Below are 111313 nucleotides of genomic sequence, written 5' to 3'. Positions count from 1 at the left end.
CGACTTGCGCTCGATCAAGGCCGGCGATGATCGGATGGCGCACAAGCGGGCCATGAGCCAGATTTCAGACTTCGACATCGCCGTGGTCGGCGCCGGGCCGGCCGGCCTGGCCTTCGTGCGGTGCCTGGCGGGGGCGGGGCTGTCGGTCGCCCTGATCGAGGGACAGGACGAGGCGGCGCTGCGCGAGCCCGCCTTCGACGGGCGCGAGATCGCCCTGACCCATCATTCGATGCGTCTGTTGAAGACGATGGGCGCCTGGGATCGGATTCCGGCGGATCACATCTCCAACCTGCGCCAGGCGCGGGTGCTGGACGGCGGCTCGGCCTTCGCCCTGACGTTCGGGGCGAGGAACGCGGACCGGCTGGGGGTGCTGATCCCGAATCACCTGATCCGGCGCGCCCTGTTCGAAGTCGTCGAGGGCCAGGCGGGCGCGACCCTGATGGCGGGGCGGCGGGTGGCGGCCTGCCGTGTCCAGACCGCCGCCCCGCGCGGCCGGCTGACGCTGGACGACGGAACGACGATCCGCGCCAGGCTGGTGGTCGCGGCGGATTCGCGCTTTTCTTTCACGCGCGACCAGCTGGGCGTGGGGGCCGGGATCAACCGGCTGGGCCGGTCGATGATGGTGTGCCGGATACGCCACGACCAGCCGCACGGCCATGTGGCGACCGAATGGTTCGACCACGGCCAGACCGTCGCCCTGCTGCCCGTCGCCGACCCGGACCAGCGGGTGTCGTCGGTGGTGCTGACGCTGGCGACGCCGGCCGTGGCGGACCTGATGGGGATGTCGCCCGAGGCCTTCTCGGCCGAGATGGAGCGGCGGCTGAAGGGGCGGCTGAGCGGGCTGGCGCTGGTCGGGACGCGTCACGCCTATCCTCTGGCCACGACCTGGAGCCATCGGTTCGCGGGCCCGGGGTTCGCGCTGATCGGCGATGCGGCCGTGGGGATGCATCCGGTGACGGCCCACGGCTTCAACCTGGGCCTACGGGGGCAGGAGACCCTGGCCAAGGTCGTGCGGTCTGCGCGCGGCGGCGACATTGGGTCTGAGCGGCTGCTGGCCCGCTATCAGCACGAACACCGGCTGGCCAGCTGGCCCCTGTATCAGGGGACCAACGCCCTGGTGCGGCTGTTCACCGAAGAGACGCCGCCCGCCCGGCTGGCGCGCGGCCTGGCGCTCAGGGCCGGTCAGGCGAACGGGCCGTTCAAGGCGGTTGTGAAACGGACGCTGACGGCTTAGGCCGCCGTTCTCAGTGAACCTTGCGGCCCGCGACCCAGGTTCCGACCACCTTGCCCTGAAGCCGGCGGCCGTCGAAGGGGGAGTTCTTGGATTTGGAATGCAGGGCGTCGGCGTCGACGATGACGGGTGCGCCGGGGTCGAACAGGATCAGGTCGGCGGGCGCGCCTTCGGCCAGGACGCCGGCGTCGAGACCCAGGAGGGCGGCCGGGCCGTGGGTCAGCGGGCGCAGGACGTCGAGCAGGTCCAGACCGTCCTCGTGGTGCAGCGTCAGGGCGGCGGGCAGCAGGGTCTCCAGGCCCACGGCGCCGGGCGCGGCCTCGCTGAACGGGCGGCGCTTGTCCTCGGCCGGGGCGGGGGCGTGGGCGGAGGTGATGACGTCGATCAGGCCGTCGCGCACGGCCTCGATCAAGGCCTGACGATCCGCCTCGGATCGCAGCGGCGGGTCCAGTCGGTAGAAGGTGCGGTAGTCGCCGATGTCCACCTCGTTGAAGCACAGGTGGTTGATCGAGACGCTGACGGCGACCTCCAGCCCCTTGGCGCGGGCGCGGGCCAGGGTCTCCAGCGCGCCCTCGGTCGAGATCTGATCGACCAGGAAACGGGCGCCGGTCTGTTCGACCAGGGCCAGGTCGCGCTCCAGCCCGATGCGTTCGGCGATGGCCGGGCTGCCCGACAGGCCCAGGCGGGTGGCCAGTTCGCCGGAGGCGGCGACCGCGCCTTCCGTCAGCCAGGGGTCGGACGGACGGCAGGCGATCAGGGCGTTGAAGGCCGCGGCGTAGCTCATCACCCTTTGCAGGGTGCGGCTGTTGACGATGACCTTGTCGCCGTCGGTGAAATAGAGGGCGCCGGCCTCGTCCATCAGGCCGATCTCGGCCATGCGCTCGCCGCCCAGCGCCTTGGTCGCGGCGCCCGCCGCGCGGACATTGACCAGGTTCAGGGCCGCGCCGCGACGCTGGATGAAGTCGATCATCGCCGGGTCGTCGACGGCGGGGTCGGTGTCGGGCTGGACGACGATGGTGGTCACGCCCCCGGCGGCGGCGGCCAGGCTGGCGGACTTCAGCGTCTCCTTGGGCTCGGCGCCCGGTTCGCCGGTCTTGACCCGAATGTCGATCAGGCCGGGCGCGAGGCAGTGGCCGTCGCAGTCGATGATCTCGAAGTCGGTGCCGAGCTCAGTATGAAACTGCCGCTCGAATGCGACCTCTATGATCTTGCCGTGCTGGACGATGAGTGTGGCGGGGCCGTCCCTGCCTGTGGCCGGGTCCAGAAGGCGGGCATCCGAAAAGACGGTGATGGTGTCGCTCATGCGGCGTCTCCCCAGCGGGCGGAGAGGGAGGCCAGCACCGCCATGCGGGCGGCGACGCCCATCTCGACCTGATCCTGGATCAGGGAGACGTCCAGGTCGTCGGCGACGTCGGAATCGATCTCGACGCCCCGGTTCATCGGGCCGGGGTGCATGACCTTCGCCCCTTCATTGGCCCAGGCCAGTTTCTCGCGGTCCAGGCCCCAGAAGCGGAAGTATTCGCGAGTCGAGGGGACCAGGGCGCCGGCCATCCGCTCCAACTGCAACCGCAGCATCATCACCACGTCGCAGCCGGCGAGCCCCTCGCGCATGTCGTGAAACACCTCGCAGCCCCAGCGGTCGGCGTCGCCGGGCACCAAGGTCGGCGGGCCGATCAGGCGCACCCGCGCGCCCATCATCTGCAGCAGGGCGACGTTGGAGCGGGCCACGCGGCTGTGGGTGATGTCGCCGCAGATGGCGATGGTCAGGCTGGTCACGTCGCCAAGGGCGCGGCGCATGGACAGCAGGTCCAGCAGGGCCTGGGTCGGGTGTTCGTGGCGGCCGTCCCCGGCGTTGACCACCGCGCAGCCGACCTTCTGGCTGAGCAGTTCGGCGGCGCCCGAGGCCGAGTGACGCACAACCAGGATGTCTGGCTTCATGGCGTTTAGGGTGACCGCCGTGTCGATCAGGGTTTCGCCCTTCTTCACCGAGGAGGAGGCGACCGGCATGGTCACCACATCGGCGCCCAGCCGCTTGGCCGCGATCTCGAACGAGGAGGAGGTGCGGGTCGAGTTCTCGAAGAACAGGTTCACGACCGTGCGCCCGTGCAGCACGTCCAGCGCCTTGGATGACTGGCGATTGAAGTCGACGAAGGCGTCGCCGAGGTCCAGCAGCTGCGGAACGACGTAGGGGTTCAGGTCCGAGGCGGCCAGGAAATGGGCGCGGGGGAACGGGATCAGCCGCTCCTGGATGGTTTGTTCGGTGACGGTGGGCGGCTGGGTCATCGAGACGCGGCTATAGGCGGCCTTCACGCCAAATGGAACAGCGCCAGGAACAGCGGCATGGTTATCGCCCCGCCGACGGTGGTCAGGGCGATGACCCCGGCCATCAGAGGCGCATCCCCGCCCATCTGTCGCGCCAGCATGTAGGATGCTGCGGCGCCAGGCGTCGCGCCGCACAGCATGGCCAGGGCCTGGGCCAGCTGGTCGCCGCCCAGCAACCGGCAGACGCCCCACATCAGGAAGGGCATGACCAGCAGCTTGACGACCGAAACCCCGCCGACGGTGATCCGGCGCCGCGCCACCTCGGCGAAGCTGAGGCCCGCGCCCGCGACGATCAGGCCCAGCGGCAGGGCCGCGCCGCCGATCAGCTCCAGAATGCGCGACAGGACCGGAAAGTCCGGCGCGCCGGCGAAGTTCAGCATCAGGCCGATCAGGCAGGCCATCAGGATCGGGTTCTTCAGCATGGCCGTGAGCAAGGCCAGGGGCGAGACGCCCCGCTGATCGGCGCCCCAGCGCGCCAGCACGGCGACGCAGGCGATGTTGGTGACGGGAATTATGCAGGCGATCATGACGGCGGCGACGGCCAGACCCTGGGGCCCGAACGCCGCCTGAACCACGGGCAGGAAGACGAAGCTGTTCCAGCGGATCACGCCCTGGAAGACGCTGGTGTAGGCCGGGCCGTCCAGGCGGATCAGCGGCTTGGCCGCCAACGCCAAGGCGGCGACCACGATCACCGACGCCACCGCCGCGCCGCCGGCCGGGCCCGCGCTGTCGCCCGCCAGGTCGGCATGCCAGATCGCCGGGATCAGAAAGCCGGGATAGAGGATGTTGATCGACAGCTTCTCGATCGGCCGCCAGGCGGCGTCGGGCAGGAAATCCGACTTGCGCAGGCCATAGCCCAGGGCGATCAGCACGAAGACCGGCGCGATGCCGAGAAACAGGCCGCCCACTAGACCCAGGTCGCCTGGTCGCGAACCCGGTCCAGCGCGCCCTGCAGGATCCAGGCGGCGGCGGTGCGGTCGACCACGCCGGCGCGGCGCTTGCGGTTCAGGTCCAGTTCGTCGATCAGGAAGCGTTCGACCGCGCTGGTCGACAGCCGCTCGTCCCAGAAGGCGACGTTGACGGGGCGCAGCCGTTCCAGATTGCGGGCGAAGGCGCGGCACGATTGGGCGCGCGGACCTTCGGTTCCGTCCATGTTGATCGGCAGGCCGACGACCAGGGCCGAGACCTTGCGGTGCGCCATCAGCTTGAACAGATGTTCGGCCTCCAGCGTGAACTTGGACTTGCGGATCAGCTCCAGCGGGGAGGCGATCATGCGGGTGGCGTCCGACACGGCGACGCCGATGGTCTTCTCGCCCAGGTCCAGCCCCATCCACGGCGTGTCGGGCGGGCAGGCGGCGGGCAGGTCGAGGAGGTCGAGGACGGGCACGGGCCGGGCGGTAGGCCCCAAAGCGCCGGAAGTCAAAGTCATCGCCTTGTGAAACCGGGGTCGGAACGCTAATCCGACCCCTTCGAATTCAACTTGAGTGTGGAATCCCAAATTCCCACCGTGTGTTTGGAGGGCCGCATGGCCATCGACGCCGCGACGGTGCGCAAGGTGGCGCATCTCGCCCGGATCAAGACCCCCGAGGACCGGCTGGAGCCGCTGGCGCAGGAGCTGAACGGCATCATGCAGTGGATCGAGCAGCTGAACGAGGTCGATGTCGACGGCGTCGAGCCCATGACCTCGAACGTCGCCCAGCCGCTGCGCCTGCGCGACGACGTGGTGACCGACGGCGGCAAGATCGCCGACGTCCTGTCCAACGCGCCCAAGTCGGCGGACGGCTTCTTCGTCGTGCCCAAGGTGGTCGAATAGTCATGAGCGACCTGACCAAGCTGACCCTGAAGGGCGCCGTCGACGGCCTGAAGGCCAAGGCCTTCACCTCGGCCGAGATCACCCAGGCCTTCCTGACCAATATCGCGGCGTCGAACCCGACGCTGAACGCCTATGTCGAGGTGACGGCGGACAAGGCGCTGGAGATGGCCAAGGCGTCCGACGCCCGGCTGGCGGCGGGGCAGGGCGGGGCGCTGGAAGGCGCGCCGCTGGGGATCAAGGACCTGTTCTGCACCGACGGCGTGCAGACGACGGCCGGCTCCAACATGCTGCGCGGCTTCGTTCCGCCCTATGAATCGACCGTCACCGCCAATCTGTGGCGCGACGGGGCGGTGATGCTGGGCAAGCTGAACATGGACGAGTTCGCCATGGGCTCGTCCAACGAGACCAGCGCCTTCGGGCCGGTGAAGAATCCGTGGAAGTCCAAGGCGTCGAACGCCGAACTGACGCCAGGCGGATCGTCGGGCGGCTCGGCCTCGGCGGTGGCGGCGGACCTGTGCCTGGCCGCGACGGCGTCGGACACCGGCGGATCGATCCGCCAGCCAGCCGCCTTCACCGGCACGGTGGGCATCAAGCCGACCTACGGCCGCGCCAGCCGGTTCGGGATGGTGGCCTTCGCCAGTTCGCTGGACCAGGCCGGGCCGATCACCAAGACGGTCGAGGACGCGGCCCTGTTGCTGAAGTCCATGTGCTCGTTCGATCCGAAGGATTCGACCAGCCTGGACGTCGAGACGCCGGACTGGACCGCCTCGGTCGGTCAGTCCGTGAAGGGCCTGCGCATCGGCGTGCCGCGCGAATACGTCGTGGACGGCATGCCCGCCGAAATCCAGGCGCTTTGGGACCAGGGCGTCGAATGGCTGAAGGCCGCGGGCTGCGAGATCGTCGACATCAGCCTGCCGCACACCAAATACGCCCTGCCGACCTATTACATCGTGGCGCCGGCCGAGGCGTCGTCCAACCTTGCGCGCTACGACGGCATGCGCTTCGGCCATCGCGCGGCCGAGGCCAAGTCGCTGACGGACCTGTACGAGACCAGCCGGGCGGAAGGCTTCGGCAAGGAGGTGCAGCGTCGCCTGACCATCGGCGCCTATGTGCTGTCGTCGGCCGGATTCTATGACGCCTATTACGTCCGTGCGCTGAAGGTGCGTCGCCGCATCGCCGAGGACTTCGACAAGGTCTGGGGCCAGGTGGACGCCATCCTGACGCCGTCCACGCCGTCGGCGGCCTTCGCCCTGGGCGACAAGCAGATCGATCCGGTGACCATGTATCTGAACGACGTCTTCACGGTGACGGCCAACCTGGCCGGCCTGCCGGGCCTTTCGGTGCCGGCGGGCGTGGACTCCGGCGGCCTGCCGCTGGGCCTGCAGGTCATCGGCAAGGCGCTGGACGAGGCGACGGTCTTCCGTGTCGGCAAGGCGCTGGAAGACGCGGCGGGCTTTGCGGCCAAGCCCGAGACGTGGTGGTAGGAAGGTCGCATTGACGCCCGCTCGGCGCGGGCGTTTGATGATCCCGAACGACAACGCCTTGGGAGCGAACCATGGGCGAGCGGACGGGAAACGATCACCGCGACCTGATCAAGCAGGTGCTGGACGACGGGGCCGGGCCCGCGCGGTCGGCGCTGGCGGCGTCGTGGCGACGGTCCATGACCCTGTACGGCCTGGACCCCGAGAGCCGCGGCCAGGTCGCCACCCTGACGGAAACCCAGCTGCGCGCGGCGCGTGAGGCGATGGAGCCGATGACCCGCGCGGCCCAAGGCGTGCTGGATCGGTTGTTCCTGGCGGTCGGGGACGCGGGCTGCTGCGTCCTGCTGTGCGACGCCGAGGGCGTGCCGGTGGAGCGGCGCGGCGCGGCGACCGACGACGAGACCTTTCACCGCTGGGGCCTGTGGCCCGGCGCCGTCTGGTCGGAAGCTGTCGAGGGGACCAACGGCATCGGCACGGCCCTGGCCGAGAAGCGGCCCGTGACCATCCACCGCGACCAGCATTTCCACGCCCGCAATACGGGGCTGAGCTGCACCAGCCATCCGATCCACGATCCGCTGGGGCGGCTGGCGGGGGCGCTGGACGTCTCGTCGTGCCGGGCGGATCAGACCGAGGCCATGCTGGGGCTGATCGCCGCCGCCGTGGCCGACGCCGCGCGGGCGATCGAGGCCCAGGCCTTCCGCCAGGCCTTCGCCGAGGCGCGCATCGTGCTGGCCGGCGACGCGGCCGAGCGCAACACCGCCGCCCTGCTGGCGGTCGACCGGCACGATCTGGTCGTGGGCGCGACGCGGGCGGCGCGGCTGGCGCTGTCGATTACGGACGAACGGATCGCCGGACAACTGGCGGCGTCGGAGGTGCTGGGCGGCGCCGGCGGCATCGAGGCGGACCTCTTGGAAGCCGAGCGCGGGGCGGTGCGGCGCGCCCTGGCGCGGAACGGGGGCAACGTCTCGGCCGCGGCACGGGCGCTGGGCGTCAGCCGGGCGACCCTGCATCGCAAGCTGCATCGCCTGGGCTTGGCCGGCGCGCCTCACTAAGCCCATCTGTCGCAAGGCTGAGACAGGTTTGCGCCGCACCATGAGCGGCCGGTCTGGCGAAAAGGCCGCGGCGGGCGGAGCTTCCGGTCCCAACGACGTCGATCAGCGACGCCCGAGGAACCGTCAGGAGGCTTTGATGACCAAACCCGAATTCGTCCGCGCCGCGACCCCCAAGTTCAAGGCGCGCTATGACAACTTCATCGGCGGACAGTGGGTCCCGCCGGTCAACGGCCGCTACTTCGAGAACACCTCCCCGGTGAACGGCCGCGTCCTGTGCGAGGTCGCCCGATCGGACGCGGCCGATGTCGAAAAGGCCCTGGACGCCGCCCATGCCGCCAAGGACGCCTGGGGCCGGACCAGCGTGGCCGAACGCGCCGTCATCCTGAACAGGATCGCCGACCGGATCGAACAGAACCTGCAGGCCGTCGCCGAGGCCGAGACCTGGGACAACGGCAAGCCGGTGCGCGAGACCCTGGCCGCCGACATTCCCCTGGCCATAGACCACTTCCGCTATTTCGCCGGCTGCATCCGCGCGCAGGAAGGCGGCATCTCGGAACTGGACCACGACACGGTCGCCTATCACTTCCACGAACCGCTGGGCGTGGTCGGCCAGATCATTCCCTGGAACTTCCCGATCCTGATGGCCGCCTGGAAGATCGCCCCGGCCCTGGCGGCGGGCAATTGCATCGTGCTGAAGCCGGCCGAACAGACGCCGGCGTCGATCCTGCTGGTGGTCGAGCTGATCCAGGACCTGCTGCCGGCGGGCGTGCTGAACATCGTGTCGGGCACCGGACCGGAGGTCGGAGAGCCGCTGGCGACCAATCCGCGCATCGCCAAGATCGCCTTCACCGGCTCGACCGCCGTCGGACAGAAGATCATGGAGTACGCCACCAAGAACATCATTCCGGTGACGCTTGAGCTGGGCGGCAAGTCGCCCAACATCTTCTTCAAGGACGTGATGGATCACGACGACGCCTTCCTGGACAAGGCGCTGGAGGGCTTCGCCATGTTCGCCCTAAACCAGGGCGAGGTCTGCACCTGCCCCAGTCGGGCTTTGATCCACGAGGACATCTATGACGCCTTCATCGAGAAGGCGATCGCGCGTGTCGAGGCCATCAAACAGGGCGACCCGCTGAACCCGGAAACCCAGGTCGGCGCCCAGGCGTCGGACCAGCAGCTGAAGAAGATCCTGGGCTATCTGAACCTGGGCAAGGACGAGGGCGCCGAGGTTCTGACCGGCGGGGACCAGGCGGTGCTCAAGGACGACCTGGCGGGCGGCTATTACGTCAAGCCAACCGTGTTCAAGGGCACGAACGACATGCGCATCTTCCAGGAGGAGATCTTCGGCCCGGTGCTGGCCGTGACCACCTTCAAGACGCTGGACGAGGCGATCGCCATCGCCAACGACACCGAATACGGCCTGGGCGCCGGGGTGTGGTCGCGCGACATGAACACCGCCTATCGCGCGGGCCGCGCCATCCAGGCGGGCCGCGTCTGGACCAACTGCTATCACCAGTATCCGGCCCACGCGGCGTTCGGCGGCTACAAGAAGTCGGGCATCGGGCGCGAGAACCACCGGATGATGCTGGACCACTATCAGCAGACCAAGAACCTGCTGGTCAGCTACAGCCCCGACAAGCTCGGCTTCTTCTGACCTGGATCAAGGACGGCCGCGCGTCGGCCGTCCATCCTCACCGTGCTCTCCGCTTCCTCCCCGAGAGAGCACCTGCCTGGGCGGACCGATGTCCTGCTTTCGGTCCGCCCGCTCTTTTTCCCGAGAGAGGTGTCCCATGCCAAAGACCATGAAGGCCGCCGTGGTGCGCGCGTTCGGCCAGCCGCTGACCATCGACGAGGTGGCCGTGCCCGAACCGGGCCCCGGCCAGATCCAGGTCAAGATCGAGGCGTCCGGCGTCTGCCACACCGACCTGCACGCCGCCGAGGGCGACTGGCCGGTGAAGCCCAACCCGCCCTTCATCCCCGGCCATGAGGGCGTCGGCTACGTCTCGGCGGTCGGCGCGGGCGTCAAGCTGGTCAAGGAAGGTGACCGGGTCGGCGTGCCGTGGCTCTACTCCGCCTGCGGCCACTGCAAGCACTGTCTGGGCGGCTGGGAGACCCTGTGCCACGAGCAGGAGAACACCGGCTATTCGGTCAACGGCGGTTTCGCCGAATACGCCATCGCCGATCCCGACTATGTCGGCCACCTGCCCGACAACGTCGACTTCACAGAGATCGCGCCGATCCTGTGCGCCGGCGTGACGGTCTACAAAGGGCTGAAGATGACGGACACCAGGCCGGGCGACTGGGTGGTGATCTCGGGCATCGGCGGTCTGGGGCACGTGGCGGTGCAGTACGCCAAGGCCATGGGCATGAACGTGGCCGCCGTGGACGTGGACGACGCCAAGCTGGACCTGGCCCGGCGCCTGGGCGCGACGGTGACGGTCAACGCCAAGACCTCCAACGACCCGGCCGCCGACATCAAGGCCCAGACCGACGGCGGCGCGCAGGGCGTTCTGGTCACGGCGGTGTCGCCCAAGGCGTTCGAACAGGCGGTCAACATGACGGCGCGCGGAGCGACCATCGCCCTGAACGGCCTGCCGCCGGGCGAATTCCCGCTGTCGATCTTCGACATGGTGCTGAACGGCACGACGGTGCGCGGCTCCATCGTCGGCACGCGGCTGGACCTGCAGGAGGCGCTTCAGTTCGCCGGCGAGGGAAAGGTCAAGGCGACCGTCTCCGTCGAGCCGCTGGAGAACATCAACGACATCTTCCAGCGAATGCACAAGGGCCAGATCGAGGGCCGGGTGGTGATGAAGATCAACTGATCCCGGCGGGATCGGAATGCAAAAAAGGGCGGCCGGAGCGCATCCGGCCGCCCTTCCTGTTTCAGGCTGTTCGGCCTCAGGCCGCGGGCAGGGCCTTCAGGTCGGCGTCGATGGCGGCGATCACGGCGTCGGTGATGTGACCCTGCGAGAAGGGGGCGACCTGGCGCAGGGTCATGCCCTTGAACTGGCCATAGGCGGGATGATCGGCCAGGCCCGGCAGGTGCTTGTCCATCACCGTCTTGGTCGCCGGGTCGGCGACCAGGGCTTCGATGGAGCTTTCGATGGTGGGCCGCGCCGCGGCGGGCGCATGGCCGGCGTGGGCCGAATGGTCTTCAGCGGGGGCGGGGGCGGTCTGGGCGGAGGCGGCCCCGGCAAGCAGCAGGGTAGCGGCGGCGGCGGCGAAGACGGTCTTGGTCATGGGAATCTCCATTGGGAAGACGAAGATGAGCGCGGTTTCGCGACATCCTCAAGACAGCCTCTTTCTCCGCGCCCGGCGGAGCGCTAGGACGGGCGCATGACCGATACCGCGAACACCAAGTTGATCCAGGGCCGGACCGGCCCGTGGGAAATCGTCATGGGGCTGGAGATCCACGCCCAGGTGGCCTCCAGGGCCAAGCTGTTCTCCGGGGCCGCCGTCGGCTTCGGCGCCGGGCCGAACGAGCAGGTGTCGCTGGTGGACGCGGGCTTTCCCGGCATGCTGCCGACGCTGAACAGGCACTGCGTCGAACAGGCGGTGAAGACGGGCCTGGGCCTGCGCGCCAAGATCAACAGGCGCAGCCAGTTCGACCGCAAGAACTATTTCTATCCCGACCTGCCGACCGGCTATCAGATCAGCCAGCTGTTCTATCCGATCGTCGGCGAAGGCGTGGTCGAGGTGGAGGCCGAGGATGGCAGCTTCTTCAACGTCGGCATCGAGCGGCTGCACCTGGAGCAGGACGCGGGCAAGCTGATCCACGACCTGTCGCCGACCGAAAGCTATGTCGACCTGAACCGAGCGGGCACGGCCCTGATGGAGATCGTCTCCAAGCCGGACCTGCGCAGCCCGGAAGAGGCGGTCGCCTACGTCAAGAAGATCAGGACCATCCTGATCTACCTGGGCACCTGCGACGGGGACATGGAGAAGGGCAATCTGCGCGCCGACGTGAACGTGTCGGTCTGCCGGGCCGGGAACTACGACAAGTTCAAGGAAACGGGCGACTTCAGCTATCTGGGCACGCGCTGCGAGATCAAGAACGTCAACAGCTTCCGCTTCATCTCCCAGGCCATCCAGTACGAGGCGCGTCGCCAGATCGAGATCATCGAGGACGGCGGCGCGGTCGTGCAGGAGACGCGCCTGTTCGACCCGACCAAAGGCGAGACCCGCTCGATGCGGTCCAAGGAAGAGGCGATGGACTATCGCTACTTCCCCGACCCGGACCTGCTGCCGCTGGACCTGGAAGAGGCGTGGATCGCTGACATCAAGGCGTCGCTGCCGGAGCTGCCCGACGAGAAGCGCAAGCGGCTGATGAGCGAATACGGCCTGTCGCAGTACGACGCTGTGGTGCTGATCTCGGAACAGGCCAAGGCCGATTACTTCGAGGCGGCGGCCAAGGGGAGGGACGCCAAACTGGTGTCCAACTGGGTCACGAACGAGGTCTCGGCGCGCCTGGCCGCCGACGGCAAGGACTTCAGCGAGAACCCGCTGCCGGCCGCGCACGTGGCCGAACTGGTCAAGCTGATCGAGGAAGGCGTCATCTCCTCCAAGATCGCCAAGGAGGTGTTCGACCACGTCTGGAACGGCGAAGGCTCGCCCTCCGAGGTGGTGGAGAAGCACGGCCTGAAGCAGGTGACCGACACCGGCGCCATCGAGAAGGCGGTCGACGAGATCATCGCCGCCAACCCCGACAAGGCGGCGGCGGTGGCCGAAAAGCCCCAGGCCATCGGCTGGTTCGTCGGCCAGGTCATGAAGGCCACCGGCGGCAAGGCCAATCCGGCGGCCGTCAACGACATCCTGAAGGCCAAGCTCGGCCTCTGAGCCGCCGCCGAAAAAGGGGCCCGGAGATTGCTCTCCGGGCCCCCTTGTCCTGCGCGGCTACCAGCTCCAGGCGTTGCGGATCACCTCGATGATGTATCCGTCGTATTCGTCGATCAGGTAGATCGTATTGTCGACCGCCACCCAGCGCGTGCCTTCGGGCGGATAGCCCAGGCCGTAGGTCCGCCAGTCGTCCAGGCGATAGCGCCAGAAGGTGTCGGGCAGATACTGCCCCACCGACCAGGTCCGGCCCCAGTAGGAGCGCGGGACGCTGTAGTAGCCCCAGCCCGGCGCGAAATAGAAGCCGATCCGCACGCCGCTGTAGCCCCGGAAACGTCGGTCGTTCCGCCACCAGTCGGCGCGATGGTTGCGGTAGAAATCCCGCCGCCACTGGTCACGGTCGAAGCGGCGATGGAAGTCGCCATGATCGCGGTCGCGGCCCGGTCGGTTCCACCCGTCTCCAGGGCGGTCGGGACGGCCCGGACGGTTCCAGCCCTGGCCCGGACGATCCGGCCGGTCGGGGCGGTTCCAACCTTCGTTGGGTCGGTCGGGCCGGTTGGGGCGATCCGGGCGATTGGGGCCGTCCGGGCGATCCGGTCGGCCTTCGGAACCGCCAGGACGAGCCGGCCCGTCGCCGGGTCGGTCGGGTGGATTGGGGCGATCAGGGCGGTCCGGCCGAGTGGGCCGGACGCCGGGCGTGCCGGGCCTGTCCGGTCGATCGGGGCGGTTCCACCCCTCATTGGGTCGGTCGGGCCGGCTGGGACGATCCGGCCGGTCGCCGCCGACGTTCGGACGGGCCGGGCGCTCGGGCCTGTCCGGGCGCGGCGGACGGGGCGTCTCTCCGCGCGTTTCCCGGGACGGCCGCGGGGAGCGGTCTTCGGTCCGGGGCGCGCGGCGCTCGATGGACGGACGTTGCGGGCGTTCGGCCCGATCCTCGCGCTCCTGCGCCAGGGCCTGGACCGGCGCCGACAGCGGTCCGGCCAGGGCGGCGACGGCGGTGAAGGCCATCAGCAGGCGTTTCATGGCTTCTCTTCCTCGAATGCCGCCTTCCTGCGGCTTGTGGTCCACTGTCGCGCCCGGTCCATGAACCCGATCTGAACGCCGTTCGGCGCGCCGCGCGCGCGGAAAACCCCGCGAGTGGGGCTCGCGGGGTCTGCAGGCGGTTTCCGGACGGCGTCAGTAGACGTTGGACAGGACGCTGGCGATCAGGCCGGTGGCGACCGCGACCAACAGGATGTCGCTGCCCGCATGGACGTAGCGATAGCCGCGCGGCGCCGGGCGAAGGCCGTAGAAGTAGGGATCGCTGACATAGTAGCCGCGGTACTGGGCGGGCAGGTAGCCGCCGGTCCGCCAGCGATAACCGTAATAGCGCGGCTCGACCCGATAATAGCCGTGACCCGGCGCGTACCAGTAGTTCCGACGCGGGCCGGTGTAGCCGCGGAAATCGGAACGGCCGCGCCACCAGTTGGCGTTGCCGCGATCCCAGCGGTCGTCGCGGCGCTCGTCGCGATAGTCCCGCCGGTCGTCGCGGCGATCCTGGCGGTAGTCGCCGCGATTGCGGTAGTCGCCCTGGCGCCAGTCGCGTCGGTCGTCACGGCGCTCGTTGCGGAAGTCTCGGCGGTCGTCGCGGCGATCCTGGCGGTATTCGCGCCGGTCGCGGCTCTGGGCCTCTGCGAGCATGGGGACGGCCGTGGTCGACAGCGCGAGGGCGACGACAGCGGCTTTGGTCAGGCGGTTCATCTGCTGCTCCGATCTGAAGCCTGGGGCGGCTTCCGTTGATGGGGCGAGCTTCGGGCCCGGCGCATGAACTCGTCCTGAACGATCGTGTCAGGATGGGACGAAAGCGTCAGTCGATCGGATAGCCCTGTGCGGCGACATAGGCGACGTCGCGGGTGTCCAGATCGGACAGGTCCTGCCGACGGTAGCCGCCCATCGAGTCCGGCGTGCGGACCTCGCCGGCCACCGCCTCGATGACCCGGGTGTCGGCGGGCCGGCCGCAGAAGGTCAGGATTTCGGCGCAGACCTGGCGCGGCTCGCGACAGAAGCGGTCGAAGTCGACGGCCAGGATGCGGTCCGGGAACTGGCTTTTCAGCGCCTCCATGCGACGCTGGACCGCGCACCAGTAGGCCAGGGCGTCGCGCGGCGTGGGCTGGACCTCGCGCGCCAGGAAGACGGGCCCCCAATAGGCGCGCTGGTTCTGGTTGCGGCTGAAGGCCATGTCGAGACCGTTTCGAACCACATGGATGTAGCGCAGGTCGGGCCGCAGGGTCAGGAAGCGGTCGGCGAAGACGTGCGTGGGCGGCAGTTTCCAGCCCCACAGGGGCGGGGGCGCGTCCGTGAAGGGTCCCTCGATGAAGGTCCGCGCGCGCTCCATCAGCCAGGGTTCGGAGTACTGGGGGTGCGGACGGGCGGCCAGCGCCCAGGCCAGATCGACGGCTTCGGGCGACGGACGCCGGCCCTGGATACGGTCGAACAGGAAGCCGGCCACGCGGGCGAACTGGGGCTCGGTCGCCACGGCCAGGTCGCGCCGGTTCATCAGCAGGGCGGCCCACAGATTGTCGTTGGGCATGTTCAGGTCGGAGCCCAGGTCATAGCCGGCCTGGCGCAGCAGCTGGGCGATCATCCGCGTGCCGCTGCCGCCCAGGGCGCCGATGGCGACGGGGCCGGTGTCTGAAAGCTGGCCCAATCGGACGACTCCTTTGCGCGAACCGCGCCCGGCGATACCGTGGGGCGCAGGTTTCCGTCAACGCGAGGCTCGCTTCATGTCCCTACCGATCGAACTCTGGTACTGGCCCACGCCCAACGGCTGGAAGGTCTCCATCGCCCTGGAGGAGATGGGGCTGGCCTATGAGGTGAAGCCGGTGAACATCGGCGCGGGCGAGCAGTTCACGCCCGCATTTCAGGCCATCAGCCCCAACGGCCGCATGCCCGCCATCGTCGATCCGGACGGGCCGGACGGGCAGCCGATCTCCCTCTTCGAATCCGGCGCCATCCTGCAGTATCTGGGCGCCAAGTCGGGACGCTTCTATCCCGCCGATCCCCGCGCCAAGGCCGAGGTCGACCAATGGCTGTTCTGGCAGGTGGGGGGCCTGGGGCCGATGGCGGGCCAGACCCACCATTTCCGCCAGTACGCCCCCGCCATGATCCTGGACCAGCGCCAGATCGCCTATGGCGTTCGGCGCTATACGGACGAGACGCATCGGCTCTACGGCGTGATGGATCGACGTCTGGCGGACCGCGACTATCTGGCCGGCGACTACTCCATCGCCGACATGGCGGCCTGGCCCTGGATCCTGCCCGCGCTGCAGGGCCAGGACCTGGAGGAGTTCCCGAACCTCAAGGCCTGGGTGGCGCGCGTGGGCGACAGGCCGGCGGTCCGGAAGGGCCGAGCGCTGGGCGAGGACCTGCGCCGAAACCTGGCGGCGTCGGGGACGCAAGCCGAGGCCGCGCGGCGAATGCTTTTCGGTCAACGCGCGCGCAAGGAATGAACGGAAGATTGCCGAGAGGTTTCAAAGGCGTGAAGGCGTCGGGGAGTATTCATGCCTGCTTTACTGAAAAGATCGTCGGCGGCCCCGCACGTTAACTTTAACTTCAAAACGTGGGTATTTGATCGCGTATCAGAGGCGGGCCCAGAACGGCGCCCGACGGGAGATACGGTGATGAACGCGCAAGAAATGGCGCACGACCTGCAGGCCGGCGCGCAAGACCAGGGCCTGCCGCTGCCGACGCCGGACATGTCGGGCGACGACCTGTTCAAGCTGGGCATGATGTATTCGGCCGGATCGGGCGGCTGCCCGATGGACCGGGTCTCGGCCCACATGATCTTCAACCTGGCGGCCATGAAGGGCTCGATCGAGGCGCGCGTCTATCGCCGCGAGATGAGCCAGGAGATGGAGCGCGAGGAGCTGGCCGAGGCCCAGCGCGCCGCGCGCCGCTACATCGACCGGGGCGTCGTCCGCCTGGTGGCCTGACGGCCCGCGCCGTCAGGACGAGGCGTAGGTGTTGCCGTTGATGGCGTAGCTGAAGCCGACCGGCAAGGCGCTGCGCACCTGGGTGAAGAAGGCCGCCAGTTCGCCCAGGGTCGAGCGCGGCACGAACAGGATGTCGCCGCGACGCAGGGCCACGACCTCGGCCTGGCGCGGACGCAGGTCGATGACCCGCATCATGCGGCTGCCGCCCGGCCCGCGTCGGATCAGGGCCACGCTGCGCGCCTGGGCGCCCGGCGTCAGGCCGCCGGCCTGCACCACGGCCTGATAGGCGTCCAGGTCGCCGACCATCTCGATCACGCCGGGGGTGCGCACTTCCCCGTCGACCCAGACGCGGATCGGGCCGGCTTGGCGCAGCGTCACCTCGATCACCGGCCGCACCAACTGCGAGGCGTAGGCCGCCGACAGGCCCTGCTGCAGTTCGGTCAGGCTGCGATCCGCCGCCATGACGTTTCCGATAAGCGGAAGGGCGATGCGCCCGTCCGGCGCCACGCGCAGGGTGCGCGTCAGCTCGGCCGCCGTGGGCATGGCCACCTCGATCTCGTCGCCGGGATACAGCAGATATTCCGGCTCGGCGTCCGTCCAGTCGGCGAAGGGAATGCCGGGAAAGTCGCCGGGGGCGCAGCCTGAACGCGTTGTACGCCTGCCGGGCGGGGCATCCGCGCGCCGTTCCCGCCGCCGCACGCCGCCAGCAGCGGCAGGGCGGTCGAGCCCAGGGCCATCAGGAACAGGCGGCGATCAGGCGTCATGGGAATCGGTCGATCCGAGGGATGCACAGCGTCGATGCAGCGTCGCCGCTTATGGGTAACCAGTGGTTAACGCGGGTCGGCGAAGGGTGGGTTGAACAAGCGTTTATGGATTCGGCCCCGCCATGCCTTCGACGGCCCATGTCACGGCAAGACCGCGCTACGGCGTGCTGGACGTCGTGGGCCTGCTGTTCCGCGAACTGCTGCTGATGATTGTGGTGTTCCTGGTGATCTTCGCCATCGGCGCCGCGCTGGCCTTCACCCTGAAGCGGACATACACGGCCACCGGCGCGGTGTTCGCGGGGGTGGGGCAGGAATACGTCTATCGCCCCCGCGTGGGCGCCGACGGCCAGGCCCAGGCGCCGCAGGGCGATGAGGTGGCCAACGCCGAGGCCAGCATCCTGAGCTCCAGCCAGGTCCGCCAGCGCGTGGTCGAGGCGCTGGGCCCCGCGGCGATCCTGGGCGAACAGCCCAAGGGATCGCCCGAACGCGCCCAGGCGGCCGCGCGCAAGGTGCTGGGGACCAGCCTTGGCGTCGGCACGGCGCCCGGCAGCGCCGTGATCCAGTTGAGCTATGAGGCCGATGACGCCGAACGGGCGGCGCGGGTGTTGAACGCCGTGATCGACCAGTACCTGGCCTATCGCCGCGAGGTCTTCCTGGACAAGACGCCCGCCATCGCCAGCCAGCGCCGGGCCTTCGAGGGCGATCTGGCCCAGGCGGACCAGGCCTATGAGCAGTTTCTGGCCTCGAACAACATCGGCGACTTCGCCGCCGCGAAGGCGACGCTGGCGGCCACCTATCAGACCACCTACGCCGAGCGGTTGTCGGTGCAGGCCCAGCTGAACCAGGCCGCGCGGCGGCTGCAGACCCTGGTCGCCCAGCAGAACCAGACCCCGGCCGAGGTCGCGCTGCAGCAGGATTTGAACATCTCGGCGCAGGACCAGGTGCTGCAGCTGCGCACCGAGCGCGAGCAGCTTCTGTCGCGCTACACGGCCGAAGCCCAGCCGGTGAAGGACATCGAGGCGCGCATTGCCCAGCTGCAGCAGTATGTGGCGTCCGGCACGGCTGTCGGACCGCGGGAGGTCCGCACCGGACCGAACCCGATCTGGACCGAACTGGAGTCCACGCGGATCAACACCCAGGCCGAGCGTGATTCCCTTGTCGCCCGGCTGGCGGTGCTGGACCGGCAGCTGTCGGACATCCGCGACCGCCAGAGCCGGCTGACCGCGCTGGAATCCGAAAACTCGACCCTGGCCGGCGCGCGCGAGGTCCTGAGCGCCAACATCCGCGAGTTCCAGCAGCGCGAGAGCCAGAGCCGCGCCGACAACGCCCTGGTCGCCGCCGGGGCCGACAACGTCACCGTGATCGAGCGCGCGCAGCCGCCCGCGACCGGCAAGAGCCTGAAGATTCCGGCCCTGGCCGCGGTCTTCCTGTTCGCGGGCTTCACGGCCCTGTGCGTGGGGCTGCTCAGGGTGTTCACGCGCCGGGGCTTCACCACGCCGGCGTCGGTGTCGCGCACTCTGGACATGCCGGTGCTGGCGGTCGCGCCGACCAAGGGACGCTAGGACCCGCATCATGCTAGGCTGCGGGTTCGAGGGAGCGCGCGCGGCGATTCGATGGTCGATCTGACGTCTGAAATGGCCGGGCTGTGGGCGGCGCTGGGCCCGGCGCCGGCGCATCGCGCGCGCGTCATCCAGTTCGCCTCGGCCGCTTCGGGCGAGGGGGTGTCCACGGTGGCCCGCGAATACGCCCGGCTGGCCGCGGTGCGCGCGCGCAAGCCCGTCTGGCTGATCGACGGCGACCTGACCCAGCAGGGGCAGCTGGAAGCCGTGGCGGCCGAGGCGGACCGCTTCGGCCAGCTGGGCAAGCCGGCCCAGGCCTCGCCCGACGGTTCGTGCTTTTTCGCCGTGACGCCGCGCGTCGTCGGCCGGGACGGCAAGCCGGTGCCGGCGGCCCGTCTGATGACCGCAAGGCCCTGCCTGGGCGGGCGACTGTGGGTGACGCGCTTCCACATGGAGGCGCTGCGGTCCGGCCACCGGGTCGAGGCGATCGGCGAGCCGCGCTATTGGGACGCCCTGCGCCCGCACGCCGACACCATCGTGATCGACGCCCCGGCGGCCGACCGCAACGACATGGCGATCATCCTGGCGCCCTTCGTCGACATGACGGTGCTGGTGGTCGCCGCCGAGAGCACCGCCGCCAACGAGCCCGTCATCCTGCGTGACGAGATCGAGGCCGTCGGCGGCCGCATCGCCGGGGTGGTGATGAACCGCTCTACCTACAGGGCGCCCGGCTTCCTGAAGCGCCTGGCGGGCTAGGCTCCGCTCGCCGCGCTCGGGTTCAGCAGAGCCGTTCCATAGAGTTTCGGCTCGAAGCCTTTTATCCAAAATACTTTTCCCACGCCCCGCGCCAGCCGGTCATAGGCGCGGGCCCGCGACGGCCGGCGCAGGATGAACAGGATGAGGGAGGCGAGGCCCCATACGCCCGCCTGCGCCGCGCCGATCAGCATCCAGCGCGCGACGCCGGTGCAGTCGCGGGCGGCCGCGGCGGTCTGGCTGGGGCCCTGGCCATAGGCGAAGGCGCGGGTCAGGGCGTAGCGCAGGGTGGCGCGGTGGGGCGGCGCGAACTCGTCCACCCAGGCGTCGGCGGCCCAGCCGTAGCGGCCGCCGCGCGCGGACAGGGCGGCGAACAGCTTGTCGTCCTCGCCCCCCGTCTGGTCGGCGGAGACGTCGAACGGCGCCGGGCCGGGCAGGGCGGTCGCGCGCACCATCAGGGAGTTGCCGCAGCCCCAGGGTTCCTCCAGCGGGCCGGTCTCGGCGGGGCCGGCGCGGCCGAAGAAGGCTTCCAGATAGTCGGCGGTCCAGCCGGTGTTCTCCGGAACGCGGCCCCGGATCGGACCGAAGACGACATCGGCGCCGGTCTGGACCTGCGCCTCCAGCAGGGCGGCCAGCCAGCGCGGCGAGGCCGCCTCGTCGTCGTCCAGGAAGGCGATCAGCGGCGCCTGGGTCGCCGCCAGGCCGGCGTTGCGCGCCGTGGCCACGCCAGGCCGGGGCGCAGGGGCGTAGATCAGCGGCGCGGGCGCCTCTGCGGCCAGGCGCGCGACCAGCGGCCCGGCCGATCCGTCCGGATCGTTGTCGGCGACGACGACAGCCGAGACCCGCTCCAGCGTCTCGGCCTGGGCGAAGACGGAGCGCAGGGCCCGCTCCAGGCTGTCCAGCCGGCGCAGGGTCGGGATGACCACGGCGACGTCGCCCATCTCAGACCGCGTCCGCATAGACGGCCGCGCGGTACAGGCGCAGGGCGAAGGCGCGCGCCTTGACGGGCAGGACGGACGACCCGGCGGCGCGACGCGTCAGACCGCGCAGCCACGACCGCGCAGGCAGGCGCTTCAACGCCCTGGCCGCCTTGTAGCTGGGATAGGCCGCGACGATCTGCGGATGCAGCGCCACCACCCGGGCGAAGTTCCCGGCCCCCTGGTCGAACTTGCGCGCCAGATCCTCGACCGTATCCAGGCCCATGTGGGTGGCCGGGTTGTCGATGTGCACGACCTCGAACCGGCGCGAGACACGCATGGCCCACTCCACGTCCTCCCATCCCCAGCCGGAAAACCCGGGATCGAAGGTCTCGGCGGTGAAGACGTCGCGGCGGACCAGCAGGTTGGAGGTGTAGACGTATTTCTCGGGCTGTTTTGCGCGCTCGGACGCCGGCAGGCATTCCGAGGCGCCGGACAGGGTGCGATGCACGGCGAAGCGCGCGTCGCCCGGCGCCTGGTCCAGCGAGAAGCCGCCGAAGGCGACGGCCGGGTCGCGCTGGGCCGTCAGGGCGATCCAGGCCTGGAGGAATCCGGGCGCATCCGGCTTCATGTCGCTGTCGAGGAACAGATAGGCGCGGCCGCGACCGGCGACGGTCAGGCGATTGCGGCCCCGCGCGCGGCCTTCGTTGATCGACAGGGTGATCAGGCGTGCCGGCAGGTCCAGGGCGTCGACGGTCTGCTTCAGCCTTGCGGTCAGTGCGGCGTCGCTCGTGCCGTCGTCCATCAGCACGATCTCGACGGCTCCGCCGAGCGCAACCGCTTCCCGGTCCAGCTGACCCAGCAGGTCCGTCGGGTCGTCGCGCAGAAAGGGGATCAGCACCGACAGCGCCGGCGTCGCCCCGGCCCAGGCGCGGTTGTCGTGGATATCGGCGCTCATGCCGCGACACTCCGTCCGGAAGCAATCAGCCGCTTCAGCACGTCGCGGACGCCCGCCGCGTTCAGGGTCAGCGCCGCCGCCGCATAGACCAGGGCGCCGACGCCGGCGTCCACCAGCAGTTCGACGAACCCGCCCAGCGGCGGCAACCGCACGACCACCAGCGCCATGGCGCCGGCGGCCAGGCCGCAGCGGATCAGGCTCTCCCACGGGATGGGCAGGGCGATGGCGCGCCGGCTGATGACCAGACAGGCGACCAGGCCGATGGCGAAGCTGGCGGCGGTCGAGACGGCCGCGCCCACGACGCCGAGGCGGGGAATCAGGATCAGGTTCAGCACCACGTTGGAGACCGCCGGGATCGCCATGGTGACCAGCAGCAGGGCGGTCTTCTTGCCCAGGGTGAAGCCGAAGCCGAAGTAGTAGGCGATCATGCCCGAGAGGAAGGCCGAGGCCGCGATCCAGGGCGTGACGAGGGCGGCCGCAGCGCGCAGGTTCTCGCCGATCATCAGCTCCGCCATCGGGCGCGCGACCAGGGCCAGGCCGACGGCGGCGGGCAGGCCGATCAGGATCAGCGTCGAACCCTGCTCCAGCGCGGTCTGGCGCAGCGCCTCGCGCCCGCCTCGCTCCAGCGCCATGACCATGGCCGGCGCCCCCGCCGCGCCCAGCCAGATGAACATGACGTCCAGGGTGCGGTTCGCCAGGCTATAGCTGGCGTGATAGGCGCCGACCGCCGCCGCGTCCATGAAGGCCGCCAGCAGGAAACGATCGGTCGAGGCCAGCACCACCGCCAGGGTCAGCGACGCCGCGATCGGATAGCCATAGGCGGCGTAGGCCTTCAGCCTTTCGCGATCGACCGTCCCGCCCTTCGACTGGCGCACCTCGCCCGGCAGGATGAAGGGCAGGGCGAACAGCGGCGCGATCGCCAGTCCCACCAGGGGCGACGCCGCCCCGGCGCCGGCCAGGGCGAAGCCGGCGCCGACCAGGAAGCCCAGTATCGCCACGCCCATGTCGACGGCGGCGGCGCGGGAAACCTCACCGGCCGCGCGATACCGCTCCTGCGCCAGCTTGGCCAGGTTGCGAACCGGCGCGCCGGCCAGGCCGAAGGCGACCGCCAGCTTCAGTCCCGGCGTCAGCGGCAGCAGCCACACCGCCACGGCGGCCACCGGGATGAAGACCGCGATCAGGGCGAAGGAGGTGCGGTACAGGCTGGCGAAATGCGCGGCCAGGCCCTCAGGCGTCCGCTCGGCCGCCCAGAAGCGCGCCATCGACGCCTCCAGCCAGGTGAAGGTCGCCGTGTGCACCAGGGTCGTGACCGAGAAAGCCAGCGCGTAGTGGCCGAAGTCGTCGGGGCTGAGCAGGCGCGTGAAGACGACGATGGTCAGGAAACCGACCACGCCCTGCACGATCTGGGCCGGCAGGTATCCCCAGACCCCGCGCCAGAACATCCGCTTCTCGCTCAACGGACGGCGGCCCGGTCGCCCAGCAGGACCGGCAGGGTGACCAACAGGATCCGCAGGTCCAGCCATAGCGACTGGCGCTCGACATAGTCCAGGTCCAGCTGGACCCGCCGACGCACGTCGGTCGCATCGTGCAGCGGCCCGCGCGAGCCCTTGACGGCGGCCCAGCCGGTCATGCCCGGCTTGATCCGATGACGGTGGGCGTATTCGGCGACCAGGCGGGCCGACTCGGTCTCGCCCGTCTTCATGCCGATGGCGTGGGGACGGGGACCGACCAGCGACATCTCGCCCGTCATGACGTTGAACAGCTGGGGCAGCTCGTCCAGGCTGGTGGCGCGGATGAACCGGCCCACGCGGGTCACGCGGTCGTCGCCGGCCGAGACCTGGCGGCTGGCCGTGGCGTCGGCGGCCTCGTGGCGCATGGAGCGGAACTTCCACACCACGATCTCTTCCTGGTTGAAGCCGTGGCGGCGCTGGCGGAAGAAGATCGGGCCGGGGCTGTCCAGCCGGATCGCCAGGGCGGTCAGCGCCATGATCGGGGCGGCGGCGACCAGGGCGGCCGCGCCGATGAGCAGGTCCTGCAGCCGCTTGTTGAAGGCTCGACGGTCCGGATCCTGAGGCCCCTCCAGCGGCGCCAGCGGGGCCGAGGCCAGACGCTCCAGCGCCGCGTCGCCGGTCTCGGAATCGACCAGCACGGTCAACGGATTGGGCAGGGTCTCCAGCCGGCGGGTGAGTTCGCGCACGCGGGACCCGCCCTGGGCGTCGATGGCCAGGACGATGCGGTCGACATAGGGCGTCATCCGGTGGTTCAGCAGGGCCTCGGCGTCGCCCAGCACGGGAACGCCGGCCACGCGGTCGGGCGAACGGCTCAGCCGGTCGTCGAATACGCCCAGGACGTTCAGGTCGCGCCGCTCCAGCGCGCTGCGGATCACCGCCTCGGCGTGTTTCGTGGCGCCGACGATGACGATGTTGGGGGCCAGCGCCCCTTGGCGACGCCAGCGCGCTACGAAAGACAGCCACAGGGCGTGAAGACCGGCGATCAGGGCGACCGCCCCGATGGCCCAGGCGATCGCCGCGTCCAGGGACTGCCGATCCGGCGCCTGACGGTCCAGCAACAGGCCCAGACCGGTCGCGACCACGGCGCCGCTCAGGGTCACGCCCAGCACGGCCGCCATGTGGCGGGCGGCGGAACGCTCGCGTCCAAAACGATAGAGGCCCAATCCTCGCAGCAGGCCGAGAACGGTCGCCGCCCCAGCGGCCGTGGGCGCCGCCTCGGCCAGGCTGAGCGACAGGAAACCGTCCGGCGCCGCCACGCCCAGGGCGGCGACGCCCAGCCCCGTCAGCGCCAGCACGTCCGTCGCCCGGAAATAATGCGCCGCCAGCCGCACGCCGGACCGCTGGCGCGCATTCAGCCAGACGTCGGGGCGGAACGGGCCGCGCGCGGCCCGCCCTTGCGCGGCGTCCTTCGACGCCGCCGCCTGAGCCGCGCCCGTCCGGGCGGCGGGCGCGTCGACCAGAGGGGAGGCGCAGTCGGGCATCGGCGTCCATGACGGGGGTGAAGGCGGCCATATTGCCCGCCCGGCCTCTATGCCGCGTTAACGCACGACTTTCTCTCCAAGGCGGATTGCGCGCGACAACGCGCTCCGCTATCGACGCCTTCGCCGGAGACGTGGCCGAGTGGCTGAAGGCAACGGTTTGCTAAATCGTCGTACCCTGTAAGGGGTACCGAGGGTTCGAATCCCTCCGTCTCCGCCATCCCTCATCCCAACCTCGCTCGCTCGCCGCGCGCTTCCGGCGGTCGTCGCCGGGCGCTTGTTCATGAGCCCGGCCGCGTCCGGATGGGCGGCGCCGCGTCACCGGCAGAAGGCACTCGCCTCCTCGGTCGGAAAACCGGTTGCCGTCACGACGCCGACGGTCGCGCGCGCGTGCTGGAGGACGACCGCCAGCACCAGGACGGGCAAGGCCATTTCGCCCAGTTCCTCGATCGAGTGGGACAGGATTTCCGCGCGCTCCGACAGGATCACGCCCACCCGCGCCAGCATGCGGGGCAGGCCGTCGATCTCCTTGAGCGAGACGGTGAAGACCGCGATGGCGATCAAGCCATGAAAGGCGGCGGATCGGGCGGCGGCCATGCCTCGCATCTCGGCGCGGCTTCTCCAGAGCAGACCCGCCAGCGCCGCCCCTATGGCCAGCAGGACGAGCCCGGCGCCCAGCTTTTCGGCCAGCGGCACGTCGGCCCTCGCGTACAGCCGCGTGCTGAAGACGCCGAAGGTGGTGAAGGCGCGGTGGAAGTCCATTTCCCGCATCGCCATCAGCGCTTCGACTACGGCCAGGAAGCCGAACAAGCCGCCATGCCTGCGCCAGAACACGAAGGCGACGCCGGCGACCAGAAGGTGAAGCGCGACGCTGGCCGTCTCGACCGGGCCGTGCTCGGTCAGGACCGCGCCCGCCGCCTGCGACGTGGCGAACAGGCCGAACACCGCCGAACAGACGACGACGGCCAGGCAGAGGAGGGGAACCGACATCGGCCGGTCGAGAGGAGAAGACGTCATGACCGGAGCCGGACCCGTTATCCGTCCGTGATCGGTCGGATATTCAACGTGTCGTCACTAACGCCGCGGCGCGGGGAACGCCAGCGGTCGGGCGGACACGTCAGGTTTCGCCCCGCTCCAGGCCATAGATCGCCTCGACGATGTCCTCGGCCTTGTTCTTCACCACCGCCTGGGCGTCGTAGAGGCCCCGGTTGTAGAAAAAGCCGCCGATCTCGCGGCCGATGAAATCCAGCAGCATATCGGCCGGCAGCTGGCCCAGGTCCTGGTCCAGTTCGTCGCGGAAATAGGCGCGCAGCTTCGCCGTCGCCGCCGCGCGCTCCTCCTTGGAGAATTCGATCGGCTTCATCAGGCGATTTCGGCCAGGGCTTCTTCGGCGGCGATCCAGGCCGCCTCGGCGGCGTTCAGGTCGGCCTGGGCCTTGGCGCGGGCGCGTGTCAGGCCTTCCAGCTTCTTCGGGTCGGCGACGGCGGCGTTGGCCAGGTCGTCGTCGAGACGGGCGACCTCGGCCGTCAGGCGGGTCATTTCGTCCTCGGCCTTCTTCACCGCGTGGCGAAGGGTCGAGGGCGAAGGGCCTGATTTCTTTGCGCCTCTATCGTTCACGCCGCGGGCGCTCTCTGTTTGAGAGGCGCCTTCGCCGGTCGCCTTGGGCGCGGCCTCAGGGGCGGGCTCGTTCCTTACCTGGCTGGGTTTCATGCCCGCCTGTTTGGCGCGGTCCAGGACGAACTTGGCATAGTCGTCCATGTCGCCCTCGAACGGCTTGACCGTGCCGTCGGCGGCCAGCCACAGCCGGTCGGCGACCAGTTCCATCAGCGAACGGTCGTGGGTGATCAGGATCACCGCGCCCGTGTATTGGTTCAGCGCGTCCAGCAGCGCCCGGCGACTGTCGATGTCCAGGTGGTTGGTCGGTTCGTCCAGGATCAGGATGTGCGGGGCGTCCATCGCCACCAGGTTCAGCAGCAGGCGCGCGCGCTCGCCGCCGGACAGGGCCGCGACCTTGGTGTCCTGCTTCTGGAAGGGCAGGCCGAACTGGGCCAGGCGGCTGCGGCGGCTGCTTTCTGAGGCGTCGGGCATAGCGCGCAGGATGATCTGCAGCGGCGTGTCCTCCGGATCCATCGCCTCGATCTGATGCTGGTGGAACCAGCCCACGCGCATCTTGCCGTCGCGGTGGAACTCGCCCGTCTCGATGGTCAGCGCCTTGGCGATCAGCTTGGCGAAGGTCGACTTGCCCGCACCGTTGACGCCCAGCAAGCCGATGCGGTCGTCCAGGTCCATGCGCAGGTTCAGGTTCCGCAGGATCGGCTTGCCCGGCGCATAGCCCACATTGGCCTTCTCCAGCCGGATCAGGGGCGGGGGCAGGGGACGGTCGGGCGACGGCAGGACGAACGGGGCGACCCGCTCCTCGGGCGGCAGTTCGATCCGCTCCATCTTCTCCAGCTTCTTGACGCGCGACTGGGCCTGGGTGGCCTTGGACGCCTTGGCCTTGAAGCGATCGATGAACTTCTGCAGGTGCGCCCGTTCGGCGTCCTGCTTGGTCTTGTTGGCCTCCATCAACCGCAGCTTCTCTGCGCGCGTCTTTTCGAAGGTGTCGTAGTTGCCGGTGTACAGGTCCAGCTTGCGGTTCGACAGATGCAGGATGTGGGTGCAGACCGCGTTCAGCAGGTCGCGGTCGTGGCTGATGATCAGGGCCGTGTGCGGATACTTCTTCAGCCGCGCCTCCAGCCACAGGGCCCCTTCCAGGTCCAGGTAGTTGGTCGGTTCGTCCAGCAGCAGCATGTCCGGCTCGGCGAACAGGGCCGCGGCCAGCGCCACGCGCATCCGCCAACCGCCCGAGAAGTGCGCCATCGGCCGGTGCAGGTCCTCCTGGCTGAAGCCCAGGCCGACCAGGATTTCGGAGGCGCGGGCGGGCGCGCTTTCGGCGTCGATCTCGATCAGCCGGGCCCAGATCTCGCCCATCTCCTCGGGGTCGGCGGTCTCCAGCCGGGTCATCAGCTCATGACGTTCGACGTCGGCCTCCAGGATCGTCTCCAGCACGCTGACGGGCGTGGCGGGGTGTTCCTGGTCGACCGAGGCGATGCGCGCGGTCCTGGGCAGGCTGATCTCGTCGCCGTTGGCGGCCAGTTCGCCCAGGATCACCTTAAACAGGGTCGACTTGCCGATGCCGTTGCGCCCGACCAGCCCGACCTTGGCCCCCGGCGGCAGGCTGACGGAGGCGTCGTCCAGGAACTGGCGGCCCCAGGCGTTCAGGGTCAGGTTGGTGATCTGGAGCATATTAACGAAGGGCCGTCGGCGGTATTGGAAAGCGGGGAGGCGGTCGCTATAAGCCCGCGACCCTCAATCTCCCAAACAAGAAGTCGCTCCCATGACCGAACGCACCTTCTCGATCATCAAGCCGGACGCCACCCGTCGCAACCTGACCGGCAAGATCAACGCCGTGATCGAGGACGCCGGCCTGCGCATCGTCGCCCAACGCCGCGTCAAGCTGACCACCGACCAGGCCAAGAAGTTCTACGAAGTCCACGCCGAGCGTCCGTTCTACGGCGAACTGGTCGAGCAGATGACCGCCGAGCCGGTCGTGGTCCAGGTGCTGGAAGGCGAGAACGCCGTGGCCAAGTACCGCGAAGTCATGGGCGCCACCAACCCGGAGCAGGCCGCCGAAGGCACCATCCGCAAGTCGTTCGCCCTGTCGATCGGCGAAAACTCGGTGCACGGCTCGGACTCGCTGGACAACGCCAAGATCGAGATCGCGCAGTTCTTCACCGACGACCAGATCGTCGGCTGAGCCTTCACGCTCAAGTTGCTAGGGGTTAGCCCCTTAGCGCTGCAATAAGGCCCGAGTCCGGAACCGGACTCGGGCCTTTTCGTTTGGTCTGCATCGTCTCTCCACCCCCGAGGAGCCAAACCATGAAGACCATCCTGAAACTGACCCCCGTCATCGGCGCCGTGGCCCTGCTGGCCGCCTGCGGCCAGACCATGGAACAACGCGCCGCCACCGGCGCCCTGGGCGGCGCCGTCGCCGGCCAGGTGATCGGCGGCAACACCGGTTCGACCGTCGCCGGCGCCGCCATCGGCGGCGTGGCGGGTGCGGTGACCACGCCCAAGTAAGATTTCGGCTTCGCCGACAGGAAGAAGGCCCGGAGCGACGCTCCGGGCCTTTTTTCGTGGCCTTACCAGATGCGCGCCCGATCCTCGGGGGCGACATAGCCCTTGTCGCCCGGCTTCACGTCGAAGGCCGAATACCAGGCGTCGACATTGCGCAGGTTCAGCGCCGCGCGCGCCTCTCCGGGGCTGTGCGGATCGGTGGCCAGCTGCTGCTGCAGGGCGGCGTCGCGAATCTTTTCGCGCCAGACCTGGGCCCAGCCCAGGAAAAAGCGCTGATCGCCGGTCAGGCCGTCCAGCACCGGCGCGGGCTGGCCATGAAGCGACAGGTGATAGGCGTCCAGCGCGACCAGCAGTCCGCCCAGGTCGCCGATGTTCTCGCCCATCGTCAGCCGGCCGTTGATGTGGACGCCGGGCAGGGGCTCGGCGGCGTCGAACTGGGCCCCCAGGACGCCCGTGCGCTGTTCGAACTTGGACGCGTCCTCGGCCGTCCACCAATCGCGCAGCACGCCGTCGCCGTCGACCGTGCGGCCCTGATCGTCGAAGCCGTGGCTGATCTCGTGCCCGATCACGGCGCCGATGCCGCCGTAGTTGACCGCCGGGTCGGCGTTCGGATCGAAGAAGGGCGGTTGCAGGATGGCCGCCGGGAAGACGATCTCGTTGCGGGGCGGATTGTAGTAGGCGTTGATCGTCTGGGGCGTCATGCCCCATTCCAGCGGATCGACCGGCCCCTTCAGCTTGTTCAGATTGTAGGCCCATTCGAAGGCGCCGGCCCGTTCGACGTTGCCGTACAGGTCGTCAGCGCGGATTTCGAGGCCGGAATAGTCGCGCCACTTCTCCGGGTAGCCGATCTTCACGTTGAAATGGTCGATCTTGTAGAGGGCCTGCTGCTTCGTTTCCTCGCTCATCCAGTCCAGGTTCTGAAGCCGCACGCGCATGGCCGCGATGAGGTTCTGGACCAGGGTTTCCATCTGGGCCTTGGACGAGGGCGGGAAGTGGCGCGCCACATATTCCTTGCCCAAGGCCTCTCCCAGGGTGCCGTCGACCAGGGTGACGCCGCGCTTCCAGCGGGGGCGGTTCTCGGGCGTGCCGTTCAGAACCTTGCCGCGGAAGTCGAAGCGGGCGTCCACGAAGGCCTGGCTCAGATAGGGCGCGGCCTGGTCGGCGATGTGGAAGGCCTGCCAGGCCTGGAGCGTGGCCACCGGCGTCTCGGCGAAGATCTGCGCCAGCTTGGGGAAGGCGGTGTTCTCGCTGACGATGAGCTGGGGCTGGCCGGCGAAACCGCCGGCCTGGGCCCAGGCCTGCCACGGGAAGCCCGGCGCGTCGGTCGCCAGCTGCGCCAGGGTGGTCGGATTGTAGGTCTTGACCATGTCGCGCCGGTCGGCGATCGCCCAGTGCGCCTCGGCCACCTTGGTCTCGAAGGCCAGGATGTCGGCGGCGGCCTGGTCGGGGTTCGACCAGCCGGCCAGGGTCAGCATCTTGGCGACATAGGCCTGGTAGGCGGTCTTGGCCTCGGCGAACTGGTCGCTGAGGTAGTATTCGCGTTCCGGCAGGCCCAGGCCGTCGTGCGACAGATAGACGGCGTAGGCGTCGGGGTTCTTCAGGTCCTCGGCCACATAGGCGCTGAACAGGCTGGAGCCGAAGCCGCCGAAGCTGTGGCCCATCAGCACGGCCATCTTCTCGCGCGTGTCGGCGGCGCGCACGGCGGCCAGGTCGGCGGCCAGGGGCTGGGCGCCCAGGCGGTTCACCCGCGCTTCGTCCATGAAGCTGTTGAACAGCCCGCCGATCTTAGACGCCTCGGGCGAGCTGTCGGGATGGGCGCCGGCGTTCTCTATGATGGCCTTCAGATAGTCCTGGGTCTGGTCATACAGGACGTCCCAGTTGCTCCAGGAGGTTCGGTCGGCCGGGATCTCGGCCTTGTCCAGCCAGGCGCCGGAGGCGTAGCGGTTGAAGTCGTCGCCAGGCTTGACCGACAGGTCGCGGCTGGCCGGGTCGAAGCCCCAGGCTCCGATGGCGGCGTGGCCCGCGGGCGCGGCGACGGCGGGCGGGGCCGTCGTCTGGGCGACGACCGCCCCGGTCGAGGCGGTCAGGGCCAGCGCGGCGACGGCGGCGAGAAGGTGACGTTTGTTGCTCATGGCGAGGCCCTGTGTGGATGTGGGCGCACATTTGTCCCGAGGGCGGGGCGATGTCGCCTGCGATCCGGCACATTACAGAAATATAATGCGACAGGAAGTCGCAGGGGTCAGGTCCTGGGCAGAGCGCGGCAGAAGGCGTCCAGCGCCCGCGGGTACAGCTGATGCTCGGCCGTCAGGACGCGCTGGGCCAGGGTCTCTGTCGTGTCGCCGGCCAGGATCGGAACCCGCGCCTGATCCAGGATCGGCCCCTCGTCCACGCCTTCGGTGACCAGGTGCACGGTGCAGCCGGCCTCGGCGTCACCGGCCGCGATGGCGCGGGCGTGGGTGTCCAGGCCGGGATACAGCGGCAGCAGGCTGGGGTGGATGTTCAGCATCCGCCCGCGCCAGGCGCCGACCAGCCACGGCGTCAGCACCCGCATATAGCCGGCCAGGGCCACGACCTGGGCGTGGGCCGTCCGCAGAGCCGTGTCCACCGCGCGTTCGTGAGCCGCACGGTCCTGGCCGTATGGTCGATGCGGGATGACCGTGGTGGCGACGCCCTTGGCCCCAGCGACGGCCAGGCCGCCGGCGTCCTCGACGTTCGACAACACCAGCGCGACCTCATAGGCGCTGTCGGGCGCCTGCCCGGCGTCGATCAGGGCCGCCATGTTGGAACCGGCCCCGGAGATCAGGACCGCGACGCGCGTCTTCACCGGGTCAGGCCGCTTCCAACTGGCCGCAGACGAAGGCGACTTCGCCCGCGTTCAACAGGGCGGCCAGCACCGGCTCGGCGTTCTCGGGCGCCACGATCAGAATGAAGCCGACGCCGCAGTTGAAGGTGCGGCGCATCTCGTGGTCGCTGATCCCGCCGGTCTCGGCCAGCCACTGGAAGACCTGCGGCATGGGCCAGGCGTCCCAGTCGAAAGAGGCCTTCAGCCCCTCGGCGATGCAGCGCGGCGGATTCTCGATCAGGCCGCCGCCGGTGATGTGGGCCGCGCCCTTGACCAGGCCCGCCTTCATCAGCGGCAGAACCGGCTTCACATAGATGCGGGTCGGCTCCATCAGGGCCTGGGCCAGCGAGCGGTCCTTGGCGAACGGGGCGTCGTCGCCCCAGCCCAGGCCGGACTTCTCGACCACCTTGCGCACCAGGGAATAGCCGTTGGAGTGCGGCCCGGTGGAGGCCAGGCCGATGATGACGTCGCCGGCCGCCTGGCGATCCAGATAGGGCAGGGCGTGGCCGCGCTCGACCGCGCCCAGGCTGAAGCCGGCCAAGTCGTAGTCGCCGCCGCCGTACATGCCCGGCATTTCGGCGGTCTCGCCGCCGACCAGGGCGCAGCCCGCCTGGCGGCACCCCTCGGCGATGCCCGACACCACCCGCCGCGCCGCATCGATCTCCAGCTTGCCGGTGGCGTAATAGTCGAGGAACAGCAGCGGCTCGGCGCCCTGGGCCAACAGGTCGTTGACGCACATGGCCACCAGATCGACGCCCACCCCGTCATGGCGGCCCGTCTCGATGGCGATCTTCAGCTTGGTGCCGACTCCGTCGGTGGTGGTGACGATCAGCGGGTCCTCGAACCCGGCGGCCTTCAGGTCGAACAGGGCGCCGAATCCGCCCAGCGACGGCTCCGAACCCGGGCGCGCCGTGGACTTGGCCAGCGGCTTGATGTGCTCGACCAGCATCTCGCCCGCGTCGATGTCCACGCCCGCATCGGCGTAGGTCAGGCCGTTCGAGAGGCGGTTGTCGGTGTCGCTCATGGGTCACGGACCTGAATCAGAGGCGGAAATGTGTCGCGGCGCTCTTGCCACAAGGGGATCGCGCGGGGCTATAGCATCGGAATGACGCCGATCACCACAAATGAGGCGCTGGCTGACTTCTGCGCCCGCCTTTCCTCCGCGCCCTTCATCACGGTCGACACCGAGTTCATGCGGGAGACGACCTACTGGCCCCGGCTGTGCCTGATCCAGGCCGCCTCGTCCGATCACGCCGGGATCATCGACCCGATGGCCGACGGGCTGGACCTGGAGCCGTTCCTGGCCCTGCTGCGCGATCCGAACATCGTCAAGGTCTTCCACGCCTGTCGCCAGGACGTGGAGATCTTCGTGCGCCTGGGCGCCATGCCCAAGCCGCTGTTCGACACCCAGGTCGCGGCCATGGCCGCCGGGTTCGGCGAACAGGTCGCCTATGATTCGCTGGTGCGGCAGACGCTGCGGATCGAGGTGGACAAGGGCAGCCGCTTCACGGACTGGGCGCGCCGGCCGCTGTCGGAGAACCAGCTGGTCTATGCCCTGGGCGACGTCACCCATCTGGCGGCGCTTTACCCCAAGCTGCGCGACCGACTGCAGAAGGAGGGGCGGCTGGAGTGGGTGATGTCGGAAATGGAGGCGCTGACCGACCCGGCGCTCTACGACACCAATCCGGAAAACGCCTGGAAGCGGCTGAAACCCAAGAAGTTCTCGTCCAAATATCTGGCCGCCTTCAAGGCGGTGGCCGTCTGGCGTGAACGCGCGGCGCAAGAGCGGGACCAGCCGCGCGGCCGCATCCTCAAGGACGAGGGCGTGGACGAGATCGCCCAGCAGGCGCCGACCGACCCCGACGCCTTCAACCGCCTGCGGTCCGTGCCCAAGGGTTTCGGCGGCTCGCGCCTTGGGCTGGAACTGGCCGAGGAGCTGAAGCGTGTGCTGGCGGACCCGGAGGCGCACGCCCCCGAGCTGCAGCGTCCCGCGCACCGCCAGCCGGCCCCGCCCTCGGTCGTCGAACTGCTGAAGGTGCTGCTGAAGGCCAAGAGCGACAACGCCGGCGTGGCCTCCAAGCTGATCGCCACCGTGGCCGATCTGGAACAGATCGCCATCAACGACGACGCCGACATCGACGCCATGAAGGGCTGGCGTCGCCAGCTGTTCGGTGAGGACGCGCTGAAGCTCAAGCGCGGCGAGATCGCCCTGGTCCTGAACGGCGCGCGCGTCGAAGTGGTCGAGATCGAGGGCTGAGGACCCAGGGCGTCCTGCCTAGATCGCCAGCGACAGCCCCATCGTCTCGGCCAAGGCCCTGGCGCGCCTGCGGGTTTGTTCGCCCAGCAGCACGTCGGCGTAGCCCTCGGTCGCGCTGAGCCGGAGCTCGCCCTTGGTCACGACGGCGCGCGCGTTGGCCAGCAGTTGCGGCGCCCGCCCCGAAAGGTCGCAGGCCAGACGGATGGCCTGGCCCAGGGCCCGCGCCCGTCGGCCCGCATCCTCGTCCAGCAGGCGGTTGACGGCTTCGGGCTCGGGGGTCGCGGCGTCGCCGCCGTATCGGGCGTTGAGCGCCGCGGCTAGGAACGCGCGCTCGGCATGGGTCTGCCCGGCCACCGGCGCGCGCAGCACCTGGTCGAACACCAGCTCAACGCGGTGGTCCGGATGCAGCCGCGCTCCCAGGTCGGCCAGGTTGCAGGCCGCCGCCGTCAGCACGTCGTCCCGCGTCTTCCCGAACGCCGAGGGCAGGGCCGCGACAACATCGGCGATCCATCCCTCCAGCGCGCCCGGCAGGGCCGGGGCGACCCCCTGGCGCAGGCCCAGGGCCGCGGTGCCCGCCAGAAGCGGATCGGTGTTTCGGATCGTCTCGTCCAGGGTCTCGAACACCAGCCTTCGCGCACCCCCCAGGCGGAGATCTCGATCCGCTTCAGCCCCAGCCGTCCGATCAGGCCCTCCAGCACCAGGCCGGCGTAGGGCAGGGTCTCGGCCCGCTTCTTCGACACCCCAGGCAGCTTCTCCAGCCCGCCGCGCGACTGGCGCGCCACCAGGCGGGCCGTCTCCAGCGCCTCCTCGGCGCTCAGGGCGTACTGGTGCACGACCCGCAGCGGATAGTCGCGCAGGCCCATGTGCACCTGCGCCAGCGTCCGCCACGCCCCGCCCACCGCATAGAGGGTGTCGGACTGGAAATCGCGGGCGACCGGCTTCAGCCGACCGTCGATGGTCCGGCGCAGGCGATCGGCGTCGAAGCCCGTCGGGTCCAGCAGGGCGAACGGACCCAGCGGCAGGGTCAGGCCGTGCTCCACGCCGTCGCCGTTCAGTCGCGTCAACTCCAGGCTGGCGCCGCCCATGTCGGCCGAGACGCCGTGCGCGTCCGGCGCGCCGGCCAGAACGCCCATTGCGGCGTATTTGGCCTCTTCCTCGCCCGACAGGACGCGGATGCGCAGGCCCGTCTCGGCGGCCACGCGCTCGCAGAACTCGGGTCCGTCGGCGGCTTCGCGCACGGCGGCGGTGGCGGCGATCAAGGTGCGTTCGGGCCGCACCCCTTCCAGCACGGCGGCGAAGCGGCGCAGCGCCGTCATCGCCAGGGTCACCCCCTCCGGCGACAGGCGGCCCGTGGCGGCCAGGTCGCGCCCCAGGCCCGCCAGAACCTTTTCGTTGAAGACCGTCCAGATCGCGCGGCCTTCCAGCCGATACAGGACCAGGCGGACCGAGTTGGAGCCGATGTCGATGGCCGCGATGTCGCGCGACGGGGGCAGGGCCTCGATCATCCGTCAGCGGGGCTCGTAGCGCAGCACGGCGGGCAGGGTCTTCACCTTACGCCCGCGGCCCGACAGGCTGGGGTTCGTCATGAAATACTTGTGGGCCGAGAAGGGCCGCTCCGGATCGGCGGGCATGACACGGGTGTATCGTCCATCGGCGTCCAGAACCCAGCTCTGGGCGTCGTCCTTCAGATTGGCGACCATGATCTGGTCCAGCACCTGGTCGTGGACCGTGGCGTTGCGGATCGGCGTCATCAGCTCGACCCGGCGGTCCAGGTTGCGCGTCATCCAGTCCGCCGAGGAGATGAAGACCTTGGCCCTGTCATGCGGCAGATCCTTGCCGTTGGCGAAACAGACGATGCGGCTGTGCTCCAGGAAGCGGCCGACGATGGACTTCACCCGGATGTTTTCCGACAGGCCGGGCACGCCCGGGCGAAGGCAGCAGATGCCGCGCACCACCAGGTCGATGCGCACGCCCCACTGGCTGGCCCGGTAAAGGGCGTCGATGATCTCGACGTCCACCAGCGAATTCAGCTTCACCCAGATGGCCGCCGGCTTGCCCATCGCCGCCGCCGACATTTCCTTGCCGATCAATTCGATCAGCGTGGATTTCATGTTCAGCGGCGACACCACCAGCGCCTCTAGGTGGTCCGGGGTCGCATAGCCGGTGATGTAGTTGAACACCTTGCTGGCGTCTCGCCCCAGGACGGGATCGCAGCTGAACAACGACAGGTCCGTGTAGATCTTGGCCGTGACCGGGTGATAGTTGCCGGTCCCGAAGTGGCAGTAGGTCTTCAGCCCGTCGCCTTCGCGTCGCACGACCACGCTCAGCTTGGCGTGGGTCTTGTATTCGACGAAGCCGAAGACGACGTGGACGCCGGCCCGCTCCATCGCCCGCGCCCAGCGCAGGTTGGCCTCCTCGTCAAAGCGCGCCTTTAACTCGACCAGGGCGGTGACGTTCTTGCCGTTCTCGGCCGCCTCGATCAGGGCGGCGACGATGGGGCTGTCCTTGGAGGTGCGGTACAGCGTCTGCTTGATGGCGATGACGTTGGGATCGCGCGCCGCCTGACGCAGGAACTGTACCACCACGTCGAAGCTCTCGAACGGGTGGTGGATCAGCATGTCCTTCTCGCGGATCGCCGCGAAGATGTCGCCGCCATTGTCGCGCACCCGTTCGGGATAGCGCGGCTCATAGCCTCGGAACTTCAGATCCGGATGGCCGCCCGAGATCAGTTCGGCCAGTTGCGCCAGCCCCAGCATCCCGTCCACCAGCACCACGTCCTGCGGCGCCGCCTCCAGTTCGCCGACGATGAAGTCGCGCAGGTCGGCCGGCATGGAGGCCTCGATCTTGACCCGCACCACCGAGCCGAGACGGCGCTGCTTGAGCGCTTCCTCGAACTCCAGCACCAGGTCCTCGGCCTCTTCCTCGATCTCGATGTCGGAATCGCGGATCAGGCGCAGCACGCCCTTCTCCTGGACCTCGCAGCCGGGGAACAGGTGGTCGATGAACAGCAGCAGCACATTCTCCAGCGAGAGGTAGCGCTTGCGACCGGGGGTGGAGCGGCCGTCCGTCGGCAGCTCCCAGAAGCGACGCACCTGGGTGGGCACGGGCACCAGGGCGTAGAAGGTTGGTCTCGCCCTTGCGCTTCAGCTTCAGCGCCAGGGAGAATCAAGGTTCGGCAAGAAGGGGAAGGGGTGCGCCGGGTCGATGGCCAGCGGCGTCAGAACGGCGAACAGCTGGTTCAGGAACTCGGGCTCCAGCCGCTCGCGCTCGGTCTTGGTGATGCGCTCTCGGTCCACCACCTCGATGCCGGCGGTGGCGAGCTCCTTCTTCAGCTGCCGCCAGCGCAGCTGCTGCTCGGCCATCAGTTCGCCGGCCGCGACGTTGATGCGGTCCAGCTGTTCGGCGGGCGTCAGGCCGTCGGCCGACAGAACGCGCACCCGCTCGCGCTGCTGTCCCTTCAGGCCCGCCACGCGGGTCATGAAGAACTCGTCCAGATTATTGGCCGAAATGGACAGGAACCGCAGCCGCTCCAGCAGCGGATGGTTGGGATTGGCGGCCTCTTCCAGCACGCGCTCGTTGAAGGCCAGCCAGGAGGTCTCGCGGTTGAAGAAGCGCGCCGGCGACGCCATCAAAGCTTCGTCCAGCGCCAACTGCGGGGCGCGGGAGGCGGGGACTTCCTGGCCCCGGGTCACGTCATGGATGGCTGCGTCGCTCATGAGACGTTTGTCGCGCGCCACTGTGACGGCCGCAAGCGCGCGACGGTGAAATCGCGACGCGGCGTCGACCGGCGGCGCGGGATCAGTCGACCACCGTGTCGGGAGACACGCCTGCCGGACAGTCCCCCAGCCGCTTGGCGTCGATGGCGGTGGTGGTCGTCGTCATCTCCTGCGGCACGTTGACGCCCGAGGCGCGACTGGCGATCCGAACCTGATAGGCGGTGTTCAGGTCGCCGGAGACCTGACCGTCCGAAACGACCGTCATGCCCTGGGACTCGCAGACGGAATGGAAGGCGGCGCCGCCCGGCGCGGGGCTGGCCGTATTCTCGCTGCAGGTCACGCCGGGTTGCGGCGCGTTGAAGGGATTGGCGCCGGAGGTCGGGGAGCCCACGCAGACCCGGACCGTCGTGGGCTGCGGCAGGGAATCGCCCGATATGACATGTTCCCACAGGCCCGGCCGGGGCGCGGGCGCCGTTCCGGCAGCCGCTGGCGCGGCCTCGGCCCGGGCGGCGGCTTGCGCGGGGGCGGCCGCACCGCTCTGGTCGTCGGAACAGGCGGCCAAAAGGGCGACGGTCGCGGCCGAAGCCAGGCCGATCTTGAAACGCATACGGAACGATCCTTCACCGCGACGGCGACGCCGCGGCCTGTCAACGGCCGGGACGGCGCGCCGGTTGCGGCGGCGCCGCATGGTTCAGTCCTCGTCCGTCGCCGCTTCGCCGTCCAGCGCCAGCCGCGCCAGCGCCCGCGTCACCGGACGGTGCAGGGCGTCCAGCCGTTCGACCGCACGGCTCGCCGCCTCGGCCGAACGGTCCAGGCGCCGAACCAGATAGTCGATCACGTCGTCGGCGGGGGTGATGCTGCGCTCGGCGAAGCGCGCGCGCAGGATCGCCGCCATCACGGCGTCGTCGGGCTTCCACCGCCACGACGCGGATCGCGTCCAGCCGGGAGCGCAGGTCGGGCAGGGCGCTGGGCCAGGCGCGGGGCGGATCACGACTGACCAGCAACAGGGCGCCGCCGCCCGCCGCCGCCAGGTTGATCAGGTGAAAAAGGCTCTCGTCGTCGGCGTCCTGGGCGCGGTCCAGCAACACCGGGCGGCCTTCCAGCTCCGCCGCCTCGATCAGCGCGGCCTCGGCGCCGTGCAGGGCGATCGCCCCGACCCGCTCGGCCCAGGCGGCGGCCAGGCGGCTCTTGCCCGATCCCGCCGGTCCATGCAGCGCCAGCGTGACGCCCACCCCGTCGGGCCACCGCGCCAGCACGCCTGCCGCCTCGGCGTTGCAGGCGGATTCCACCAGGGCCTCGGACACGCCCAGGCTCTCCAGCGGCAGGCGAAGCTGCTGCGGGGGCGTGCGCGGGGGCGCTGGAGCCGGGGCGGGGCGGGCGGACATGATCCCGGCATAGCAGACCGCGGCGTTAACCGCGCTGGGCCCGCCCTGTTGGTTCCGGGGAGCGCCGCAGGCCCCTGTGGATGGTTTTCACCGCCGGCGGCGGTCAGGCGAACGGGACGAGCGCCGGATTCGCCTTGCCCGCCTTGAACTCGGTCACGGCGTGGTCGGCCAGGCCGTGGACCTGGAAGGGGTCGTCCTTGAGCAGGGTTTCGAGCGCGTCCTTGGTCAGGGCGCTGGACACCACCAGAACGCCGCCGGTGCGCGGAACCATCGGTCCCGCGGCGACGATCAAGCCGCTGGCCACGTGCTGGTCCAGCCATTCGCGGTGCTCGGCCGTCCGCGCCTCGATCGCCTCGATGGGCTGAGTGTAGGTGATGGTGACGATGAACATGGGCGCTCTTTCCGATCCGGACGCCCGCTATCGCGCGCCGGAGCCCGGTTTGCAACGGCCCGAACCTTGACTTTCGGGGGCGATGATGCGCCCTACGCCGCTTCCGATTTCAGCCGCCGCGCGGCCCTGTCCAGACGATTCTCATGCACGCCTATCGCTCCCACACCTGCGGCGCCCTGCGCGCCTCCGACGCTGGTTCCGCCGTTCGCCTGTCCGGCTGGGTGCACAGGAAGCGCGACCACGGGGGCCTGCTGTTCATCGACCTGCGCGACCACTACGGCCTGACGCAGCTGGTGCTGCACCCCGAAACGCCCGGCTTCGACGCAGTCGAGCGTCTGCGCGCCGAAAGCGTGATCCGTGTCGACGGCGAGGTGGTCGCCCGCGACGCCGCCGTGGTGAACCCCAACCTGCCGACCGGCGAGATCGAGGTGCGCGTGCAGGGCGTCGAGGTCCTGTCCGAAGCCGCCGAACTGCCGCTGCCGGTCTTCGGCGAGCCGGAATATCCCGAGGAAATTCGTCTCAAGCACCGCTATCTCGACCTGCGCCGCGAGACCCTGCACAAGAACATCGTGCTGCGTTCGCGCGTGATCCAGTCGATCCGCAACCGCATGTTCGGCCAGGGCTTCCTGGAGTATCAGACCCCGATCCTGACGGCCTCGTCGCCGGAAGGCGCGCGCGACTTCCTGGTGCCCAGCCGCCTTCATCCCGAGAAGTTCTACGCCCTGCCGCAGGCGCCGCAGCAGTTCAAGCAGTTGCTGATGGTCTCGGGCTTCGACCGCTATTTCCAGATCGCGCCCTGCTTCCGCGACGAGGACCTGCGCGCCGACCGTTCGCTGGAGTTCTACCAGCTCGACGTCGAGATGAGCTTCGTCACGCAAGAGGATGTCTTCGCGGCGATCGAGCCCGTCATGCACGGGGTGTTCGAGGAGTTCGCCGACGGCAAGCCGGTCTCGCCCATCGACCAGACCCAAACCTTCACCAACGACTTCGGCGAGACGTTCGAGCACAAGGGCTTCGAGCGCCTGACCTACGCCCAGTCGATGGCCTGGTACGGTTCGGACAAGCCGGACCTGCGCAACCCGATCAAGATGCAGGTCGCATCCGACCACTTCCGCGACGGCGGTTTCGGCCTGTTCGCCAAGATCCTGGGCGCGGACGAGAAGAACGCGGTCTGGGCGATCCCCGCGCCGACGGGCGGTTCGCGCGCCTTCTGCGACCGCATGAACAGCTGGGCACAGGGGGAGGGCCAGCCGGGCCTGGGCTACATCTTCTGGTCCGACGACCAGGGCGCCTGGGGCGGCCCGATCGCCAAGAACCTGGGTCAGGAGCCGACGCAGGCCCTGATGTCGTCGCTGGGCCTGGGCCAGGGCGACGCCGCCTTCTTCGTCGCCGGCGACCCGGCCGTCTTCGCCAAGTTCGCCGGCCTGGCCCGCACCCGCGTGGGGACCGAGCTGAAGCTGGTCGACGAGGACCAGTTCAAATTCTGCTGGATCGTCGACTTCCCCATGTTCGAATGGTCCGAGGAAGAGAAGAAGGTCGACTTCTCCCACAACCCGTTCTCGATGCCGCAGGGCGGGCTGGAGGCGCTGGAGACCCAGGATCCGCTGACCATCCGCGCCTATCAGTACGACATCGTCTGCAACGGCTATGAGCTGTGCTCGGGCGCGATCCGGAACCACAAGGCCGAGATCATGCTGAAGGCCTTCGACATCGCCGGCTACGACGCCTCGGTGGTCGAGGAGCAGTTCGGCGGCATGCTGAACGCCTTCCGCTTCGGCGCCCCGCCGCACGGCGGCCTGGCCCCGGGCATCGACCGCATCGTCATGCTGCTGGCCGGCCAGCAGGCCATCCGCGAGGTCATCGCCTTCCCGCTGAACCAGCAAGGCGAGGACCTGCTGATGAGCGCGCCGTCGCCGGTCGAGGACCGCCAACTAAAGGAACTGCACATCCGCACCGCCCCGCCGATCAAGGTCTGATCGGCGCCGCAGCCTCCGGAACGAAGAAAGGGGACGCCGCAGCGTCCCCTTTTTCATGCCCGGCGCGTCAACGCCCTATTGCTCTGAGGCGATGACCAGGTTGCGAACCCGGGGCGGCGCGGGCGGGGCCGGAGGGGTGCGGATGACCCTGACGCCGCCGCGGCAGGCCTGGGCGCTCAGTCGGCCGGGCAGGCGGGTCGAGCCGTCCCCGCAGGCCTCTCCGATCTGCGACTGGGTGAGGCCCCGGGCGTTCGAGAGGTCGGCGCCGCGGATGTCGGTGCGGCGCAGCGAAGCGTCCGAGAAGTTCGCCCGGCTGAAGCGGCCGCCGGTCAGGCGTGCGCCGTCCAGATTGGCGTCGGAAAAGTCCGCGCCCGAAAAGTCGCCATTCGACAGATTGGAGGCCGTGACCTCGGCGCCCGAGAAATCGGCCCCGCCGGCGCGCACATTGGCCAGGGTCGCGCCGAACAGCTCGCTGCCGGTAAAGTTGGCGTCGGGCAGGGCGGCGCCGTTGAAGTTCACGCCGTGCAGTTCGGCGCCCGAGAAATCGACGCGGGTCATGTTGGCGCGCACGAAAGAGGCGCCTTGGGCCTCGGCGCCGGCCAGGCTGGCGCCCGTGAAGTTGGACGAAGAGAAGTTGGCGCCGATGATCTGCACGCCCGAAAGGTTGGCGCGGCTGAAATCGCTGCCAGTGAAGTTGGAGCCCATCATCTCGGCGCCGCGCAGATTGGCGCCGACCAGGGTGGCGTTCATGAAGCTGGCGCCGGTGAAGGTGGCGCCCGACAGATTCCGTCCGGACAGTTCGCAGCGGTTGCAAGACCCGCCCAGCGACATGGAGCGCGCCACGTCGCGGTCCTGCAGGCTCATCTCAACCCCGGCCAGGGAGGGCGAGGCGACCATCATTCCGCCGACGACCAGCAGGGCGGCGCGGAGGCGGTTGGGGGACTGTCGGGCGATCTGTTTCACGAGACCTGAATGCCCCGAAACCCCGGCGCGACCTACTTAAATCGAGGTAACTTCGTTAAATCGCGGACAGGTTGCGGGCGCTCAGCAGGCGGGAATGCGCAGGCGCCCCGGCAGGACGGTGGAGCCGTCGCCGCAGGCCTGGTCCAGCTGGCGCTGCGTCAGGCCTGTGGCCCGCGCCAGCTGGGCGCCGGACAGGTTGGTTCCCGACAGGGTCGCGCCCAAGAAGTTCGCTCCCTCCAGATAGGCGCCGACGAAGCTGGCGTTGGTCATATTGGCGCCCGAGAAGTTCGAACTGGAGAAGACGCCGCCATAGGCCTCGACATCGCGCAGGTCGGCGTTGGAGAAGCGGGTGCGGTTCATCACGCTCAGGCTCAGGTCCGACTGGCGCAGCCGCGATCCCGACAGATTCAGACCGCGCGCCTCCAGACCCGAAAAGTCGCCCTGGAACAGGTTGCAGCCGGCGCAGCTGCGGCCCGCCTGCACGCTGGCGATCTGGCCGGCGTTTTGCGCAACGACGGGCGTGGCGAGCGCCGCCACGGCGGCGGCGATCAGGCTCAGGCGGATTGTGCGTTTCATGGACCGGGCTCCGACGGTTCGTCGTTTCTCAGCAAACCCTAGGCCACATCCCTTAACTTAGCCCTGATCCGCGCCGATCTGGCCCGGAGAGGCCCCGCAGGTGTCGCAGACCCAGCCGGGGCCGCGTTGCTGCAGGCTGAAGTCGCCGCACGCCGGGCAGGCGACGGCCTGGGTGGTCGTCGTGGCGCGCGGCTCAGGCTCGGCCTTCTTGCCAAAGGGCAGCACGACCAGATTGTCCGGCGCCGAGCCGCGGGCGAACCCCTTGGAAATGAAGCGGGCGGCCGGCACCGCCTCGCCCTGGGGCTTGTCGGCCAGGCCGTCGGCGTCGTCGTCCGGCGCGGCGTTGGCCAGTTCGTGCCGGTCCAGGTAGGACACGCCCAGTTCGCGGAAGATGTAGTCCAGGATCGATGTGGCCGACTTGATGGAGTCGTTGCCGGTGACCCGACCCGCCGGCTCGAACCGGGTGAAGACGAAGGCGTCCACGAACTCGTCCAGCGGCACCCCGTATTGCAGGCCGATGGAGATGGCGATGGCGAAGTTGTTCATCAGGCTGCGGAAGGCGGCGCCCTCCTTGTGCATGTCGATGAAGATCTCGCCGAGTTCGCCGTCCTCGTAGCCGGTGTGGATATAGACCTTGTGCCCGCCCACGGCGGCTTTCTGGATATAGCCCTTGCGGCGATCCGGCAGCTTGCGGCGCGCGCGCTCGCGTTCGACGACGCGTTCCACGATCCGTTCCGGGGCGGGCGCAGGGGTTGGCGAAGGGCGGTGGGCCTCGACGCGGGGCTGCGGCTCGACCGTCGGCAGTTCCAGCAGGCGGCCGGCCGGGGCCTCGCGACGGACAAGGCGCACGGCCCGTCGCTGCTCCATCGCCGCCTCGCTCAAGGCGCGGGCCGCTTGCGCCGGGCCGGCGCGCCAGTCCAGCATCTCGGGCGTGGCGTCGGCCATGTCGCTGAAGGGCTCGATCACACGGCGCAGGTCGGCCTCCGCCGCCTCGGGGTCGGCCAGCAGGGCGGCGATCCCGGCCGGCGCGTCCGGCCAACCGCCCAGGTCGCCATGGCCGAACACCCAGCGCGCGGCCTCGGCCTCGGCCTCTTCCGACACGCCCAGCAGGGTCAGCAGCGGCCCGTCCCCGTCCTCCAGTCCCAGGACGTCGCGGATGAAGCCGGGGTCCAGCACGGGCGCGGAGAAGACGGCGTCGAACCTTTCGGCATCGGCCAGCGCCGCCTCCACAGCCGCCAGTTCGATGTCGGTGAAGCCCAGCGCCCGCAACTCGGCGTGGTCCAGGCCCGGGGCCTCGGCCAGGGTGCGCCGTCCGAACAGCCAGCGCTCGGCGCCCTCGACCTCGCCCCCGGCCGCCCGAATGGCGCCGGCCAGCACCGGATGCAGCCTGCGCCCGATCTCTCCGTCGGCGGTCTGGAAGCGGTCGACGGCGCGCGTCGCCCCCAGGCCCAGCCGCAGCCGCGCCTGCGCGTCCTCGACGAACAGGCCGATGGCGGCGTGCCGGCGCGGGCGGCGGGCGCGGGCCAGGCCGTTTAGGATCGAACCCGCCTGTTGGCCCGCCGGATGCTTCGACGTCCTCAGTCGGTTTCGCCGCGCCTTCAGCGTGTCCAGCGCCTCGTCCTGCGCCGTGTCCCAATCGGGCGCCGGCCCGCGCGTCAGGGCCAGGGTCGCGGAGGTGTCGGCCGCCGCCGCCGCGACCAGCGCCGCCACGGCGGCGACCGCGTCCTTGTCCAGGTCGGCGCCGGCCACGGCCAACAGGCCCTCCAGGCCGAGCGTCACCGCGCCGGGCGTTTCGCTCTCCAACTCCGCCGCCAGAACCGCCAGACGGGCCAGGTCCGCGATCACGGCCTCGGCGGATTCGCCGCCCCGTTCGACCGCCACGCCCAGGTTCAGCATCGTTCCCGTCGCCGGCGCCGCCAGGGCCTCGGCGTCGCGCGGGTCGAAGGTCAGGACCAGGCCGCCGTCCAGCGTCGCGCGGGCCGCCGCCAGGGTCTCCGGCGCGCCCGCCGCCATGCGCGCCCGGTCGGCGAGGGCGACCGTCGGCGCGGGCTCGGCGCGCGGCTCCAGCAACAGCGTCGTCCGTTCGCCATCGGCGGCGCGCAGGATGTCGGCGTCGGCGGCTCCGCATCGCCGCGCCAGGGCGGCCGCCCGCGCCAGGGCCGGGTTCCGGTTCGGATCGGCGCAGTCTCCGCGTGGTCCCCGCAGCGGTCGACCGCATCGGCCACGGCGTTCAGGGCCTCGGCCAGGGCTTCGGCCGCCTGGGCGCCCAGGCGCGCCGCCGCGCGGGCCGCCCGCGCCTGGTCCAGCGCCGCTTCTGCGGTCGGGTCCGAAAGATCGGTCGTGACGGTCGCCGCGCGGGGGGCGGCGGGCGCGATCAGGCCCAGGCGGACCGCTCCCGACAGGCCCGCGGCGAAGGCCTGGGCGGCGTCCGCCTCGGCGAACACGCCGACGTCGCGGCCTCGCGCGGCCAGCCGCTGGGCCCAAGCGTCCACGCCGCCGTCCAGCCAGCCGCCGTGGCCTTCGCCGCCTGACCAATCCAGCCACGCCTCGATCTGGGCGTCGGTCCAGCCGGCGGGCGCCTCCACCTCGCGCAGGGCCCCGTCGCGCTCGATGACGGGGTCTCCATCGCGACTCGGTCGGCCAAGGCGGCGAAGTCGGTTTGAATGCGCATTCCGGCGTCTCCCCGAGAGGCTCTCGGGGCCAAACTACGGTGAACGCGGTCGTGATCCAATATATGTGGTGGTCCCAACCCAGGTTTCCCACAAGATATCGATGCGGCTCTTGTCCCGCCGGCGCTGGACGAAGCCGGCTTGGGTTTCTATGATCGCGCCAGCCGCCGGACACTCCCGCCGCGGCCGTTTCTGCGTGGATGTGACGACGTGCTGAGCAAGATTTTCGGATGGTGGGACGGCGCCACGATCGGCACCCTGTTCACCATCGCCAAACGCGGCAAGCTGGTCGGCGAGGACGAGTTCGGCAACAAGTACTACGAGAGCCGCGACAACGTCAGCTATGACGGTCGTCGGCGTCGCTGGGTCGTCTATAACGGTTACGCCGACGCCTCGAAGGTCACGCCCGACTGGCACGGATGGCTGCGCTACACCTTCGCCGAGCCGCCGACGATCGCGCCCTTGCCGCGTCGCGCCTGGGAGAAGCCGCACCTGCCGAACCTGACGGGCACGCCGATGGCTTGGCGCCCTCAGGGTTCCCTGGCCGCCGACGCCCAGCGCCCGGCCGCCACCGGCGACTACGAAGCCTGGAGCCCCGAGTGAGGCTGAACCGCCTGCTGCTGGGCGGGGCGGCGCTGACCGCTGTCCTGAGCGCGGGCGCGGTGACCGCCAGCGTCCTGCAGGACGCGCCGCGCGACGCCCGGCCCGTCCAGTCCGGCGACCCCATCGGCGACGCCCTGCGCGCCACGTCGCCGGCGCCCTCGGCCGCGCCGGTGGAGGCGCCGCCCGCCGCGTCGCCCGCCCCCGCCAGCCCGGTGCCCGTGACGCCGCCGCCGGTCATCGTGGTGGCTCAGGACGCCGCCGTCGAGGAGGCCGCCCAGGCCGAGACCGAGCAAGAGGCGCCCGTCGCCGAAAAGGCCATTGACCAGCCCGAGGTCCCGGCGCGGCGCCAGCGGCGCAAGTTCGCCGTCGTGCAGGCCATCGACAAGGTGACGGCCGAAACCATGAAGTTCGAGGTCGAGGTCGGCGGTCGTCCCGTCCGCTTCAACCGCACCCTGATCGTCGCGGCGCGCGCCTGCGAGGTCTCGACGCCCGATGAACTGACCCAGGATTCCATCGCCTATCTGGACGTCTCCCTGGCGCCCCGCAACCAGGGCGAGCCGCGCCAGATCTTCCGCGGCTGGATGTTCGCCTCCTCGCCCGCCGTGTCGGGCCTGCAGAACCCGAGTTACGACGCCTGGGTGGTGGGGTGTAAGGACTAGGGACGATGGCGGTCAGGCCCTCTGCGAAAAAGAGCGAAACCGTCGAGTTCCGCCTGTCCCATGCCGACAAGACCGCCTTCATGGCCCTGTGCCGAGCCGAGGGGTTGACCGCCAGCGAGGCGATCCGGCGCGCCATCGAGGCGCGCCTGCGCCGTCCCGCCGAGCGAGCGCGGTCCTGGCGGCCGAATGGCGCTGGCCGCCGTCGTCGGTCTGGCTCTGGGCGCCGCCGCGGTTCCCGCCCTGGCGCAGGCCCTGTCGCCGTCCCGCGCCGCCTTCGAGCGCCTGGACCGCGACCATGACGGCCTTCTGACCTTCGAGGAATTCCGTCTGCGCTAGCGGATCGGACGCAGCAGCCGGTCGGTCTGCAGCCTGACCCAGGTCCACGGCTTGAGCAGGCTCGCGCCCGGCCGCCACGACGCCAGAACGAACTCGGCCCGCCCGATCAGGTTCTCGCTCGGCAGCAGGCCTACGCCGACGTCGCCCGGCCAACGGCTGTCCAGGGAGTTGTCGCGATTGTCGCCCATCACGAACAACTGCCCGGCCGGCACGTGAAACGCCGGCGTATCGTCGCCCGGCTGGCCGAAGCCGCGATCGTAGGTCGAATAGCTGCGGCCGTCGTCCAGAGTCTCGCGGACGACCGACACCGGCCGGTCGGGGGCGTCGTGGTCGCGCGCCTGGCCCATAGCGGTGCGGCGAACGGCGCGGCCGTTGACGAACACCTGGCCGCCCCGCGCCTGCACCGTGTCGCCAGGCAGGCCGATGACCCGCTTGATCCAGACCTGGCTCGTGTCGCTGGGCCGGCGAAACACCACCACGTCGCCGCGCGCCGGGCTGCGTCCCATAACACGGCCTGGCCGCATTGGAGGATCGAAGGGCAAAGACGCCGTGCTCCAGCCGTAGGCGAACTTCGACACCACGATGTAGTCGCCGGTCACCAGCCCCGGCTCCATCGATGAGGAAGGAATGGTGAAGGGCTGCACCGCCACGATGCGGACGACCAGCGCCAGCGCCAGTCCGGCGATCAGGAAGCGCAGGGCGTCCATCGCCTCGCGGCGGCGATCGGACTGTTCGGTCGGGACGGCGGACGATCGGGTCATGCGCTCATTCGGCGCCGCATCGCTCGCTTCCGCCAGCACGGTCGTGTCCGGACAGGCGCGAAAACGTGTCCGGACAGGGTGGCGGATGTCCTCAGGCGGCGGCCAGGGCGGCCGCCACCGCCTCTGCGCCGCTCATCGGCGCGAACAGCGCCGTCTCGTCCGGCCGCACCTTCAGCGCGGGCGCCAGTCGGCGCAGATAGGCGGCCTGGGGCGTCTCCACCGCGCCGAACTGGCTGAGATGCTCGGTCAGGAACTGCGCGTCCAGTAGCGTCCATCCGCCCTTTCGCAGGCGGGCGACCAGATGCACCAGCGCGACCTTCGACGCGTCGCGTTCGCGGCTGAACATGCTCTCGCCGAAGAAGGCGCCGCCCAGCGACACGCCGTAAAGCCCGCCGACCAGCCGGTCGTCCCGCCAGCACTCGATCGAATGAACGAAGCCCTGGGCGTGCAGGGCGCCGTACAGCCGCCGGATCGGCCCGTTGATCCAGGTGTCGTCGCGATCCGGCCCCTGCGCCGCCGCGCAGCCGTCCAGCACCGCCTCGAAGGCGGTGTCGACGCGCACGTCGAAAGGCTCGCCCCGCACGGTGCGCGGCGCAGGCGGCTGGGGATGTGGAAGGCGTCCAGCGGAATCACGCCCCGCTGGTCAGGCTCGACGATGAAGACGCGCGGGTCGTCGCGCGATTCCGCCATCGGGAAGACGCCCCTGGCGTAGCAGGCCAGCAGCGCTCCGGGGCCGAAGCCGTCGGAAGGGCCGCTGGCGCTGAAGCCGGGGTCGCTCAGGCTTCGCCCTTCTGACGCTTGGCCCACTTCTCCAGCCAGTGGATGTCGTAGTCGCCCGACAGGATGTCCGGCTCGGCCAGCAGCCTTTGGAACAGCGGAATGGTGGTGTCGACGCCCGAGACGACCATCTCGCCCAGGCTGCGCTTCAGCCGCGCGATCGCCTCCTCGCGGTCGCGGCCGTGCACGATCAGCTTGCCGATCAGGCTGTCGTAATAGGGCGGGATCGAATAGCCGGCGTAGATGGCGCTATCCAGCCGCACGCCCAGGCCGCCGGGCGCGTGGAAGTCGGTGATCGTGCCGGGCGAGGGGGTGAAGGTCTCGGATTCTCGGCGTTGATCCGCACTTCGATGGCGTGGCCTTCGAAGTGGATGTCGTCCTGGCTGAACGACAGCGGCAGGCCGGCGGCGATGCGGACCTGTTCGCGCACCAGGTCGACGCCGGTGATCATTTCGGTGACGGGATGCTCGACCTGCAGGCGGGTGTTCATCTCGATGAAGAAGAACTCGCCGTCCTCCCACAGGAATTCGATGGTGCCGACGCCCAGATAGCCGATGGCGGCGATGGCCTTGTTGACCGTCTCGCCGATCGTCTTGCGGCCCTCGGCCGACAGGGCGGGAGAGGGGGCCTCCTCCAGCACCTTCTGGTGACGGCGCTGCAGCGAGCAGTCGCGTTCGCCCAGGTGGACGACGTTGCCGTGGCTGTCGGCGATGACCTGGATCTCGATGTGGCGGGGTTTCTGGAGGTAGCGCTCCATATAGACCGCGCCGTTGCCGAAGGCGGCCAGCGCCTCGGACTGGGCGGTCTGGACCGCCTCGACCAGGTCGTCGGGCGTCAGGGCGACCTTCATGCCGCGTCCGCCGCCGCCGGCCGCCGCCTTGACGATCAGCGGGAAGCCAATGGACTTGGACGCCGCGATGGCCGCCTCGACCGTCTCGACCTCGCCGTCGGACCCCGGCACCACGGGGATGCCCGCGTCCTTGACCGTCTGTTTGGCGGTGATCTTGTCGCCCATCACGCGGATATGCTCGGGCTTGGGTCCGATGAACGCCATGCCGTGGGCTTCCACGATCTCGGCGAAACGCGCGTTCTCGGACAGGAAGCCGTAGCCGGGGTGGATCGCCTGGGCGCCGGTGATCTCGGCCGCCGCGATGATCGAGGGGATGTTCAGATAGGACTTGGCCGCCGGGGCCGGGCCGATGCAGACGCTCTCGTCGGCCAGCCGCACCCACATGGCGCCGCGGTCGGCTTCGGAGTGCACGGCCACGGTGGAGATGCCCATCTCCTTGCACGCTCGGTGGATGCGGAGCGCGATCTCGCCGCGGTTGGCGATCAGGACCTTGGTGAACATGGCCGGGCTCAGGCTTCCAGCAGGACGAGCGCTTCGCCGAACTCGACCGGCTGGGCGTCGCCGACCAGGATGTCGGCCACCACGCCGTCGCGCGGCGCCTGGATCGGGTTCATCGTCTTCATGGCCTCGACGATCAGCAGGGTCTGGCCCTTCTTGACCTTGTCGCCGGGCTGCACGAAGGGCGCCGCCTCGGGCGAGGGCTGAAGATAGGCGGTGCCGACCATCGGCGACTTCACCTCTTCGCCCGCGCGGGCCACGATGGCGGCCGGGTCGCTGGCCATGGCGGGCGCGACCGGAGCGGGCGGCGCGACCGGAGCGGCGGCGGCCGGCGCATAGTGGACCGGAGCGGCGGCCACGGTCACTTCGCGCTTCACCTTGATCTTCAGATCGCCGCGCTCGACCTCGACCTCGGTCAGGTCGGTGTCGTTCAGGATGTCGGCCAGCTGCCGCACCAGGGTCGCGTCGATGTCGTGCTTCTTGTCGTCGGCCATTGGATTTGCGCCTTGTCTTTCGTCTTGTTCTCGAACGGGGCGGGCTCAGCCGCGTTCCCGGATGCTGGTGAGGGCCGCCTGAACGGCCAGGTCATAGCCGGCCGGGCCGAAGCCGGCGATGACGCCGGTCGCCGCGGACGACACATAGGAGTGATGCCGGAACGGCTCGCGCGTCGCCGGATTGGACAGGTGAAGCTCGATCACCGGGATGGACAGCGTCTTCAAGGCGTCGCGAAGGGCCACCGAGGTATGGCCATAGGCCGCCGGATTGATGATCAGCGCATCGGCCACCTCGCGCGCCTCTTGGATCCAGTCGACCAGGACGCCCTCGTGATTGGTCTGGCGGAACACCACGGTCGCGCCCGCGGCGGCCTTGACGCAGCGCGCCTCGATGTCCGCGAGCGTCTCGCGGCCATAGATGTGCGGCTCCCGAACCCCGAGCAGGTTCAGATTGGGGCCGTTCAGCACATGGATGGCGGGCGTTTCGGGCATGGCCTCTGAATCGGCGTCCTTTCGGCGACGCAAGAGGGGCCTTTACCGGAGCCGCCGCCGGGGTCAAACGATCCGCGCACAAACTTGACCCCGCGTCACCGGCCCGGATCCCGCACGTCTTTTCCCATCAGTCCCGATCCGGGACGGCCAGCCCGAAAGGCGTCGAGATGGACAGGGAGGCCCGAATGGCGCTTCGCGCCTGCGTCGCCGTCTTCGCCGCGTTCGCCGCGACGGTGGCCGCGTGGTTCTTCGAAGCGGGCTGACCTCTGGCGAAGCGGGGGCGGGGGCTCTATGTCCCGGCCACCTCGTCCCACGACCTGATTGTCCGGAGACCCGCCCCTTGCGCCAGATTCAGCTGAACGGAGAGCCGCGCGGCGTGACGGCCGCCACCATCTCGGCCTTGGTCGAAGAACTGTCCCTGGACCCGCGCAAGGTGGCCGTGGAGCGCAATCTGGAGATCGTGCCCCGCTCGCTGCACGCCAAGACGCCGGTCAGCGACGGCGACCGCATCGAACTGGTCCAGTTCGTCGGCGGCGGGTAAGCGGGTCGAATTGCGACACGGACGGCTTTCGCCTTGACGCCAAGGGGATTAGGTCAGCAGCCATGACCGACATCGCCCCCGCCCCCGAAACCTGGACCGTCGCTGGCCGCACCTTTTCCTCGCGCCTGATCGTCGGCACCGGAAAATACGCCGACTACGCCCAGAACGCCGCCGCCGCCGAAGCCGCGGGGGCCGAGATCGTGACCGTGGCCGTGCGGCGGGTGAACCTGACCGATCCGAACCAGCCCATGCTGGTGGACTATGTGAAGCCCGACCGCTTCACCTTCCTGCCCAACACGGCTGGCTGCTTCACCGGCGAAGACGCGGTCCGCACCCTGCGCCTGGCGCGCGAGGCCGGCGGCTGGAGCCTGGTCAAGCTGGAGGTGCTGTCCAACACCGCCCACCTCTATCCCGACATGGTCGAGACGCTGCGGGCGCTGGACCTGCTGATCAAGGACGGCTTCGACGTCATGGTCTATTGCACCGACGACGTGGTCATGGCCAAGCGGCTGGAGGACGCCGGCGCCGCCGCCATCATGCCGGCCGCCGCGCCGATCGGCTCGGGCCTGGGCATCCAGAACGAGGTCAACGTCCGCCTGATCGTGGAGCAGGCCAAGGTGCCGGTGCTGGTCGACGCCGGCGTCGGCACGGCGTCGGACGCCACCCGGGCGATGGAGCTGGGTTGCGACGCCGTGCTGATGAACACCGCCATCGCCGGGGCCAAGGATCCGATCCGAATGGCCCGCGCCATGAAGCACGCCGTGATCGCCGGCCGCGACGCCTATCTGGCGGGCCGGATGCTCAAGCGGATGTACGCCGACCCGTCCTCGCCGCTGGCCGGTCTGATCTAGCGCTTCGCCGCCTCGATCAGCCGGCCGATTTCGGCCGGGTCGATGCTGGGGCTGGCGCGACCGTTGACGAAGAAGGTCGGCGTGCCCTGCAGCTGCAGCGCGGCCGCCGTGGTGTGGATGTCGGCGATGTGGCGCGTCGTGTCGATGCCCGAGATCGCCGCCTTGGCGCGGGTCATGTCGACGCCGTGTTCCGCCAGGATGCGATCGACCGCCTCGGGCGTCAGGGCCGGCTCGGTCATCAGGGCGTCATAGACGGCCAGATACTTGCCCTGCTGGTGCGCGGCCAGGGCGGCGCGGGCGGCGTATTGCGAGGTGACGTCCTCGCCCCGGTCCAGGATCGGCCAGTCCTTGAAGACGAACCGGACCTCCGGGTGGGCCGCCATCAGGGCGCGATAGTCGTGGGCCACCGCCTTGCACCCGGGGCAGCGGAAGTCGAAGAATTCGATCACCGTCACCTTGGCGTCCGCCGGACCGAAGGCCGGGTCGCGCGGATCCGGCTGCAGCAGGGCGGCGTTCGCCTGGGCCAGGTCGTTGATGGTCTCCACGCGCGCCCGGGCCTCCTTGTCCTGAAGGGCCACGCTGGCCTCCTGCAGCACCTCGGGGTGGTTCAGCAGATAGGACCGGACGTTGGCCCCGGTGAACCAGGGCGCCGCCGCCAGGCCCAGCGCCACGACCGACACGCCCAGCGCGACATAGCCGGCGCGGGCGCCGGTCAGCCAGGCGGTCTTGGAGGGCCGGGGTTCGGGCGCGGGAGCGGGATCGGTCATGAAGCCTGTCGGGTCTGATTGAGCGGGGGAAAAGTCAGTTCAGCGTCGGGCGGCGCGCCGCGTCGCGGCGGTCGAGATCCTGCAGGTCCTCGGGCGTGGCGCCGGAGGCCAACACGATGTCCACCGCGCGGCGCCATTCGATCGAACCGGGGTCCAGCATGGAACGGGCGCGCAGGGCGAACTGCGTGGCCTGATCCTCCTGGCCCGCCGCGAAATAGTATTCGGCCGAGGCCAGTCGCGCCTCGCCCTCCTTGCCCTCCGAGGCATAGGCCTGGGACAGCAGCCGCCAGGCCATGGTGTTGTCGTTCTCGGCCACGGTGGCGTATTTCAGGTTCGAGACAGCCTCGTCCAGGTTGGCCTTGTCGTTCGTCTCGATCAGGGCGTGGGCCAGGTTGATGCGCAGCAGCGGCGCCTGCGGCATCAGGCGCACGGCCTCGCGATGGGCGACCACGGCCTCCACCGGACGCCCTTCCTCGAACAGGATCTGGCCCTTCAGTTCCGCGAAATAGGGATTGGTCGGGTCGCCGGCGATCAGGGCGTCCACCGCCGTCAGGGCCTGCTCGGTCTGACCGCCGCGGTACCAGGCGATGGCGCGGGCGTAACGGCCGGGCAGGGAGGTGTCGCTGGACGGATAGGACCGCAGGGTGGTCGCGGGCGGATCCATGAAGGCGTGGATCTTGGCCAGGATCAGCGCGTGCTGCGCCATCCGCTCGGGCGTGTCGCGCACGCCGTAGTGGGGCTGTTCCTGAACGTAGCGGCGGATCGATTCGATCCGCTGCGACGACAGCGGGTGGCTGCGGAAATAGGGGTAGCGTCGATCGTCGGAGAAGACTTCCTGCGCGCGGAAATTCTCGAAGAAGTCGACCAGGCCCTTGCCCGAAAGACCCGCGCCTTCCAGCGCCCTGGCGCCGGTCAGGTCGGCTTCGCCCTCCTGGCTCTGCATATAGTGCAACGCCCCCAGCGTGCCGAAATAGCCGCTGGATCCGATCAGCATGGCGCCGGCGTCCGGGGCGCCGGCGGCGATGGCCAGGGCGCCCAGCGCCATCGACATGATCATCGGCTGGCGACCCGCGTTCTGGGCGCCGTCGCGCAGGGTGTGTCGGTTCTTGATGTGTCCCGCCTCGTGCGCCATCACCCCCAACAGCTCGCCGGGGTTCTTGGTGCGCAGGATCAGGCCGGTGTTGACGCCCATGATCCGGCCGCGCGTGGCGAAGGCGTTCAGATCGCCGTCGTTGACCAGCAGGACCTCGACGTCGCTGGGATTCAGGCCCATCGAGACGAAGACCGGATCGGCCCATTCGCGGATGATGCCCTCGACCTCGGTGTCGCGGATCAGGCTCTGGGCGGCGGCCTGGCCGGCGACGAGGAGGGCGCACAGACCCGCCGCCGTCGCCGCCAGAAGGCGGGATGCAGATCGGGGAAGCCAACGCATGGCTCTACTCCAATAGCGACCGGCCCCCGCCTGCATCCTGACAGTCTAATCGTGACCGATCAGCGGCGCCACCACCCCCGCTTGGGCTTTTCGGGCGGTGCGACGATCTGGTTCGGGTCTTCGGCGATGATGGCCTCGACATCGATCTCGGGCTTGGGCGCCTCGAACGGCTCGGCCAGGACGGCCGGCTCGGGAGCGGGCGCGGGCTCGGGTTCCGGCGCAGCCGCGGCCTGGGCCGCGGTCTGGGCGGCGTGAGCCTCCTCCGGCGTCACGTCCAGAGCCGCCGGTTCGCCGTCAACCGTCGCCTCGTTGGGCTCGATGGCCGTGTCGGGATGCGGTTCGATGTGCGGTTCGCCGACGCTCTCCTCGATCGTCTCGACACGGGCGGTCTTGCGGCGCACGCGGCGGCGCTGGGGCTCGGGCGCGAGAGCGGGCGCTTCGGTCTCGGCCGCCGGACCCGTCGGGGTCGTCACGGCCATCGGCGTCTGGGGAGAGCCGTCAGGCGGCATGCCCTCGTTGGTGGCGCGGTTCTCGACCTTGATCTCGTGACCCAGGTCCTGCGCCTGATCCTGGCCGCGCCCCCGGCCGCGACGGCGACGGCGACGGCGACCGCCCTCGTCGCCCGCGCCTTCGGACACCGCTTCGACCAGGCTTTCCGCACGGTCGTCGGCCGGAATGACGCGTTCCGTCTTCTCGGCGCGCGGTTCGGGCCGGCCCGGGTTCAGCGGGTCGAACCAGACGTAGGGGTCTTCCAGCGACGGCGTGCGGCCGCGCACCCAGGTATAGACATCGCGTTCGCCGTCCTCGCGGACCCGGCGACCGCCGCGACGACCGCGACGGCGGCGACGGCCGTTCTCGTCCTCATCGTCCGAGGCGTCGTCGACGGAGACGACCGCATCCTCGGCCTCGTCGCGACGTCCGCCCCGGCGGCGGCGGCGGTTGCGACCCCGGCCGCCGTCGTGACGCTCGGCGCGTTCGCGGGGTTCGTCGTCGTCGCTGTCCTCGCGGTCCAGCGCGTCCTCGTCTTCCTCGTCGTCCTCGTCGTCGATGACCTCGTCTTCGTCGCTGTCCTCGTCCTCGTCCTCGAAGGCGGAAGCGTCGAAATCATCGTCCAGGTTGGGCAGTTCGATCTCGGGCGCGACGAAGTCCTCGTTGGTCTCGGTCCGCTCGATGTTGTGCTCGCCCTGGGCCAGGCTGTCGTCGATCTGGACGATGACGTTCAGGCCGCGGCGTTCCAGCAGCGACTGCAGATAGTCGCGCTTGTGGTTCAGGATATACAGGCCCACGGCGGTGCAGACCTTCAGCACCACGACCCCCGCGCCGTTCTTGCCGGCTTCGATATCCACCGCGCGCAACGTCATCAGGGCGGCGGATTCGGCCGAACGGATGCGGCCGGTGCCCTGGCAGTGCGGGCAGGCCTCGGTCGCGCCCTCGATCACGCCCAGGCGGCGACGCTGCCGGCTGATCTCCATCAGGCCGAAGGGCGAGATGCGGCCCATCTGGATGCGGGCGCGGTCGGCGGCCAGGGCGTCCTTCAGCACCTTTTCGACGGCGCGGTTGTTCTTGCCCTCGTCCATGTCGATGAAGTCGATCACGACCAGGCCGGCCAGGTCGCGCAGGCGCAGCTGGCGGGCGGCCTCGACCGCCGCTTCCATGTTGGTCTTGAACGCCGTCTGCTCGACGTTGCGTTCCTTGGTCGCGCGGCCCGAGTTGACGTCGATGGCCACCAGGGCCTCGGTCTGGTTGATCACCAGATAGCCGCCCGACTTCAGCGGAACGACCGGCTGGTGGATCTGGGTCAGCAGCTCCTCGATGCCGTTGGCCGCGAACAGCGGACGCGACCCGCGATACAGGTGAACCTTCTTGGCCTGGGCCGGCATCAGCACGCGCATGAAGTCGCGCGCTTCCTTGAAGCCCTCGACGCCCTCGACCTGGATGCCGTCGAAATCCTTGTCGAACATGTCGCGCACGGCGCGCCGGACCAGGTTCTCTTCCTCGTAGATCATCGCCGGGGCGTGGGAGGCCAGGGTGGTCTCGCGGATCGTCTCCCACAGGCGCAGCAGATATTTGTAGTCGCGCTTGATTTCGGCCTTGGTCCGCTTGGCGCCGGCCGTGCGGATGATCAGGCCCATGCCCTTGGGCACGTCCAGCGAGGCCACGGCGCTCTTCAGGCGGCGGCGGTCGGAGGTGTTGGTGATCTTGCGGCTGATGCCGCCGCCCTTGCCCGTATTGGGCATCAGCACGCAGTAGCGGCCGGCCAGCGACAGCCAGGTGGTCAGGGCCGCGCCCTTGGCCCCGCGCTCGTCCTTGACGACCTGCACCAGCAGAATCTGGCGGCGCTTGATGACGTCCTGGATCTTGTAGCGGCGCATCAGGCGACGCTTCAGGCGCTCTTCCTCGGCCAGGGCGGCTTCGGGATCGACCTCGTCGTCGGTCGATTCGCGGCCCAGGTCGTCCTCGTCCTCGTCGTCGTGCGCCTCAGCCATGATGGCTTCGCGGTCGGCGACCGGGATCTGGTAGTAGTCCGGGTGAATTTCGTTGAAGGCCAGGAAGCCGTGACGGTTGCCGCCGTATTCGACGAAGGCGGCCTGCAGGCTGGGCTCTACGCGGGTGACCTTGGCGAGGTAGATGTTGCCCCGCAGCTGGCGCCGGGCGCGGGATTCGAAGTCGAATTCCTCAACCTGGCGTCCGTCCACGATGGCGACGCGGGTTTCTTCCGCGTGCGCCGCATCGATCAGCATTGTCTTTGACATGGAAAGTCTCTCTCTGGCGCGCACGGGCCCGGCCTGCCGAAATCTCGGTCAGGGTCGCGGGGGCTCGCCGAATCGGGGTGAGGGCCGGCGCGCGCGACATCCCGCCGCCAAAGGCGACGCTGGCTTGTTCAAGCCGGTTGGGATCGCAGGCGAAAAGGCCCATGGAAGTCTTCGGTCCTGAACCGGGCGCGCCATGACCGCAAATGCGGAAGGCCGCGACCCTGGTCCGTTCTTCAAGCCGCCTGGCGATGCCGGCCGGCTCTCGGATTGGTGAAAGTCGAACGCCGCGAGGAGGGCGCGCCGGTCGTCGCCAGGGGGCGAAGCGGCGCGATCGGTTCGCGAGCGGACCAAAGCATAGTCATCGCGGGCGGAAATTAAAAGCGGTCGCGCTTTAACCCCTCGCACACGCGCCGGCGCCATGATGGGGCGAAGGTGATGGATAACCGTCGGAATGTACGGGCGTATGGTTTTCAGTCTTGGCCGGTGGCGCGCGCGGGAGTGGGGGATGACCCTGCTGGCGTTCGTCGTCGTGTGCGCGGTCGTGCTCGCGGCCTCGCGCGGCTTCGCCTGGGGCGCGGCCGGCGACGTGCTGGGCCTGAGATTCGGCGCGGACGGCGACCGGACCCGCGTCGTCATCGACCTGGACCGGACCGCCAGCGGCCGGGTGATCGAGGACGGCTCGACCGGGCGGCTGATCCTGGCGCTGAGCGGCGTCGCCGCAGGCCAGGGCGTGCAAGGCGACGGATCGGGGCTGGTGCGCGCCTATCGCGTGGCCGCGTCGGGCGGCGCCTCGCGCATCGAGCTGGATCTCAGCCGGGGCAGCGCCATCGAGCGGCGCTTCCTGCTGCCGCCCGGCGACGGCGTCGGCCATTATCGCTATGTGGTCGATCTCAAGGCGACGGGCGCGGCGGCCTCGGCCGCGGCCCGGTCGATCCCGCGCCCGGCGCCGCCGCGCCGCGCGGAGAAGCCGCTGGTGGTGATCGACGCCGGCCACGGCGGTCGCGATCCCGGCGCCAGCGGCGCCCAAATCCAGGAAAAGGCCGTGACCTTGGCGGCCGCGCGTCAGCTGAAGGCCGAACTGGAGCGCACCGGGCGCTACCGGGTGCGCCTGACCCGCGACGACGACGCCTATGTCGACCTGTACCGCCGCGTGTCCATCGCGCGCCAGGCGGACGCGGACCTGTTCATCTCGCTGCACGCCGACGCCGGCGCCGATCCGGCGCTGCGCGGGGCTAGCGTCTATACATTGTCGGAGCAGGGGGCGGGCCGCGCGGTGCGCGAGTTCACGCGCGGCGACAACTGGCATCGCGATCTGCACCTGCCGGGCCGCGACCCCTCGGTGGATCGCATCCTGCTGGACATGACCCAGCGCGCCACCCAGAACCGTTCGGCCCAGTTCGCGCGGGTGCTGCTGACCCATCTGGAGGCGGCGGAGCATCCGCTGCTGCGGCGCAGCCATCGCGACGCCGGGCTGGCGGTGCTTCTGGCGCCGGACGTTCCGGCCGTGCTTCTGGAGATGGGGTTCATCACCAATCCCGAGGACGAACGGGCGCTGACCGATGAACGCGCGCGCCGGCGCCTGATGCGCGCCGTGGCGCAGGGCATCGACCGCTATTTCCAGCAGCCGGCCGCGCCCGTGCTGCAGGCGTCCAACGCCAGCGCCTCGGGCAGTCCGTAGAGCCGCAGCCAGGCGAACGCCGATGCGCCCGTCAGGCGGGGCGCGACAGCGGCGTCAGGCGCCGCGCCATCGCCGAGGCCGCCGCCTTCACCCCCTTGCTGATGGCGGCCTCGTCCGCCGGAACGGGGGTCCGCAGCAGGCCGATCGCGGGCGCGTCGGGATTGTCCGGAAGTTCCGACAGCAATCGGTAGAGCAGATAGGAACCGACGTCGTCCTCCGCCTCGGACGAGGCGTCGGCCTGCAACCCGGCGGCCTGGAGCGCGCGCACCATGTCGGCAACCGGCGCGGTGGAGCGCGCAATGCTGGGGCCGGTGCCGACGAACCGCTTTCCGCCGCCGGGGATGCGGACTTCCGCGCGCATCTGAACCCGGAAACCCGGCGCGCGGGCCGAGCGTCCGACCAGCAGCATGGCCTGGCACCCTCCCTCTCGCAGCCGCTCGGTCAAGGCGTTGGCCAGGGCATGGGGGCATGCTCTCCGGCGGGCACGGCCACCGTCCGCGCGCCGGGCGGGTCCCACAGACGGCCGGACAGGTCTTCGACGAAATCCCAGACGGGATCGTCGGCGTCATAGGCGCAGATCACGATGCCGGGGCGACGATCTCGCCCGGTGGGGTCTTCGACCATGACGGAGGCGTCTCCTATCGTGACAGGAAAATGACGGTGAGATGAAGGGGGCAAGTCGTCAGCGGCGTCAAGCGCTTGCGCTCGTGCGGCTCAGCCAAGATCGCCCACCGCCGCGTCCAGCAGCATGAAGGCGCGCCCGGCGTCCGACGACAGGCGGCTCTGCACGCCGTCGACGTCGCCCCCGCGCGCGCCCTCGGCCAGAAGGCGGCCGAAGCCGCGGACATAGCGTTCGGCCTCGGCGCGCAGCTCGGCGTCGCTCAGCACCCGGCGCGAGACGCTGCGGACAGCGGCGGGCGCCACGCGGCGCACGATCTGGCGCGCCGCGCCCGGGTCGCCGGCCGCGACGGCGCGGGCGGCTTCCTCGACCCGCGTGCGCGGCAGCAGCGCGTTCGGGTCCACGCCCATGCGACGGATGGCGTCGGCCAGGCGGCCGGGCAGTTCGGCGTCCGCCGCGTCGACGGGCTGGTCAAGCTCCAGCGGCTGCGCGTCGGCGTCCGAGCGGACCAGATCGGCCCAGTCCAGACCATCCGAACGCGGCGGCGGGACGGGCTCGGCCGCTTCCAGGCGAAGCCTTCCCCGCAGGCCGAAGCCGCGTTCCTCGGCCGGCTTAGGCTCCTTGGCCGGGGCCGGGGCGGGAGAGGGGGCGGGCGCGCGGACCGCGGGCTTGGCCGGTTCGGGTTCGGCGACGATCTCGCGCCGGCGCGCCGGGGTCTCGCCCGACACCACGCCCATCAGGCGCACCGCCTCGGTCAGCATGTCGTAGTTGCGCCGGACGCGATCCTGGAAACCGGCGTCCAGCGCCTCAGTGTCTTCGGCGGCCTTGCGAGAGGCGGCCGTCAGGGCGGCCAGGCCCTCCTCGACGCTGGCGCGCACGGCCTCGACGCGCGCGCGGGCCAGGTCGGGCATCTGCGCCGCGCGGGCGTCGATCTCGGCGACCGCCTCGTCCACCTGGCCCAGGGCGGCGGTGAGGCGCTCCACCAGCGTCTCCAGCCGGTCCGCCACCCGGTCGCCGGCCTGATCCACCAGCCCCGCGCTCTCGCCCACGACGCGGCGCGCATCCTCTATTCGGGCGTCCACGCTCAGGTCGGTCTTGTGGGCGGCCTGGAAGAGGGTCTCGGCCAGCCGGTCGATGCGGATCTGCGCCTGTTCGGCGGCGTCGTTGGCGAAGCCGCGCGATTCCTCCGCGGTCGCCTTGAGCGCTTCCAGCGAGCGTCGCGTCTCTTCCAGCAGCGTGTCGCGCGCCTCGGCCGCCAAGGCCTCGAACCGATCCAGCGACAGCTTGGTGGCCGAATCGAAGTTGTCCGCCTCGCGCTGGGACATGTCGATCAGGGCGCGGAACTGGTCGCCGGAGGCTTCCAGCAATTCGCGCAGCGCCTCCAGCGAGGACTGTGCGGTCTGGTCCAGTTCGCCGGCCGCCGTGCGGGTCGCCGACAGGTGTTCGATCAACTGCGCCCGCTGGCTTTCCACCTGGGCGGAAAAGTCCTCCTGGTCGGTGCGCAGGGCGTAGGCCGTGGTGACCAGGGCCGCGCGCTGCTGGCCCAGGCCTTCCTCGACCGACCGGATCTGTTCGGATACGCCCGAACCGGCGTTCTCCAGGCGAATGGTCTGACGCGCTAAGTCCTCGGAGGCGACGCGGGCGGCGTCCTGGGCCTCGCCGGCGGCGGCGGCCAGGTCGGCGGCGCGGGCGGCCAGGGCGGCCTCGGCCTCGCGCAGCTGGGTCTGGGCCAGGTCGGAGGCGTCCGCGACCATACGGGATTGCCGCTCCACCGCGTCCACCACGCCGCTGGCCTGGTTGTCCAGTTGGACGCCGAGCGTCTGCATCTGGTCGCGCTCGCGCCCCAACTGCTCGGCCAGACGACGGGCCGTGCGGCCGGCGGTTTCGGCGGCCTCGTTCAGGCGCAGCGTTTCCTGCGAGAGGGCTTCGCGCAGCAACGCCATGTCATTGCGGGCCCGTTCGGCGGCCAGGGCCGCCTGGTCGATATCGGACCGCAGCGACTGCAGCACGTCGCCGGTCTGTTGCGCGGCCAGGGCCGTCGGCGCCACCAGGGCCTCCGCCAACTCTCTCGCGCGCCGCGTTTCGGCCGCCAGTCCCGATCCCTGCCGCACCGCGTGGGCCAGCATGAGGGCCAGGCCCGCCGGCGCCAGGGCGATCAGGGCGTAGATCGCCAGCCGCAGGGGGTCCGGGCCGGCGCCGTTGACGCCGAACTCGTAGGCGGCCCAGGACGCGACGCCGCCGATCCACAGCACCGACGCCACCGCCGCCAGGACATAGGCGCGGCGACCGGGAGCGGGAACGCCGTGGGCCTGAACGGTGCGGACGGTCGGCGCGGTCGTGCGTTCGAAAGGCGAGAGCGGCGCGCCGGCGGCGACCGCCAGCTCGGCTGCGGCTGGCTCCGGCGTCGCCTCGTGCGCCGTCCGTTCGGCCTCGGCGCGCTGTTGCGCCTGCCTTTGTTCTTCCAGAAGCCGCCGCCGCCGCCGTTCCGACATCGGCCGCTCGGGTTCCGGCGACGAGAGGGGCGCGACCGGCTGGACGTCGGGCGTGTCTTCCTCGGCCGCGGGGGACGGGTCGTCCGCCAGGAATCCGGTCGCGTCCGCAGGCTCGCCGACGACTTCGGCCGGGGCCGCGTCCTCGTCGTTCGTCAGTTTAAGCGGCGGCCGATTGCGGGACTTCATCAGGCGTCGATCTCGATCCATACGCGGCGCTCTGACGGCGCCGGCCCGACCCTAACGACTCAATCCGCGCCGTCCAAGCGCTTCGGCGCGGCGCGGGTCGCTCAGCAGTCCTGGTCGGTCTCGCTGAACACGGCGGCCGGCGCGTCGGCGCGACAGTCGGTCGTCCGGTGAACCTCGCGATCGGCGGCGCGCGGCGCATGGGTGTCCACGCCGAACTGCGTCAGCACGGCGGCGGCCAGGAGCGCGATCAGGCCGGCGATCAGTTCGACCAGCGCTTGCATCCCTGCTCCCTTCTAATGACCGACGGCCTGTGGCGTTTATGCGCCGATCCGGCGAACGTCACAATCCCAGCGCCGAAAGATTGACCGGGCGTGGCCCCCATGAAACGGAGAGCAGCGCAAGGCCCCGAGACGGTGTCACGCGATCGGGCAGGCAGGGCTGAATGACCCAGGACGGCCAGAGCTATGAGGGCAGTCTGCTAGAGCCCGGCCCCGGGCTCTGGCGCAGCGCGACCGCGTCCCGCTTCTCGATCCTGATGGAGAACGAGGCCTATTTCGACGCCCTGGCCTCGGCCATCCACAAGGCCGAGCGGTCGATCGTGATCCTGGGCTGGCAGTTCGATCCCCGCACCCACCTGGATCCCGAGACGAGGCCGGGCGACAAGACGGCGGAAATCGCCACCAGCTGCGGATGCTGGTCAAGAAGAAGCCCGATCTGGACGTGCGCCTGCTGATCTGGAAGTCGCCGCTGCTGATCGCGGCGTCGCAGGGCTTCTATCCCCACCGCGCCCAGCGCTGGTTCCGCAAGCGGATGGTGGAGTTCCGCATGGATTCCCCGGGTCCGATCGGCGCCTGCCATCACCAGAAGGTCATCGTCATCGACGACAAGGTGGCGTTCGCGGGCGGGGGCGACATCTCCACCGATCGATGGGATTCCGACGAGCATCTGGACGGCGACCCGCGCCGGGCCCTGCCCAACGGCGTGATCTGCAAGGCGCGTCACGAGGTGATGGCGGTGATGTCGGGACCGGCCGCCCGCGTGCTGGGCGACCTGGCGCGCGAACGCTGGTTCCGCGCGACATGGGAGCGGACCATCCCCGACGCGGTGGAGGGCGATCCCTGGCCCGACGGCGTGCCGGTGCAGATGACCGACGTGCCCGTCGGCGTCGCCCGCACCGAGAGCCGAAATGGGCCGGTCGGCATGAGGTCCGCGAGAACGAGGCCCTGCATCTGGAGGCCATCCGACGCGCGCGCCGCCTGATCTACATGGAGAACCAGTATTTCACCTCGCCGGTCATCGCCGCCGCCCTGGCGGACCGACTGGCCGAGGTGGACGGACCGGAAGTGGTGGTCGTCTCCACGGGCAAGAGCCCCAGTTGGTTCGACAGCATGACCATGGACACCGCGCGGGCCGAGGTGCTGTTCAGGCTGGAGCAGGCCGACACCTACAACCGCTTCTTTTCGTTCGCCCCGCTGACGGCGCACGGCGAGCGGATCATCGTCCACGCCAAGGTCACCATCGTGGACGACCGCCTTCTGAGGATCGGCTCCACAAATCTGAACAACCGCTCGATGGGCCTGGACACCGAGTGCGACATCGCCGCCGAGCCGGTCGATGCGGCGGGCCGCGCGGTGATCGCCGCCCATCGGCATCGCACCATCGGCCATTGGCTGGGGGGCACGGCCGACGAATTCGCCGCGGTGGAGGCGGTGCTGGACTCGACCGGCGCCGCGATCTGCAGCTTCGAGAGCCAGCGGCTCAAACCGCTGGGGGCGGAGGCGCCCACGCGCATCCAGCGGCTGTTCGCCGAATGGCAGTTCGGCGACCCGACCTCCACCTCGGACGCCTGGCGGCCGTGGAAGCGGCTGGCCCGGTCCCGCCGCACCCGGCCGGCGTCGGAAGGCGGTCAGTCGGCGGGCTGACGGATCTCGAAGTCGATCACCAGCGGCAGGTGATCCGAGGCGACGCGCGCCAAGGGCGAAAAGGCTGACCGGACCGACTTGATCCGGATGTCCGGGCTGACGAAGCAGTGGTCGATGCGGATCGCCGGAAATCCGGACGGGAAGGTCTTGACCGACGGCTTCAGGTTCAGCTGCCGCTGGCAGTCCTGCAGGCTACGGGCCAGGATCTGATAGGGGCGGGTGATGGAGGTGGCGTTGAAGTCGCCCGCCAACAGGGTCGGACCTTGGCACGCGCCCAGCCAGCCCGAGCCCGCGAGGGCCGCCGCCTGAAGCCTCTGCTCGCGCGGAACCAGCCCCAGGTGGGTATTGAGGACGTTGATCGTGCCCCCGCCGACGTCGATCTGCGACCAGATCGCGCCCCGCGGCTCCAGGCCCGGTATGCCGGCGACGGTGGGCAGCGCCGCCGCCCGCACCAGCCGTTCGGGATGGGGCGTCAGGATGGCGTCGCCGTAAAGTTCCGCCTCGACCCGCATGGCCGGATGGAAGCGCGACGTCATGGCCAGCTTGTCGGCGATGGTCTGGGCCTGGTCGACATGGCCGGTGCGCAGGCGGCCCACGTCCAGTTCCTGAAGGCACACGATGTCCGGCTCGTGCTCGCCGATCACGGCGACGATGCGGTCGACGTCCAGCCGCTTGTCCGTGCCGACGCAGCGATGGACGTTGTAGGTCAGAAGGCGAGGCATGGGCGGGTCGAGACGAGTCCGGAGCAGGGTGTCGGGCTGGGCCTTTTCGCGCGCGAATGCGACCCCGGTGCGACGCTCAGAGGATCACCAGATGGTCGGGAAGTTCGTTGGGATTGTCGGTGCGCGGCGGGAAATGCCGGGCCAGGACCTGGCCGCACTGGCCGATGGCGATCTCGAAGCCCTGGGCGGGCCGTCCGGCCTTCATCTCTGTGGTCAGGGCGGCGACGGCGTCGCCCCACACGCCCTGGTCCACCTGGGCGTGGATGCCCTCATCGGCGATCAGTTCGACCTGATGATCGTCCAGGGCGGCGAAGATCAGCACGCCGGTCCGTTCGCGTGTGACATGGACGCCGTGGGCCAGGAACTGCTGCAGGGCGGCGCGCCGGACGCGGGCCCGACGCAGGCCGCCCGGCGTCATCCAGCGGCGCACGGTCGGGATCAGGCTGAGCAGCAGAACCCCGGCGAAGACGGCGGCCTGGACCGCCACATAGCCCCCCAGCGCCCGGCCGACGGTCAGGCCGGACTCGTGCGCCGCCTCCCAGCCGCCCCCGAACGGCCAGACGCCTTCGAAGCCGAAGGGGATCAAAAGGGCGGGCAGGATCAGCGCCGCCGCCGCCGACCAGGCCAGGGCCACGTCGCCGTAAGACGAGACGCGCCGCGAAACGACGCAGAAGATTTCGCCAGAGGTGGCCGCTTCCGCCGCGGCGATGGCCTGGGCGATCCGGCTCTGGTCGTCCTGGGTTATCCGCATCACCATCCTCCCGAGGCGCCGCCGCCGCCGAAAGAGCCGCCGCCGCCGCCGAAGCCGCCCCCGCCAAATCCGCCGCCGCCTCCGAAACCGCCGCCGCCCCGGCCGCCGCGTCCCGACTGGCTGAGAATGTCGGCCAGGGCCCACAGCACGACCGGCCCGACGCCGTTCTTGCGATGGCGCCGTCCGCGCGCCGAGGCGGCGGTGGCGATCAGCATGAACAGGAAGATCACGCCGAAGACGACCAGGCCGCCGATGGCCGAGGCCTTCTCGCCCCGGCTGGCGCGTCCTGGGCGACCGCCTGGGCTCGCGCCTGGGCCTCGGCGGGGTCGAGCGACATCTGCTCGACCAGGGCGTCCACGCCCTTGACGATCCCGCCCTCGAAGTCGCCGTCGCGGAACGACGGCAGGATGTCGTTCTGGATCACCAGCGACGAGAAGGCGTCGGTCAAAATGGGCTCAAGGCCGTAGCCGACCTCGACCCGGACCTTCCGCTCGTTCGGCGCGACGATCAGCAGGGCGCCGTTGTCGTTTTCCTTCTGGCCGATGCCCCAGGCGCGGCCCAGCTGATATCCGTAATCCTCGATCTCCTGTCCCTGAAGGCTGTTCAGGGTCACCACGACCAACTGGTCGCTGCTGGACGCTTCGAGCGCCGCCAGCTTTTCGGTCAGGGCCTGTTCGGTCTGGGGGCTGAGCAGGTTCGCCTGGTCCACGACCCGGCCGGTCAGGGCGGGGAAATCGAGCTTCGCCTGGGCCGCGGCCGACGTCGCGGCCAGCAGCAGGACGGCCAGTCCCAGCAGTAGGGCGGCCAGGCCGGCAAGCGGCCGGCCTGGGACCCTCAAGGCGTTCGCCGAGAATGCGCGCGTCAACGGTTTACTGGGCCGGAGGCGTGGCGCCGGGCGTCACCGGGGCCGCGTTTCCGCCCGGCGCGGCCGAGGCGTTGGACGGCGACGCCCCCAAGTTGAAGTTCACCTGCGGCGCGCTCTGCGCCTCCGCCGTGGCGGTGAACAGCTGCATTGGCTGCGAACCGGCGTGCAGGGTCTTGGCCCAGATCACGTTCGGGAAGGTCCGCAAGGTCGTATTGTAGGTGCGCACCGCTTCATTGTAGTCGCGCCGCGCGATGGCGATGCGGTTCTCGGTGCCCTCCAGCTGCGACTGCAGCGTCAGGAAGTTCTGGTTGGCCTGGAGCTGGGGATAGGCCTCGACCGTGACCAGCAGGCGCGACAGGGCGCCGCTGAGTTCGCCCTGGGCCTGTTGGTACTGTTGGAAGGCCTGGGGGTTGTCCAGGTCGTCGGCCGAGATGTTGACCGAGGTGGCGCGGGCGCGGGCGTTGATCACGTCCGTCAGGGTGGTGCGCTCCTGAACGGCCGCGCCCTGGACGGTGGCGACCAGGTTCGGCACCAGGTCGGCGCGGCGCTGATACTGGCTCTGGACGTCAGCCCAGGCGGCCTCGGCGCGCTCCTGCTCGGTCGGAATGGTGTTGTAGCCGCAGCCGGCGACCGCCGGCGTGATCATCAGCGCGGTCGTCAGAGCCAGCGCGCGGGCGTTGATGCGGACCATGTTCTCTCCCTGTCGGCGACTGCGCCGTCAGGTCGACTATCGGCGCGAAGCCGCAACGCTTCAAGCGTCCAACGGCTCCGGCGTCACGCCGATCGAACGACACGCGGCGGAATAGGTGTTGGCCAGCAGGCAGGCGATGGTCATGGGCCCGACCCCGCCCGGCACGGGGGTGATGCGGCCGGCGACCTGGACAGCCTCCTGGAAGGCGACGTCGCCGACCACGCGGGTCTGCCCGCCGCCGCCTTTTCCGGGTCCAGCGAGGGCACGCGGTTGATGCCCACGTCGATCACGGTCGCGCCCGGCTTTATCCAGTCGCCGCGCACCATCTCCGGGCGGCCGACGGCGGCCACCAGGATGTCGGCGGCGCGACACACGGCGGGCAGGTCGCGCGTGCGCGAGTGGGCGATGGTGACGGTGCAGCTTTCGCCCAGCAAAAGCTGCGCCATCGGCTTGCCGACGATGTTGGAGCGGCCGATGATGACGGCGTTCAGGCCCGACAGGTCGCCCAGCTGGTCCTTCAGCAGCATCAGGCAGCCCAGCGGCGTGCACGGGACCAGGCCGGGCAGGCCGACCGCCAGCCGCCCGGCGTTGACCACGTGGAAGCCGTCCACGTCCTTGTCCGGGTCGATGGCGTCCAGAACGACCGAGGCGTCGATGTGCGTCGGCAGGGGCAGTTGCACCAGAACGCCGTGGATGCCGGCGTCGGCGTTCAGCTCGGCGATCAACGCCAGCAGGTCGGCCTGGGAGGTCGTCGCGTCCAGCCGATGGGTGTCGGACCGCAGGCCTGCGCGCACCGTGGTCTCGCCCTTGTTTCGGACATAGAGCTGGCTGGCGGGGTCTTCGCCGACGATCACGACGGCCAGACCCGGCTTGACGCCGTGGGCCGCCTCCAGACGCGCCGAGGCGGCGGCCACCCGTTCCACCAGGCCGGTGGAGAAGGCCTTTCCGTCGATCAGGGTCGCGCGCGAGGGCTGGGCCGACATGGGCGGGCTCCGGGCTGAGAAATGAGGATGGCGCGATTTACAGCCGTCATGGTTCGGCGTCTATGATCGCGGTCCATAATGGGAGACCTCAATGACGCGTTCGTCGATCGCCGCCTGCAGCGCCCTGGCCCTGCTGTGGACCGCCGGGCCGGTGCTGGCGCAGGACGCCCGTCCGTTGCAATCGGCGCCAGCATCGACGGCGCCCTGACCGCCGACGACGCCTCCGCTCCTGAAGACGCCTATCGGTTCGAGGACTATCGGTTCCAGGCGCGCGCCGGACAGCGGCTGGAGGCCATGCTGCGCGCCGCCGATTTCGACGCCTATCTGGAGGTTCGCGCCGATGGCGAGGACGAACCCCTGGCGCAGGACGACGACGGACTGGGCGAAGGCACGGACGCCCGGCTGCGGTTCACCCCCGAGGCCGACGGGACCTTCATCCTGCGGGCGCGCACGCTGTCGGGCCTCGACGGCGGCGACTACAGCCTGTCGCTGCGGGAACGTCCGCGCCCGCCGCGCGCGCCGCGCCCGACCGCCATCCGGCTGGGCCAGACCCTGAACGGAAGCCTGGGCGACCGCGACCCGGAACTGGAGGACGGCGGGCGGTACGACGCCTTCGTCTTTCGCGCCTCCGCCGGGGAGCGGCTGGTGGCGACGCTGGAGTCCGACGCCTTCGACCCGGTGCTGCGCGTCGGGCGCATGAACGGCCCGGACTTCGAGGAGTTGGCGCAGAACGACGATGCGCCGGGCGGAGGCCTGAACTCGCGTCTGGTGTTCGTCGCCCCCAGCGCCGGCGACTACGTCATCTACGCGACCTCCCTGAGCGAGGGCGAAGGCGCCTATGTCGTCGGCCTGGAGGCCGCGCCGCCGCCCCCGCCGTCCAAGCCGGTGGCCATCGGGGATGAGATCGAGGGCGCGTTGGGCGACGACAGCGGCCGGACCGACGATGGCCAGCGCGCCGATCTCTATCGTTTCAGCGGGTCCGCCGGTCAGCGCATCGCGGTGGAGATGTCGTCGGGCGACTTCGACACCTACCTGGCGCTGCGCCGGCTGTCGGACAACAGCATCCTGGTCGAGGACGACGACGGGCTGGGGCAGGGCACCGACTCGCGCCTGGCGCACACGCTGGACGCCGATGGCGATTATCTGATCGAGGCGCGCGGCTTCAGCGAAGAGGCGGAGGGCGATTACGACCTCAAGCTGATGGAGGTGCCGCCGCCGCCCGCTCCGACCGCCATGGGCTTGGGCCAGACGCTTGAAGGCGAGATCGCCGACGACGACCCCCAGGGCGACGGCGGCAGGCGCTACGACGCCTATGTCGTCAGCGGCCAGGAAGGACAGCGCGTTCAGGCCATCCTGCGCTCCGGGGACTTCGACGCCCTGCTGGAGATCGGCAAGGCGGGCGATGAGTTCGCCGCCCTGGCCCAGGATGACGACGGCCTGGGCGAGGGGACGGATTCCCGCCTGACCTTCTCGCTGCCGGAGGCCGGGGACTATGTGATCCGCGCCCAACCGCTGGCGGCCGATGGTCGCGGGCTCTATTCGCTGGAGCTCGTCGACCTGGGGCCGGCGCCGAAGCCGGGCAGTTTGCTGGTCGGGACGACGGTGCGGGGAACGCTGGGCGAAACCGATGCGATCGACGACGACGGCGTCTATTTCGACGCCTATCGCTTCCAGGCCAAGAAGGACGAAAAACTGCGTCTGACCCTGGTCTCGAACGCCTTCGACGCCTTCATCGACCTGGGCGAGGCGAGGACGGCGACGCGTTCGAAAGCCTGGCCACCGACGACGACGGCCTGTCTGACACCCACGCGCGGTTGGACTGGACCGCGCCGGAAGACGGCTGGTACGTGGTGCACGCGCGCGCCTACGGCCCCAACCAGACCGGCGCCTACGCCCTGACGGTCGAGCGCCAGCCCGCCGCACGGGAGCCATGATCCCGGCCTAACCGCCCAGGATGACCGAGGCTTCGCCGATCAGCCGAAAGGACCAGCACCTGGACGTGGTGCTGGACGGTCGCGGCCGTCACGCGCGTGACGCCGGCTTTGACGCGGTTCGCTTCGTGCACGAGGCGTTGCCGGACCTGGATCACGACAAGATCGATCTGGGCGCCGACTTCCTGGGACGGCGCCTGAAGGCGCCGCTGCTGATCTCGGCGATGACGGGCGGTCCGGCGCGAGCCGAGGCCATCAACCGTCGCCTGGCCGAGGCGGCCCAGCATCTGGGCCTGGCCCTGGCGGTCGGCTCGCAGCGCGCGGCCATCGAAAACGACGCCGCGAGCGGCCTGGACCAGACCTTGCGCGACCGGGCGCCCGATATCCCCCTGCTGGCCAACATCGGCGCGGCGCAGCTGACCCGCGGCTTCGGTCTGGACGAAGCCCGTCGGGCTGTCGAGATGATCGGCGCCGACGCCCTGGTCGTCCATCTCAATCCCCTGCAGGAGGCCTGTCAGCCAGAGGGCGACCGCGACTGGTGGGGCGTCGGGGCCGCATTGGAGGCCCTGATCCCGCGGCTCGGCGCCCCGATCGTCGTCAAGGAGACGGGCGCGGGGCTGTCGGGACGCACGGCGCGGCGTCTGGTCGACATGGGCGTCGCGGCGGTGGATGTGGCCGGAGCCGGCGGCTCGAACTGGGGCCTGATCGAAGGCGAGCGCGCGGTCGATCCCGGCGACAAGGCCCACGCCGCCGTCTTCGCCGACTGGGGCATCAGGACCGCCCACGCCCTCGTCGACGTCCGCCGCGCCTGTCCCGAGGCCGTCGTGGTCGGGTCGGGCGGCGTGCGTCACGGGCTGGACGCCGCCCGGGCGATCCGCCTGGGCGCCGACCTGGCGGGACAGGCCGCGGGCGTGCTTCAGGCCGCGACGATTTCCACCGAGGCGGTGATCGACCACTTCCAGATCGTGGTCCGCCAACTGCGGACCGTCTGCTTCTGCACCAACTCCGCCAACCTCGCCGCGCTCAGACGCGCGCCGCTTCAGCCCTTCGACTGACTAGGACGAGGGCAGCAGCCCCTCGGCGAACCGGCGATAGGCGCCCTGGCGCACGCCGTCGGTCGCGCGGGCGATGTCGGGCGCGAAATAGTGGTCAGAGGCGTACGGCGCCGCGGCCTGACGCACGATGGCGAAGACCGCCTCCAACTGCGGCGAGGTCTGCATCGGGCGATGAAACTCGATGCCCTGGGCCGCGGCCAGCAGTTCGATGCCCACCACGGCGGCCGCGTTCTCGGCCATGTCCAGAAGGCGTCGCGCGCCGTGGGTGGCCATGGAGACGTGGTCTTCCTGGTTGGCGCTGGTCGGCACGGTGTCGACGCTGCACGGATGGGAAACCATGCGGTTTTCCGTCACCAGGGCGGCCGCCGTCACCTGGGCGATCATGAAGCCCGAGTTCAGGCCGCTTTCCCTGACCAGGAAGGCCGGCAGCTCGCTCATCTTCGGATCGACCAGGATCGCGGTGCGGCGTTCGGAGATGTTGCCGATCTCGCACAGGGCCATGGCGATCTGATCGGCCGCGAAAGCAACGGGTTCGGCGTGGAAGTTGCCGCCGGAGATGACTTCGCCGTCGTCGATGAACACCAGCGGATTGTCGGTCACGGCGTTGGCTTCGCGCGCCAGCATGGCGGCGGCGCTGCTCAGCACGTCCAGCACCGCGCCCATCACCTGGGGCTGGCAGCGCAGGGAGTAGGGGTCCTGGACCTTGGCGCAGTCGTCGCGGTGACTGTCGCGGATGGCCGAGCCGCTCATCAGGTCGCGCAGGCGCCGGCGACGGCGATCTGTCCGGGCTGGCCGCGCAAGGCGTGGATGCGGGGATCGAACGGCGCGTCGGAGCCCTTCAGCGCATCCACCGACAACGCGCCGGCGGCGATGGCGGCGGCGAACACGTCTTCGGCCGCGAACAGCCCGGCCAGCGCCAGCGCCGTCGAACATTGAGTGCCGTTCAGCAGCGCTAGGCCTTCCTTGGGCCCCAAGGTCAGGGGCTTGCGGCCGACGCGAGCCAGCGCCGCCTCGGCGTCGAGAATCCGCCCCTGCGCGCGCGCCTCTCCGACGCCGATCAGGACGCTGGACATATGGGCCAGCGGCGCCAGGTCGCCCGAGGCGCCCACGGATCCCTTGGACGGAATGCAGGGCAACACATCGGCGTTCACCAGCGCGATCAGCGTCTCCAGCGTCTCGCGGCGGACGCCGGACGCGCCCTTGGACAGGCTGGCGATCTTCAGCACCATCAAGAGGCGCGTCACGGCGTCGGGCAGCAGGGCGCCGACGCCGCAGGCGTGGCTGAGCACCAGGTTCTTCTGAAGGGTTTCAAGATCTTCCGGCGCGATGCTGGTGTTGGCCAGCAGGCCAAAGCCGGTGTTGACGCCATAGACGGTGCGGCCCTCGGCGACGATGGCGGCGACGGTCGCGGCGCCCTTGTCGACGTCGGCCCAGGCGTCGGGCGCGATCTCGACCGTCACCGGGCCGTCCAGCACGGTGCGAAGCTGAGCCAGGGTAAGCGGCGTCTGGCCGATGGCGATGCGGATCATTTCAGGCTCGGCAGATTGAGGTGATGGTCGCGGGCGGCGGCCTTGGCGATGTCGTAGCCGGCGTCGGCGTGACGCATGACGCCGGTGGCGGGGTCGTTCCAGAGGACGCGCTCCAGGCGGGCGGCGGCCTCAGGCGTGCCGTCGGCGACGATGACCACGCCGGAGTGCTGGCTATAGCCCATGCCGACCCCGCCGCCGTGGTGCAGCGACACCCAGGACGCGCCCGAGGCCGTGTTCAGGAGGGCGTTCAGCAGCGGCCAGTCGGACACGGCGTCGGAGCCGTCCGCCATCGCCTCGGTCTCGCGGTTCGGGCTGGCGACCGAGCCCGAGTCCAGGTGATCGCGGCCGATGACGATGGGGCCGGACAGTTCGCCGGACGCCACCATGTCGTTGAACATCAGGCCCGCGCGGTGCCGGTCGCCCAATCCGATCCAACAGATACGCGCCGGAAGTCCCTGAAAAGCGATGCGTTCGCCCGCCATATCCAGCCAACGGTGCAGGCCGGCGTTGTCGGGAAACAGCCGCTTCATCGCCGCGTCGGTCTTTGAGATGTCCTCAGGATCGCCGGTCAGGGCGGCCCAGCGGAAAGGGCCGATCCCGCGGCAGAACAGCGGGCGGATATAGGCGGGGACGAAGCCGGGGAAGTCGAAGGCGTCCTCTACGCCCTGATCGAAGGCGACCTGGCGGATGTTGTTGCCGTAGTCGGTGGTCGGCACGCCCCGGGCGTGGAAGTCCAGCATGGCCTGGACGTGAACCGCCATCGACGCGCGCGCGGCGGCCTCGACGGCGGCGGGATCGGAGGCGCGTGCGTCCTCCCACTCCGCAACGGTCCAGCCCGACGGCAGGTAGCCGTTGACCGGGTCGTGCGCGCTGGTCTGGTCGGTGACCAGGTCGGGGCGGACGCCGCGGCGCACCATCTCCGGCAGCAGGTCCGCAGCGTTGCCCAACAGGCCGATGGAGGTCGGTTTGCCCGCCTTCAGCGACTGGTGCAGCAGGGCCAGCGCCTCGTCCAGCGTCTCGGCCATGACGTCCAGATAGCGGGTGCGAAGGCGGAATTCGATGCGGCTGCGCTGGCATTCGATGGCGATGCACGACGCGCCCGCCATGGTCGCGGCCAGGGGCTGGGCGCCGCCCATGCCGCCCAGGCCCGCCGTCAGGATCCACTTGCCCGACCAGTCCCCGCCGTGATGCTGGCGGCCCGCCTCCATGAAGGTCTCGTAGGTGCCCTGAACGATCCCTGCGTGCCGATGTAGATCCACGAGCCGGCGGTCATCTGGCCGTACATGGCCAGGCCCTTCCTATCCAGTTCGTTGAAATGCTCCCACGTCGCCCACTTGGGCACCAGGTTGGAGTTGGCGATCAGCACGCGGGGCGCATCGGCATGGGTGCGGAAGACGCCGACCGGCTTGCCCGACTGGACCAGCAGGGTCTCGTCCTCGCCCAGGCCCTTCAGCGTCTCGACGATGCGGTCGAAGGCGGCCCAGTCGCGCGCCGCCTTGCCAATCCCCCATAGACGACCAGGTCCTGCGGCCGCTCGGCCACCTCGGGGTCAAGGTTGTTCATCAGCATCCGCATCGCGGCTTCCGCGGCCCAGGTCTTGGCGGTCTTCTCCGGCCCGCGCGGGCTGCGGACGGTTCGGGCGTTCGGCGTGTTCATCGGCGGCTTTCCGCGAAATCGAGACAAGCGGTCAGGACCCGGCGCAGGTGGCCCCGCATCGGTTCGGCGTATTGAGGGTCGTAGGGGCTGGGCCAGTTGTCGGGCGTCACCGGCGCGGCCGGGTCGATCATGTAGCCGCGATCCGACAGCTCCATCTGGATGGCGTGAACGCCCGCCTCGGGTCGGCCGTAATGGCGGGTTGTCCAGCCGCCCTTGAAGCGGCCGTTGACGATCACGCTCTGCCCGCTGACCGCGCAGGCGGCCTCGACCGCCTGCGTCAGTTCCGGCGCGCAGGTCGTCCCGCCATTGTCGCCGATGTTGAACTGAGGCAACTCCCCGTCGAACAGGCGCGGCACGACCGAGCGGATCGAATGGGCGTCGTAGAGGACGACCGGCCCCTGGCCGCGCAGGCGGTCGACCTGCGCCTGCAGGGCGACGTGATAGGGATCGAACCAGGTCGCGCGACGCTCGGCGATCTCGGCGTCGCCGGGCGCCTGGCCGTCGCGATACAGCGGTTCGCCGTCGAAGGTCTCGGTCGGACACAGGCCGGTCGTCGTCATGCCCGGATAGAGAGACACGCCCAACGGGTCGCGGTTCACGTCGATGACGCTGCGGGAGATCCCGGTCCGCACCAGGGTCGCGCCCATGTCGACGGCGAAGTCGTAGAGCCGGTGCACCCACCAGTCGGCGTCCTTCCTGGCCAGCCAGGGCGAGGTCAGGCGCGCCTCGATGGCGGGCGGGACGTCCGTGCCGGTGTGCGGCAGGCCGATCACCAGCGGCGCCGTCCCCTCGCGTATCGTCAGCCAATCGGGGGTCATGCCGCCTCCCTCGCCAAATCGCTGCATCGTGGTATGTCTAGACATATTGATCGCAACCGAGCGGGACTGTCCAGTGACGCCGAACGCCATGACCGTGGATCGCACCCTGTGGTTCGAGACGGCGCTGCTGCCGGACGGCTGGGCCGATGGGGTGCGGATCGCGCTGTCGGACGGCCGGATCGCGGGGGTCGAGACCGGGGCGGCGCGAAGCGGCCAGGCGGGCGGGGCGGTGGCCCTGCCGGGCATGGCCAATGTGCACAGTCACGCTTTCCAGCGGGCCATGGCGGGCCTGACCGAGGCGCGCGGGCCGACAGATGACGACTTCTGGACCTGGCGCGAGCTGATGTACCGATTCCTCGACCGGGGCGGGCCGGACGAGATCGAGGCCATCACCGCCCTGGCCTTCATGGAGATGCTGGAGGGCGGTTTCACCCGCGTGGCGGAGTTCCACTATCTGCACAACGACCCGGCGGGCGGCCTCTATGCGGATCGGGCCGAAATCGCCGGGCGCATCGTGGCGGCGGCCGGCGAAACGGGGATCGCCCTGACCCTGCTGCCGGTCTTCTACGCCCACGCCGGGTTCGGCGGGCAGGCGCCCAGCCACGGCCAGAGGCGGTTCATCAACGACCTGGACGGCTTTTCGACCCTGGTCGATCGGTGCCGCGACCTGACGGCGGGCATGGAGGGGGCCGGGGTGGGCGTGGCGCCGCACAGCCTGCGGGCCGTGACGCCGGACGAACTGGCCGCCCTGCCGGCGCTGGCGGGCGACGGGCCCATCCACATTCATGTCGCGGAACAGACCAGGGAGGTCGAGGATTGCCTGGCGTGGTCGGGCGCGCGGCCAGTCGAATGGCTGCTGGCCAATGCGCCGGTGGATGCCCGCTGGTGCCTGATCCACGCCACCCACGTGACCGAGGCCGAATGGCGCGGCGTCATCGACCGTCGGGCCGTGACCGGCCTGTGTCCCGTCACCGAGGCCAATCTGGGCGACGGGATCTTTCCCGCCGCGGCCTATTCCCGGGCGGGGGGGCTGTTCGGCGTGGGCACGGATTCCAATGTGCAGATCGGCGTGGCCGAGGAACTGCGGATGCTGGAATACAGCCAGCGGTTTGGCCTGCGCGGGCGCGCGGTGATGGCCGGGCCGACGCGCTCGACCGGCCGCGCCCTGTTCGAGCACGCTCTGGCGGCGGGGGCTCAGGCCTGCGGGGCCGAGGCGGGGTTGAGCGTCGGCGCGACCGCGGACATCGTGACGCTGGACGCCGGCCGATCGGTCTTCTCGAGCCGGAGGGGCGACGCTTTGCTGGACAGCTGGATCTTCGGCGCGCCGTCCGGTTCGGTCGCGTCGGTGTGGCGCGCGGGCAGGCAGGTGGTGAAGGACGGCCGCCACGTCGCGCGCGAGAGGGTCGAGGCCCGCTATCGCCGGGCGCTGGCGACGGTGCTGGGATGAGCGGGCCGCTGCACCGGCGCATCTACGCCGACCTGGAGCGGCGCATCCTGTCGGGCGACTGGGCGCCGGGCCAGCGCATCCCCTTCGAGCACGAACTGACGGCCGCTTACGGCTGTTCCCGCATGACGGTGAACAAGGCCATTTCCGAGCTGGCGGGCCGGGGGCTGGTGACGCGGCGGCGTCGTGCGGGCACGTTCGTCGCCCAGCCCAAGGCCCATGCGGCGGTGCTGGCGATCCCCGATCTCAGGGCCGAGGTGGTCGAGCGCGGTCAGGCCTATGGCTATCGCCTGCTGGAGCGACGCGAGCGCGACGCGGCCACGGAGGAGGAGAGCGATCTGGCCCGCGACGGACGTCTGCTGGATCTGGCCTGCCTGCACAGCGCCGACGGCGCGCCGCTGGCCCTGGAACGGCGGTTGATCGCTCTGTCCGCGGCGCCGGAGGCCGACAGGGTCGATTTCGGCGTGACGCCGCCGGGGTCCTGGCTGCTGGACCAGGCGCCTTGGACCGAGGCCGAGAACCGCATCGCCGCGGTGGAGGCCGAGAGCGCGGAGGCCCGCCTGCTTGGGCTGAAAACCGGCGCGGCCTGCCTGCGGGTCGAGCGACGCACCTGGCGCGACGGACAGGGGGTGACCCGGGTGTGGCAGACCTTTCCCGGAGACCGCTACGATCTGATCGCCCGTTTCTCGTCTCGAGGAGACCGCCGATGAAGGCCGACCGTCTGCTGATCGATTGCCACGTCGCGACGATGATTGAAGGCGGCGCGCCCTATGGGGCCGTCGAGGACGCGGCGGTGGTCGTGGCGGACGGGCGGATCGCCTGGGCCGGGCCGCGCGCGGACATGCCGACGGTCGCGGCGGACGAGGTGGAGCGGCTGGACGGCCGGTGGGTCACCCCCGGTCTGATCGACTGCCACACCCACCTGGTCTTCGGCGGGGATCGGTCCGGCGAGTTCGAGCAGCGGCTACAGGGCGCGAGCTACGAGGAGATCGCCCGCGCCGGCGGCGGCATCGTCTCTTCCGTCAAGGCCACGCGAGCGGCCTCGGAGGACCAGCTGTTCGCCTCCGCCATGCGGCGGCTGGAAGGGCTGAAGGACACCGGCGTCACCACGGTGGAGATCAAGTCCGGCTATGGCCTGGATCGCGACAGCGAACTGAAGATGCTGCGCGTCGCCCGCCGCATCGGGCGCGAGGGCGGGGTGAGGGTGCGAACCGCCTACCTGGGCCTGCACGCCGTCCCGCCCGAGCATCGGGCGGACCGCGCCGCCTATGTGGACAAGGCTGTGGATGGCATCCTGCCGGCCGCCCATGCGGAGGGGCTGGTCGACATGGTGGACGCCTATTGCGAACCCATCGCCTTTTCGGGGGAGGAGGTCGCGCGCCTGTTCGACAAGGCGCGCGCCCTGGGCCTGCCGGTCAAGCTGCACGCCGATCAGTTATCGGACGGCGGGGGAGCGGCGCTGGCCGCCCGCTACCAGGCTCTGTCCGCCGATCACATCGAGCACACGACCGAGGCGGGGGTGAAGGCGATGGCCGAGGCGGGCGTGGTCGCCGTCCTGCTGCCCGGCGCCTATCTGATGCTGCGCGAGACCCAGACGCCGCCGGTGGATCTGCTCCGGCGTCATGGGGTGCGGATGGCGGTGGCGACCGACTGCAATCCCGGAACCTCGCCCCTCGCCTCCATGACGGCGGCGATGAACCTGGCCTGCGTGCAGTTCCGCCTGACGCCGGAAGAGGCCTTGGCGGGCGCGACCCGGAACGCGGCCCGGGCCTTGGGGCTGAAGGATGTCGGCGTCATCGCGCCAGGCATGGCGGCCGACCTGGCCGCCTGGGACGTGGCCCGGCCGGCCGAGCTGGCCTACTGGCTGGGCAAGCCGATGCTGCATCGTCGCTGGATCGCAGGCGCGCCGGCCAGCTAGGGAAATAGTCAGCGGGTCGGCCGTCCCGCCTCAGGCCTGGGCCACGCCCATCGCCTTCATCAGGGCGTCGCGCACGGCGGTTTCGGTGAAAGGCTTCTGGATGGTGGGATTGCCGCGCCATTCGTCGGGCAGGCCGCCCTCGCCATAGCCGGTGGAGAAGACGAACGGCACGCCGCGCGCCTTCAGCGCCTCGGCCACCGGAAACACCTGGCGGCCGGCGACATTCACGTCCAGCAGCGCTGCGTCCAGATCGGCCTCGTCCCGCACGATCGCGGCGCCTTCGTCGATGTTGGCGGCGGGACCCACGGGCGTGCAGCCCATGTCCTCGAGGATGGTTTCAAGAAGCATGGCCACGAGGGATTCGTCCTCGACGATCAGAACGCGACGTCCGGTCAGGGGCTGGGTCATCACGCGTATTTCCTTTCCAGCGGAACCGTCAGTTCCGCGACCAATCCATCGGCGGCGTAAAGCAGATCGATCTCGCCGGCCAGATCGTGGCGAATGTTTCGTTCAATCAGGCGGCTGCCGAAGCCTTTTCTGCTCGGCGTTGAGACAGGGGGGCCGCCGACCTCGCGCCAGGTCAGCGTCAACTTGGGGGCCCGCTGGTCGGCCAGCGCCCAGTCGATCAGCACCCGGCCCTCGGGCGTCGACAGGGCGCCGTACTTGGCGGCGTTGGTCGCCAATTCGTGGAAGATCATTCCAAGCGACAGCGCAAGGGCGGGCTCCAGGTCGACAGGCGGCCCGTTCAGGCTGATGCGGGTCGGGCCGAAGGCCTCGGTCTCGTGGGCCAAAATGGCGCTCAGCTCCGCGCCTTCCCAATGGCTGCGGGTCAGCAGGTTGTGGGTGTGCGACAGGGCCATCAGCCGGGACTGGAAGGTTTCGGCGAAGGTCGCGGGATCGGCGTGCGACCGGGCCGTCTGGATGGCGATCGACTGGACGGTGGCCAGGGTGTTCTTCACCCGGTGGTTCAGTTCGTCGATCATCAGCTTCTGCCGCTGGGCGGCCAGGACGTTCTCGGTGACGTCGTGCCCCTGGACGAAGATGCCGGCCACGGCCCCCTTTTCGTCGCGGATCGGCTGATAGATGAAGTTCACATAGACGTCTTCCAGCGGCCCGCCCGGGCGGCGCTGCAGTTGAACCAGGCTTTCCTGGCCCTCGTAGGGTTCGCCGGTGGCGAAGACGTCGTCCAGAAACTCATAATAGCCTTGGCCCGCCAGTTCGGGCAGCGCTTCGCGAACGGGCAACCCCGACACGTCGCGCTGGCCGATCAGCTGTTGATAGGCGGCGTTGTGCATCTGGAAGACATGCTGCGGCCCGGACAGGATGGTCACGAAGCCGGGGGCCTGCATGAACATCTCGACCAGGCGGTTCCGCTCGTGCTCCAGGCGAAGATTGTCCTCCTGAACGACTTCCGCGCGGCGCAGCAGCCCGCCGCCGACGATGGCGTCCAGGGCGCTGATCGGCGCCGAAGGGTCGGGGATGAAGCCCCGGTTCAGGTCGGTGACGTCGGTGGTGTGTTGCAGCAGGAAGCTGACCCGACCGTCGTCATCCAGGATCGGGGTGTGGGTGGCGCTCCAGATCCGGTCCTCGAAGGTGCGCGCGCCGTCCGCGCCGGTGCGCGCGATCGAGAAGCGGACCATGGCGAGGTGGTCGCGCTGACGCGTGTCACGCGCCTTTTCCAGCGACGCCTTAACCCGCCGCACGTTCTCGGGCGCTTCCTGCCCGTCGCCGGAATCGAAGGCCTGGAACAGGGGCTGTCCGACGATGTCCTGCCGACGAGAGGACGTGACGTCCAGATACGCCTGGTTCGCACCGACGATCACCAGATCGGGCGTAAGCAGAATGTAGGGATTGGGCGACACCTCGAACGCCGCGGCCAGGTCGACGGCGGTTCGTGTCTTTTCCATCAAGTCGTTCAATGCGCGCCCCACCAGCAACCCCCCAAACGCAGCGGACGCGGATTGGTTCGCCAGATCTTTGAAAATCGTCGCAGCATCGTTGGCGCGTCGGAAGAATTTGCTAATCACGGGACATGACAATCGCAGCCGCATTCGCCACGCTGGCCCTGATGACGGCGCAGGTCGACCCGACAGCACAGGTGGAGACGCGGGTCGAGCAGGGGGTTCTGCTCGGCCGGACCGACGAGGCCGTGACCTCGTATCGCAACATTCCCTACGCCGCGCCGCCCGTCGGCGCATTGCGCTGGCGTCCGCCGCAGCCGCCGGCCGCCTGGGAAGGTCGTCGCGACGCCGCCGCCTATGGGGCGATCTGCATCCAGCCCCCGGCGAACGGCGACCCCGGCGTCGGCCCGCCGCCGATGAGCCAGGATTGCCTGAACCTCAATGTCTGGACGACCCAGGCCGCCGGCGCGCGCGCACCGGTCATGGTTTGGATCCACGGAGGGGCGCTGATCAACGGATCCGGTACGGCGGCGCTGTACGAGGGCGATGACCTGGCCCGGCGGGGCGTGGTGGTCGTGACGCTGAACTATCGGCTGGGGCGTCTGGGCTTCTTCGATCACCCCGCCCTGGCGGCGGAGAGGCCGGCGGGCGAGGCGGCCGGCAACTACGGCGTCATGGACGTCATCGCGGCCCTGCGGTGGGTCAAGGCCAACATCGCCGCGTTCGGCGGCGACCCCGGCAATGTGACGATCTTCGGCGAGTCGGCGGGCGGGCTGCTGGTGAACCGGATGATGATCTCGCCTCAGGCGCGCGGGCTGTTCCAGCGGGCCGTGGTGCAGTCGGGGCTGGGGCGCGAGCTTCAGATTCCGCTGGATCGGCCGGGACCCGCCGGCGCCCCCTCGGCGCGTCAGCGAGGCCAGGCTTGGGCCGATGCGGCGGGCCTGACCTCGGCCGAGGCGCTGCGGGCCGCGCCGGCGGAGACCTTCCTGGGACCGGCGCCGTCGTTCGCGAACGGCGACCTGAACCTGATCGACGGCGAGGTCGTGACCGAGACGGTCGAAGCCGCCTTCGCGGCCGGGCGACAGGCGCCGGTTCCTTATGTCATCGGCACGAACAGCGCCGAGTTCTGGTGGATCAGGCCCACGGACCGGTCGGGCTATGGGCTGATCGACGACGACATGACCTGGCTGGAGCGGGCCGAGGCGGCGGACGCCTATGGCGGGGTCGCAGCCTTCGACGCTCAGGTCGTGACGGACCTGGTGTTCACCGAGCCCGCCCGCAAGCTGGCGCGCCTGCACGCCAGGGCGGGCCATCCGACCTATCTCTACCGCTTCGACGTGACGTCGGCGGAGAACCGCCAGGCCCACGGCGGGGCCAGCCACGCGGTCGAGCGGCCCTATGTGTTCGGCAACCTGGGCATCCTTCCCTATCCGGTCGAGGATCGCGACCGGCGGGCCTCGGAGGCGATGATGGGCTACTGGACCGCCTTCGCCCGCACCGGCGACCCCAATGGCGCGGGCCGGCCCGAGTGGCCCCAGGCGACGCCCGAGGGCGACTCGCGCATCGTCACCTTCGGCGACACGGGACCGTTCGTGGAGCCCCAGCCCTTTTCGAGGCGGCTGGACGTGCTGGAGCGGTTCCGCGAGCGGCCGCGTCGCTGAGGCGCGGGGTTAGCCGGCGGCCATGTTCGCCGGCGTCTGCTTCTCCTTCAGGGTCACCAGCTCCTCGGCCATGGTCGGGTGAACCGCGCAGGTGGCGTCCCACTGGGCCTTGGTCAGGCCCGCCTTCACGGCGATCGCGGCCAACTGGATCATCTCCGGACTGTCCGGCCCGACGATGTGGACGCCCACCACGCGCTGGCTGTCGGCGTCGACCACCAGCTTCATCAGCACCCGTTCGTCGGAGCCGGTGAAGGCGTATTTCATCGGCCGGAAGCGGGTCACATAGACATCCACGCCCTTGGAGCAGGACCGGCGCGCCTCGGCCTCGGTCAGGCCCACCACGCCGACGGGCGGCTGGCTAAAGACGGCGGTGGCGACGGCCTCGTAGTCGAAATGCTGGGGGCTGTCGCGATAGACGGTCTGGTGGAAGGCGACGGCCTCGCGGATGGCGACGGGGGTCAGGTTCATCCGGTCGGTGACGTCGCCGATGGCCCAGATGTTGTCGGCGGTGGTCTTCGAATAGGGATCGACCTTGATCGCGCCCTCGTCGTTCAGTTCGACGCCGGCCGCCTCCAGGCCCAGGTCCTTGACGTAGGGGATACGGCCGGTGGCGAACATGACCACGTCGGTTTCCAGCGTCATGCCGTTTTCCAGGTGGTTGACCAGGCCGGCGGCGGTCTTCTCGATCGACTTGTGCTGGCAGCCCAGGACGACCTTGACGCCGCGCTTCTCAATCTCGCCGGCCAGGTGGGCGCGCACGTCGTCGTCAAAGCCGCGCAGGATGTTGGGGCCGCGATAGATCAGGGTGGTCTCGACGCCCAGGCCGGCGAAGATTCCCGCGAACTCCACCGCGATATAGCCGCCGCCGGCGATCAGGATGCGCCTGGGCAGTTCGGGCAGGTGGAAGGCCTCTTCCGAGGTGATGGCGTGTTCGATGCCGGGAAGGTCTTCCGGCTTCCACGGACGGCCGCCGGTGGCGATGAGGATCTTCTCGGCGGTGATGGTGCGGTTCTTGCCGACGATCTCGACGGTGTGGGCGTCCTTCAGCACCGCGCGGCCGTGGACCAGCTCGACCCCGGCCTTGCCCAGATTTGCGGCGTAGATGCCCGACAGGCGGGCGATCTCGACGTCCTTGGCCTCCAGGAAGGTCGGCCAGTCGAACTTGGCGTTGTCGAACGACCAGCCGTAGCCTTCGGCGATCTCGAGCGCGTGGCTGACCTCGGAGGCCATGACCATGAACTTCTTGGGCACGCAGCCCCGGATGACGCAGGTGCCGCCGACGCGGAACTCCTCGGCGACGGCGACCTTCTTGCCGCCCAGGGCCGTCAGCCGCGCGGGCGGACCCCGCCGGAGCCCGCGCCGATGACGAAGAGGTCGTAATCGTAGTCGGACATCCGGGCCTCCGGGGTTCAGACGCGGAAAAGAGAGTCTGAACCGTCTGAATAGTGTGAAATCCCGGCGCAGGCGCCGAAAAACAGGGTGTGAATAGTGTGAATGGTGTGAAATCCGGACGGCCGCCCGCCCAGCGGATCGGACTTAGGCGCCGGATCGGGGAGGGGCAAGGCGGGTGCGCCTGACGGCGTGCGACGGAGCGCCCACAGCACTGGGTCCCGGCTTTCGCCGGGATGAGCGGAGCCATGAGTGCTCAGGGGTTGATCGTCTCGACCCCGTCGTCGGTCCCGATGATCGCCAGGTCGGCCAGGTCCAGGAACAGGCCGTGCTCGACCACGCCGGTGATCAGCTTCAGGTCGTCGGCCAGGCGCGCCGGGTCGTGGATGGCCTTGCAGGCGGCGTCGTAGATCAGGTTGCCGCCGTCGGTGCGGACCAGGCCGCGATCGGCCTGGCGCACACGGGCGGGGGCGGCGATGTCGTGGTCGGCCAGGACGTCGGCGATGCGGTTGCCGGTGGTCTTGTGGCCGAAGGCGACGACCTCGATCGGCAGGGGAAAGGCGCCCAGCACCGGCACGACCTTGGCGTGGTCGGCGATGACGATGCAGCGGGCCGAGGCTTCCCACACCAGCTTCTCGCGCAACAGGGCCGCGCCGCCGCCCTTGATCAGCGCAAGGCCGGGTCCGACCTCGTCGGCGCCGTCGACGGTCAGGTCGATGCGGGGCGTGTCCTCCAGCGTCGACAGGGTCAGGCCCAGGTCGCGCGCCAGGTCGGCGGTCTTTTCCGAGGTGGGGACGCAGCGCAGGTCGTGCAGGCCCCGCGCCGCCAGCGCCTTGACGAACCAGGCGGCGGTGGAGCCGGTGCCCAGGCCCACGACCATGCCCACCTCGACGTGCTGGGCGGCGGCCTCGCCGGCCCTGCGCTTCTGGATTTCCGTGTTCATGGCCGCTCCATAGGCAAGTCGGGCCGGAACGGAAAGGGCCAGAGCGCGGTTGGCCCCGTATCGGATCGTGCTATTCGCGGCGGTTCAGTTGCAGGAGCCGCCTCATGACCCGACAGACCCCCGACGCTCTGGAAAAGGCGATCGCCGAGGCCCGGGCCGATCCCGCCAAGCAGGCCGCGGCCGAACTGGCCATCCTTTCCGCGGAAATCTACGTGGCGCCGAGCGAAGGAACGCCGCCGCCGGGCGTCGTGCTGGGCCGGGATCGTCCCTTGAAACTAATGGGGATCGTGCTGTCGGACGGCGTCGAGGCCGCGGCCGGCTTTTCCCAGGCCGCGTTCGCGCAGCCCGTTCTGGGAACCGCCGCCTCGATGGCCATGCGGGGCCAGCATTTCCTCGAAGCCTTTCGTGATGGCGTGATCGTTCTGAATCCCGGACGCGAAGAGGGCCTGGTTCTGACCCGTCGGGACATCGCCGCCATCCTGGACGGCGCGGGCGAAGCGTCGCTGACCGACAGCGCCGACCTGGAACTGACGACGCCCGATCCCGAACCGACGGTGCTTGTCGCCCGGCTGAGATCGTCCCTGACGGTAGAGGGCGTCCATGCGGCCTGGCTGGCGCGGTCGAAGGACCTGCGCTCGGGTGAACTGGGGTGGCGTCTGGAGGTTCGGGGCGACGCGAGCCTGAAGACCGTGCGCGATCGTGTCCGCAGCGCGATCGAGGGCTTGGGTTTCGGGGGCGAGGCGCTGGACCTGGTCATGTCCTCGGGACAGGGAGCCGACGGCGAGGGCCTGAGGCTGATCTGACCCTTTAGACGCCCTTCGCCGCGCGCTTTCGCGCCGCCGCCTTGTCCCGGAAGACGGCCGCCGCGCCGGGCTTGACCGTCTGGCGGGCGCGACCGAAGGCCAGGGCGTCGGCGGGCACGTCCTCGGTGATGACGGAGCCGGAGGCGATCAGGGCGCCGTCGCCCAGGGTGACGGGGGCGACCAGGCTGGAGTTCGAACCGACGAAGGCGCCGGCGCCGACGTGGGTGCGGGCCTTGTTGAAGCCGTCGTAGTTGCAGAAGATGGTCCCGGCGCCGATGTTGGCGCCCGCGCCGACCGCGCCGTCGCCCAGATAGGCCAGGTGGTTGGCCTTGGCGCCCTTGTCCATCGTGACGTTCTTCACCTCGACGAAGTTGCCGACCTTGACGCCCTCGGCCAGGTCCGCGCCGGGGCGCAGCCGGGCGTAGGGGCCGACCTCGGCGCCCGAGGCGACGCGCGCGCCCTCGATGTGGCTGAAGCTGCGGATGCGCGCCCCGCCCTCGATCACCGCGCCGGGGCCGAAGACGACGAAGGGCTCGATCACGGTTCCGCCGCCGACCTGGGTGTCCCAGGCGAAGTGGACGGTGTCGGGCGCGCTCATGGTCACGCCGGCGGCCAGGAAGGTCTCGCGCTGGACCTTCTGGAACAGGGCCTCGGCCTGGGCCAGTTCGGCCTGGGCGTTGACGCCCATCACCGCGTCCTCGTCGGCGAAGACGGCGCGGGTCGGGTGACCGGCCTTGCGCGCCAGTTCGACCACGTCGGTCAGATAGTATTCGCCCTTGGCGTTGTCGTTGGTGACCTGCGCCAGCAGGGGGAACAGCAGGTCGGCCGGCGCGGCCATGACGCCCGAGTTGCAGGCGGTCAGGGCCAGGACCTCGGGCGAGGCCTCCTTGGCCTCGGTGATGGCGACCAGCGTCTCGCCCTCGATGACCAGGCGGCCGTAGGCGCCGGGATCGCGGGCCTGGAAGCCGATGACGGTGACGCCGGCGCCGCCGAAGACCGGTTCGATGTCGGCGGCCTTCAGCAGGGGCACGTCGCCGTAGGTGACGACCACGTCGCCGTCGAAGCCGGCCAGGGCCTGTTCGGCGGCGCGCACGGCGTGGCCGGTGCCCAAAGGCGGGTCCTGGACCGCGACGGCGCCGGCGCCGAGACGCGTCTCCACATGGGCGCGGACCTGGGGCGAGTGGTTTCCGACCACGACGACGATGCGCTCGCACCCCAGGCCCTGGGCCGCGTCGATGGCGTGGTCCAGCATGGCGCGCTGGCCGACGGGGTGAAGCACCTTGGGCAGCGGCGACTTCATCCGCGTGCCCTGGCCTGCGGCGAGGATGATGGCGGCGCGTGCTCTGGTCATGAATCGTCCCGGCGGCTAGTCGTCCCGGCCTTAGCCCATCATGCGCGCCAAAGGGAGATGCGGATGACCGATCGCGATCTGGAGGGATGGACCGTCCTGTTCGACCTGGACGGGACGCTGGTCGATTCCGCGCCCGACCTGATCGGCACGCTGAACCGGCTGCTGGTCGAAGAGGGGCTGCCCCCGGTGGAGATGGAGGCGGCCTCGACCCTGATCGGATCGGGGGCGCGGGCGCTGCTGGTGCACGGTTTCGAGGCGGCGGGGGCCGACGTGGAGCGGGCGCGCTCGGAGGCCCTGTTCGAGCGGTTCCTGGTCGACTACGCCGGCCATATCGCCGACGGCAGCCGGCGTTCGAGGGCGTCGTGGACACGCTGGAGCGGCTGAAGGCGCGCGGCGCCGTGCTGGCGGTGGCCACGAACAAGCGCTCGGACCTGTCCGAACTGCTGCTGGAGAAGCTGAGGCTAAGGCATCATTTCGCGGCCGTCGTCGGGCCGGACCGGGTCAGCGCCCGCAAGCCCTCGGGCGCGCATCTGGTCGAGGCGGTCCGGACCGCGGGCGGCGACCCCGCCCGCGCGATCATGGTGGGAGACGCCGCGCCCGACGCCCAGGCGGCCCGCGACGCCGGGATGGCCTGCATCCTGACGACCTTCGGCTACACCCCCGTGCCGGTCGAGGACCTGGGCGGCGACGTGCTGATCGACGCCTTCGAGGATGTGGAGGAGGCGATCGACGGTCTGCTGGCGGACTTCTACGTCTCCAGGGCGCTGAGGGGCTGAGGGCCGAGGGGCCCGCGCGGCTTGTCGCTGCGCTAAAGGCTGACGATAGAAATCCTGGCGCCCGATCGGCGGCCCGTCCGGTTACGGAGCCGCCTTGCGATGGCCAGATGGACGGGCCGACGTCGAGGATGAGTTCGTGATCGCCCGCTTCTTCAAGATTCCCCTGTGGCAGCGCACCGCCGCCGGCTTCGTGCTGGGCGTGGTCGCCGGCCTGATCCTGCGCGAACGGGCCGAGACCTGGCTGCAGCCGATCGGCGACGTCTATCTGAACCTGATCCGCATGGTGGTGGCGCCGCTGGTGCTGTTCACCATCGCCAGTTCCATCGCCAGGCTGGGCGAGGGGGTGGGCGCGGTGCGGCTGGGGGTCAGGACCCTGGTCTGGTTCGCGATCACCTCGCTGCTGGCGGTGCTGGTGGGGATCGCCTTCGGGCATCTGATCAATCCGGGCGTCGGCCTGTCGAACCTGCCGCTGGGCGAGGTGAAGGCGCGCGAGATCCCGACGCCGCTGGACGTGCTGATCGGGGTCGTGCCGACCAACCCGTTCGCGGCGTTGAGCGAGGGCAGGGTGCTGCAGATCATCTTCTTCTCGGCGCTGGTTGGGATGGCGCTTGTGGCGCTGGGCGACGCGGCGCAGGGCGTGCGGCGGCTGGTGGACGAGGGGGCGGCCGTGGTCTTCCGCATCACCCGCTGGGTGATCCAGCTGACGCCGTTCGGGGTGTTCGGCCTGATCGGGGCGGTGGTCGGCGGCTATGGCTGGGAGGCGCTGCTGCCGCTGGGCAAGTTCATCCTGGCCATCTACGCGGCCTGCCTGTTCCACATCCTGGTGGTCTATTCGGGCCTGTTGAAGCTGCACGGGCTGAAGGCGGTCAGCTTCTTCAGGGGCGCGTTCGCGGCGCAGCAGACGGCGTTCGCCACCTCGTCCTCGCTGGGGACGCTGCCGATCACCCTGCGCCAGACGGTCGAACGGCTGGGCGTGCCCCAGGCCTATGCGGCCTTCGCGGTGCCGCTGGGGGCCAATGTGAAGATGGACGGCTGCGGCGCCATCTATCCGGCCATCGCCTCGATCTTCATCGCCCAGTATTTCCAGATCGACCTGACGCTGACCCAATATGTGCTGATCGGCCTGACGGCCGTGCTGGGATCGCTGGGCACGGCGGGGGTGCCGGGGACCAGCATCGTCATGCTGACCCTGACCCTATCGACCGCCGGCCTGCCGCTGGAGGGCATCGGCTATATCGTCGCCATCGACCGGATCATCGACATGATGCGCACGGCCACCAACGTCACCGGCCAGATGCTGGTCCCCGTGCTGGTCGCCAAGGAGGAGCGCATCCTGAACGAGGCGGTCTATGACGGCCGCGTCGCCTTCCTGCCCGGCGACCCGGAGACGGAGACGCCCGAGGCGGTGCGGGCGGCGGGAATCTGAAATCCGGCGCTTGCGCCGCGGGGGCGACCGGGCTATGTCGCCGCCTCCGCAAGGCATGGATGCGTAGCTCAGCGGGAGAGCACCTCGTTCACACCGAGGGGGTCACAGGTTCAATCCCTGTCGCATCCACCATTTTTTCCATCCCGGTCCGTTCGGTTCGTCGCCCCGCGCAGGCGCGGGGAGCGGCGCGCGTCCTGCATCAGGCCGACGGGGCGGCGGGCGGACGGCAGCCGCGCTGCTGGCCCAGCCCCTTCAGAAAGGCGCGCCGGACAAGGCCGGCCTTGATCGAATCCTGAACCTCGCGACTGTGCTGGGCCGCGCCCGACAGGCGCCGGACCCAGCTGCGGAAGGGAATCAGGTCGGAGGCGGTATCGCGCACGGCGTCCAGCGCCAGGTCGGCCGCCTGTTCATCGCGGCCGGGGCCTTGCTGCGGCTGATCCAGATCGGGACCGAGCGCCTCGTCCAGACGGGCGACCTGGGCCGAGATGTCCGCGCAGCGACGCAGGTCCGCGCGGCCATAGGGGGCGCCGCGCGCCTCGACCAGGACCGCGGGGATTTCGGTCTGCTGGATGTTCAGATCCTGGAGCGGCGCCGAAGCCGCCTGGCCCACGCCGCCCTGGAAACGGTCCGCGCCGCGATCGAACGACATCTGCGCGCAGCCCGAGGCGGCCAAGGCGGCGACGAGGACGACGGAAAGGGGCGTGCGCGCATTTCGATGCTCCGAAGACAGGATCGAGAAGCTTAACCGTTTCCCTGCTGAGCGGTTCCGGCCGGCGCGGCGCACATCCTGTGCACAATCTGTTGTTCCGGCCCGCTCTAGGCCGTATCCTGGCGCCATCATGACCCAACGCTGGACCCCCGAAAGCTGGAGAACCAAGACCGCCCTGCACATGCCGGCGGACTATCCCGATCCCCGCGCCCTTCAGGCCGTGGAGGACGAGCTGCGCGCGCTGCCGCCGCTGGTCTTCGCCGGCGAGGCGCGGCGCCTGACGTCGAAACTGGCGCAGGTGGAGCGGGGCGAGGCCTTCCTGCTGCAGGGCGGCGACTGCGCCGAGAGTTTCAAGGAGTTCTCGACCGACAACATCCGCGACACCTTCCGCCTGATCCTGCAGATGGCGGTGGTGCTGACCTTCGCGGGCAGGAAGCCGGTGGTGAAGGTGGGCCGCATCGCCGGCCAGTTCGCCAAGCCGCGCTCGGCCCCGGTCGAGGAGATCGACGGCGTCGAACTGCCCAGCTATCGCGGCGACATCATCAACGGCATGGCGTTCACGCCCGAGGAGCGCGCGCCCGATCCCCAGCGGCTGCTGCGGGCCTACAACCAGTCGGCCTCGACGCTGAACCTGCTGCGGGCCTTCGCCGGCGGCGGCTATGCGGACCTATACAACATCCACCGCTGGACGCTGGGCTTCGCCGGCGACAACGAGGCGGGCGCGCAATATCGCGAACTGGCCGACAAGATCACCGAGGCCCTGGCCTTCATGGAGGCGGTCGGCGTCACGCCCGAGACCCATCCCGACCTGAGCCGGGTCGAGGTCTTCACCAGCCACGAGGCCCTGCTGCTGAACGTGGAGAGCGCGCTGACGCGGCTGGACGGCGGCTCGGGCGAATGGTTCGACACCTCGGCCCATATGCTGTGGATCGGCGAGCGCACGCGCCAGCTGGACGGCGCCCACGTCGAGTTCATGAAGGGGATCAAGAACCCCATCGGCGTGAAGTGCGGGCCGACGATGACGGCCGACGACCTGCTGCCGCTGATCGACGCGCTGAACCCGGACAACGTCTCGGGTCGGCTGACCCTGATCGGCCGTTTCGGCCACGACAAGGTCGGCGAGCGCCTGCCCAAGCTGATGCGCGAGGTGAAGGCGTCCGGCCGCAAGGTGATCTGGTCGATCGACCCGATGCACGGCAACACGCTGAAGGCGGGCAACGGCTACAAGACCCGGCCGTTCGACCGCATCCTGGGCGAGGTGCGGACCTTCATCGACGTGGCCGAGGCGGAAGGGGTGCATCCCGGCGGCGTCCACCTGGAGATGACCGGCCAAAACGTGACCGAATGCATCGGCGGCGCCCAGGCGGTGACCGAGGACGACCTGTCCAACCGCTATCACACCCACTGCGACCCGCGCCTTAACGCCGACCAGGCGCTGGAGCTGGCCTTCCTGGTGGCCGAGCGGTTGAAGTCCGGGCGCGTCAGCCGGTCGAAGGCGGCCTGATCGGAGCCGCGCCCCAGATGCGCGAAAATGCGGCCATGAGGCGGCCACGGAGGCCGCCTCTTCTGTCCGCCACGCTGAAGGATGGGCTCGCGGCGAAAGCCGAGGGTGACGGACATGGAAACGCCTGCCAATCAACATGAGAAGCCCGGCCGCGTGGCCTATCAGGGCGCGCCGGGCGCGTTCAGCCACGAGGCCTGCACGGCCCTGCGCCCGTGGGACGAGGCGGTGGCGTTCGAGACCTTCCAGGGCGCGATCGACGCGCTGATCTCGGGCGATTGCGACTGCGCCCTGATCCCGGTCGAGAACTCCTCGATCGGGGCGGTCGAGCCGGCGGCGACCCTGGTGCGCGAATCCGGCCTGCGGGTGGTCGCCGAGGCGTGGCGGCCGATCCGGCACGCCCTGATGGGTCTGGAAGGCGCGCGCGTCCACGACCTGCGTCGGGTGCTGAGCCATCCGATCGCCCTGGCCCAGTGCGAGCAGACGCTGAAGGGCATGAAGCTGAACGTGGTCGAGCATTTCGACACCGCCGGCGCCGCCCGCGACGTCGCCGAGGCGGGCGATCCGACCCAGGCCGCCATCGCCCCCCGCAACGCCGCCGAGGTCTATGGCCTGTCGATTCTGCGCAACGATTTGCAGGATTCCAGCGATAACCGAACGCGTTTCGTCCTGTTGAGCGCCGAAGCGGGTTGACGGCGCACGGTCTTTGCGTGTCTTAAGGCCGCCTCGGATCGCCGTCGATCCGCTCAACCGGACCTGGACCCATGTCCCGCTCGCGCGCCCTTGCTGTCTCCTTCGCCCGTTCGCGCGCGGCCGCCGGCTATTATTTCGGCTTTTACGGCTTTCGATACGCCGGCTGAGGCGTCGGGCTTTTCACGCTCCTGACAGCCTCGCCGGCGACCGCTCCTGACCCGAGCGGCGGCCTGCCCGCATATCGAAATCCATTCCGCCGAAAGACTAGTCCCGTGACCCAATCCGTTTCCGCCGCCGTCCGCCAGGTCTGGCCTGAGGACGCCGAAATGACCCCCGAACAGACCGCCCTGGCCGCCCTGCGCGCCGAGATCGACAGCATCGACGACCAGATCCTGGCCTTGTTCGAACAACGCCTGGCGGTCGCCGCCACCGTGGGCCGCGCCAAGGACGCGCCGACCGGTCCGCACACCAAGCTGCGCCCCGACCGTGAGCAGACCGTGCTTTCGCGGATGCTGTCGAAGGCCCAGCCCGAGAACGCCGAGGCGGTCGAGCACCTGTGGCGCGAGATCGTCGGCTGGGGCCTGGCGCGGCAGGGCCGCCTGCAGGTCCAGGTCTGGGCGCCGATCGAGCCCACCCGCGCCTATGACGGCGCCCGGCTGCGCTTCGGCGCGGCCGCCGACATCAAGATGGTGCGCGATCCGCAAAAGGCCCTGGCCTTCGCCGCGGAGGGCCACGGGATCGCCGTCCTGGCGGTGAACACCGAGGACGCCTGGTGGATGGGCCTGCGTCGCGAATGGTCGATGCTGAGCGTGTTCGACGGCTATGGCGGCGAGACGCCGACCTCGCTGGCCGTGGGCAAGATCGACCCGCCGGCCCTGCCCAAGGGCCGTAGGGTGATCGTCACCGCCGGCGGCGACGCGGGCGACGGCGGCGGCGCGCGCCGCTGGGGCCTGAACACCCACCACGGCTGGACCATCGCCCTGACCGACGCCGAGCTGACGCCCGGCGAGGCCGAGGGCTGCGTCGGCGCGATCGGCTAGATCACACCGCCATGTTGTCGATCAGGCGCGTCTGGCCCAGCCAGGCGGCGGCCAGGATACGGCCGGGCGCGTCCGCCACATCGCCTTCGAAGGGCGCCAGATCGTCGGCCCGACGAACGGCGACATAGTCGACGCGGTCGAACCCGGCCGCAAGCAGGGCCTCCTGGGCCGTCTTCTCGACCTCCGCGAGAGGACGGCCGGACGCGGCCATGACCCCGGCCTCGGCCAGCACGCCGTTGAGGCGGCGGGCGATCTCCAGCTCGGCCTCGGACAGGTAGGCGTTGCGCGAGGACAGGGCCAGGCCCCAGCCGTCGCGCTGGGTGGGGGCGCCGACGATGTCGACGGGCAGGTCCAGGTCGCGGGTGAAGCGCCGGATGACCATCAGCTGCTGATAGTCCTTCTCTCCGAAGACCGCGACGTCGGGCTGGACCTGGTTGAACAGCTTGCTCACGACCAGGGCCACGCCCCCGAACATGGCCGGACGAAACGCGCCCTCCAGCTCCAGGGCCGGACCCGCCACGACGACGGAGGTGGCGAAGCCGTCGGGATACATCTCCTCGACCGTCGGCGCGAACATCAGGTCGCATCCGGCGCCGGCCAGCAAGCGGGCGTCCTCCTCCTGTCGCCGGGGATAGCGGCCCAGGTCCTCATGCGCGGCGAACTGGGTCGGATTGACGAAGTTGGAGGCCACGACGCGGTCGGCGCGACGCCCCGCCTCGCGCACCAGGGTCAGATGGCCCTCGTGCAGCGCGCCCATGGTGGGAACCAGCGCCACCTTCAGGCCTTGTCGCTTCCAGTCGCCGACGACGGCGCGCAGGTCCGCGACGGCGCGGACCACGGAGAGGGGGAGGCGTCTGTCATGAGGGAGCGGTTAACCTTCCGGTTTAAGGCTGTTTCTGAACCAGCCCTCAAAGGCTGGCGGCTAGGGTCGCGGTTATGACGCCCGCAGAAGCGACCCGTCCAGTTCTGATCGCCGCCGCAGCGAGCCTGGCGCTCATGGCGGGCGGGTGCGGCTCGCAGGATCAGGGGCAGGGGCGGTTCGAGGCGCTGGCGGATCATGTGGCGGCCATCGACGTGCCGCTGCATCCCGCAGCCGGCGCCCGCCGGAGCGGCGCCGAGTCGGGATTGAGGCCGGCCCCGTTCAGTCCGGTGAAGCTGGCGGTGATGGATCCGCACGACATGTGGGACGCCCGCGACGCCCAGGCGGGGCTGCGGGTGATCGCCGCCCGTGCGGTCGAACCCGTGCGCGAGGCGCCGTCGGCGCTGCTCAAGCGATCGGACATCGAGCCCAGCGAAGCTGCGAGCCCGGCCGAGCCGCGCCCGGCCACGGCGCCGGCGCGGCTTATCCAGCTGGGCGCCTACGCCAGCGAGACGGCGGCGCGGGGCGCCTGGACCCGGCTGGGCGGCGATCCGGCGATGGCGGGATTGCAGCCGCGCTTCGAGACCATCTCGGTCGGCGAACGCACCCTGACGCGGCTGAAGGTCGAGGTCGCCGCCGGTCGGTCCGCCGCCGAGGTCTGCCGGGCCGCCGGGGTGGACGATCCCTGGTGCCGACGCGCCGGCTGATCCACAGGCGCGATTAACGGGTCGTTGACGTTTGCGGCGCGGGGACCGACTCTAGCGGTCTCCCCAGGTCGAGCGTGAGTCGTTCGGCCGTCCGTAGAGGCTGCCTTCATGACGCAACCGCATGTGATCGTCCTCGGCAAGAAAAGGGCGGGGCGGGCAAGTCCACCCTGGCCATCCACATCGTCACGGGCCTGCTGCACGCGGGGCGCAGCGTGGCGATCATCGACCTGGACCTGCGCCAGCGCTCGATGCAGCGCTTCTTCACCAACCGCGCCAGCTGGCTGGCCGCGAACGGCCACGATCTGCCCCAGCCGATGATGCCGGACATGGGCGACGGCAAGGCGCTGGCCAAGGCGCCGGTCGAGGACCAGATCGCCGCGTTCGACCGCGCCTTCGACGAAGCCGCCGCGGCCGGCGTCGACTGCATCCTGATCGACACCCCCGGCGGCGACACAGCGGCGTCGAACGCCGCCCACGCGCGCGCCGACCAGATCGTGACGCCGATGAACGACAGTTTCGTCGACTTCGACCTGCTGGGCGAGGTGGACCCGGTGTCGCTGGAGCTGCTGAAGCCGTCGATCTATTCCGAAAGCGTCTGGGAAGCGCGCAAGCATCGCGCGATCGCCCAAGGGCGCCATGCGACCATCGACTGGCTGGTCGTCACCAACCGCCTGCAGGTGGCCGAGGCGCGCAACCGCAAGCGCCTGGAAGAGCGGATGAACAAGCTGGCCAAGCGGGTCGGGTTCCGCGTCGGGCCGGGCCTGCGCGACCGGGTCATCTATCGCGAACTGTTCCCCTTCGGCCTGACGGTGGCGGACCTGTCCAACGACGTGCGGCCCGTGGCCGTGTCGCTGGCCCACGTCGCGGCGCGTCAGGAGATGCGCAACCTGATGAAGGCGATGGGCCTGGAGCAGGCGCTGAGCGACGCGGCGCTGGACGTGGCCGCCTGAAAGACTGAGCCATGACGCTGATCGGGCTGGCGCTGGCGGCGATCGCCGTCTGGGCCCTGGTGCGTCTGGGGCGCCAGACCGAGCGGCGAGGGCGGGGCCACTGGCGCGTCACCGCGACGCTGCTGGGGGCGGTGCTGCTGGCGGGAGGCGCCTTGGCCGCATTCCGGGGCGGATGGCTGGCGGCGGCGGCGGCCTGGCGGGCGCGGGGCTGTATCTGGCCTGGTCGTCCCGCGCGCGGCCGCAGGTGCGCTCCGAACCGATCAGCGAGGCGGACGCGCGTGCGGTCCTGGGGGTATCTTCGGGCGCGGGAGAAGCCGAAATCCGCGCGGCCTGGAAACGGGCCATGACGCGCGCCCATCCGGACCAGGGCGGCACCGAGGGTCTGGCGGCGCGGGTCAACGCCGCGCGCGACCGGCTGCTGCGGCGCCGCTGAGGGAACGGCGGGCCGTCCGGGTCGTTCGAACTGCGGCGTCGTCATGATCCGGCCCGAAAGACGGTGCGGTATGGCGGCGCTTCAAGCCTCATGCGTCGGAAGATGATGAAGACCCGTTCGATCCTGCTCGCCACCGCCCTGGCCCTGTCGGCCTGCGGCAATCCCGACAACTCCAAGGCCCAGGAAGGGGTGTTCGCCGAACAGCCCCGCGTCGTCCCCGGCGACTCCGCGGCGATGAAGGCCAGCTTCGCCCCCGTCGTGCGCGAGGCCGCCCCCGCCGTGGTCAACATCGCCGCGCGGGGCGTTCAGCGGGTGCAGAGCGCCGATCCCTTCTTCCAGCTGTTCGGACCGCAGGCGCGGGTGGCCCAGTCGGTCGGCTCGGGCGTGATCGTGCGGGCGGACGGGACGGTGGTGACCAACTATCACGTCATCGAGGGCATGTCGGAGATCAAGGTCGTGCTGAACGACCGCCGTGAATTCCCCGCCGAGGTCATCCTGGCCGATCAGCGCAGCGACATCGCCGTGCTGAAGCTGCAGGGCGTGGACGGCGCCCTGCCGTTCCTGCGCATCGACGATCAGGAAGAGCAGCAGATCGGCGACCTGGTGCTGGCCATCGGCAATCCGTTCGGCGTGGGCCAGACGGTGACCAACGGCATCATCTCGGCGCTGAACCGGACCGAGACGGGCATTTCGGACAGCGGCTCCTTCATCCAGACCGACGCGGCGATCAATCCCGGAAACTCGGGCGGGGCGCTGGTGGACATGGACGGCGACCTGATCGGCATCAACACGGCCATCTTCTCGCGCAGCGGCACCTCGTCGGGCGTCGGCTTCGCCGTGCCGGCGGTGATGGTCAAGCGGGTGGTCGATTCCGCCGTGGGTGGCGCGACGGCGGTGGTTCGGCCCTGGCTGGGCGTCAAGGGCGACACGGTCAGCAGCGACATCGCCGGCAGCCTGGGCCTGGACCGGCCGCAGGGCCTGGTGGTCACCGACGTCTATCCGGACAGTCCGGCGTCGCGGGCGGGCATTCGCCAGGGCGACGTCGTCACCGCCGTGGACGGCGTCGAGATCAACGACCAGGGCGGCCTGAACTACCGCATCGGCACCAAGGCGCCCAACGACACGGTGCAGGTGACGGTGCTGCGCGACGGGCGCGCCCAGACGCTGAACGCCCGCGTCCAGGCCCTGCCGGGCGACGCCAAGCCGGGCGACGGTGCGACCGTGTCCTCGGGCAGCCTGGCGGGCCTGCGCGTCGTGCCGTTGAACCCGGCCTTCGCCGACAGCCTGGGCGGCGACCCCTTCCTGCGCGGCGCGCTGGTGACGGGCGTGGCGCGGGGCAGTCTGCCGGCCCGGATCGGCGTGCGGCCGCGCGACGTGATCCGTCGCATCGACGGGCGGGAGGTCGTGTCGGCCTCCGATCTCCAGCGCGCGCGGGCGGGATCGGAAGTCGTGATCCTGCGGGGCGGTCGCGAACTGACGGGACGGATGCCCGGCTGACCGACGACGCCGGGGGCGTGAAAAGCCGGGGCCGACCGACTACATAGGTCGCTTCCCCAAGAGCGAGCCCGAATGAGCGACCTGTTCGAAGCCTCCGGCATACATCCGCCCGACGCCCCCCTGGCGGATCGCCTGCGTCCGGCGTCGCTGGAGGAGGTGGTCGGCCAGGATCATCTGCTGGGCGAGGGCGGGCCGATCCGCCGCATGGTCGACGCCGGCCGCCTGGGCTCCATGATCCTGTGGGGTCCGCCGGGCACGGGCGAGACGACCATCGCCCGGCTGCTGGCCAAGGCGGCGGGCTATGAGTACCAGGCGATCAGCGCCGTCTTCTCGGGCGTGGCGGACCTGAAAAAGGCGTTCGAGGCGGCGCGGATGCGGCGCGCGGCCGGCCAGTCCACCCTGCTGTTCGTCGACGAGATCCACCGGTTCAACCGCGCCCAGCAGGACGGATTCCTGCCCTTCGTCGAGGCGGGGGTCGTCACCCTGGTCGGCGCTACGACCGAAAACCCCAGCTTCGAACTGAACGGCGCCCTGCTGTCGCGCAGCCAGGTCTATGTGCTGAAGCGGCTGGACGACGCCGCCCTGGACCAGCTTCTGCGACGCGCCGAAGCGCACATGGGGCGTTCCCTGCCGCTGACCGACGAGGCGCGCCAGGCGATGCTGGCCCTGGCCGACGGGGATGGGCGCTATCTGCTGACCATGTCGGAGGTCCTGTTCGACCTGCCGGAGGGTGAGGCGCTGGACGTCCAGGGCCTGGCGGGCGTGCTGCAACGCCGGGCGCCCGCCTACGACAAGAGCCGCGAGGAGCACTACAACCTGATTTCCGCCCTGCACAAATCGGTGCGGGGATCGGACCCGGACGCGGCGCTGTACTGGCTGGCGCGGATGCTGAACGGAGGCGAGGACCCGCTGTATCTGGCGCGGCGCATCGTGCGGATGGCGGTGGAGGACGTCGGCGAGGCGGACCCGCTGTCGATCCTGGTCGCCAATGCGGCCAAGGACACCTACGATTTCCTGGGCAGCCCCGAGGGCGAGTTGGCCCTGGCCCAGGCGGTGGTGCACCTGGCCACCGCGCCCAAGTCGGTCGGAGTGTATGAAGCCTTCAAGGCGGCCAAGAGGGCGGCCCACGAGACCGGCTCGCTGATGCCGCCCGCCCACATCCGCAACGCCCCGACCAAGCTGATGAAGCAGCTGGGTTACGGCAAGGGCTATCAATACGACCCGGACACGCCCGAGGGCTTCTCAGGCGCGAACTTCTTTCCGACGAGATGGAGCGGCGCGTCTTCTACAAGCCCAAGGGCGAAGGCCACGAAGAGAAGATCAAGGCGCGGCTGGAGCGCTGGGCCGAGATGCGGGCGCGGATGGCGGACCAGGGCGGCGATGCCTGAACTGAGGCTGGGGACGGCCGGGTGGAGCGTGCCGCGCGAGGTCGCCGAACGTTTCGCCGGTCCCGGCACGCACCTGGAACGCTATGCCCGGACGATGAATGCGGTCGAGATCAACAGCAGCTTCTATCGACCGCATCGGCGAGCCACCTATGCGCGCTGGGCGGCCTCGACCCCGCCGGACTTTCGCTTCGCGGTGAAGACGCCGCGCGTCCTGACGCAGGAGCAGCGGCTGCGCGAGCCGGAGGCCGGGCTGGATCGGTTCGCATCCGAGGTCGAGGGGCTGGGCGACCGGCTGGGGGCGGTTCTGGTCCAGACGCCGCCGTCGCTGGTTTTCGACGAAGCCGATGCGACCCGCTTCTTCGACGCGGCGGCGGCGCGTCTGCCCGTTCCGATCGCCTGCGAGCCACGCCACGCCAGCTGGTTCGCGCCGGAAGTCGACGCCTGGCTGAAAGACCGCCGGATCGCGCGCGTGGCGGCCGATCCGGCGCCGGTGTCGGGGGCGGGCGCGCCTGGCGGATGGCGCGGCCTGACCTACATCCGATTGCATGGCGCGCCGAGAATCTATTATTCGGCCTATTCGCCCGAGACGCTGGCGGCGACGGCCGAACGATTGCGGCGCGAGGCGGCGGATGCGCCGACCTGGTGCGTGTTCGACAATACGGCGGCAGGCCATGCCTTGCCCAACGCCTTGACCGTCATGGCGGCGTCGGGCCAAGAGCCGAAATGACCGCCAGAACCCCCGTCGCTCTGTCCGAAGACGAGATCGCCGCCGTCCGGTCGTGGGTGATCCACGAGGATGCGCACCTCATCGTCTTTTCCAAGCCCAGCGGCCTGTCCAGCCAGGGCGGGCGGATCAAGGCCCATACGCTGGACGATCTGCTGTGGGCGTTCGCGCGGTCGAACGGAAAGCGGCCGGAACTGGTGCATCGGCTGGACCGGGACACGTCGGGCGTGATCCTGGCGGCCAAGACCAAGCCCGCCGCCGGATTCCTGGGCAAGGCGCTGCAGATGCGGCGGTTCCGGAAAACCTATCTGGCCCTGCTGTCGGCGGCGCCCGAGCCGCGATCCGGCGCGGTCGATGCGCCCCTGCGCCGCGAGGAGATCGGCCGCGAATCCTATATGCGCGTCGTCGCCTTCGACGCGCCGGGCGCGCAAGGGGCGCAGAGCCGATACCGCACCCTGGGCGCCAGCGATCATGGGGCGGTGGTGGAGCTTGAGCCGCTGACGGGACGGATGCACCAGTTGCGGGTGCATATGGCGCATCTGGGCCGTCCGCTGATCGGGGACGTGCGCTATGGCGGCGCCCTGACCACGCCGGTCGGACCGGCGCCGCGGCTGATGCTGCACGCCGCCAAGCTGAGCTTTCCGCATCCCGAGGGCGGGACCACGACGGTCGAGGCCCCGCCGCCCCAGGATTTCCAGACGTTGCGCGCCGCCTTGGGCCTGTGACGCGGGAACGAGCGGCGCGGCACGACGCTATTGGGATGAAGGAGAACATCGTCATGAAGCGCTTCGTCATTCTGGGTCTCGTCGGTTCCGCCCTGGCGCTGTCCGCCTGCGCCAGCCTCGCGCCCTACGGCGCCCAGCAGGGACCGGGCGGCCAGGGCTTTTCCGAGCAACGGATCGAGACCAACCGCTATCGCGTGACCTACAACGGGGTCGGGGCGCCCGGTCCCGTCGCCGATTTCGCCCTGCTGCGCGCGGCCGACCTGACGACCCAGGAAGGATACGACTGGTTCGAAGTGGTGCAGGCGTGGACGGACGGACGGCCGGGCGGCGCAGGGGGCGTGCGCCCCAGCGTCTCCATCGGCGGCGGCAGCAGCCGGTATGGCGGCTATTCGGCGTCGGGCGTCGGCGTGGGGGTGGGCCTGAACCTCAGCGGGCCGCAGCCGACCTCCACCACCTTGGAAGTGGTGCTGGGCCGTGGGACCAAGCCGGATCGCCCCAGCGTCTATGACGCCCGTTCGATACAGGCCTCCATTCCTCGCTGACGCCGTCGGACTGGCGAGGCGGCGGGAACGTCGTATAAGCCGGCCATGATCGCACGTTTGCTGATAGTCGCCGCCGGCGGCGGACTGGGGGCCATGGCCCGATATGGGCTGGGCCTGGCGGTCGGGCGGCTGGCGCCCAACGCCGCCTGGCCCTGGGGCACCTTCCTGGCCAATATCGTCGGCGGCCTATGCATGGGCCTGCTCGTGGGCTGGCTGGCGCTGCGCGGCGGCGCCCAGCAGGAGGCCGTTCGCCTGTTCGCAGCGGTGGGGGTGCTGGGCGGGTTCACCACCTTCTCCTCCTATTCGCTGGAGGCGGTCCTGATGATCGAGCGGCGTCAGATGGGGCTGGCGGCCGCCTATGTCGGCCTGTCCGTGATCGCGGCGATGGCGGCGCTGTTCGTCGGGCTGACGATCGCCAGGCGCGCGTTCGGAGCGGTGCTGTGAGCGACCCCGCCGCCGCCGCGCCGAAGCGCGAAGTCCAGACCGTTTACGTCGCCGAGGACGAGGACGGCATCCGGCTGGATCGCTGGTTCCGTCGGCGATGGCCGCATCTGTCCAACATCCAGGTGCAGAAGATGGCCCGCAGCGGCCAGATCCGCGTCGACGGCGGACGGATCAAGCCCGAGGCGCGGCTGACCGCCGGCGCTGCGGTGCGCGTGCCGCCCATCCCGGACGACACCTCGCGCCAGGCGGGCGATCCGCACGCCCTGTCCGACAAGGACGTGGCCTTCGCCAAGTCGCTGGTCCTGTACGAGGACGACGTGGTCATCGCCCTGAACAAGCCGCACGGCCTGGCCGTGCAGGGCGGCACCAAGACCAGCCGCCATGTCGACCGCCTGCTGTCCGCCTGGGGCGAGGGGCTGGACCGCCCGCGCCTGGTGCATCGGCTGGACCGCGACACCTCGGGCGTGCTGCTGCTGGGCAAGGGACCCGAGGCGGCCAAGCGGCTGGCCGGGGCCTTTGCGCGGCGTCAGGCCAAGAAGACCTATTGGGCCATCGTCATCGGCAATCCCAAGCCCTATTCGGGCCAGATCGACATGCCGCTGAAGAAGACCGGCATCAACGACTTCGAGATGATGCGGCCGGCCGATCGCAAGGATCCTAAGGCGGAACCCGCCGAGACGGCCTTCGCCACCATCAGCCGGGCGGCGCACCGCGCCTCGTGGATGGCGCTGAGACCCTTCACCGGCCGCACCCACCAACTGCGCGCGCACATGGCCGGCATCGGCCACCCGATCCTGGGCGATCCGAAATACGGTGACGAGGCGTCGCGCGAACTGTCGGGCGGGTTGAAGCTGCAACTGCACGCGCGAAGCATCGAGCTGGACCACCCGTCCGGCGGCGTCCTGCAGGTCACGGCCCCCCTGAGCCCCGAGATGAAGGCCGGCTTCGCCCACTTCGGCTTCAGCGAGGACGAGGCCGAAGACGACCCGTTCGCGGGCGTGAGGAGGATGAGATGACGCAGCCGGTGGAGGCGGCCAAGGCGTTCATCGCTCAGGGCCGACCGCAGGAAGCCGCAGCCGTTCTGGCGCCCCTGACGCAAAGCAAGGACGCCGGTTACCTCTCTCTCGCCTATCATGCCGACGCCTTGAAGCGCCTGGGCCAGTTGGACGCGGCGGTCGAATTGGCCGAACGAGCACTCAAGGCCAATCCGAATAGCGTATCCGCGCGGCACAACCTGGCTTCACTCTATGGCGACTTGGATCGAAAAGCTGAATCCGAACGGTTGGCGCGGTCGGCGTTGGAAATCGGCGACGCGCCGGAAACCTGGGTGGTTCTAGCAAGGGCGTTGCAGGGACAGAACCGCTTCGAAGAGGCCGAGGACGCTTACAGGGCGGCGGTGAAGCGACGGGCGAACTATGCCGAGGCCTTGGCGGATTTGGCGCAGCTTCTTTGGATGAAAACCGAGGACCCGGCCCTTGCGACCCACGCGCTGGATATCGCCATCACGAATCATCCGCGTGACGTCGAACTGCGTGTTCGAAAAGCGCGCCTTCTCCAATATGCGGGCCAAGCGCGGGCTGGATACGACACCCTGACAGCCGGCCCGCTTGATCCGGTTGGCGAACTTACGGCAGCGCAACTGATACTGTCGGACGATCCCGATCGGGCCTTACGCCATGTGCAGCGGGTCGCGTCTGCGGCGCCGGAGGCTGCTCCGGTCCGGCTGGGCCTGGCGGAATGCCTGCTCGCGCTCGCAAGGCCGCGCGAGGCTATCGTTGAGATCGAGGCGATGCGTCGCGCCTCTCCCAACGACCAGTTGGCCATCGCTCTGCAGGCCACGGCCTGGCGCATGATGGGGGATCCGCGATACAACGCCCTTTACGACTACGACGCGTTTGTACAGCCAACGCTTATAGACACGCCGCCGGGTTGGCCCGACCTGCCGCCTATTTGAGGGATCTGGCTGAGGCCCTCGAGCGCCTGCACGTCCTAAGGACCCATCCAGTGGGACAGTCCTTGCGGGGCGGTTCGCAGACTACGGCATCTCTGACCCGCAGCGAGGATCCTGTCATCCGGACTTTCTTTAAGGCGATCGACGGCCCTATCCGGCGCTACATGACCGCCATCGGCTGCGGAGCCGATCCCTTGCGAGCGCGCAACACGGGCGACTATCGCATCGAGGGATGTTGGTCCGTTCGCCTGCGCTCTAACGGCTTTCACGCCAATCACGTCCATCCGCGCGGCTGGCTGTCTTCGGCCTGCTACATCCAACTGCCGAAGGCGGCGAAGGCGGGCGGCCACGAGGGCTGGATCAAGTTCGGCGAGCCCGGAACGCCGACCGGCGGTGGGCTGGCCGCTGAGCGCTACGTCGAGCCGTCAGAAGGCCGGCTGGTGCTGTTTCCCTCTTACATGTGGCATGGCACGATGCCATTTTCAGGCGACGATCACCGCATGACGATCGCATTTGATGTCGCACCGACGTAAAGCTTTCCTCGCGTTCAGATCGAGCTGATAATGGCCTGATGTCGGAAACTCCAGTTACGTCGGCTGCGCACCGAGGCTATGTCGAAATCTCCAAGGAGCAGGTGCGGCGCTTCTGGAAGGACGTGCAGGTTACTCCTGATGGCGATCGGTGGGCCGTGCAACTGGATGGCCACACGCCCAAGACGCCCGCCAAGAATCCGTTGATAGCGCCGACGCGCGCCGTCGCCCAGATTATAGCCCAGGAATGGGCCGCCCAAGAGCAGATCGTTGATGCGACGTCGATGCCTGCGACAAGGCTGGCGTCAACAGCCATCGACCATATCGGGTCTGTTAGAGAGGCAGTCGCCGATGAGATCGCCGCGTATGCCGGTTCCGATGCGATCTGCTACCTGGGTGAAGGCGCGTTACAGCGGCGACAAATCGAGAAATGGACGCCTTGGCGCGCCTGGGCCAACAGGAACTTGGCATAGACCTCCGACCGGTGATCGGCGTTTTACATCACGCGCAACCTCAAGTCTCCCTTGATAGGGTTCGCACTCTGGCCCTTTCGTTGGACGACTTTCAGCTTACCGGACTGGCGACGGCGACGACCCTGTTCGGCTCGACTGTGCTCGCTCTGGCTTTGCTTGAAGGCGCGCTTAGCGGAGAAGAGGCGTTTGACCTGTCCCGATTAGAGAGCGCGTTTCAAGAGGCGCAGTGGGGTGTGGACGCCGAGGCGGCGGAGCGCGCGGAAACGATGAGGCGCGAGGCGGGGGTTCTTGAGCGTTGGTTCAGAGGCTTGGCCGAATGACGTCCGTCACACGCCGTTCCGTTGTCGTAACCGGCGCCGCGGCGGTCCTGAGCCTTCCGGTCGCAAGCCGGGCCGGCGCGGCCGTTTACGCCGACGCTCGATTGATGGCGCGGCCTGGCGCCCACAGTCTGCCCTTCGGCGGTGGGACGGAAAATCTGCATCTGGATCGGCGCGATGCTGTGCTGTTCGCCTCCGAAAACCGTGACCCGGCGGCAGTGACGCCGCTGATCCTGGCGCTACATGGGGCCGGGCAAGTCGGCTTGGACATGATCGAGCCGTTGCGAGCCCTGGCGCGTCGCCGCGGCTTCGCGGTTCTCGCGCCCACCGCTCGCGGCGACAGCTGGCGGCTGCGTCATGGTCCGGTTGGGCTAGATGCGGCCTTCATCGACCTGAGCCTGCAGACGGCTTTTGATCGACTTGCCGTCGATCCGGCGCGGATCGCGGTTTTGGGGATGTCAGACGGCGCTTCCTACGCCCTGTCTTTGGGTTTGGCGAACGGAGATCTTTTCAGCGACGTCATAGCGATGGAACCGCTTCGATTTCGCACCCCCACAACAGTAGGTGCGTCGCGCTATTTCATATCCATAGGCCGTCGAGATGAGGTGTCGGGCCTCGTCAACGTCGTTCAAATGGCAGATGATCTGAAAGCTCAGGGTTTCGATGTCGAATTGGCCGAACACGGCGGCGGTCATGTCATGGACCGAAACCACTTGAGCAGGGCTATCGATCGGTTCCTGACTTAACTCACCAGTCCCTTGCGTTCGTCAGCCGTCAGGTGGCGCCAGCGGCCTTCGGGGAGGTCGGAGAGCCGCAAGGGGCCGATGCGGACGCGCTGAAGGTCCACGACTTCCAGGCCGACAAGGTCGCACATGCGGCGGATCTGGCGGTTGCGGCCTTCCTTGAGGACGAAGCGCAGCTGTTGGCCCTGAACCTGGGTGACGCGGGCGGGCTTCAACTGGCGGCCGTCCAGTTCAAGGCCGTGGCGAAGCCGGGACAGCCGAGCCTCGGTCACGGCGCCGTCGACGACGACCAGATACTCCTTGTCCAGATCGGACTGGGGGCCGATCACCGCCTTGGCCACGACCCCGTCCGAGGACAGCAGCAGCAGGCCGCGCAATCCTCGTCCAGGCGGCCGATGGGGGGCAGCGAGGCGTCGCGCGCCGGCGCGGCGCCGTCTCCCATGCGGTTGGCCGGGGTCAGCAGGCGCACCGCGGGCGTCTTGCCCGGTTCGGGCTGACCCGAGACATAGCCGACCGGCTTGTTGAGCAGGATCGTGACCCCCGCCGCCAGCGCCGCCTCGGCCCGGTCGTTCAGGATCAGGGTCTGGCCCGGCGCGATCTTGCGGCCGGCGTCGGCGACGACCTCGCCGTCGATGGTCACCAGGCCGTCCGCGATCAGGCCTTCCGCCTCGCGACGCGAGCAGACGCCGGTCTGGCCCAGCCACTTGTTCACCCGCACCGGGGCGTCGCCGTCATAGGTTCGGGTAAAGGCCATCAGCGTCCGTCCATGCCTCGGCCTGTCTAGGTCGGGCCCGACCTGGCGGCAAGCGCGATGGCGGCGTCAGGATCACGATGGGGACATCCGCGCCGCGCCAGGTTGAATTGGCTCGGATTCAGACTATATCTGTCGCCATTCCACAAATGAGCCAGAGTGCGAGCCGACGATCGTCGATCTCGTCGATTGTCCGTTTTCTGGCCCGATGTGTTCGTGGTTCGTCGCCGCAGGGCGTCGAGCGAGATTCTTTATTGAAACCCTCGAAGGAGACGTCTTGTACGCTCAACGCAAATCTTCCGCCGCTCCCCGTCGCAATGGCTATAACCGTCCGGTTCCCACCCGTCTTCGCATGGGCCTGGTGATGCGGCGCGGCATGGACTTCGGCGAACTGGGCGACGTGGAGGGGGCGCTTCGGGCCGAAGGCGTCGGTCTGGCCCCCATCTCCACCGGCGACGCCAGCCTGTCGGCCGGCGGCGTGACCGTCCTGGCCACCGCCACGGCCGAGGACATCGCCGACGGGCGGGTCAAGGGCCTGGTCGTGCCGGGCGGCGCCGCGGACGAGGCCGGACTGGCCGCCGTGCGCTCGCTGATCGACCTGGCGCGCGCCAATTCGGTGCCCGTCATCGCCTTCGCCGACGGCGTGGCGCTGGCGGCCGAACGTTTCGGCGTGCCCGCCGACGCGCCGGCGGCGGTGTTCCGCGACGGCGACGTGGTGGAAATGAGCGATCGCGCCGCCCTGACGCCGGCTGTCGGCGGCATTTCCTGACCTAGAGGCGCCGGAACAGCAGCATCAGGTTGTTGGCCGGCATCTGGACGCGGCGCGTGGCCGCGAGGTCGTGCGTTCGGGCCAGGGCCTGCACCGCTTCGCGGTCGCGCAGGCCCCAGGCCGGGTCCCGGGCTCTCAGGCTGTCGTCGAAGGCCTGGTTGGACGCCGCGAGCGGGTGATCGGCCTCGCGGTAGGGGCCGTACAACACCAGCAGGCCGCCCGGCCGACGCAGTCGGGCGCCCGCCAGTCGCATCAGCCCCTCGGTCGCCGACCAGGGGCTGATGTGCGTCATGTTCGCGCAAAAGACGGCGTCGTACGTCTGGTCGGGCCAGGTCGCCTCGTCGGATGCGTCCAGCGCCAAGGGCGCGCCAAGGGACGATGCGCCGGCCTGCGCCCTCCAGGCCGAGATGCTGGCCCTGGCCTCGGCGCTGGGGTCGCTGGGCTTCCAGTCGAGACCCGGCAGGGCCGAGGCGAAGACCGTCGCATGCTCGCCGGAGCCCGAGGCGATCTCCAACACTGAACCCCGCGCCGGCAGGTGGGCGCGCAGGACGCCCAGAATGGCGTCGGCGTTGCGACGGGCCGCGGGCGAGGTGATCGCGCCGTCGGGCAGGGCGGCGATGGCGTCCAGGGTGTTCATGCCCCGACTGATAGCGCGTCGAGAACCGCCTGGCTTGGGCGATCTGTCGGCTTGCATTCCCCGGACCGGAGGTCGATTTGGGGCGGGTGACGACGACCTCTCCTCCCATCGCGATCATCGGCGCAGGCGTGCTGGGCCTGTGCGCCGCCTTCGAACTGAGCCGACGGGGCCATGCCGTGCGGGTGATCGATCCCGGCGGCGCCAACGCCTCGTCCGTCGCCGCGGGCATGATCGCGCCGGCGATGGAGGCCGCCATAGATCAGGCCGCGCCGGAACAGGCGGCGCTGTTCCGGGCCGGTCGGGACCTGTGGCCGGCGTTCGCCCAGGCGGCGGGGATTTCCCTCAACGCCCGACCGGCGGAATGGCGGGGCCGCAGGCCGGGGAACTGGCGGAACGCATGGCGGCGCTGGGTTTCGCGGCGCGCCGCGACGGCGACACGCTGGTCACCGACGAGGATCTGCAGGTCGAGCCGGAGCAGGCCTTGGCGGCGCTGCGGTCCGCCCTGGGCGCTGCGGTCGTGAACGGCGAGGTCCTGCGTCTGGAGACGACGCCGTCGGCCTGGCGACTGCGCCTGGACGGAATGACGCTTGAGGCGGCGGCCGTCGTCCTGGCGACGGGGGCCGGCCCCGCCATCCCCGGCGCCCCGCCCGAAGCCCAGCGCCTCGCCGACCTGATCCAGCCGATCAAGGGCCAGATCGGCCGTCTTCGATCCCGACCGGTCGCTCATGTCGTGCGGGGCCCGGGCGCCTATGTCGCGCCGATGGGCCGGCGCCGTCGTCGGCGCCACGATGGAGCCAGGACGCCGCGATCTCGACGCCGATCCGGCCTCGGCGCAGCGGCTTGTCGAGGCGGCCGAGCGCGTGCTGGGCCGACCGCTGGACTCCGCCGAGGTCGCTTGGGGCGCGGGCGTGCGAGGGGCGTCGCCGGACGGACTTCCCCTGGCCGGCGCCGTACCGGGCGCGGACGGCCTGTTCCTGGCCCTGGCGCCGCGCCGCAACGGCTGGCTGCTGGGGCCCCTGGTCGCCGGGGTCGTCGCCGATGCGATCGAGGGCCAGGCGTCGGAACACGCCGCCGCCCTCGATCCCGGACGGTTCTAGTCGCCCATCGCGAAGCGGACGGTGAAGTTGACCGTCGCGCCGTCCACCGGCCGGCCGTCGACCGTGCGCGGGTTCATGCGAAAGTCGCGCGACAGGCCCAGGGCCGCGCGGCCGAAGCCCAGTCCGCCGGGCGTCTCGCCGGCGACCCGGCACCCGGTCAGGCCCCCGTCCACCCGCACCACGCAGCTCAGGCTGGCCGCGCCCGAGACGCCGCGTTCGATGGCGCGCTGGGGATAGGCCCGCGCCATCTGGGCGGCCGAGGGCCGGGCCGCCCAGGTCGGGTCGTTGATGACCGAGGGCGCGCGAGGCGGCTGGGTCGTCGCCGCGCCGGCGCCGCCCTCGACGCCGTTGACCGCGCTGCTGACGATCACGGCCTGGGAGGGAGCGCCGGTCGCCACGGGCGTTTCGGGCGGGACGAACGGCGACACCAAGTCCGTCGGCGCAATGGCCAGCGGCCTGTGCACGGGCGTCGGCGGGGCCGGGGGCGTCGGGCTTTCCACCTGGGGCGGAAGCACGGGACGGGGCGGCGGGGCCAGGGTGATGGTGGTGGTCGGCGGCGTCGTCTGGATCGGCGGGGCGGCGATCTCGAACCGCTGATTGTACAGGGCGATCGCCACGCCCACGTGAAGGGCGACCGAGACGCCGATCGCGCCCCACATCCAGCCCGGCAAGGGTTTTCTCTGTTCGCCGAAATCGATCGGACTGATCAGGCCGGGACCCCCGGCGGCGCGTATCATCATGACGTCAACTCCCGCTCTCGCCGCCCCCGCAGCGCCCGCAAGTCAGAGTTGAGCGCGCGACTTGTGGCGGGTTTGGGGCGGAAGGCGGCCGGCCGACCAAAGGCTAAGCCGTTAACGCCGTCGTTAACGATTAGGGATTGATTAACCCTGTTCGGCCACCGTCGAGCCGTCATGAGCATCGGCGCGATTCCCTCTGGAGGCGGTGTCGAGGCGGCCATCCGGCGCGCCTCCAACGTCGTGGGCGTCGACTTCGACTTCATGATGAAGACCGCCCAGCGCGAAAGCGCGATGAACCCGTCGGCGCGGGCGCGCACCTCTTCGGCGGCGGGGCTTTTCCAGTTTATCGAACAGACCTGGCTCTCGACCGTCAAGAAGCATGGGGCCCAGCACGGCTACGGCCAGTACGCCGACCTGATCCACAGGGGCGCGGACGGGCGCTGGCGGGTCGAGGGCTCGGCGCGCAACGTCGTGCTGGACCTGCGGTTCGACCCCCAGGCGGCCTCGGCCATGGCGGCCGAGCTGACCGCGTCGAACGCCGCTTATCTGCGGGGCCGGACCGGACGGGAGCCGGGCGCGGGCGACCTGTACGCGGCCCATTTTCTGGGACCGGCGGGCGCCGCCCAGCTGATGGAGGCGATGGACCGCAATCCCGGGGCCAGCGCCGCGGCCCTGTTCCCCGAGGCGGCGCGCGCCAACCGCAGCATCTTCTATACCGGCGGCCGCCCGGCCTCGGTCGCCGAGGTGCACGCCAATCTGCAGCGCTCGGCGGGGCAGGGGACGCCCGCCGCCGGCGCCGGGGACGGATCCTCTTCCACGCCCGTTCTCGGCGAGCGGGATCAGCTGCTGGCGGCGCGCCTGGATCGGCTGAAGCAGGATCAGGGTCTGCTGGCCCTGCTGCTGGGGCAGGACGGATCGTCGACGAGCGGCTTCGGCGGCGCCTTCTCGCCGTTCGACAAGGAAACGGGCTGAGCGGTCGATCCTCGATGGTAAACCGGGCGTTAAACATGTCAGGGTCATGCTGCGGCCCAGACGCCGATTCCGCCCGAGCTCCATGACCGCCTATCGCGCCCGCCTGACCGAACTGGATATCCGCCGCCTGGTCCAGGCCGCGGACGAGGACGAACGGGCCGAGGCCGCCCACAAGCTGTGCCGCAGCATGGAGCGCGCGCCGCTGGACGAGGCGGGGCGCGTCGCGGCGCAGAAGATCATCCGGCTGCTGGCGCAGGACGCCGCCGAACTGGTCCGTCGCGCCATGGCGGTGACGCTGAAGGCCTCGGACCTGATTCCGCATGACGTGGCGCGCCGGCTGGCCGCCGACGTCGACAGCATCGCCTTGCCGATAATCGGCGCCTCGCCGGTCTTCACCGACGGGGATCTGATCGAGATCGTGCGCGCCGGCTCGACCCTGCGCCAGGCGGCGGTGGCGGGGCGCGGCGGCGGGTGTCGCGCGACGTCGCCGGCGTGATGGCGGCCGAGGCGAACGAGCAGGCGGTCCGCATCCTGGTCGCCAACGACAATGCGGATCTGTCCGAACAGGCGCTGTCGGTCGTGGTCGATCGCTTTCCGCAATCCGAAGAGGTCGTCGCCGCGATGGCCTATCGCCAAGCCCTGCCGCTGCATGTGACGGAGCGGCTGATCGAACTGGCCAGCGACGCGGTGCGCGATCATCTGATCCACGCCCACGCCATCGCGCCGGAGACGGCCATTCGCCTGGCGACCTTCGCCCGCGAACGCGCGACCGTGGACCTGATCGACCAGGCGTCGTCCACGCCGGATCTGGGCGCCTTCGTGGCCCAGCTGAACGCGCGCAAGGCCCTGACCCCGTCGCTGATGCTGCGCGCGCTGGCGCGGGGACAGATGGCGATGGTCGAGCATGGGCTGGCGGAGCTGGCGAACACGCCGCACAGCCGCGCCTGGCTGATGGTGCATGACGCGGGGCCGCTGGGGCTGAAGGCCATCTACGACCGGGCGGGGCTTCCGCCGCGCCTGTTCCAGGCGTTCCGGTCCGGGGTGGACACGTGGAAGGCGCTGTCGGCCGAAGGGATCGACACCTCGGGCGACGTCTTCCGCCAACGCATGCTGGAGCGGTTCCTGACCCAGCGGCCCAACGCCATGCGCGACGATCTGGTCTATCTGATGGAGCGGTTGGACCAGCCCGCCTATCGGGCGCAGATCGCCGCCGCCAACGCGGCCTGAGATACAAAAAGGCCCGCCGATAGGCGGGCCTCTTCGATC

At 70.0% G+C, this 111313-nt stretch carries 106 protein-coding genes, 2 tRNA genes and 11 pseudogenes (1 of these 119 only partly in view); 60 read left to right on the top strand and 59 right to left on the bottom strand.

Going from position 1 to position 111313, the window contains the following annotated elements; all coding sequences use genetic code 11:
- A protein-coding gene (gene ubiM, locus MU852_RS02060; protein ID WP_249750814.1) for a 5-demethoxyubiquinol-8 5-hydroxylase UbiM crosses the window boundary here: on the top strand, positions 1–1234 show its 3' portion. It extends 941 nt beyond the left edge of the window; only the last 1234 of its 2175 coding nucleotides appear in the window; its start codon lies beyond the left edge, outside the window; it ends in the stop codon at positions 1232–1234.
- Positions 1235–1244: 10 nt separating this feature from the next.
- Here the strand turns inward: ubiM and pyrC are convergent, their stop codons facing one another.
- The 4 genes from pyrC to ruvX are packed head-to-tail and all read right to left on the bottom strand — an operon-like array spanning position 1245 to position 4940.
- Positions 1245–2534, bottom strand: a complete 1290-nt coding sequence (gene pyrC, locus MU852_RS02055) for a dihydroorotase (protein WP_249750813.1) — start codon at positions 2532–2534, stop codon at positions 1245–1247.
- Positions 2531–3514: an aspartate carbamoyltransferase catalytic subunit gene (locus MU852_RS02050; protein WP_249750812.1), complete on the bottom strand. Its 984-nt coding sequence runs from the start codon at positions 3512–3514 to the stop codon at positions 2531–2533. Before MU852_RS02050 ends, pyrC begins: the two co-directional genes overlap by 4 nt.
- Before the next feature lie 23 nt (positions 3515–3537).
- On the bottom strand, positions 3538–4461 hold the full coding sequence (locus tag MU852_RS02045) for an AEC family transporter (protein ID WP_249750811.1): 924 nt from the start codon (positions 4459–4461) through the stop codon (positions 3538–3540).
- On the bottom strand, positions 4461–4940 hold the full coding sequence (gene ruvX / locus MU852_RS02040; RefSeq protein ID WP_249750810.1) for a Holliday junction resolvase RuvX: 480 nt from the start codon (positions 4938–4940) through the stop codon (positions 4461–4463). Before ruvX ends, MU852_RS02045 begins: the two co-directional genes overlap by 1 nt.
- A gap of 138 nt (positions 4941–5078) precedes the next feature.
- Between ruvX and gatC the strand changes: the two genes are divergently transcribed.
- From gatC to adhP, 5 genes are all read left to right on the top strand, one after another.
- The gene (gene gatC / locus MU852_RS02035) at positions 5079–5366 is read left to right on the top strand and encodes an Asp-tRNA(Asn)/Glu-tRNA(Gln) amidotransferase subunit GatC (RefSeq protein ID WP_249750809.1); all 288 of its coding nucleotides are present in this window, start codon (positions 5079–5081) and stop codon (positions 5364–5366) included.
- A gap of 2 nt (positions 5367–5368) precedes the next feature.
- The gene (gatA, locus tag MU852_RS02030) at positions 5369–6850 is read left to right on the top strand and encodes an Asp-tRNA(Asn)/Glu-tRNA(Gln) amidotransferase subunit GatA (RefSeq protein WP_249750808.1); all 1482 of its coding nucleotides are present in this window, start codon (positions 5369–5371) and stop codon (positions 6848–6850) included.
- Between the two features lie 71 nt (positions 6851–6921).
- On the top strand, positions 6922–7899 hold the full coding sequence (locus tag MU852_RS02025) for a GAF domain-containing protein (RefSeq protein WP_249750807.1): 978 nt from the start codon (positions 6922–6924) through the stop codon (positions 7897–7899).
- Positions 7900–8035: 136 nt separating this feature from the next.
- A complete protein-coding gene (gene exaC / locus MU852_RS02020) occupies positions 8036–9553 on the top strand; it encodes an acetaldehyde dehydrogenase ExaC (RefSeq protein WP_249750806.1) in 1518 nt (505 codons plus the stop codon).
- A gap of 136 nt (positions 9554–9689) precedes the next feature.
- A complete protein-coding gene (gene adhP / locus MU852_RS02015; protein WP_249750805.1) occupies positions 9690–10721 on the top strand; it encodes an alcohol dehydrogenase AdhP in 1032 nt (343 codons plus the stop codon).
- Between the two features lie 76 nt (positions 10722–10797).
- On the opposite strand, the gene MU852_RS02010 is transcribed toward adhP, so the two are convergent.
- A complete protein-coding gene (locus MU852_RS02010) occupies positions 10798–11139 on the bottom strand; it encodes a hypothetical protein (protein ID WP_249750804.1) in 342 nt (113 codons plus the stop codon).
- A gap of 96 nt (positions 11140–11235) precedes the next feature.
- Here MU852_RS02010 and gatB point away from each other — a divergent pair, with 96 nt between their 5' ends.
- Positions 11236–12735 (top strand): Asp-tRNA(Asn)/Glu-tRNA(Gln) amidotransferase subunit GatB, encoded by a 1500-nt coding sequence (gene gatB / locus MU852_RS02005; RefSeq protein WP_249750803.1) that lies wholly within the window; start codon positions 11236–11238, stop codon positions 12733–12735.
- 57 nt (positions 12736–12792) lie between these two features.
- Here gatB and MU852_RS17175 read toward each other — a convergent pair whose 3' ends face one another.
- The 3 genes from MU852_RS17175 to MU852_RS01990 form a co-directional block, all read right to left on the bottom strand.
- Positions 12793–13755, bottom strand: coding sequence for an RcnB family protein (locus MU852_RS17175; protein ID WP_283843737.1), 963 nt, complete (start codon positions 13753–13755; stop codon positions 12793–12795).
- 153 nt (positions 13756–13908) lie between these two features.
- Positions 13909–14472 (bottom strand): RcnB family protein, encoded by a 564-nt coding sequence (locus tag MU852_RS01995; protein ID WP_249750802.1) that lies wholly within the window; start codon positions 14470–14472, stop codon positions 13909–13911.
- 106 nt (positions 14473–14578) lie between these two features.
- On the bottom strand, positions 14579–15418 hold the full coding sequence (locus tag MU852_RS01990) for a sulfotransferase family protein (RefSeq protein ID WP_249750801.1): 840 nt from the start codon (positions 15416–15418) through the stop codon (positions 14579–14581).
- Between the two features lie 76 nt (positions 15419–15494).
- On the opposite strand from MU852_RS01990, the gene MU852_RS01985 reads away from it, so the two are divergent.
- Both MU852_RS01985 and MU852_RS01980 read left to right on the top strand, forming a co-directional pair.
- Complete coding sequence (locus MU852_RS01985) at positions 15495–16220, top strand: glutathione S-transferase family protein (protein ID WP_249750800.1); 726 nt, start codon at positions 15495–15497, stop codon at positions 16218–16220.
- 171 nt (positions 16221–16391) lie between these two features.
- Entirely contained in the window at positions 16392–16703 is a 312-nt protein-coding gene (locus MU852_RS01980; RefSeq protein ID WP_249750799.1) for a sel1 repeat family protein, read from the top strand.
- 12 nt (positions 16704–16715) lie between these two features.
- On the opposite strand, the gene MU852_RS01975 is transcribed toward MU852_RS01980, so the two are convergent.
- Complete coding sequence (locus tag MU852_RS01975; RefSeq protein ID WP_249750798.1) at positions 16716–17402, bottom strand: polysaccharide biosynthesis/export family protein; 687 nt, start codon at positions 17400–17402, stop codon at positions 16716–16718.
- A gap of 187 nt (positions 17403–17589) precedes the next feature.
- On the opposite strand from MU852_RS01975, the gene MU852_RS01970 reads away from it, so the two are divergent.
- Together MU852_RS01970 and MU852_RS01965 are read left to right on the top strand one after the other, a co-directional pair.
- Entirely contained in the window at positions 17590–19029 is a 1440-nt protein-coding gene (locus MU852_RS01970; protein ID WP_249750797.1) for a GumC family protein, read from the top strand.
- Positions 19030–19080: 51 nt separating this feature from the next.
- The gene (locus tag MU852_RS01965) at positions 19081–19782 is read left to right on the top strand and encodes a P-loop NTPase family protein (RefSeq protein WP_249750796.1); all 702 of its coding nucleotides are present in this window, start codon (positions 19081–19083) and stop codon (positions 19780–19782) included.
- On the opposite strand, the gene MU852_RS01960 is transcribed toward MU852_RS01965, so the two are convergent.
- Genes MU852_RS01960 through MU852_RS01945 form a run of 4 tightly spaced genes read right to left on the bottom strand, consistent with a single transcriptional unit; the run spans position 19779 to position 24646 of the window.
- Positions 19779–20720, bottom strand: a complete 942-nt coding sequence (locus MU852_RS01960) for a glycosyltransferase (protein ID WP_249750795.1) — start codon at positions 20718–20720, stop codon at positions 19779–19781. The genes MU852_RS01965 and MU852_RS01960 overlap by 4 nt on opposite strands.
- A 1-nt stretch (position 20721) precedes the next feature.
- Positions 20722–21654 carry a glycosyltransferase family 2 protein gene (locus MU852_RS01955; RefSeq protein ID WP_249750794.1) on the bottom strand — a complete coding sequence of 311 codons (933 nt, stop codon included), beginning with the start codon at positions 21652–21654 and terminating at the stop codon, positions 20722–20724.
- Positions 21651–23096: a lipopolysaccharide biosynthesis protein gene (locus MU852_RS01950; RefSeq protein ID WP_249751831.1), complete on the bottom strand. Its 1446-nt coding sequence runs from the start codon at positions 23094–23096 to the stop codon at positions 21651–21653. Before MU852_RS01950 ends, MU852_RS01955 begins: the two co-directional genes overlap by 4 nt.
- Before the next feature lie 11 nt (positions 23097–23107).
- On the bottom strand, positions 23108–24646 hold the full coding sequence (locus MU852_RS01945; protein WP_249750793.1) for an exopolysaccharide biosynthesis polyprenyl glycosylphosphotransferase: 1539 nt from the start codon (positions 24644–24646) through the stop codon (positions 23108–23110).
- 125 nt (positions 24647–24771) lie between these two features.
- Here MU852_RS01945 and MU852_RS01940 point away from each other — a divergent pair.
- Positions 24772–24863: transfer RNA gene (locus MU852_RS01940), tRNA-Ser, on the top strand.
- A 98-nt stretch (positions 24864–24961) separates the two neighbouring features.
- Here MU852_RS01940 and MU852_RS01935 read toward each other — a convergent pair.
- The 3 genes from MU852_RS01935 to MU852_RS01925 form a co-directional block, all read right to left on the bottom strand.
- Positions 24962–25633, bottom strand: coding sequence for a hypothetical protein (locus MU852_RS01935; RefSeq protein WP_249750792.1), 672 nt, complete (start codon positions 25631–25633; stop codon positions 24962–24964).
- 127 nt (positions 25634–25760) lie between these two features.
- Positions 25761–26006, bottom strand: coding sequence for a DUF2164 domain-containing protein (locus MU852_RS01930; protein WP_249750791.1), 246 nt, complete (start codon positions 26004–26006; stop codon positions 25761–25763).
- Positions 26006–27928 carry an ABC-F family ATP-binding cassette domain-containing protein gene (locus MU852_RS01925; RefSeq protein ID WP_249750790.1) on the bottom strand — a complete coding sequence of 641 codons (1923 nt, stop codon included), beginning with the start codon at positions 27926–27928 and terminating at the stop codon, positions 26006–26008. The genes MU852_RS01930 and MU852_RS01925 overlap by 1 nt, the downstream gene beginning before the upstream one ends.
- A gap of 91 nt (positions 27929–28019) precedes the next feature.
- Here MU852_RS01925 and ndk point away from each other — a divergent pair, with 91 nt between their 5' ends.
- Both ndk and MU852_RS01915 read left to right on the top strand, forming a co-directional pair.
- Complete coding sequence (ndk, locus tag MU852_RS01920; protein ID WP_249750789.1) at positions 28020–28439, top strand: nucleoside-diphosphate kinase; 420 nt, start codon at positions 28020–28022, stop codon at positions 28437–28439.
- 122 nt (positions 28440–28561) lie between these two features.
- Positions 28562–28762: a YMGG-like glycine zipper-containing protein gene (locus MU852_RS01915; protein WP_249750788.1), complete on the top strand. Its 201-nt coding sequence runs from the start codon at positions 28562–28564 to the stop codon at positions 28760–28762.
- Between the two features lie 62 nt (positions 28763–28824).
- On the opposite strand, the gene MU852_RS01910 is transcribed toward MU852_RS01915, so the two are convergent.
- From MU852_RS01910 to purM, 3 genes are all read right to left on the bottom strand, one after another.
- Positions 28825–30891, bottom strand: a complete 2067-nt coding sequence (locus MU852_RS01910) for a M13 family metallopeptidase (protein ID WP_249750787.1) — start codon at positions 30889–30891, stop codon at positions 28825–28827.
- 107 nt (positions 30892–30998) lie between these two features.
- Positions 30999–31583, bottom strand: a complete 585-nt coding sequence (purN, locus tag MU852_RS01905; protein ID WP_283843734.1) for a phosphoribosylglycinamide formyltransferase — start codon at positions 31581–31583, stop codon at positions 30999–31001.
- A 4-nt stretch (positions 31584–31587) separates the two neighbouring features.
- Positions 31588–32625: a phosphoribosylformylglycinamidine cyclo-ligase gene (gene purM, locus MU852_RS01900; RefSeq protein WP_249750786.1), complete on the bottom strand. Its 1038-nt coding sequence runs from the start codon at positions 32623–32625 to the stop codon at positions 31588–31590.
- A gap of 81 nt (positions 32626–32706) precedes the next feature.
- Between purM and rnd the strand changes: the two genes are divergently transcribed.
- Positions 32707–33858, top strand: coding sequence for a ribonuclease D (rnd, locus tag MU852_RS01895; protein WP_249750785.1), 1152 nt, complete (start codon positions 32707–32709; stop codon positions 33856–33858).
- An 18-nt stretch (positions 33859–33876) separates the two neighbouring features.
- On the opposite strand, the pseudogene MU852_RS01890 reads toward rnd, so the two are convergent.
- The 5 genes and pseudogenes from MU852_RS01890 to MU852_RS01870 all read right to left on the bottom strand — a co-directional run bounded on the left by MU852_RS01890 (position 33877) and on the right by MU852_RS01870 (position 39350).
- A pseudogene (locus tag MU852_RS01890) lies at positions 33877–35363 on the bottom strand (Ppx/GppA phosphatase family protein).
- Positions 35364–35366: 3 nt separating this feature from the next.
- Positions 35367–37487, bottom strand: a pseudogene (locus MU852_RS01885) (RNA degradosome polyphosphate kinase).
- 169 nt (positions 37488–37656) lie between these two features.
- Positions 37657–38181 (bottom strand): DUF3617 domain-containing protein, encoded by a 525-nt coding sequence (locus MU852_RS01880; RefSeq protein ID WP_249750784.1) that lies wholly within the window; start codon positions 38179–38181, stop codon positions 37657–37659.
- Positions 38182–38221: 40 nt separating this feature from the next.
- Positions 38222–38959, bottom strand: a complete 738-nt coding sequence (locus MU852_RS01875; RefSeq protein ID WP_249750783.1) for a P-loop NTPase family protein — start codon at positions 38957–38959, stop codon at positions 38222–38224.
- Positions 38960–39062: 103 nt separating this feature from the next.
- Positions 39063–39350 (bottom strand): YciI family protein, encoded by a 288-nt coding sequence (locus MU852_RS01870; RefSeq protein WP_249750782.1) that lies wholly within the window; start codon positions 39348–39350, stop codon positions 39063–39065.
- Positions 39351–39493: 143 nt separating this feature from the next.
- Between MU852_RS01870 and aspS the strand changes: the two genes are divergently transcribed.
- Positions 39494–41326 carry an aspartate--tRNA ligase gene (aspS, locus tag MU852_RS01865; protein ID WP_249750781.1) on the top strand — a complete coding sequence of 611 codons (1833 nt, stop codon included), beginning with the start codon at positions 39494–39496 and terminating at the stop codon, positions 41324–41326.
- 75 nt (positions 41327–41401) lie between these two features.
- Here the strand turns inward: aspS and MU852_RS01860 are convergent, their stop codons facing one another.
- From MU852_RS01860 to MU852_RS18350, 4 genes are all read right to left on the bottom strand, one after another.
- Positions 41402–42289 (bottom strand): pentapeptide repeat-containing protein, encoded by an 888-nt coding sequence (locus MU852_RS01860; RefSeq protein ID WP_249750780.1) that lies wholly within the window; start codon positions 42287–42289, stop codon positions 41402–41404.
- Positions 42290–42370: 81 nt separating this feature from the next.
- Entirely contained in the window at positions 42371–42865 is a 495-nt protein-coding gene (locus MU852_RS01855) for a pentapeptide repeat-containing protein (protein ID WP_249750779.1), read from the bottom strand.
- A 57-nt stretch (positions 42866–42922) separates the two neighbouring features.
- Positions 42923–43732 (bottom strand): TSCPD domain-containing protein, encoded by an 810-nt coding sequence (locus MU852_RS18355; RefSeq protein ID WP_488225929.1) that lies wholly within the window; start codon positions 43730–43732, stop codon positions 42923–42925.
- Positions 43733–44811: 1079 nt separating this feature from the next.
- The gene (locus tag MU852_RS18350) at positions 44812–45450 is read right to left on the bottom strand and encodes a hypothetical protein (protein WP_488225926.1); all 639 of its coding nucleotides are present in this window, start codon (positions 45448–45450) and stop codon (positions 44812–44814) included.
- Positions 45451–45744: 294 nt separating this feature from the next.
- Here MU852_RS18350 and MU852_RS01845 point away from each other — a divergent pair, with 294 nt between their 5' ends.
- The 3 genes from MU852_RS01845 to MU852_RS01835 all read left to right on the top strand — a co-directional run bounded on the left by MU852_RS01845 (position 45745) and on the right by MU852_RS01835 (position 47132).
- Positions 45745–46137: an NADH:ubiquinone oxidoreductase subunit NDUFA12 gene (locus tag MU852_RS01845; protein ID WP_249750777.1), complete on the top strand. Its 393-nt coding sequence runs from the start codon at positions 45745–45747 to the stop codon at positions 46135–46137.
- Complete coding sequence (locus tag MU852_RS01840; RefSeq protein WP_249750776.1) at positions 46134–46796, top strand: DUF2155 domain-containing protein; 663 nt, start codon at positions 46134–46136, stop codon at positions 46794–46796. Before MU852_RS01845 ends, MU852_RS01840 begins: the two co-directional genes overlap by 4 nt.
- Positions 46797–46982: 186 nt before the next feature.
- Complete coding sequence (locus tag MU852_RS01835; protein WP_249750775.1) at positions 46983–47132, top strand: EF-hand domain-containing protein; 150 nt, start codon at positions 46983–46985, stop codon at positions 47130–47132.
- On the opposite strand, the gene lepB is transcribed toward MU852_RS01835, so the two are convergent.
- The 5 genes and pseudogenes from lepB to aroQ form a co-directional block, all read right to left on the bottom strand.
- On the bottom strand, positions 47129–47893 hold the full coding sequence (gene lepB / locus MU852_RS01830; protein ID WP_249750774.1) for a signal peptidase I: 765 nt from the start codon (positions 47891–47893) through the stop codon (positions 47129–47131). The two genes, MU852_RS01835 and lepB, sit on opposite strands and share 4 nt — an antisense overlap.
- Positions 47894–47984: 91 nt before the next feature.
- Positions 47985–48673 (bottom strand): annotated as a pseudogene (gene aat / locus MU852_RS01825) (leucyl/phenylalanyl-tRNA--protein transferase).
- Positions 48670–50021, bottom strand: a pseudogene (accC, locus tag MU852_RS01820) (acetyl-CoA carboxylase biotin carboxylase subunit). The pseudogenes aat and accC overlap by 4 nt, the downstream one beginning before the upstream one ends.
- A gap of 8 nt (positions 50022–50029) precedes the next feature.
- The gene (gene accB, locus MU852_RS01815) at positions 50030–50512 is read right to left on the bottom strand and encodes an acetyl-CoA carboxylase biotin carboxyl carrier protein (RefSeq protein WP_249750773.1); all 483 of its coding nucleotides are present in this window, start codon (positions 50510–50512) and stop codon (positions 50030–50032) included.
- 45 nt (positions 50513–50557) lie between these two features.
- Positions 50558–51004, bottom strand: coding sequence for a type II 3-dehydroquinate dehydratase (aroQ, locus tag MU852_RS01810; RefSeq protein ID WP_249750772.1), 447 nt, complete (start codon positions 51002–51004; stop codon positions 50558–50560).
- 340 nt (positions 51005–51344) lie between these two features.
- Here aroQ and thiS point away from each other — a divergent pair, with 340 nt between their 5' ends.
- Positions 51345–51545 carry a sulfur carrier protein ThiS gene (gene thiS, locus MU852_RS01805; protein ID WP_249750771.1) on the top strand — a complete coding sequence of 67 codons (201 nt, stop codon included), beginning with the start codon at positions 51345–51347 and terminating at the stop codon, positions 51543–51545.
- Between the two features lie 62 nt (positions 51546–51607).
- Positions 51608–52396, top strand: coding sequence for a HisA/HisF-related TIM barrel protein (locus tag MU852_RS01800; protein ID WP_249750770.1), 789 nt, complete (start codon positions 51608–51610; stop codon positions 52394–52396).
- Here MU852_RS01800 and MU852_RS01795 read toward each other — a convergent pair.
- Genes MU852_RS01795 through MU852_RS01785 form a run of 3 tightly spaced genes read right to left on the bottom strand, consistent with a single transcriptional unit; the run spans position 52393 to position 57348 of the window.
- Positions 52393–53163 (bottom strand): DsbA family protein, encoded by a 771-nt coding sequence (locus tag MU852_RS01795; protein ID WP_249750769.1) that lies wholly within the window; start codon positions 53161–53163, stop codon positions 52393–52395. The genes MU852_RS01800 and MU852_RS01795 overlap by 4 nt on opposite strands.
- Before the next feature lie 34 nt (positions 53164–53197).
- Positions 53198–54595 carry a M48 family metalloprotease gene (locus tag MU852_RS01790; RefSeq protein ID WP_249750768.1) on the bottom strand — a complete coding sequence of 466 codons (1398 nt, stop codon included), beginning with the start codon at positions 54593–54595 and terminating at the stop codon, positions 53198–53200.
- A gap of 59 nt (positions 54596–54654) precedes the next feature.
- Positions 54655–57348 (bottom strand): Rne/Rng family ribonuclease, encoded by a 2694-nt coding sequence (locus MU852_RS01785; RefSeq protein WP_249750767.1) that lies wholly within the window; start codon positions 57346–57348, stop codon positions 54655–54657.
- 505 nt (positions 57349–57853) lie between these two features.
- Here MU852_RS01785 and MU852_RS01780 point away from each other — a divergent pair.
- Positions 57854–59026 carry an N-acetylmuramoyl-L-alanine amidase family protein gene (locus tag MU852_RS01780; protein WP_249750766.1) on the top strand — a complete coding sequence of 391 codons (1173 nt, stop codon included), beginning with the start codon at positions 57854–57856 and terminating at the stop codon, positions 59024–59026.
- Positions 59027–59057: 31 nt separating this feature from the next.
- Here MU852_RS01780 and MU852_RS01775 read toward each other — a convergent pair whose 3' ends face one another.
- The 4 genes from MU852_RS01775 to MU852_RS01760 form a co-directional block, all read right to left on the bottom strand.
- Complete coding sequence (locus MU852_RS01775; RefSeq protein ID WP_249750765.1) at positions 59058–59435, bottom strand: C15 family peptidase; 378 nt, start codon at positions 59433–59435, stop codon at positions 59058–59060.
- A 32-nt stretch (positions 59436–59467) separates the two neighbouring features.
- The gene (locus tag MU852_RS01770) at positions 59468–59650 is read right to left on the bottom strand and encodes a hypothetical protein (RefSeq protein WP_249750764.1); all 183 of its coding nucleotides are present in this window, start codon (positions 59648–59650) and stop codon (positions 59468–59470) included.
- Positions 59651–59740: 90 nt separating this feature from the next.
- Positions 59741–62323 (bottom strand): tipN, encoded by a 2583-nt coding sequence (locus tag MU852_RS01765; RefSeq protein ID WP_249750763.1) that lies wholly within the window; start codon positions 62321–62323, stop codon positions 59741–59743.
- A gap of 101 nt (positions 62324–62424) precedes the next feature.
- On the bottom strand, positions 62425–62604 hold the full coding sequence (locus MU852_RS01760; protein WP_249750762.1) for a hypothetical protein: 180 nt from the start codon (positions 62602–62604) through the stop codon (positions 62425–62427).
- A 161-nt stretch (positions 62605–62765) separates the two neighbouring features.
- On the opposite strand from MU852_RS01760, the gene MU852_RS01755 reads away from it, so the two are divergent.
- From MU852_RS01755 to MU852_RS01745, 3 genes are read left to right on the top strand one after another with little or no spacing between them, the layout of a single operon-like run.
- Positions 62766–63056, top strand: coding sequence for a phospholipase D-like domain-containing protein (locus MU852_RS01755; RefSeq protein ID WP_249750761.1), 291 nt, complete (start codon positions 62766–62768; stop codon positions 63054–63056).
- On the top strand, positions 63014–63583 hold the full coding sequence (locus MU852_RS01750; RefSeq protein WP_249750760.1) for a hypothetical protein: 570 nt from the start codon (positions 63014–63016) through the stop codon (positions 63581–63583). Before MU852_RS01755 ends, MU852_RS01750 begins: the two co-directional genes overlap by 43 nt.
- 5 nt (positions 63584–63588) lie before the next feature.
- Positions 63589–64245 (top strand): phospholipase D-like domain-containing protein, encoded by a 657-nt coding sequence (locus tag MU852_RS01745; protein WP_249750759.1) that lies wholly within the window; start codon positions 63589–63591, stop codon positions 64243–64245.
- On the opposite strand, the gene MU852_RS01740 is transcribed toward MU852_RS01745, so the two are convergent.
- The 6 genes and pseudogenes from MU852_RS01740 to MU852_RS01720 form a co-directional block, all read right to left on the bottom strand.
- On the bottom strand, positions 64230–64967 hold the full coding sequence (locus MU852_RS01740; protein ID WP_249750758.1) for an endonuclease/exonuclease/phosphatase family protein: 738 nt from the start codon (positions 64965–64967) through the stop codon (positions 64230–64232). The two genes, MU852_RS01745 and MU852_RS01740, sit on opposite strands and share 16 nt — an antisense overlap.
- 76 nt (positions 64968–65043) lie before the next feature.
- Positions 65044–65718 (bottom strand): TPM domain-containing protein, encoded by a 675-nt coding sequence (locus MU852_RS01735; RefSeq protein WP_347342324.1) that lies wholly within the window; start codon positions 65716–65718, stop codon positions 65044–65046.
- Complete coding sequence (locus MU852_RS17170) at positions 65718–65948, bottom strand: hypothetical protein (protein WP_283843733.1); 231 nt, start codon at positions 65946–65948, stop codon at positions 65718–65720. The genes MU852_RS01735 and MU852_RS17170 overlap by 1 nt, the downstream gene beginning before the upstream one ends.
- Positions 65945–66556, bottom strand: a complete 612-nt coding sequence (locus MU852_RS01730; protein WP_283843732.1) for a TPM domain-containing protein — start codon at positions 66554–66556, stop codon at positions 65945–65947. Before MU852_RS01730 ends, MU852_RS17170 begins: the two co-directional genes overlap by 4 nt.
- A 31-nt stretch (positions 66557–66587) precedes the next feature.
- Positions 66588–67274, bottom strand: a complete 687-nt coding sequence (locus MU852_RS01725) for a LemA family protein (RefSeq protein WP_249750756.1) — start codon at positions 67272–67274, stop codon at positions 66588–66590.
- A gap of 60 nt (positions 67275–67334) precedes the next feature.
- Positions 67335–68257: pseudogene (locus MU852_RS01720) on the bottom strand (bifunctional methylenetetrahydrofolate dehydrogenase/methenyltetrahydrofolate cyclohydrolase).
- A gap of 78 nt (positions 68258–68335) precedes the next feature.
- Between MU852_RS01720 and MU852_RS01715 the strand changes: the two are divergent.
- Positions 68336–70156: a PPC domain-containing protein gene (locus MU852_RS01715; protein WP_249750755.1), complete on the top strand. Its 1821-nt coding sequence runs from the start codon at positions 68336–68338 to the stop codon at positions 70154–70156.
- A 55-nt stretch (positions 70157–70211) separates the two neighbouring features.
- On the top strand, positions 70212–71243 hold the full coding sequence (fni, locus tag MU852_RS01710; RefSeq protein WP_249750754.1) for a type 2 isopentenyl-diphosphate Delta-isomerase: 1032 nt from the start codon (positions 70212–70214) through the stop codon (positions 71241–71243).
- On the opposite strand, the pseudogene hutH reads toward fni, so the two are convergent.
- From hutH to hutG, 3 genes and pseudogenes are all read right to left on the bottom strand, one after another.
- Positions 71244–72772 (bottom strand): annotated as a pseudogene (gene hutH / locus MU852_RS01705) (histidine ammonia-lyase).
- Positions 72769–74428, bottom strand: a pseudogene (gene hutU, locus MU852_RS01700) (urocanate hydratase). Before hutU ends, hutH begins: the two co-directional pseudogenes overlap by 4 nt.
- The gene (gene hutG / locus MU852_RS01695) at positions 74425–75246 is read right to left on the bottom strand and encodes an N-formylglutamate deformylase (RefSeq protein WP_249750753.1); all 822 of its coding nucleotides are present in this window, start codon (positions 75244–75246) and stop codon (positions 74425–74427) included. Before hutG ends, hutU begins: the two are co-directional and overlap by 4 nt.
- Before the next feature lie 88 nt (positions 75247–75334).
- On the opposite strand from hutG, the gene MU852_RS01690 reads away from it, so the two are divergent.
- From MU852_RS01690 to hutI, 3 genes are read left to right on the top strand one after another with little or no spacing between them, the layout of a single operon-like run.
- On the top strand, positions 75335–76693 hold the full coding sequence (locus tag MU852_RS01690) for a formimidoylglutamate deiminase (RefSeq protein ID WP_249751829.1): 1359 nt from the start codon (positions 75335–75337) through the stop codon (positions 76691–76693).
- Positions 76690–77400 carry a histidine utilization transcriptional repressor HutC gene (gene hutC, locus MU852_RS01685; protein WP_249750752.1) on the top strand — a complete coding sequence of 237 codons (711 nt, stop codon included), beginning with the start codon at positions 76690–76692 and terminating at the stop codon, positions 77398–77400. The genes MU852_RS01690 and hutC overlap by 4 nt, the downstream gene beginning before the upstream one ends.
- Positions 77397–78608, top strand: a complete 1212-nt coding sequence (gene hutI, locus MU852_RS01680) for an imidazolonepropionase (protein WP_249750751.1) — start codon at positions 77397–77399, stop codon at positions 78606–78608. Before hutC ends, hutI begins: the two co-directional genes overlap by 4 nt.
- Positions 78609–78638: 30 nt before the next feature.
- Here hutI and MU852_RS01675 read toward each other — a convergent pair whose 3' ends face one another.
- Positions 78639–79016, bottom strand: a complete 378-nt coding sequence (locus tag MU852_RS01675; RefSeq protein ID WP_249750750.1) for a response regulator — start codon at positions 79014–79016, stop codon at positions 78639–78641.
- Positions 79016–80515, bottom strand: a complete 1500-nt coding sequence (locus MU852_RS01670; RefSeq protein WP_249750749.1) for an HWE histidine kinase domain-containing protein — start codon at positions 80513–80515, stop codon at positions 79016–79018. The genes MU852_RS01675 and MU852_RS01670 overlap by 1 nt, the downstream gene beginning before the upstream one ends.
- Before the next feature lie 125 nt (positions 80516–80640).
- Between MU852_RS01670 and MU852_RS01665 the strand changes: the two genes are divergently transcribed.
- Complete coding sequence (locus MU852_RS01665) at positions 80641–82170, top strand: carboxylesterase/lipase family protein (protein WP_249750748.1); 1530 nt, start codon at positions 80641–80643, stop codon at positions 82168–82170.
- 9 nt (positions 82171–82179) lie between these two features.
- On the opposite strand, the pseudogene gor reads toward MU852_RS01665, so the two are convergent.
- Positions 82180–83564 (bottom strand): annotated as a pseudogene (gor, locus tag MU852_RS01660) (glutathione-disulfide reductase).
- A 251-nt stretch (positions 83565–83815) separates the two neighbouring features.
- On the bottom strand, positions 83816–84502 hold the full coding sequence (rpiA, locus tag MU852_RS01655; protein WP_249750747.1) for a ribose-5-phosphate isomerase RpiA: 687 nt from the start codon (positions 84500–84502) through the stop codon (positions 83816–83818).
- 104 nt (positions 84503–84606) lie between these two features.
- Between rpiA and MU852_RS01650 the strand changes: the two genes are divergently transcribed.
- Positions 84607–85305, top strand: a complete 699-nt coding sequence (locus tag MU852_RS01650) for an SseB family protein (protein WP_249750746.1) — start codon at positions 84607–84609, stop codon at positions 85303–85305.
- Positions 85306–85309: 4 nt separating this feature from the next.
- On the opposite strand, the gene glmU is transcribed toward MU852_RS01650, so the two are convergent.
- Entirely contained in the window at positions 85310–86656 is a 1347-nt protein-coding gene (gene glmU / locus MU852_RS01645; RefSeq protein ID WP_249750745.1) for a bifunctional UDP-N-acetylglucosamine diphosphorylase/glucosamine-1-phosphate N-acetyltransferase GlmU, read from the bottom strand.
- A gap of 63 nt (positions 86657–86719) precedes the next feature.
- Between glmU and MU852_RS17650 the strand changes: the two genes are divergently transcribed.
- The 4 genes from MU852_RS17650 to MU852_RS01630 all read left to right on the top strand — a co-directional run bounded on the left by MU852_RS17650 (position 86720) and on the right by MU852_RS01630 (position 88990).
- Positions 86720–87040, top strand: coding sequence for an HAD hydrolase-like protein (locus tag MU852_RS17650; RefSeq protein ID WP_347342322.1), 321 nt, complete (start codon positions 86720–86722; stop codon positions 87038–87040).
- Entirely contained in the window at positions 87019–87432 is a 414-nt protein-coding gene (locus MU852_RS17645; protein ID WP_347342321.1) for an HAD-IA family hydrolase, read from the top strand. The genes MU852_RS17650 and MU852_RS17645 overlap by 22 nt, the downstream gene beginning before the upstream one ends.
- 136 nt (positions 87433–87568) lie before the next feature.
- Positions 87569–88858 carry a dicarboxylate/amino acid:cation symporter gene (locus MU852_RS01635; RefSeq protein ID WP_249750744.1) on the top strand — a complete coding sequence of 430 codons (1290 nt, stop codon included), beginning with the start codon at positions 87569–87571 and terminating at the stop codon, positions 88856–88858.
- Between the two features lie 57 nt (positions 88859–88915).
- Positions 88916–88990: transfer RNA gene (locus tag MU852_RS01630), tRNA-Val, on the top strand.
- Between the two features lie 67 nt (positions 88991–89057).
- On the opposite strand, the gene MU852_RS01625 is transcribed toward MU852_RS01630, so the two are convergent.
- The gene (locus tag MU852_RS01625) at positions 89058–89507 is read right to left on the bottom strand and encodes a hypothetical protein (RefSeq protein ID WP_249750743.1); all 450 of its coding nucleotides are present in this window, start codon (positions 89505–89507) and stop codon (positions 89058–89060) included.
- Positions 89508–89697: 190 nt separating this feature from the next.
- Here MU852_RS01625 and MU852_RS01620 point away from each other — a divergent pair, with 190 nt between their 5' ends.
- The 3 genes from MU852_RS01620 to MU852_RS01610 all read left to right on the top strand — a co-directional run bounded on the left by MU852_RS01620 (position 89698) and on the right by MU852_RS01610 (position 92801).
- On the top strand, positions 89698–91071 hold the full coding sequence (locus tag MU852_RS01620; RefSeq protein ID WP_249750742.1) for a class II 3-deoxy-7-phosphoheptulonate synthase: 1374 nt from the start codon (positions 89698–89700) through the stop codon (positions 91069–91071).
- A 114-nt stretch (positions 91072–91185) separates the two neighbouring features.
- Entirely contained in the window at positions 91186–91761 is a 576-nt protein-coding gene (locus tag MU852_RS01615; RefSeq protein WP_249750741.1) for a prephenate dehydratase domain-containing protein, read from the top strand.
- Positions 91762–92033: 272 nt separating this feature from the next.
- On the top strand, positions 92034–92801 hold the full coding sequence (locus MU852_RS01610) for a chorismate mutase (RefSeq protein ID WP_249750740.1): 768 nt from the start codon (positions 92034–92036) through the stop codon (positions 92799–92801).
- A gap of 1 nt (position 92802) precedes the next feature.
- Here MU852_RS01610 and panC read toward each other — a convergent pair whose 3' ends face one another.
- Positions 92803–93639, bottom strand: coding sequence for a pantoate--beta-alanine ligase (gene panC, locus MU852_RS01605; protein ID WP_249750739.1), 837 nt, complete (start codon positions 93637–93639; stop codon positions 92803–92805).
- A gap of 98 nt (positions 93640–93737) precedes the next feature.
- Here panC and MU852_RS01600 point away from each other — a divergent pair, with 98 nt between their 5' ends.
- The 15 genes and pseudogenes from MU852_RS01600 to MU852_RS01530 all read left to right on the top strand — a co-directional run bounded on the left by MU852_RS01600 (position 93738) and on the right by MU852_RS01530 (position 105087).
- Positions 93738–94367: an SPOR domain-containing protein gene (locus MU852_RS01600; RefSeq protein ID WP_249750738.1), complete on the top strand. Its 630-nt coding sequence runs from the start codon at positions 93738–93740 to the stop codon at positions 94365–94367.
- Positions 94368–94475: 108 nt separating this feature from the next.
- Positions 94476–95317: pseudogene (locus tag MU852_RS01595) on the top strand (division plane positioning ATPase MipZ).
- A gap of 172 nt (positions 95318–95489) precedes the next feature.
- A complete protein-coding gene (locus MU852_RS01590) occupies positions 95490–95750 on the top strand; it encodes a J domain-containing protein (protein ID WP_249750737.1) in 261 nt (86 codons plus the stop codon).
- Positions 95751–95855: 105 nt separating this feature from the next.
- Positions 95856–97247 (top strand): Do family serine endopeptidase, encoded by a 1392-nt coding sequence (locus MU852_RS01585; RefSeq protein ID WP_249751828.1) that lies wholly within the window; start codon positions 95856–95858, stop codon positions 97245–97247.
- Between the two features lie 72 nt (positions 97248–97319).
- A pseudogene (locus tag MU852_RS01580) lies at positions 97320–98635 on the top strand (replication-associated recombination protein A).
- Positions 98628–99362 (top strand): DUF72 domain-containing protein, encoded by a 735-nt coding sequence (locus tag MU852_RS01575; protein ID WP_250202466.1) that lies wholly within the window; start codon positions 98628–98630, stop codon positions 99360–99362. Before MU852_RS01580 ends, MU852_RS01575 begins: the two are co-directional and overlap by 8 nt.
- The gene (locus MU852_RS01570; protein ID WP_249750736.1) at positions 99359–100084 is read left to right on the top strand and encodes an RluA family pseudouridine synthase; all 726 of its coding nucleotides are present in this window, start codon (positions 99359–99361) and stop codon (positions 100082–100084) included. The genes MU852_RS01575 and MU852_RS01570 overlap by 4 nt, the downstream gene beginning before the upstream one ends.
- Positions 100085–100137: 53 nt before the next feature.
- Positions 100138–100626: a CC0125/CC1285 family lipoprotein gene (locus tag MU852_RS01565; protein ID WP_249750735.1), complete on the top strand. Its 489-nt coding sequence runs from the start codon at positions 100138–100140 to the stop codon at positions 100624–100626.
- 48 nt (positions 100627–100674) lie between these two features.
- Positions 100675–101070 (top strand): fluoride efflux transporter CrcB, encoded by a 396-nt coding sequence (gene crcB, locus MU852_RS01560; RefSeq protein WP_249751826.1) that lies wholly within the window; start codon positions 100675–100677, stop codon positions 101068–101070.
- Positions 101067–102086, top strand: coding sequence for an RluA family pseudouridine synthase (locus MU852_RS01555; protein WP_249750734.1), 1020 nt, complete (start codon positions 101067–101069; stop codon positions 102084–102086). The genes crcB and MU852_RS01555 overlap by 4 nt, the downstream gene beginning before the upstream one ends.
- Positions 102083–103024 carry a tetratricopeptide repeat protein gene (locus MU852_RS01550; protein WP_249750733.1) on the top strand — a complete coding sequence of 314 codons (942 nt, stop codon included), beginning with the start codon at positions 102083–102085 and terminating at the stop codon, positions 103022–103024. The genes MU852_RS01555 and MU852_RS01550 overlap by 4 nt, the downstream gene beginning before the upstream one ends.
- 161 nt (positions 103025–103185) lie before the next feature.
- On the top strand, positions 103186–103554 hold the full coding sequence (locus MU852_RS01545; protein ID WP_249750732.1) for a putative 2OG-Fe(II) oxygenase: 369 nt from the start codon (positions 103186–103188) through the stop codon (positions 103552–103554).
- A gap of 101 nt (positions 103555–103655) precedes the next feature.
- On the top strand, positions 103656–104024 hold the full coding sequence (locus MU852_RS01540) for an ATP12 family chaperone protein (protein WP_249750731.1): 369 nt from the start codon (positions 103656–103658) through the stop codon (positions 104022–104024).
- 80 nt (positions 104025–104104) lie between these two features.
- Positions 104105–104344 carry a hypothetical protein gene (locus MU852_RS01535; RefSeq protein ID WP_249750730.1) on the top strand — a complete coding sequence of 80 codons (240 nt, stop codon included), beginning with the start codon at positions 104105–104107 and terminating at the stop codon, positions 104342–104344.
- Entirely contained in the window at positions 104341–105087 is a 747-nt protein-coding gene (locus tag MU852_RS01530; protein WP_249750729.1) for an alpha/beta hydrolase, read from the top strand. The genes MU852_RS01535 and MU852_RS01530 overlap by 4 nt, the downstream gene beginning before the upstream one ends.
- Here the strand turns inward: MU852_RS01530 and MU852_RS01525 are convergent.
- A pseudogene (locus tag MU852_RS01525) lies at positions 105084–105838 on the bottom strand (pseudouridine synthase). The gene MU852_RS01530 and the pseudogene MU852_RS01525 overlap by 4 nt on opposite strands.
- 361 nt (positions 105839–106199) lie before the next feature.
- On the opposite strand from MU852_RS01525, the gene MU852_RS01520 reads away from it, so the two are divergent.
- The gene (locus tag MU852_RS01520; RefSeq protein WP_249750728.1) at positions 106200–106604 is read left to right on the top strand and encodes a hypothetical protein; all 405 of its coding nucleotides are present in this window, start codon (positions 106200–106202) and stop codon (positions 106602–106604) included.
- 1 nt (position 106605) lies between these two features.
- Here the strand turns inward: MU852_RS01520 and MU852_RS01515 are convergent, their stop codons facing one another.
- Positions 106606–107241 (bottom strand): DUF938 domain-containing protein, encoded by a 636-nt coding sequence (locus MU852_RS01515; protein WP_249750727.1) that lies wholly within the window; start codon positions 107239–107241, stop codon positions 106606–106608.
- Positions 107242–107327: 86 nt separating this feature from the next.
- On the opposite strand from MU852_RS01515, the gene MU852_RS01510 reads away from it, so the two are divergent.
- Together MU852_RS01510 and MU852_RS01505 are read left to right on the top strand one after the other, a co-directional pair.
- Positions 107328–107762 (top strand): FAD-dependent oxidoreductase, encoded by a 435-nt coding sequence (locus MU852_RS01510; protein WP_283843731.1) that lies wholly within the window; start codon positions 107328–107330, stop codon positions 107760–107762.
- A gap of 228 nt (positions 107763–107990) precedes the next feature.
- Complete coding sequence (locus tag MU852_RS01505; RefSeq protein ID WP_249750726.1) at positions 107991–108338, top strand: FAD-dependent oxidoreductase; 348 nt, start codon at positions 107991–107993, stop codon at positions 108336–108338.
- On the opposite strand, the gene MU852_RS01500 is transcribed toward MU852_RS01505, so the two are convergent.
- On the bottom strand, positions 108335–109078 hold the full coding sequence (locus tag MU852_RS01500; RefSeq protein ID WP_249750725.1) for a TonB family protein: 744 nt from the start codon (positions 109076–109078) through the stop codon (positions 108335–108337). The two genes, MU852_RS01505 and MU852_RS01500, sit on opposite strands and share 4 nt — an antisense overlap.
- 171 nt (positions 109079–109249) lie before the next feature.
- Between MU852_RS01500 and MU852_RS01495 the strand changes: the two genes are divergently transcribed.
- The 3 genes from MU852_RS01495 to MU852_RS01490 all read left to right on the top strand — a co-directional run bounded on the left by MU852_RS01495 (position 109250) and on the right by MU852_RS01490 (position 111274).
- The gene (locus MU852_RS01495) at positions 109250–110047 is read left to right on the top strand and encodes a transglycosylase SLT domain-containing protein (protein WP_249750724.1); all 798 of its coding nucleotides are present in this window, start codon (positions 109250–109252) and stop codon (positions 110045–110047) included.
- A gap of 82 nt (positions 110048–110129) precedes the next feature.
- Positions 110130–110543: a hypothetical protein gene (locus MU852_RS17640; protein ID WP_347342319.1), complete on the top strand. Its 414-nt coding sequence runs from the start codon at positions 110130–110132 to the stop codon at positions 110541–110543.
- Positions 110519–111274, top strand: a complete 756-nt coding sequence (locus MU852_RS01490; RefSeq protein ID WP_347342318.1) for a DUF2336 domain-containing protein — start codon at positions 110519–110521, stop codon at positions 111272–111274. The genes MU852_RS17640 and MU852_RS01490 overlap by 25 nt, the downstream gene beginning before the upstream one ends.
- Positions 111275–111313: the final 39 nt, after the last annotated feature.

The organism is Brevundimonas albigilva (assembly GCF_023503965.1).
GTDB classification, from domain to species: Bacteria; Pseudomonadota; Alphaproteobacteria; order Caulobacterales; family Caulobacteraceae; genus Brevundimonas; species Brevundimonas albigilva.
Note: the sequence above shows the minus strand (reverse complement) of the source record. Positions and strands in the feature narration are given on the sequence as shown.

Coding starts and splice junctions, on each gene's coding strand:
- pyrC (WP_249750813.1), bottom strand. CDS start 2,534: ATGAGCGACACCATCACCGTCTTTTCGGATGCCCGCCTTCTGGACCCG.
- MU852_RS02050 (WP_249750812.1), bottom strand. CDS start 3,514: ATGACCCAGCCGCCCACCGTCACCGAACAAACCATCCAGGAGCGGCTG.
- gatC (WP_249750809.1), top strand. CDS start 5,079: ATGGCCATCGACGCCGCGACGGTGCGCAAGGTGGCGCATCTCGCCCGG.
- gatA (WP_249750808.1), top strand. CDS start 5,369: ATGAGCGACCTGACCAAGCTGACCCTGAAGGGCGCCGTCGACGGCCTG.
- MU852_RS02025 (WP_249750807.1), top strand. CDS start 6,922: ATGGGCGAGCGGACGGGAAACGATCACCGCGACCTGATCAAGCAGGTG.
- exaC (WP_249750806.1), top strand. CDS start 8,036: ATGACCAAACCCGAATTCGTCCGCGCCGCGACCCCCAAGTTCAAGGCG.
- adhP (WP_249750805.1), top strand. CDS start 9,690: ATGCCAAAGACCATGAAGGCCGCCGTGGTGCGCGCGTTCGGCCAGCCG.
- MU852_RS02010 (WP_249750804.1), bottom strand. CDS start 11,139: ATGACCAAGACCGTCTTCGCCGCCGCCGCCGCTACCCTGCTGCTTGCC.
- gatB (WP_249750803.1), top strand. CDS start 11,236: ATGACCGATACCGCGAACACCAAGTTGATCCAGGGCCGGACCGGCCCG.
- MU852_RS17175 (WP_283843737.1), bottom strand. CDS start 13,755: ATGAAACGCCTGCTGATGGCCTTCACCGCCGTCGCCGCCCTGGCCGGA.
- MU852_RS01995 (WP_249750802.1), bottom strand. CDS start 14,472: ATGAACCGCCTGACCAAAGCCGCTGTCGTCGCCCTCGCGCTGTCGACC.
- MU852_RS01985 (WP_249750800.1), top strand. CDS start 15,495: ATGTCCCTACCGATCGAACTCTGGTACTGGCCCACGCCCAACGGCTGG.
- MU852_RS01980 (WP_249750799.1), top strand. CDS start 16,392: ATGAACGCGCAAGAAATGGCGCACGACCTGCAGGCCGGCGCGCAAGAC.
- MU852_RS01970 (WP_249750797.1), top strand. CDS start 17,590: ATGCCTTCGACGGCCCATGTCACGGCAAGACCGCGCTACGGCGTGCTG.
- MU852_RS01965 (WP_249750796.1), top strand. CDS start 19,081: ATGGTCGATCTGACGTCTGAAATGGCCGGGCTGTGGGCGGCGCTGGGC.
- MU852_RS01960 (WP_249750795.1), bottom strand. CDS start 20,720: ATGGGCGACGTCGCCGTGGTCATCCCGACCCTGCGCCGGCTGGACAGC.
- MU852_RS01955 (WP_249750794.1), bottom strand. CDS start 21,654: ATGAGCGCCGATATCCACGACAACCGCGCCTGGGCCGGGGCGACGCCG.
- MU852_RS01950 (WP_249751831.1), bottom strand. CDS start 23,096: ATGTTCTGGCGCGGGGTCTGGGGATACCTGCCGGCCCAGATCGTGCAG.
- MU852_RS01945 (WP_249750793.1), bottom strand. CDS start 24,646: ATGCCCGACTGCGCCTCCCCTCTGGTCGACGCGCCCGCCGCCCGGACG.
- MU852_RS01935 (WP_249750792.1), bottom strand. CDS start 25,633: ATGTCGGTTCCCCTCCTCTGCCTGGCCGTCGTCGTCTGTTCGGCGGTG.
- MU852_RS01930 (WP_249750791.1), bottom strand. CDS start 26,006: ATGAAGCCGATCGAATTCTCCAAGGAGGAGCGCGCGGCGGCGACGGCG.
- MU852_RS01925 (WP_249750790.1), bottom strand. CDS start 27,928: ATGCTCCAGATCACCAACCTGACCCTGAACGCCTGGGGCCGCCAGTTC.
- ndk (WP_249750789.1), top strand. CDS start 28,020: ATGACCGAACGCACCTTCTCGATCATCAAGCCGGACGCCACCCGTCGC.
- MU852_RS01915 (WP_249750788.1), top strand. CDS start 28,562: ATGAAGACCATCCTGAAACTGACCCCCGTCATCGGCGCCGTGGCCCTG.
- MU852_RS01910 (WP_249750787.1), bottom strand. CDS start 30,891: ATGAGCAACAAACGTCACCTTCTCGCCGCCGTCGCCGCGCTGGCCCTG.
- purM (WP_249750786.1), bottom strand. CDS start 32,625: ATGAGCGACACCGACAACCGCCTCTCGAACGGCCTGACCTACGCCGAT.
- rnd (WP_249750785.1), top strand. CDS start 32,707: ATGACGCCGATCACCACAAATGAGGCGCTGGCTGACTTCTGCGCCCGC.
- MU852_RS01880 (WP_249750784.1), bottom strand. CDS start 38,181: ATGCGTTTCAAGATCGGCCTGGCTTCGGCCGCGACCGTCGCCCTTTTG.
- MU852_RS01875 (WP_249750783.1), bottom strand. CDS start 38,959: ATGTCCGCCCGCCCCGCCCCGGCTCCAGCGCCCCCGCGCACGCCCCCG.
- MU852_RS01870 (WP_249750782.1), bottom strand. CDS start 39,350: ATGTTCATCGTCACCATCACCTACACTCAGCCCATCGAGGCGATCGAG.
- aspS (WP_249750781.1), top strand. CDS start 39,494: ATGCACGCCTATCGCTCCCACACCTGCGGCGCCCTGCGCGCCTCCGAC.
- MU852_RS01855 (WP_249750779.1), bottom strand. CDS start 42,865: ATGAAACGCACAATCCGCCTGAGCCTGATCGCCGCCGCCGTGGCGGCG.
- MU852_RS18355 (WP_488225929.1), bottom strand. CDS start 43,732: ATGGAGCAGCGACGGGCCGTGCGCCTTGTCCGTCGCGAGGCCCCGGCC.
- MU852_RS01835 (WP_249750775.1), top strand. CDS start 46,983: ATGGCGCTGGCCGCCGTCGTCGGTCTGGCTCTGGGCGCCGCCGCGGTT.
- lepB (WP_249750774.1), bottom strand. CDS start 47,893: ATGACCCGATCGTCCGCCGTCCCGACCGAACAGTCCGATCGCCGCCGC.
- accB (WP_249750773.1), bottom strand. CDS start 50,512: ATGGCCGACGACAAGAAGCACGACATCGACGCGACCCTGGTGCGGCAG.
- aroQ (WP_249750772.1), bottom strand. CDS start 51,004: ATGCCCGAAACGCCCGCCATCCATGTGCTGAACGGCCCCAATCTGAAC.
- MU852_RS01800 (WP_249750770.1), top strand. CDS start 51,608: ATGACCGACATCGCCCCCGCCCCCGAAACCTGGACCGTCGCTGGCCGC.
- MU852_RS01795 (WP_249750769.1), bottom strand. CDS start 53,163: ATGACCGATCCCGCTCCCGCGCCCGAACCCCGGCCCTCCAAGACCGCC.
- MU852_RS01790 (WP_249750768.1), bottom strand. CDS start 54,595: ATGCGTTGGCTTCCCCGATCTGCATCCCGCCTTCTGGCGGCGACGGCG.
- MU852_RS01785 (WP_249750767.1), bottom strand. CDS start 57,348: ATGTCAAAGACAATGCTGATCGATGCGGCGCACGCGGAAGAAACCCGC.
- MU852_RS01780 (WP_249750766.1), top strand. CDS start 57,854: ATGACCCTGCTGGCGTTCGTCGTCGTGTGCGCGGTCGTGCTCGCGGCC.
- MU852_RS01775 (WP_249750765.1), bottom strand. CDS start 59,435: ATGCTGCTGGTCGGACGCTCGGCCCGCGCGCCGGGTTTCCGGGTTCAG.
- MU852_RS01770 (WP_249750764.1), bottom strand. CDS start 59,650: ATGGTCGAAGACCCCACCGGGCGAGATCGTCGCCCCGGCATCGTGATC.
- MU852_RS01765 (WP_249750763.1), bottom strand. CDS start 62,323: ATGAAGTCCCGCAATCGGCCGCCGCTTAAACTGACGAACGACGAGGAC.
- MU852_RS01760 (WP_249750762.1), bottom strand. CDS start 62,604: ATGCAAGCGCTGGTCGAACTGATCGCCGGCCTGATCGCGCTCCTGGCC.
- MU852_RS01755 (WP_249750761.1), top strand. CDS start 62,766: ATGACCCAGGACGGCCAGAGCTATGAGGGCAGTCTGCTAGAGCCCGGC.
- MU852_RS01750 (WP_249750760.1), top strand. CDS start 63,014: ATGCTGGTCAAGAAGAAGCCCGATCTGGACGTGCGCCTGCTGATCTGG.
- MU852_RS01745 (WP_249750759.1), top strand. CDS start 63,589: ATGGAGAACCAGTATTTCACCTCGCCGGTCATCGCCGCCGCCCTGGCG.
- MU852_RS01740 (WP_249750758.1), bottom strand. CDS start 64,967: ATGCCTCGCCTTCTGACCTACAACGTCCATCGCTGCGTCGGCACGGAC.
- MU852_RS01735 (WP_347342324.1), bottom strand. CDS start 65,718: ATGCGGATAACCCAGGACGACCAGAGCCGGATCGCCCAGGCCATCGCC.
- MU852_RS01725 (WP_249750756.1), bottom strand. CDS start 67,274: ATGGTCCGCATCAACGCCCGCGCGCTGGCTCTGACGACCGCGCTGATG.
- MU852_RS01715 (WP_249750755.1), top strand. CDS start 68,336: ATGGGAGACCTCAATGACGCGTTCGTCGATCGCCGCCTGCAGCGCCCT.
- fni (WP_249750754.1), top strand. CDS start 70,212: ATGACCGAGGCTTCGCCGATCAGCCGAAAGGACCAGCACCTGGACGTG.
- hutG (WP_249750753.1), bottom strand. CDS start 75,246: ATGACCCCCGATTGGCTGACGATACGCGAGGGGACGGCGCCGCTGGTG.
- MU852_RS01690 (WP_249751829.1), top strand. CDS start 75,335: ATGACCGTGGATCGCACCCTGTGGTTCGAGACGGCGCTGCTGCCGGAC.
- hutC (WP_249750752.1), top strand. CDS start 76,690: ATGAGCGGGCCGCTGCACCGGCGCATCTACGCCGACCTGGAGCGGCGC.
- hutI (WP_249750751.1), top strand. CDS start 77,397: ATGAAGGCCGACCGTCTGCTGATCGATTGCCACGTCGCGACGATGATT.
- MU852_RS01675 (WP_249750750.1), bottom strand. CDS start 79,016: ATGACCCAGCCCCTGACCGGACGTCGCGTTCTGATCGTCGAGGACGAA.
- MU852_RS01670 (WP_249750749.1), bottom strand. CDS start 80,515: ATGGAAAAGACACGAACCGCCGTCGACCTGGCCGCGGCGTTCGAGGTG.
- MU852_RS01665 (WP_249750748.1), top strand. CDS start 80,641: ATGACAATCGCAGCCGCATTCGCCACGCTGGCCCTGATGACGGCGCAG.
- rpiA (WP_249750747.1), bottom strand. CDS start 84,502: ATGAACACGGAAATCCAGAAGCGCAGGGCCGGCGAGGCCGCCGCCCAG.
- MU852_RS01650 (WP_249750746.1), top strand. CDS start 84,607: ATGACCCGACAGACCCCCGACGCTCTGGAAAAGGCGATCGCCGAGGCC.
- glmU (WP_249750745.1), bottom strand. CDS start 86,656: ATGACCAGAGCACGCGCCGCCATCATCCTCGCCGCAGGCCAGGGCACG.
- MU852_RS17650 (WP_347342322.1), top strand. CDS start 86,720: ATGACCGATCGCGATCTGGAGGGATGGACCGTCCTGTTCGACCTGGAC.
- MU852_RS01625 (WP_249750743.1), bottom strand. CDS start 89,507: ATGTCGTTCGATCGCGGCGCGGACCGTTTCCAGGGCGGCGTGGGCCAG.
- MU852_RS01620 (WP_249750742.1), top strand. CDS start 89,698: ATGACCCAACGCTGGACCCCCGAAAGCTGGAGAACCAAGACCGCCCTG.
- MU852_RS01615 (WP_249750741.1), top strand. CDS start 91,186: ATGGAAACGCCTGCCAATCAACATGAGAAGCCCGGCCGCGTGGCCTAT.
- MU852_RS01600 (WP_249750738.1), top strand. CDS start 93,738: ATGACGCCCGCAGAAGCGACCCGTCCAGTTCTGATCGCCGCCGCAGCG.
- MU852_RS01590 (WP_249750737.1), top strand. CDS start 95,490: ATGGCTGGCGGCGGCGGCGGCCTGGCGGGCGCGGGGCTGTATCTGGCC.
- MU852_RS01585 (WP_249751828.1), top strand. CDS start 95,856: ATGAAGACCCGTTCGATCCTGCTCGCCACCGCCCTGGCCCTGTCGGCC.
- MU852_RS01575 (WP_250202466.1), top strand. CDS start 98,628: ATGCCTGAACTGAGGCTGGGGACGGCCGGGTGGAGCGTGCCGCGCGAG.
- MU852_RS01570 (WP_249750736.1), top strand. CDS start 99,359: ATGACCGCCAGAACCCCCGTCGCTCTGTCCGAAGACGAGATCGCCGCC.
- MU852_RS01565 (WP_249750735.1), top strand. CDS start 100,138: ATGAAGCGCTTCGTCATTCTGGGTCTCGTCGGTTCCGCCCTGGCGCTG.
- MU852_RS01550 (WP_249750733.1), top strand. CDS start 102,083: ATGACGCAGCCGGTGGAGGCGGCCAAGGCGTTCATCGCTCAGGGCCGA.
- MU852_RS01545 (WP_249750732.1), top strand. CDS start 103,186: ATGACCGCCATCGGCTGCGGAGCCGATCCCTTGCGAGCGCGCAACACG.
- MU852_RS01530 (WP_249750729.1), top strand. CDS start 104,341: ATGACGTCCGTCACACGCCGTTCCGTTGTCGTAACCGGCGCCGCGGCG.
- MU852_RS01520 (WP_249750728.1), top strand. CDS start 106,200: ATGCGGCGCGGCATGGACTTCGGCGAACTGGGCGACGTGGAGGGGGCG.
- MU852_RS01515 (WP_249750727.1), bottom strand. CDS start 107,241: ATGAACACCCTGGACGCCATCGCCGCCCTGCCCGACGGCGCGATCACC.
- MU852_RS01505 (WP_249750726.1), top strand. CDS start 107,991: ATGTCGCGCCGATGGGCCGGCGCCGTCGTCGGCGCCACGATGGAGCCA.
- MU852_RS01500 (WP_249750725.1), bottom strand. CDS start 109,078: ATGATGATACGCGCCGCCGGGGGTCCCGGCCTGATCAGTCCGATCGAT.
- MU852_RS01495 (WP_249750724.1), top strand. CDS start 109,250: ATGAGCATCGGCGCGATTCCCTCTGGAGGCGGTGTCGAGGCGGCCATC.
- MU852_RS17640 (WP_347342319.1), top strand. CDS start 110,130: ATGACCGCCTATCGCGCCCGCCTGACCGAACTGGATATCCGCCGCCTG.